General features: G+C 64.3%; 107 protein-coding genes and 1 other RNA gene (2 of these 108 only partly in view). 60 read left to right on the top strand and 48 right to left on the bottom strand.

All coding sequences use genetic code 11. The features are described 5' to 3' along the window. Positions 1-209, top strand: the end of a protein-coding gene (gene panB / locus LDZ24_RS02120) for a 3-methyl-2-oxobutanoate hydroxymethyltransferase (protein ID WP_248321277.1). The gene continues 607 nt to the left of window position 1, outside the view; only the last 209 of its 816 coding nucleotides appear in the window; the start codon falls outside the window, past its left edge; its stop codon occupies positions 207-209. Between the two features lie 118 nt (positions 210-327). Continuing rightward, positions 328-627, top strand: coding sequence for a hypothetical protein (locus tag LDZ24_RS02115; RefSeq protein WP_248321275.1), 300 nt, complete (start codon positions 328-330; stop codon positions 625-627). A 33-nt stretch (positions 628-660) separates the two neighbouring features. Here the strand turns inward: LDZ24_RS02115 and LDZ24_RS02110 are convergent, their stop codons facing one another. Beyond that, on the bottom strand, positions 661-1,593 hold the full coding sequence (locus tag LDZ24_RS02110) for a CopD family protein (protein WP_248321274.1): 933 nt from the start codon (positions 1,591-1,593) through the stop codon (positions 661-663). A gap of 434 nt (positions 1,594-2,027) precedes the next feature. On the opposite strand from LDZ24_RS02110, the gene LDZ24_RS02105 reads away from it, so the two are divergent. From LDZ24_RS02105 to LDZ24_RS02090, 4 genes are all read left to right on the top strand, one after another. Further along, on the top strand, positions 2,028-2,771 hold the full coding sequence (locus LDZ24_RS02105) for a cytochrome c (protein ID WP_175940592.1): 744 nt from the start codon (positions 2,028-2,030) through the stop codon (positions 2,769-2,771). A gap of 21 nt (positions 2,772-2,792) precedes the next feature. Continuing rightward, positions 2,793-4,091, top strand: coding sequence for a cytochrome c (locus LDZ24_RS02100; RefSeq protein WP_175939527.1), 1,299 nt, complete (start codon positions 2,793-2,795; stop codon positions 4,089-4,091). 82 nt (positions 4,092-4,173) lie between these two features. Beyond that, positions 4,174-4,794: a hemolysin III family protein gene (locus LDZ24_RS02095; RefSeq protein WP_248321273.1), complete on the top strand. Its 621-nt coding sequence runs from the start codon at positions 4,174-4,176 to the stop codon at positions 4,792-4,794. Between the two features lie 217 nt (positions 4,795-5,011). Then, a complete protein-coding gene (locus LDZ24_RS02090; protein WP_248321271.1) occupies positions 5,012-6,511 on the top strand; it encodes a DEAD/DEAH box helicase in 1,500 nt (499 codons plus the stop codon). Positions 6,512-6,578: 67 nt separating this feature from the next. Here LDZ24_RS02090 and LDZ24_RS02085 read toward each other — a convergent pair whose 3' ends face one another. The 4 genes from LDZ24_RS02085 to ggt all read right to left on the bottom strand — a co-directional run bounded on the left by LDZ24_RS02085 (position 6,579) and on the right by ggt (position 11,464). Continuing rightward, on the bottom strand, positions 6,579-7,088 hold the full coding sequence (locus tag LDZ24_RS02085; protein ID WP_248321269.1) for a hypothetical protein: 510 nt from the start codon (positions 7,086-7,088) through the stop codon (positions 6,579-6,581). A 51-nt stretch (positions 7,089-7,139) separates the two neighbouring features. Beyond that, positions 7,140-7,964: a ferritin-like domain-containing protein gene (locus LDZ24_RS02080; protein ID WP_248321267.1), complete on the bottom strand. Its 825-nt coding sequence runs from the start codon at positions 7,962-7,964 to the stop codon at positions 7,140-7,142. Between the two features lie 348 nt (positions 7,965-8,312). Then, on the bottom strand, positions 8,313-9,575 hold the full coding sequence (locus LDZ24_RS02075) for an MFS transporter (protein ID WP_248322249.1): 1,263 nt from the start codon (positions 9,573-9,575) through the stop codon (positions 8,313-8,315). Positions 9,576-9,826: 251 nt separating this feature from the next. Then, positions 9,827-11,464 (bottom strand): gamma-glutamyltransferase, encoded by a 1,638-nt coding sequence (gene ggt / locus LDZ24_RS02070; protein ID WP_248321265.1) that lies wholly within the window; start codon positions 11,462-11,464, stop codon positions 9,827-9,829. 433 nt (positions 11,465-11,897) lie between these two features. Between ggt and LDZ24_RS02065 the strand changes: the two genes are divergently transcribed. Beyond that, on the top strand, positions 11,898-12,095 hold the full coding sequence (locus tag LDZ24_RS02065; RefSeq protein WP_175940590.1) for a hypothetical protein: 198 nt from the start codon (positions 11,898-11,900) through the stop codon (positions 12,093-12,095). Between the two features lie 45 nt (positions 12,096-12,140). Here the strand turns inward: LDZ24_RS02065 and LDZ24_RS02060 are convergent, their stop codons facing one another. Continuing rightward, entirely contained in the window at positions 12,141-12,521 is a 381-nt protein-coding gene (locus tag LDZ24_RS02060) for a hypothetical protein (protein ID WP_248322248.1), read from the bottom strand. A gap of 209 nt (positions 12,522-12,730) precedes the next feature. Here LDZ24_RS02060 and glpK point away from each other — a divergent pair, with 209 nt between their 5' ends. From glpK to gloA, 13 genes are all read left to right on the top strand, one after another. Continuing rightward, on the top strand, positions 12,731-14,227 hold the full coding sequence (glpK, locus tag LDZ24_RS02055; RefSeq protein WP_248321263.1) for a glycerol kinase GlpK: 1,497 nt from the start codon (positions 12,731-12,733) through the stop codon (positions 14,225-14,227). A 181-nt stretch (positions 14,228-14,408) separates the two neighbouring features. After that, positions 14,409-15,785, top strand: coding sequence for a tRNA (N6-isopentenyl adenosine(37)-C2)-methylthiotransferase MiaB (gene miaB / locus LDZ24_RS02050; protein ID WP_248321262.1), 1,377 nt, complete (start codon positions 14,409-14,411; stop codon positions 15,783-15,785). 33 nt (positions 15,786-15,818) lie between these two features. Then, positions 15,819-16,934, top strand: coding sequence for a PhoH family protein (locus LDZ24_RS02045; protein ID WP_175939519.1), 1,116 nt, complete (start codon positions 15,819-15,821; stop codon positions 16,932-16,934). Then, positions 16,931-17,395, top strand: a complete 465-nt coding sequence (ybeY, locus tag LDZ24_RS02040; RefSeq protein WP_248321260.1) for an rRNA maturation RNase YbeY — start codon at positions 16,931-16,933, stop codon at positions 17,393-17,395. Before LDZ24_RS02045 ends, ybeY begins: the two co-directional genes overlap by 4 nt. A 30-nt stretch (positions 17,396-17,425) precedes the next feature. Next, entirely contained in the window at positions 17,426-18,112 is a 687-nt protein-coding gene (locus LDZ24_RS02035) for a gamma-glutamylcyclotransferase (RefSeq protein WP_371747374.1), read from the top strand. Between the two features lie 190 nt (positions 18,113-18,302). Continuing rightward, a complete protein-coding gene (locus LDZ24_RS02030; RefSeq protein ID WP_175939516.1) occupies positions 18,303-19,208 on the top strand; it encodes an HlyC/CorC family transporter in 906 nt (301 codons plus the stop codon). Between the two features lie 66 nt (positions 19,209-19,274). Next, complete coding sequence (gene lnt, locus LDZ24_RS02025; protein ID WP_248321258.1) at positions 19,275-20,933, top strand: apolipoprotein N-acyltransferase; 1,659 nt, start codon at positions 19,275-19,277, stop codon at positions 20,931-20,933. A gap of 197 nt (positions 20,934-21,130) precedes the next feature. Continuing rightward, complete coding sequence (glyQ, locus tag LDZ24_RS02020) at positions 21,131-22,159, top strand: glycine--tRNA ligase subunit alpha (protein WP_248321255.1); 1,029 nt, start codon at positions 21,131-21,133, stop codon at positions 22,157-22,159. Between the two features lie 17 nt (positions 22,160-22,176). After that, on the top strand, positions 22,177-24,276 hold the full coding sequence (glyS, locus tag LDZ24_RS02015; RefSeq protein ID WP_248321254.1) for a glycine--tRNA ligase subunit beta: 2,100 nt from the start codon (positions 22,177-22,179) through the stop codon (positions 24,274-24,276). A 3-nt stretch (positions 24,277-24,279) separates the two neighbouring features. Continuing rightward, the gene (gene gmhB, locus LDZ24_RS02010) at positions 24,280-24,831 is read left to right on the top strand and encodes a D-glycero-beta-D-manno-heptose 1,7-bisphosphate 7-phosphatase (RefSeq protein ID WP_159835296.1); all 552 of its coding nucleotides are present in this window, start codon (positions 24,280-24,282) and stop codon (positions 24,829-24,831) included. Positions 24,832-24,861: 30 nt separating this feature from the next. Beyond that, complete coding sequence (locus LDZ24_RS02005) at positions 24,862-25,635, top strand: 1-acyl-sn-glycerol-3-phosphate acyltransferase (RefSeq protein ID WP_248321252.1); 774 nt, start codon at positions 24,862-24,864, stop codon at positions 25,633-25,635. Positions 25,636-25,722: 87 nt separating this feature from the next. Then, positions 25,723-26,604, top strand: a complete 882-nt coding sequence (locus tag LDZ24_RS02000) for a M48 family metallopeptidase (protein ID WP_248321251.1) — start codon at positions 25,723-25,725, stop codon at positions 26,602-26,604. Positions 26,605-26,688: 84 nt separating this feature from the next. Further along, positions 26,689-27,075, top strand: a complete 387-nt coding sequence (gene gloA, locus LDZ24_RS01995; protein WP_175939508.1) for a lactoylglutathione lyase — start codon at positions 26,689-26,691, stop codon at positions 27,073-27,075. Positions 27,076-27,142: 67 nt separating this feature from the next. Here the strand turns inward: gloA and LDZ24_RS01990 are convergent, their stop codons facing one another. Further along, positions 27,143-27,871, bottom strand: a complete 729-nt coding sequence (locus tag LDZ24_RS01990; RefSeq protein ID WP_371747373.1) for a FadR/GntR family transcriptional regulator — start codon at positions 27,869-27,871, stop codon at positions 27,143-27,145. A 98-nt stretch (positions 27,872-27,969) separates the two neighbouring features. Here LDZ24_RS01990 and dgoD point away from each other — a divergent pair, with 98 nt between their 5' ends. Next, positions 27,970-29,118 carry a galactonate dehydratase gene (gene dgoD, locus LDZ24_RS01985; protein WP_248321249.1) on the top strand — a complete coding sequence of 383 codons (1,149 nt, stop codon included), beginning with the start codon at positions 27,970-27,972 and terminating at the stop codon, positions 29,116-29,118. Positions 29,119-29,124: 6 nt separating this feature from the next. On the opposite strand, the gene pabB is transcribed toward dgoD, so the two are convergent. The 5 genes from pabB to grpE all read right to left on the bottom strand — a co-directional run bounded on the left by pabB (position 29,125) and on the right by grpE (position 35,501). Further along, positions 29,125-30,924 (bottom strand): aminodeoxychorismate synthase component I, encoded by a 1,800-nt coding sequence (pabB, locus tag LDZ24_RS01980; RefSeq protein ID WP_248321247.1) that lies wholly within the window; start codon positions 30,922-30,924, stop codon positions 29,125-29,127. Between the two features lie 22 nt (positions 30,925-30,946). Continuing rightward, a complete protein-coding gene (dnaJ, locus tag LDZ24_RS01975; protein ID WP_248321245.1) occupies positions 30,947-32,083 on the bottom strand; it encodes a molecular chaperone DnaJ in 1,137 nt (378 codons plus the stop codon). A 268-nt stretch (positions 32,084-32,351) separates the two neighbouring features. Beyond that, the gene (dnaK, locus tag LDZ24_RS01970; protein WP_248321244.1) at positions 32,352-34,304 is read right to left on the bottom strand and encodes a molecular chaperone DnaK; all 1,953 of its coding nucleotides are present in this window, start codon (positions 34,302-34,304) and stop codon (positions 32,352-32,354) included. Between the two features lie 179 nt (positions 34,305-34,483). Then, positions 34,484-34,879, bottom strand: coding sequence for a thioredoxin family protein (locus tag LDZ24_RS01965; protein WP_175939503.1), 396 nt, complete (start codon positions 34,877-34,879; stop codon positions 34,484-34,486). Positions 34,880-34,898: 19 nt separating this feature from the next. After that, positions 34,899-35,501 carry a nucleotide exchange factor GrpE gene (grpE, locus tag LDZ24_RS01960; RefSeq protein ID WP_248321242.1) on the bottom strand — a complete coding sequence of 201 codons (603 nt, stop codon included), beginning with the start codon at positions 35,499-35,501 and terminating at the stop codon, positions 34,899-34,901. Positions 35,502-35,864: 363 nt separating this feature from the next. Here grpE and LDZ24_RS01955 point away from each other — a divergent pair, with 363 nt between their 5' ends. Next, complete coding sequence (locus tag LDZ24_RS01955; protein ID WP_175939501.1) at positions 35,865-36,026, top strand: hypothetical protein; 162 nt, start codon at positions 35,865-35,867, stop codon at positions 36,024-36,026. Here LDZ24_RS01955 and LDZ24_RS01950 read toward each other — a convergent pair. The 3 genes from LDZ24_RS01950 to hrcA all read right to left on the bottom strand — a co-directional run bounded on the left by LDZ24_RS01950 (position 35,998) and on the right by hrcA (position 38,642). Continuing rightward, complete coding sequence (locus tag LDZ24_RS01950; protein ID WP_175939500.1) at positions 35,998-36,405, bottom strand: RNA-binding S4 domain-containing protein; 408 nt, start codon at positions 36,403-36,405, stop codon at positions 35,998-36,000. The two genes, LDZ24_RS01955 and LDZ24_RS01950, sit on opposite strands and share 29 nt — an antisense overlap. 25 nt (positions 36,406-36,430) lie before the next feature. Continuing rightward, entirely contained in the window at positions 36,431-37,498 is a 1,068-nt protein-coding gene (gene hemH / locus LDZ24_RS01945) for a ferrochelatase (protein ID WP_248321241.1), read from the bottom strand. 127 nt (positions 37,499-37,625) lie between these two features. Continuing rightward, positions 37,626-38,642, bottom strand: coding sequence for a heat-inducible transcriptional repressor HrcA (hrcA, locus tag LDZ24_RS01940; protein ID WP_175939498.1), 1,017 nt, complete (start codon positions 38,640-38,642; stop codon positions 37,626-37,628). Between the two features lie 186 nt (positions 38,643-38,828). Between hrcA and LDZ24_RS01935 the strand changes: the two genes are divergently transcribed. Both LDZ24_RS01935 and recN read left to right on the top strand, forming a co-directional pair. Beyond that, positions 38,829-39,722: an NAD kinase gene (locus LDZ24_RS01935; RefSeq protein ID WP_175939497.1), complete on the top strand. Its 894-nt coding sequence runs from the start codon at positions 38,829-38,831 to the stop codon at positions 39,720-39,722. Positions 39,723-39,757: 35 nt separating this feature from the next. Further along, positions 39,758-41,410 carry a DNA repair protein RecN gene (gene recN / locus LDZ24_RS01930; RefSeq protein ID WP_248321240.1) on the top strand — a complete coding sequence of 551 codons (1,653 nt, stop codon included), beginning with the start codon at positions 39,758-39,760 and terminating at the stop codon, positions 41,408-41,410. Between the two features lie 48 nt (positions 41,411-41,458). Here recN and glnE read toward each other — a convergent pair whose 3' ends face one another. Next, positions 41,459-44,251: a bifunctional [glutamate--ammonia ligase]-adenylyl-L-tyrosine phosphorylase/[glutamate--ammonia-ligase] adenylyltransferase gene (gene glnE / locus LDZ24_RS01925; RefSeq protein ID WP_248321238.1), complete on the bottom strand. Its 2,793-nt coding sequence runs from the start codon at positions 44,249-44,251 to the stop codon at positions 41,459-41,461. 198 nt (positions 44,252-44,449) lie between these two features. Between glnE and LDZ24_RS01920 the strand changes: the two genes are divergently transcribed. The 4 genes from LDZ24_RS01920 to aroG all read left to right on the top strand — a co-directional run bounded on the left by LDZ24_RS01920 (position 44,450) and on the right by aroG (position 52,668). Beyond that, positions 44,450-48,727 carry a YhdP family protein gene (locus LDZ24_RS01920; protein WP_248321236.1) on the top strand — a complete coding sequence of 1,426 codons (4,278 nt, stop codon included), beginning with the start codon at positions 44,450-44,452 and terminating at the stop codon, positions 48,725-48,727. Positions 48,728-48,791: 64 nt separating this feature from the next. Then, positions 48,792-49,625, top strand: a complete 834-nt coding sequence (locus tag LDZ24_RS01915; RefSeq protein ID WP_248321234.1) for a carbon-nitrogen hydrolase family protein — start codon at positions 48,792-48,794, stop codon at positions 49,623-49,625. Positions 49,626-49,800: 175 nt separating this feature from the next. After that, a complete protein-coding gene (gene tldD / locus LDZ24_RS01910; protein ID WP_248321232.1) occupies positions 49,801-51,267 on the top strand; it encodes a metalloprotease TldD in 1,467 nt (488 codons plus the stop codon). Positions 51,268-51,594: 327 nt separating this feature from the next. Next, on the top strand, positions 51,595-52,668 hold the full coding sequence (gene aroG, locus LDZ24_RS01905; RefSeq protein ID WP_248321230.1) for a 3-deoxy-7-phosphoheptulonate synthase AroG: 1,074 nt from the start codon (positions 51,595-51,597) through the stop codon (positions 52,666-52,668). Between the two features lie 43 nt (positions 52,669-52,711). Here aroG and LDZ24_RS01900 read toward each other — a convergent pair whose 3' ends face one another. From LDZ24_RS01900 to LDZ24_RS01890, 3 genes are all read right to left on the bottom strand, one after another. Further along, entirely contained in the window at positions 52,712-53,242 is a 531-nt protein-coding gene (locus tag LDZ24_RS01900) for a hypothetical protein (protein ID WP_248321228.1), read from the bottom strand. A 60-nt stretch (positions 53,243-53,302) separates the two neighbouring features. Further along, the gene (locus tag LDZ24_RS01895) at positions 53,303-53,689 is read right to left on the bottom strand and encodes a GIY-YIG nuclease family protein (RefSeq protein WP_256465376.1); all 387 of its coding nucleotides are present in this window, start codon (positions 53,687-53,689) and stop codon (positions 53,303-53,305) included. 282 nt (positions 53,690-53,971) lie between these two features. Beyond that, positions 53,972-54,526, bottom strand: a complete 555-nt coding sequence (locus LDZ24_RS01890; protein WP_248321224.1) for a cob(I)yrinic acid a,c-diamide adenosyltransferase — start codon at positions 54,524-54,526, stop codon at positions 53,972-53,974. Positions 54,527-54,728: 202 nt separating this feature from the next. On the opposite strand from LDZ24_RS01890, the gene LDZ24_RS01885 reads away from it, so the two are divergent. The 6 genes from LDZ24_RS01885 to proC all read left to right on the top strand — a co-directional run bounded on the left by LDZ24_RS01885 (position 54,729) and on the right by proC (position 61,867). Then, complete coding sequence (locus tag LDZ24_RS01885) at positions 54,729-56,144, top strand: FAD-binding oxidoreductase (protein ID WP_248321222.1); 1,416 nt, start codon at positions 54,729-54,731, stop codon at positions 56,142-56,144. Between the two features lie 123 nt (positions 56,145-56,267). Then, on the top strand, positions 56,268-57,833 hold the full coding sequence (locus tag LDZ24_RS01880; protein ID WP_241269821.1) for an FAD-linked oxidase C-terminal domain-containing protein: 1,566 nt from the start codon (positions 56,268-56,270) through the stop codon (positions 57,831-57,833). A 132-nt stretch (positions 57,834-57,965) separates the two neighbouring features. Next, positions 57,966-59,054, top strand: coding sequence for a glycolate oxidase subunit GlcE (gene glcE, locus LDZ24_RS01875; RefSeq protein WP_206467544.1), 1,089 nt, complete (start codon positions 57,966-57,968; stop codon positions 59,052-59,054). A 19-nt stretch (positions 59,055-59,073) separates the two neighbouring features. Beyond that, positions 59,074-60,300, top strand: coding sequence for a glycolate oxidase subunit GlcF (gene glcF / locus LDZ24_RS01870; protein ID WP_248321220.1), 1,227 nt, complete (start codon positions 59,074-59,076; stop codon positions 60,298-60,300). Between the two features lie 45 nt (positions 60,301-60,345). Next, the gene (locus LDZ24_RS01865) at positions 60,346-61,041 is read left to right on the top strand and encodes a YggS family pyridoxal phosphate-dependent enzyme (RefSeq protein ID WP_248321218.1); all 696 of its coding nucleotides are present in this window, start codon (positions 60,346-60,348) and stop codon (positions 61,039-61,041) included. 13 nt (positions 61,042-61,054) lie between these two features. After that, a complete protein-coding gene (gene proC, locus LDZ24_RS01860; RefSeq protein WP_248321217.1) occupies positions 61,055-61,867 on the top strand; it encodes a pyrroline-5-carboxylate reductase in 813 nt (270 codons plus the stop codon). 100 nt (positions 61,868-61,967) lie between these two features. Here proC and LDZ24_RS01855 read toward each other — a convergent pair whose 3' ends face one another. The 8 genes from LDZ24_RS01855 to recG all read right to left on the bottom strand — a co-directional run bounded on the left by LDZ24_RS01855 (position 61,968) and on the right by recG (position 69,685). Next, positions 61,968-62,117, bottom strand: a complete 150-nt coding sequence (locus LDZ24_RS01855) for a hypothetical protein (RefSeq protein ID WP_248321215.1) — start codon at positions 62,115-62,117, stop codon at positions 61,968-61,970. Positions 62,118-62,154: 37 nt separating this feature from the next. Further along, a complete protein-coding gene (gene ubiA, locus LDZ24_RS01850; RefSeq protein WP_248321214.1) occupies positions 62,155-63,015 on the bottom strand; it encodes a 4-hydroxybenzoate octaprenyltransferase in 861 nt (286 codons plus the stop codon). Positions 63,016-63,131: 116 nt separating this feature from the next. After that, positions 63,132-63,620, bottom strand: coding sequence for a Dps family protein (locus tag LDZ24_RS01845; protein ID WP_175939482.1), 489 nt, complete (start codon positions 63,618-63,620; stop codon positions 63,132-63,134). A 166-nt stretch (positions 63,621-63,786) separates the two neighbouring features. After that, positions 63,787-63,951, bottom strand: coding sequence for a hypothetical protein (locus tag LDZ24_RS01840; protein ID WP_175939481.1), 165 nt, complete (start codon positions 63,949-63,951; stop codon positions 63,787-63,789). 53 nt (positions 63,952-64,004) lie between these two features. Next, positions 64,005-65,495, bottom strand: a complete 1,491-nt coding sequence (locus tag LDZ24_RS01835) for a catalase (RefSeq protein WP_248321213.1) — start codon at positions 65,493-65,495, stop codon at positions 64,005-64,007. Positions 65,496-65,803: 308 nt separating this feature from the next. Beyond that, complete coding sequence (locus LDZ24_RS01830) at positions 65,804-66,175, bottom strand: DUF805 domain-containing protein (RefSeq protein ID WP_248321211.1); 372 nt, start codon at positions 66,173-66,175, stop codon at positions 65,804-65,806. 201 nt (positions 66,176-66,376) lie between these two features. Further along, positions 66,377-67,336, bottom strand: coding sequence for a hydrogen peroxide-inducible genes activator (locus tag LDZ24_RS01825; protein ID WP_175939478.1), 960 nt, complete (start codon positions 67,334-67,336; stop codon positions 66,377-66,379). A gap of 150 nt (positions 67,337-67,486) precedes the next feature. Next, the gene (recG, locus tag LDZ24_RS01820) at positions 67,487-69,685 is read right to left on the bottom strand and encodes an ATP-dependent DNA helicase RecG (protein ID WP_248321209.1); all 2,199 of its coding nucleotides are present in this window, start codon (positions 69,683-69,685) and stop codon (positions 67,487-67,489) included. Between the two features lie 80 nt (positions 69,686-69,765). Between recG and queA the strand changes: the two genes are divergently transcribed. The 5 genes from queA (at position 69,766) to secF (ending at position 75,737) form a co-directional block, all read left to right on the top strand. Further along, complete coding sequence (gene queA, locus LDZ24_RS01815) at positions 69,766-70,809, top strand: tRNA preQ1(34) S-adenosylmethionine ribosyltransferase-isomerase QueA (protein WP_248321208.1); 1,044 nt, start codon at positions 69,766-69,768, stop codon at positions 70,807-70,809. A 52-nt stretch (positions 70,810-70,861) separates the two neighbouring features. Next, positions 70,862-72,022: a tRNA guanosine(34) transglycosylase Tgt gene (gene tgt / locus LDZ24_RS01810; RefSeq protein ID WP_248321207.1), complete on the top strand. Its 1,161-nt coding sequence runs from the start codon at positions 70,862-70,864 to the stop codon at positions 72,020-72,022. Positions 72,023-72,228: 206 nt separating this feature from the next. Then, a complete protein-coding gene (yajC, locus tag LDZ24_RS01805; RefSeq protein WP_159835259.1) occupies positions 72,229-72,558 on the top strand; it encodes a preprotein translocase subunit YajC in 330 nt (109 codons plus the stop codon). 131 nt (positions 72,559-72,689) lie between these two features. Next, positions 72,690-74,768 (top strand): protein translocase subunit SecD, encoded by a 2,079-nt coding sequence (secD, locus tag LDZ24_RS01800; protein WP_248321206.1) that lies wholly within the window; start codon positions 72,690-72,692, stop codon positions 74,766-74,768. 18 nt (positions 74,769-74,786) lie between these two features. Beyond that, positions 74,787-75,737 carry a protein translocase subunit SecF gene (secF, locus tag LDZ24_RS01795; RefSeq protein WP_248321204.1) on the top strand — a complete coding sequence of 317 codons (951 nt, stop codon included), beginning with the start codon at positions 74,787-74,789 and terminating at the stop codon, positions 75,735-75,737. An 82-nt stretch (positions 75,738-75,819) separates the two neighbouring features. Here secF and LDZ24_RS01790 read toward each other — a convergent pair whose 3' ends face one another. From LDZ24_RS01790 to LDZ24_RS01780, 3 genes are all read right to left on the bottom strand, one after another. Continuing rightward, positions 75,820-76,383: a YceI family protein gene (locus LDZ24_RS01790; RefSeq protein WP_371747402.1), complete on the bottom strand. Its 564-nt coding sequence runs from the start codon at positions 76,381-76,383 to the stop codon at positions 75,820-75,822. 73 nt (positions 76,384-76,456) lie between these two features. Then, positions 76,457-77,020 carry a YceI family protein gene (locus LDZ24_RS01785; protein WP_175939471.1) on the bottom strand — a complete coding sequence of 188 codons (564 nt, stop codon included), beginning with the start codon at positions 77,018-77,020 and terminating at the stop codon, positions 76,457-76,459. Between the two features lie 121 nt (positions 77,021-77,141). Next, positions 77,142-77,711 (bottom strand): cytochrome b, encoded by a 570-nt coding sequence (locus tag LDZ24_RS01780; RefSeq protein ID WP_248321201.1) that lies wholly within the window; start codon positions 77,709-77,711, stop codon positions 77,142-77,144. A 420-nt stretch (positions 77,712-78,131) separates the two neighbouring features. Here LDZ24_RS01780 and LDZ24_RS01775 point away from each other — a divergent pair, with 420 nt between their 5' ends. The 5 genes from LDZ24_RS01775 to LDZ24_RS01755 all read left to right on the top strand — a co-directional run bounded on the left by LDZ24_RS01775 (position 78,132) and on the right by LDZ24_RS01755 (position 82,662). Next, a complete protein-coding gene (locus LDZ24_RS01775; RefSeq protein ID WP_248321199.1) occupies positions 78,132-78,791 on the top strand; it encodes a paraquat-inducible protein A in 660 nt (219 codons plus the stop codon). Beyond that, a complete protein-coding gene (locus LDZ24_RS01770) occupies positions 78,788-79,477 on the top strand; it encodes a paraquat-inducible protein A (RefSeq protein ID WP_371747371.1) in 690 nt (229 codons plus the stop codon). Before LDZ24_RS01775 ends, LDZ24_RS01770 begins: the two co-directional genes overlap by 4 nt. Beyond that, positions 79,470-81,131 carry an intermembrane transport protein PqiB gene (locus LDZ24_RS01765; protein WP_248321198.1) on the top strand — a complete coding sequence of 554 codons (1,662 nt, stop codon included), beginning with the start codon at positions 79,470-79,472 and terminating at the stop codon, positions 81,129-81,131. The genes LDZ24_RS01770 and LDZ24_RS01765 overlap by 8 nt, the downstream gene beginning before the upstream one ends. Beyond that, a complete protein-coding gene (locus LDZ24_RS01760; RefSeq protein WP_248321196.1) occupies positions 81,128-81,832 on the top strand; it encodes a membrane integrity-associated transporter subunit PqiC in 705 nt (234 codons plus the stop codon). Before LDZ24_RS01765 ends, LDZ24_RS01760 begins: the two co-directional genes overlap by 4 nt. A gap of 221 nt (positions 81,833-82,053) precedes the next feature. Beyond that, complete coding sequence (locus LDZ24_RS01755) at positions 82,054-82,662, top strand: glutathione S-transferase N-terminal domain-containing protein (RefSeq protein ID WP_248322244.1); 609 nt, start codon at positions 82,054-82,056, stop codon at positions 82,660-82,662. A 45-nt stretch (positions 82,663-82,707) separates the two neighbouring features. Here the strand turns inward: LDZ24_RS01755 and LDZ24_RS01750 are convergent, their stop codons facing one another. The 4 genes from LDZ24_RS01750 to LDZ24_RS01735 form a co-directional block, all read right to left on the bottom strand. Beyond that, complete coding sequence (locus LDZ24_RS01750; protein WP_248321194.1) at positions 82,708-83,733, bottom strand: alpha/beta hydrolase; 1,026 nt, start codon at positions 83,731-83,733, stop codon at positions 82,708-82,710. Positions 83,734-83,993: 260 nt separating this feature from the next. Continuing rightward, a complete protein-coding gene (locus LDZ24_RS01745) occupies positions 83,994-84,551 on the bottom strand; it encodes a TetR/AcrR family transcriptional regulator (RefSeq protein WP_248321192.1) in 558 nt (185 codons plus the stop codon). 153 nt (positions 84,552-84,704) lie between these two features. Then, positions 84,705-85,838: a tRNA 2-thiouridine(34) synthase MnmA gene (gene mnmA / locus LDZ24_RS01740; RefSeq protein ID WP_248321191.1), complete on the bottom strand. Its 1,134-nt coding sequence runs from the start codon at positions 85,836-85,838 to the stop codon at positions 84,705-84,707. Positions 85,839-85,869: 31 nt separating this feature from the next. Next, entirely contained in the window at positions 85,870-86,352 is a 483-nt protein-coding gene (locus tag LDZ24_RS01735; RefSeq protein WP_248321190.1) for an NUDIX hydrolase, read from the bottom strand. A 216-nt stretch (positions 86,353-86,568) separates the two neighbouring features. Between LDZ24_RS01735 and LDZ24_RS01730 the strand changes: the two genes are divergently transcribed. Genes LDZ24_RS01730 through LDZ24_RS01720 form a run of 3 tightly spaced genes read left to right on the top strand, consistent with a single transcriptional unit; the run spans position 86,569 to position 89,491 of the window. Beyond that, positions 86,569-87,714, top strand: a complete 1,146-nt coding sequence (locus LDZ24_RS01730; protein WP_248321188.1) for a Re/Si-specific NAD(P)(+) transhydrogenase subunit alpha — start codon at positions 86,569-86,571, stop codon at positions 87,712-87,714. Between the two features lie 13 nt (positions 87,715-87,727). Next, entirely contained in the window at positions 87,728-88,048 is a 321-nt protein-coding gene (locus tag LDZ24_RS01725) for an NAD(P) transhydrogenase subunit alpha (RefSeq protein ID WP_175939459.1), read from the top strand. Further along, positions 88,049-89,491, top strand: a complete 1,443-nt coding sequence (locus LDZ24_RS01720) for an NAD(P)(+) transhydrogenase (Re/Si-specific) subunit beta (protein ID WP_175939458.1) — start codon at positions 88,049-88,051, stop codon at positions 89,489-89,491. A 73-nt stretch (positions 89,492-89,564) separates the two neighbouring features. Here LDZ24_RS01720 and LDZ24_RS01715 read toward each other — a convergent pair whose 3' ends face one another. Beyond that, complete coding sequence (locus LDZ24_RS01715) at positions 89,565-90,107, bottom strand: hypothetical protein (protein WP_248321186.1); 543 nt, start codon at positions 90,105-90,107, stop codon at positions 89,565-89,567. A gap of 148 nt (positions 90,108-90,255) precedes the next feature. Between LDZ24_RS01715 and LDZ24_RS01710 the strand changes: the two genes are divergently transcribed. The 10 genes from LDZ24_RS01710 (at position 90,256) to LDZ24_RS01665 (ending at position 100,725) form a co-directional block, all read left to right on the top strand. Continuing rightward, a complete protein-coding gene (locus LDZ24_RS01710; RefSeq protein WP_248321184.1) occupies positions 90,256-91,557 on the top strand; it encodes a class I SAM-dependent RNA methyltransferase in 1,302 nt (433 codons plus the stop codon). A 115-nt stretch (positions 91,558-91,672) separates the two neighbouring features. After that, positions 91,673-93,070: an aminopeptidase P N-terminal domain-containing protein gene (locus tag LDZ24_RS01705; RefSeq protein WP_248321182.1), complete on the top strand. Its 1,398-nt coding sequence runs from the start codon at positions 91,673-91,675 to the stop codon at positions 93,068-93,070. A 10-nt stretch (positions 93,071-93,080) separates the two neighbouring features. Further along, complete coding sequence (locus LDZ24_RS01700) at positions 93,081-94,280, top strand: UbiH/UbiF/VisC/COQ6 family ubiquinone biosynthesis hydroxylase (protein ID WP_248321180.1); 1,200 nt, start codon at positions 93,081-93,083, stop codon at positions 94,278-94,280. Positions 94,281-94,487: 207 nt separating this feature from the next. Then, positions 94,488-95,579, top strand: coding sequence for a tRNA dihydrouridine synthase DusB (gene dusB, locus LDZ24_RS01695; protein WP_248321178.1), 1,092 nt, complete (start codon positions 94,488-94,490; stop codon positions 95,577-95,579). Next, positions 95,576-95,809, top strand: coding sequence for a Fis family transcriptional regulator (locus LDZ24_RS01690; protein WP_175939453.1), 234 nt, complete (start codon positions 95,576-95,578; stop codon positions 95,807-95,809). Before dusB ends, LDZ24_RS01690 begins: the two co-directional genes overlap by 4 nt. Positions 95,810-95,873: 64 nt before the next feature. After that, positions 95,874-97,439: a bifunctional phosphoribosylaminoimidazolecarboxamide formyltransferase/IMP cyclohydrolase gene (gene purH / locus LDZ24_RS01685; RefSeq protein ID WP_248321176.1), complete on the top strand. Its 1,566-nt coding sequence runs from the start codon at positions 95,874-95,876 to the stop codon at positions 97,437-97,439. Between the two features lie 89 nt (positions 97,440-97,528). Then, the gene (gene ruvC, locus LDZ24_RS01680) at positions 97,529-98,071 is read left to right on the top strand and encodes a crossover junction endodeoxyribonuclease RuvC (RefSeq protein ID WP_175939451.1); all 543 of its coding nucleotides are present in this window, start codon (positions 97,529-97,531) and stop codon (positions 98,069-98,071) included. A gap of 24 nt (positions 98,072-98,095) precedes the next feature. Next, the gene (gene ruvA / locus LDZ24_RS01675) at positions 98,096-98,677 is read left to right on the top strand and encodes a Holliday junction branch migration protein RuvA (protein WP_159835236.1); all 582 of its coding nucleotides are present in this window, start codon (positions 98,096-98,098) and stop codon (positions 98,675-98,677) included. A gap of 80 nt (positions 98,678-98,757) precedes the next feature. Next, complete coding sequence (ruvB, locus tag LDZ24_RS01670; protein WP_175939449.1) at positions 98,758-99,819, top strand: Holliday junction branch migration DNA helicase RuvB; 1,062 nt, start codon at positions 98,758-98,760, stop codon at positions 99,817-99,819. Positions 99,820-99,822: 3 nt separating this feature from the next. Further along, entirely contained in the window at positions 99,823-100,725 is a 903-nt protein-coding gene (locus tag LDZ24_RS01665; RefSeq protein ID WP_248321174.1) for an oxygenase MpaB family protein, read from the top strand. On the opposite strand, the gene LDZ24_RS01660 is transcribed toward LDZ24_RS01665, so the two are convergent. From LDZ24_RS01660 to tyrS, 3 genes are read right to left on the bottom strand one after another with little or no spacing between them, the layout of a single operon-like run. Further along, positions 100,722-101,369 (bottom strand): histidine phosphatase family protein, encoded by a 648-nt coding sequence (locus tag LDZ24_RS01660; protein WP_248321173.1) that lies wholly within the window; start codon positions 101,367-101,369, stop codon positions 100,722-100,724. The two genes, LDZ24_RS01665 and LDZ24_RS01660, sit on opposite strands and share 4 nt — an antisense overlap. Next, positions 101,366-101,824, bottom strand: a complete 459-nt coding sequence (gene dtd, locus LDZ24_RS01655; protein ID WP_248321172.1) for a D-aminoacyl-tRNA deacylase — start codon at positions 101,822-101,824, stop codon at positions 101,366-101,368. Before dtd ends, LDZ24_RS01660 begins: the two co-directional genes overlap by 4 nt. Before the next feature lie 4 nt (positions 101,825-101,828). Then, a complete protein-coding gene (gene tyrS, locus LDZ24_RS01650) occupies positions 101,829-103,085 on the bottom strand; it encodes a tyrosine--tRNA ligase (protein WP_248321170.1) in 1,257 nt (418 codons plus the stop codon). 291 nt (positions 103,086-103,376) lie between these two features. Between tyrS and LDZ24_RS01645 the strand changes: the two genes are divergently transcribed. Next, entirely contained in the window at positions 103,377-104,507 is a 1,131-nt protein-coding gene (locus LDZ24_RS01645) for an anhydro-N-acetylmuramic acid kinase (RefSeq protein WP_256465391.1), read from the top strand. A gap of 70 nt (positions 104,508-104,577) precedes the next feature. Here LDZ24_RS01645 and erpA read toward each other — a convergent pair whose 3' ends face one another. From erpA to rplM, 3 genes are all read right to left on the bottom strand, one after another. Further along, positions 104,578-104,943 (bottom strand): iron-sulfur cluster insertion protein ErpA, encoded by a 366-nt coding sequence (gene erpA, locus LDZ24_RS01640; protein WP_175939444.1) that lies wholly within the window; start codon positions 104,941-104,943, stop codon positions 104,578-104,580. Between the two features lie 199 nt (positions 104,944-105,142). Continuing rightward, the gene (rpsI, locus tag LDZ24_RS01635) at positions 105,143-105,535 is read right to left on the bottom strand and encodes a 30S ribosomal protein S9 (protein WP_008351569.1); all 393 of its coding nucleotides are present in this window, start codon (positions 105,533-105,535) and stop codon (positions 105,143-105,145) included. 10 nt (positions 105,536-105,545) lie between these two features. After that, complete coding sequence (rplM, locus tag LDZ24_RS01630; protein WP_159835229.1) at positions 105,546-105,974, bottom strand: 50S ribosomal protein L13; 429 nt, start codon at positions 105,972-105,974, stop codon at positions 105,546-105,548. Positions 105,975-106,551: 577 nt separating this feature from the next. On the opposite strand from rplM, the gene LDZ24_RS01625 reads away from it, so the two are divergent. Beyond that, positions 106,552-106,974: an OsmC family protein gene (locus tag LDZ24_RS01625; RefSeq protein WP_248321169.1), complete on the top strand. Its 423-nt coding sequence runs from the start codon at positions 106,552-106,554 to the stop codon at positions 106,972-106,974. Between the two features lie 59 nt (positions 106,975-107,033). Here the strand turns inward: LDZ24_RS01625 and rnpB are convergent. The 3 genes from rnpB to pyrC all read right to left on the bottom strand — a co-directional run bounded on the left by rnpB (position 107,034) and on the right by pyrC (position 109,393). Further along, positions 107,034-107,447: RNase P RNA component class A (gene rnpB, locus LDZ24_RS01620), an RNA gene on the bottom strand. Positions 107,448-107,459: 12 nt separating this feature from the next. Next, positions 107,460-108,299, bottom strand: coding sequence for a DUF3025 domain-containing protein (locus tag LDZ24_RS01615; protein WP_350029419.1), 840 nt, complete (start codon positions 108,297-108,299; stop codon positions 107,460-107,462). Positions 108,300-108,310: 11 nt separating this feature from the next. After that, positions 108,311-109,393 carry a dihydroorotase gene (pyrC, locus tag LDZ24_RS01610; protein WP_248321166.1) on the bottom strand — a complete coding sequence of 361 codons (1,083 nt, stop codon included), beginning with the start codon at positions 109,391-109,393 and terminating at the stop codon, positions 108,311-108,313. A gap of 217 nt (positions 109,394-109,610) precedes the next feature. Here pyrC and LDZ24_RS01605 point away from each other — a divergent pair, with 217 nt between their 5' ends. After that, positions 109,611-110,513, top strand: a complete 903-nt coding sequence (locus LDZ24_RS01605) for a class II glutamine amidotransferase (protein ID WP_350029418.1) — start codon at positions 109,611-109,613, stop codon at positions 110,511-110,513. A 55-nt stretch (positions 110,514-110,568) separates the two neighbouring features. Here the strand turns inward: LDZ24_RS01605 and LDZ24_RS01600 are convergent, their stop codons facing one another. From LDZ24_RS01600 to LDZ24_RS01585, 4 genes are all read right to left on the bottom strand, one after another. After that, on the bottom strand, positions 110,569-111,294 hold the full coding sequence (locus LDZ24_RS01600; RefSeq protein ID WP_248321164.1) for an amino acid ABC transporter ATP-binding protein: 726 nt from the start codon (positions 111,292-111,294) through the stop codon (positions 110,569-110,571). Beyond that, a complete protein-coding gene (gltK, locus tag LDZ24_RS01595; protein ID WP_175939440.1) occupies positions 111,291-111,968 on the bottom strand; it encodes a glutamate/aspartate ABC transporter permease GltK in 678 nt (225 codons plus the stop codon). Before gltK ends, LDZ24_RS01600 begins: the two co-directional genes overlap by 4 nt. Next, positions 111,968-112,708 carry an amino acid ABC transporter permease gene (locus LDZ24_RS01590; RefSeq protein ID WP_175939439.1) on the bottom strand — a complete coding sequence of 247 codons (741 nt, stop codon included), beginning with the start codon at positions 112,706-112,708 and terminating at the stop codon, positions 111,968-111,970. The genes gltK and LDZ24_RS01590 overlap by 1 nt, the downstream gene beginning before the upstream one ends. Before the next feature lie 69 nt (positions 112,709-112,777). After that, positions 112,778-113,449 carry the 3' portion of a glutamate/aspartate ABC transporter substrate-binding protein gene (locus tag LDZ24_RS01585; RefSeq protein ID WP_248321162.1) on the bottom strand. Its footprint extends 222 nt past the window's final position, so the window shows 672 of its 894 coding nt (coding positions 223-894); the start codon falls outside the window, past its right edge; the stop codon is at positions 112,778-112,780.

The following is a 113,449-nucleotide window of genomic DNA, read 5'->3' as shown; positions in this document are numbered from 1 at the left end:
TCGCGATTCCGACCATCGGCATCGGCGCGGGCATCGATTGTTCGGGACAAGTGCTGGTTCTGCACGACATGCTCGGCATTTTTCCGGGCAAGCGTCCGCGCTTCGTCAAGGATTTCATGCAGGGCCAGCCGAGCATTCTCGCGGCGGTCGAAGCCTACGTGAACGCGGTAAAGGACGGCAGCTTCCCCGGTCCCGAGCACACGTTCTGATCGTTTTCGTTTTTTGCTTGGCGCCGTACCGCCCGCCCGTAAGCGCTGTCACGAACAGACCGAACTGGCGAGCTTCTTGCACACTAGGGTGAACCGTCAGCCAGGAGCGAGAAAGACCATGTGGCACGTCCTTCCCGATGAAACCGTCCGCGCGCAGCTTGCTATCGGCGCGTTCGTGGCGCTCGGCGTGGCGCGCGTGCTCGCGGCGGTGCTGGGCGCGCAGCACGGCTGGCGCATCTCGATGGTGACGCGCGGGTTCATCGTGCTCGCGGTGGCGTTCTGCTTGCCGCAGATCGTCGACGTGCTCTTCGTCGCGGATTCGCATGCCGCTTTTGTCGAGCTTCAGGGCAAAGCGGCCGGATGCGCGCTCGCGCTGTTTTGCGCGCCTATCGTGAGCCATAAACTCGGTTACGAGTGAGACGGCGCTCAGCACGCTCACCCGCTCAACCGCTCAACCGCCCATCGCGAAACCCGGCAAGCTGTGCGACAGCACCGACGCCGCCACGAATACGCCCACCATCAGCACCGCTTCGACGCGCATCAGGTTGATGACCGTGTGCGCGTCCGTCGTCGATGCCGTGCGTTGCAGGCGCGGTAGCGCCGACCAGCGGTTGAGCGCGCCGAGCAAGAGCGCCGCCGCGACGAACGCCAGTTTCACGATCAGCGCGTGACCCCAGCCGCTTTGCGTCAGCGCTTCAGCCGATCCGCCGGTGCCTCGCCATGCGTTGAAAAGACCCGTCGCGATGACGACCGCCACCGCGACCGTCGCCACGCTCGACATGCGCGCGACGACGCGCAGTAGCGCCGCGCGCGCAGTCGATGCGTCGAGCGCGGGCAAGACGACCGCGCCCGCGATCACGACGCCGCCCCACACGCCCGTCGCGAGCAAATGCAGCAATTGCACGGCTTCCGCGATGGAGAACGCGCCCGCATCGGCGGCATGGCCGATCGCCGCTTTCCCCGATGCCGCGATCAACGCGCCGAGCACGGCGACGGCCACGCGGGCAGAACCCAACGGACGGCTCGTCGCCGTCGCCAGCGCGAGCAATACGCCGCCCGCAACCGACACCGCCCAGCCGATGCCCGCGTGCGTCGCGCTCGCGACGAGCCAGAGCGACGAACCCGCATCGGCGATCGAGGTGCCGCTCATCGCGGCCGACTCCAGCCACAGCGAAACGAAGCCGCACAGCACGAACGCGAGCGCCGCCGCAATGCCCACACGCGACGCGCGCCGCCCGCCGCGCTGCGTCGGCGACACCGCAGCAGCCACGCGTTCGCGATGCAGCCACGCGTCGAGCAGCATCCCGCCGAGCGCGCACGCGAACGCCACATCCGACAGCGCGGCGAACACCATCTGCAAAAAGGACAACGAATCGCCGCTCATGATGCGGCGGCCATCGAGGCGTGAACGGGAATTGCTGTGAGGAGATCCGGGCGGGTCATCGGTGCGTCGGCAAGAAAGCGGCTCGCGAAGTCTAAACGAACGCACGCAAACCGGAGCGCGCATTGCATCGGACGCTACAGACTTCGGCGCGACGCGGTGGTGCTCGTGTCGACTCTTTGTTGATAAGCAATGAATTCAATGCAATGTCAAAGTTCTTGTCTGTCGCGCGGCATATTGTCGCGATTCCGCCTCAGAGCGCCCGAAAAGTTGTGTCAAATAGTCACCATCAGGCATCGATGATAGAATTCCGCGTCGCATCAGAGGCTCATCGAGCCGCTGTGGCTGTGGTCCGCCACCCTCCGCCACCCTACGCGTGGCCGTGGTTCGCCACCTTCGCACCGAGCCGCACGAAGCTCGGCAGGTCCCCGAATTTCATGGAGTGTCGCGTGTTTTCAAGACGCATTTTCCGTCCGCTGCTCGCCTTGGCACTGATCGGCAGCGCCGGCGTTCTCAGCGCGGGCCAGGCGCTTGCCCAGGCGCAAAACCAGCCTATCGCGCCGGATACCATGGCAGCCCGCGTGCAAGGCTGCACCGCATGTCACGGCGTGCACGGCGAAGGCACGGACAATGACTACTTCCCGCGTCTTGCCGGCAAGCCCGCCGACTATCTGTACAACCAGCTCCAGAATTTCCGCGAAGGGCGGCGCAAGTACCCGCCGATGAACTACCTCGTCACGTATCTCTCGGACGACTACCTTCATCAGATCGCGAATTACTTCTCGCAGCAGCGTCCGCCGTATCCGCCGCCCGCGAAGACGAACGTGTCGGGCACGACGCTCGCGCGCGGCTCGCAGATCGTGCTGAACGGCGATCCGTCGAAGAACATTCCCGCCTGCGCGGCATGTCACGGCAAGGCGCTGACCGGCATGCAGCCCGCCATCCCGGGTCTCGTCGGCCTGCATTCGGACTACATCAGCGCGCAGGTCGGCGCATGGAAGTCGGGCACGCGCCACGCGAAGGCGCCCGACTGCATGCAGCAGATCGCTTCGCGCCTGTCGGATGACGACGTGACCGCCGTCGCCGCATGGCTCTCCACGCAAACCGCACCCGCCAACCCGGTGCCCGCGCCCGCTGGCTCGTTGAAGATGCCGCTCGTCTGCGGCAGCGAACCGCAATAAGGCGTCTGGAGCGACAACACAATGAAACGCAAGTCCCTGTTCGCACTTTCCTCGGCTGTCGTGGTGGCAGCCGTCGCAGCCGGCGCCGTCCTCTGGTCGGGCGGCGACAATCTCCATTCGGGCGGCGCGGTCGCGGCGACTCCGGCGGATCAGGCCGCGCTCGTCAAGCACGGTGAATATCTCGCCCGCGCCGGCGACTGTATCGCGTGCCACACGGTGCGCGGCGGCAAGCAGTTCGCGGGCGGCCTGCCCATGGCGACGCCCTTCGGCACCATGTTCACGCCGAACATCACGCCGGACGACAAGTACGGCATCGGCAAGTGGACTTCCGACGACTTCTATCGCGCGATGCACACGGGCCGCTCGAAGGACGGCAGCCTGCTGTACCCCGGCTTCCCGTTCACGAGCTACACGAAGGTGACGCGCGCCGACTCGGACGCGATCTACGCGTACCTGCGTTCGGTCCCGCCGGTGTCCGAGCCGAGCCGTCCGCATGAACTGCGCTTTCCGTTCAACAACCGCAATCTGCTGATCGGCTGGCGCACGCTGTTCTTCAGCGAAGGCGAGTACAAGCCGGACCCGACCAAATCGGTCGAATGGAACCGCGGCGCGTATCTCGTCGAAGGTCTCGGTCACTGCGGCATGTGCCACACGTCGATCAACGCGATGGGCGGCCCGGTCAACTCCGCTGCGTTCGCGGGCGGCCTGATTCCGCTGCAAAACTGGTACGCGCCGTCGCTCACGTCGAACAAGGAAGCCGGTCTCGGCGACTGGGACATCAAGGACATCAACGACCTGCTGAAGAGCGGCGTGTCGCAGCGCGGCGCGGTGTTCGGTCCGATGGCCGAAGTGGTCCACAACAGCCTGCAGTACATGACCGACGCGGACATCAACGCGATCTCGACGTATCTCAAGTCGATCCCGCAGAAGAAGGAAGCGCCGGAACCGCTGCAACTGGAAACGTCCGAGAAGTTCGGCGGCGAGCTGCTGACCATGGGCAAGAAGGTCTACACCGAGAACTGCGCGAAGTGTCACGCGGAGAACGGTCTCGGCAAGCCGCCCGCTTACCCGCCGCTCGCGAACAATCAGTCCATCCAGATGCCGTCTGCCGTCAACCCGATTCGCATGACGCTCAACGGCGGCTATCCGCCGAGCACGGACGGCAATCCGATGCCGCACGGCATGCCGCCGTTCGCGCAGTCGCTGTCGGATACGGAAGTGGCCGCGGTCGTGACGTACATCCGTATGTCGTGGGGCAACCACGGCACGCCGGTGTCGCCGCAACAGGTGAGCAACCTGCGTTCGGCGCCGCTCGACTGACATTCGCGCGAGACAGCGTACAATACGCACGGGGCGCAGCCTTCATGTTGGGGCTGCGCCTTTTGTCTTTGGTGGACCAGTCATGCACGCAGGCGAGCGTTTCAACAGCATCAGCCATCTGATCGGCGTCATCTTGTCCGTCGCGGGACTCGCGACGCTCGTGACGATGGGCGCGCTCGATGGCGACGCCTACAAGGTCGTGAGCTTCGCGATCTACGGCGCCATGCTGTGCACGTTGTACCTGATCTCGACGCTGTACCACTGTGCGCGCACGCCGCGCATGAAAGCGGTCTTGCAAAAGTGCGACCACTCGGCCATCTACTTGTTGATAGCCGGCAGCTACACACCCTATACACTGGTGACCTTGCGCGGCCCGTGGGGCTGGTCGCTGTTTGGCGTGAGCTGGGGGCTTGCTGTGCTCGGCATCACGCAGGAACTCACGCTCGGGCGAAGAACCCGCAGCGTTTCGATGGTGCTGTACGTGTTGATGGGCTGGCTCGCGCTCGTAGCCGTTCATCCGCTCTTGACGGCGCTGCCGCCCGCAGGCACTGCGTGGCTGGTGGCAGGCGGTCTGATCTACACCGCCGGCATCTGGTTTTTCATCAACGACGAGCGCATCCGGCACGGCCACGGTATCTGGCATCTGTTCGTGCTGGCGGGCAGTCTGTGTCAGTTCGTGAGCGTCGCGCGCTATGTCGCGTGAGCCTTGAACGGGGCAAAGCGCCCGCATCGCGAAGGAACGCGATGCAACTTACAGCCAGCCGGCGTGTCTTGATAGCGCGTCGAACCTTGCGGCACAGCCAGGCGGTCGAGTACCGCGCACCAAGGCCGCCGCCCGATTCATCGCGAGCGTCGTACATCATCGCCGCTGTTGCCAGCCGCCTGCACGCCGTTCGCCACAACGATTCGAACATCTATTTATGTCTTTTGATTCACTCGGTCTGTCAGAACCTCTCCTTCGCGCAGTCAACGAACTCGGCTACACGAATCCCACTCCGATCCAGCTTCAGGCCATTCCGGCCGTCCTGAAAGGCGGCGACCTGCTCGCCGGCGCGCAAACCGGCACCGGCAAGACGGCGGGCTTCACGCTGCCCATCCTGCAACGTCTCTCGCAAATGGCGCCGGCCGCGGCCGGCAGCAAGCGCCCGGTGCGCGCGCTGATTCTCACGCCGACGCGCGAACTCGCGGCGCAGGTCGAAGAAAGCGTGCGCGCCTACGGCAAGTATCTGAAGCTGCGGTCGACCGTGATGTTCGGCGGCGTCGGCATCAATCCGCAGATCGACGCGCTGCGCCGTGGCGTGGATATCGTCGTCGCGACGCCGGGCCGTCTGCTCGATCACATGCAGCAGAAGACGATCGACGTTTCGCAGCTCGAAATTCTCGTGCTCGACGAAGCCGACCGCATGCTCGACATGGGCTTCATCCACGACATCAAGCGCGTGCTCGCGCGTCTGCCGCAGAAGCGCCAGAACCTGCTGTTCTCGGCCACGTTCTCCGACGAGATCAAGGCGCTCGCCGACAGCCTGCTCGATTCGCCCGCGCTGATCGAAGTCGCGCGCCGCAACACGACGGCCGAGCGCATCGAACAGAAGATCCATCCGGTCGATCGTGATCGCAAGCGCGAACTGCTCACGCATCTGATTCGCCAGCACGACTGGTTTCAGGTGCTCGTCTTCACGCGCACGAAGCACGGCGCGAACCGTCTTGCCGAGCAATTGACGAAGGACGGCATCAGCGCGCTCGCCATCCACGGCAACAAGAGCCAGTCCGCGCGCACGCGGGCGCTCGCCGAATTCAAGGATCAGACGTTGCAGGTGCTCGTCGCGACCGATATCGCGGCGCGCGGCATCGACATCGACCAGTTGCCGCACGTGGTCAACTTCGACCTGCCGAACGTGCCGGAAGATTACGTGCACCGCATCGGCCGCACGGGTCGCGCGGGCGCGGAAGGCGAAGCGGTGTCGCTCGTGTGCGTCGACGAACTGCAATTGCTGAAGGATATCGAGCGCCTCATCAAGCGCCCGATTCCGCAGGAAGTGATTGCCGGGTTCGAGCCGGACCCGAACGCGAAACCCGAGCCGATTCAGCGCCGCAGCCAGGGGCGCGGCGGTCCGCGCGAAGGCGGCCGCGCGCATGGCGGATCGCAGGATCAGGCGCGTGCGCCGAAAGCGGGCAACGGCGGCGGTCAGGGTCAGCGCGACGGCCGCGGCTCGAAGCCGGCCAGCGCTAAACCGGCCGGCCACGCGAACGCGGGCGTCAAGCCGGCGCCCCGCCGTCCCGAAGCCGCGCACGCAGCCGGGCACGCTCCGGCCCCGCGCGCCAAAGCCGGCAATCCCGGCGCGCTCCTCGGCGGCAAGTCGCGCAACGACAACGGCGGCGCGCGCCGCGACGGCATGCGCACCGGCGGACGCGGGCGCTGAGCGTCGGCGACGTCATCTTGAAAGCGAGCCGCCAACGCGCGCGGCTCGCGAAAGAAGCAACAAGCAATCAGGCAGCGGCGCTCGCCGCCTGCTTCAGCCAGTCCAGTTGCTCGCGCCAGCGCGCGATGACCTGCTCGGTATCTGTCAGTTCGAACGTGATGCCGCCTGTCAGCCGCGCATACGGCACGCGCTGAATCTCCCCGCTTTCAATCGTCCCGACGAAGCACGCGAGCGGCACGTCGTCGAGCGCGACGCGCCGCGCGTCGATCTGCACCTGATGGAACGCCTCGTCAAAAACGAAAGCGAGCGTTGCACTCGCGCTCGACGCAATCGCCCGCGCGGTACGCGACGACGGCCACAGCGCGAAGCACAGCGTACGCGCGTCCGGGGCGAGCAGTTCGCCCGCGCTCAATAGCGCGGTGCGAATGCGCCCGCCGTCGTCCACGGCGGACAGCGACGCCGTGAAGCCGCTCGGCGCGCCGGTCAACGTACCGTCGAATAACGCGCGCAGATCGGAGGGCCATTCGTCGAAGACGGTCTGCAAAGACAGCGTCTTCGCTGCGGTGGAGTCGGTCATTGACGTAGGCTGGTTGAGTGAAACGGCATGCGCCGCCGCACGCATCGAGCGTTAGCGGAAGAAGAGTTGCGTGATTTTCGCGAGCGGATAGTGCACGCCCGGCTGGATGCGCGCGGGCAAATCGAGCGGCTTCAGAAGCATCTTGATGCACTGATCAGCCGACAGATTCCGCCGAACCAACGCATTGACCTGCGCGAAGAGTTCGCGATTGTAGGTCGAATCCTTGACGCGCTCCGGGTATCGAATGGCGAAGACGTGCCGCAGCGCGATCTCCGAGTCCTCGCTCTTCAGCTCGGCCACGCGACGCACCAGCGCGCCGAGCACCGCCAGCCGGCCATTGCCTTCGATCTTGTTCCACTTCTTGAAGAAGCGGAAGAAATGCTTGTAGTGACGCACTTCGTCGACCCGGATGTTGTCCGTGATCTCCTTGAGCACCGGCTCGTCTGAACATTCGTTGATGGCCCGATACAGCGTGGCCGTTCCCGTCTCGATGACACAGCGCGCCACCATCTCCAGCGCGCGCTTTTTCTCGAACTGCTCGTAGGAACACGTCAGCGAATATTCGGCGAAGAAGTTCTTGAACGCCGTGTCCCAGTCGAACTCCGGCCAGACGTGGTTGATGTACGTCTTGAGCGCGCGGCCGTGCTGCATCTCCTCGGGCTCCCACTCGTTGTTGAGCCACGCCGCGATCTCCGGATCGTCTCGAAAGTAGGTGCTGAGGTTGCTCGTATAAAGATCCGTGCCGCTCTCGATGAACGAGCAGGCACAGAGCAACAAGAGAAGATGTTCGTTGGACGCCGCCTTCTGTCGGTCGATCCGATTCAGATCGATATCTTCGATGCGCCACGGCATCACGTGGGTGCTAGCTGTATGCATGTATCGCGCTCCCTGGCTGAACTGAACGCGCCACCGGCCAAAAAAGACGGTCGAGGTTCATACGACGCTGCGACGTCGTCCCAGCGTCTTCGAATCAAAGTGTTAGCGGCTTGTGCTTTTTCATCTTAGCCGTCCTGCAACGAGTTTGCAGACATGGGGACAGACTTGCGCCGCGCTGCGCGGTTCCATGCGCGCCTTGCCGTGCGTCAATTTTCTACGTCTCGATGCGCGGCTTCGGTGGCGCAGCATAGAGCAGGAAGTGTGCCGCCGCGATGGAGTTCGAGGCGCGTCAAAAAGCACAACGGCGGCCGAAGCCGCCGTCGTAAGCTAGTTCACAGGAAGCAGATGCTATGCAGCGTGTCGCGCGCCGCCGCGCATGCGCCAGGCGACGATCGCGAGCGAGACGCCCGACAACACCGCCGCGAGCAGCACGTAGTAGCTCGGCGCGAGCTTGTCGCCGGTGACGTGGATGAACGCCTCGACGATGGTCGGCGCGAATCCCCCGAAGAGCGTCACGCCGAGCGCATAGCCGATGGACAAGCCCGTCGAGCGCACGCGCGTGGGGAAAATCTCCGACATCAGCGCGGGCATCGGACCGGAATACGCGGCTTTCAGGATGCCTGCTGCCGACTGAAGCACGACGAGCGAGAGGACCGTCGGCGAAGCCTGCAGCCACGCGAACATCGGATAGATGGCAACGCCCATGATGATCGACGTGCCGAGCATGATGCGAATGCGCCCGAGCCGGTCGGACAGCGCGCCCATGATCGGCGAGAAGATGAACTGCAGCCCGCCGTTGAGCACGACCACGGCAAACGACGCCGTGGCGGGCAAATGCAGTTGCTTGACGGCATACATCGGCATGTAGAGTTGCAGCACATACACGCCGACCGTCGATTGCGCGACGATACCGACCGCGAGCAGCAAGTTGATCCACTGATTCGAGAACGAGACGCCCGGCGCGCGAGCGTCGGTGCGGGCCGGCCGGGACGCCAGGAACTCCGGCGTTTCGTCGAGGTGCGAGCGGATGTAATAGCCGACCGGCCCGATGAGCAGGCCGAACACGAACGGAATGCGCCACCCCCACGACTCGAGCTGCGGTTGCGGCAGCCACGCGGTCAAGAGCGAGCCGAACGCGGCGGCCATGATCGCGGCAAGCCCCTGACTCGCGAACTGCCAGCTCGCGTAATAGCCGCGACGCGCTTGGCTGTGCTCGACCATGAACGCCGTCGCGCTACCGAACTCACCGCCCACGGCGAAGCCCTGAATCAGCCGCGCGAGCAGGATCAAAAGCGGCGCCGCAATGCCGATATGCTGATACGACGGCATCGCCGCCATGGTCAGCGTGCCGATCATCATCAGCAGAATGGCGAGCGTCAGCGCGGCCTTGCGGCCGTTGCGATCGGCGTAGATGCCGAGCACGATCGCGCCCAGCGGACGCATCAGAAACGAGATGCCGAAGGTGCCGATGGCGAGCATCGTGGAAAGCCATTCGTCATGCGACGGGAAGAACGCTTTTGCGATGATCGCCGCGAAATAGCCGTAGACGAGGAAATCGAACCATTCGAGCGCATTGCCGACGGACGACGAAAACACGATGCGGCGAACCATCGCCTTCGACAGCGTGGCGGCCGGCGGATGCGAAATGTCGGCGCCATGGGCAACGGCCGGGCGGCCTGCAAGCGGTGTTTCGTGCACCGCTTCGTTCAAAGTCTTTCCGTGTTGCGTCATCTCGTGCTCTCGGCTCATTGCAGCAATGCGCGGACGTGCGCCACCGTTCGCACGGCGCTTGCCGCCGTGCGAAGGCGAAAACTCATGGAAGGCCGGCTGTCTGCGCGAACGCAGGCAGCCGTAAAGTGTTGCTAGAAGCCGGCAGCGAGGCCGTCGCGGCGGCTGTCGCTCGCTGCGACGTAACCGCGGTCGGGATCGTCGCGATCCAGCTTCCAGATGTACTGGCCGGAACCGAAGTCCATGTACGGATCGTCGATGGACTTGATCGTATGGCCCATGCCCTCGAGCGCGCGAGCCGTCTCGAGATCGAGCGTAGCTTCGATGTCGATGGTGAAATCGCGGTTCACCTTCCAGCGCGGCGCGTCGCAAGCCGCCTGCGGCTGTTGACCGTAGTCGAGCATGCGCACGATCGACTGCAAATGCCCTTGCGGCTGCATGTCGCCGCCCATGACGCCGAAGCTCATCACCGCGTCGCGGCGGCCATCGATTTCCTGCGTGAGGAATGCCGGGATGATCGTATGGAACGGGCGCTTGCCGCCCTCGACGACATTCGCCGATTTCGGGTCCATCGAGAAGCCGCAGCCACGGTTCTGCAGCGAGATGCCGGTATTCGGCACGACCACGCCCGAGCCGAAGCCCATGTAGTTCGACTGGATGAAGCTGACCATCATGCCGCGCTCGTCGGCCACCGACATATAGATGGTGCCGCCCGCCTTCGGCATGCCGAAGTCGAACTGCGTGGCTCGCGCCGGGTCGATGAGCTTCGCGCGCTCGGTCAGATAGGCGTCATCCAGCATCTGCTCGGGCGTGACTTCCATCGAGCGCGGATCGGCGACGTAGCGATAGACGTCGGCGAACGCGAGCTTCATGGCTTCGATTTGCAGATGCTGCGACTCGATTCGATCGACCGTCAGCGCGCTGACATCGAACTTGTCGAGAATGCCGAGCGCGATGAGCGCCGCGATACCCTGCCCGTTCGGCGGAATCTCGTGGACCGTGTAGCCGCGATAATCCTTGCTGATCGGCTCGACCCACTCCGCGCGATAGCTACGAAGGTCGTCCAGCGTCATTGCGCCGCCGCCCTCGCGTGCGAACGCCGCGATGCGTTCGGCGACTTCGCCCTCGTAGAACGCGCGCGGACCGTGTTCCGCGAGCGCGCGTAACGTATTGGCGTGACCCGGCATGCGCACGAGCTCGCTGACTTCGGGGGCGCGGCCGTGCGGCATGAACACATCCGCAAAGCCGGGTTGATCTTTCATTTCAGGGACTGCCGCCGCCCACTTGTACGCGACGATGCTCGCCACCGCATGACCGCGCTCCGCGATTTCGATGGCCGGCTCCATCAGATCGGCGAACGGCAGCGACCCGAACTTCGCATGCAATGCTTCCCATCCGGCGATGACGCCCGGGACCGTCACGGTGTCCCATCCGCGCTTGGGCTGGCGTGCCAGGCCGTTTTCTTCGCCATACTTGCGGCGGAAGTAGTCGACGTTCCACGCCGCCGGCGCCACGCCCGACGCGTTCAGCCCGTGGAGCTTGCTGCCGTCCCACACCAGCGCGAAAGCATCGCCGCCCAGACCGTTCGATACCGGTTCCACGATAGTGATGGCCGCCGCTGCCGCGATGGCCGCGTCGACGGCATTGCCGCCTTTCCACAGCATGCGCAGGCCGGCTTGCGCCGCGAGCGGATGCGAGGTCGAAACGATGTTCCGCGCGAACACGGGAAGGCGCGGAGTGGGATACGGGTTCTGCCAATTGAAGCGGTTCATGAATGAAATCCGAGTTACGGGCGGCGATACGCGTGCAAGGCACACTGACAGTTAATCGTTGATGCGGCAAAAGAAGCATATTGCATTGCCACCGTAAGCCGGAACAAATTCATTTATCGTATAGATTAATGAAACGACAGCATGAGTTCGCGGCGTGCTCTTTCAGTGTGCAGTGCAGCGCAGTCTTCACGTGGATTCTGCAAATCGGCCTCTCTGACCAACCGCTTTCGAAGGCGCCAAAAGTCAAAGCCGAAATTTTCACCGGTATGATTGGCACTCCTCAGACGCTTGCCTACAATCCGAATTCCCGGCAGCGCATTGAAGAAATAGACGTGCTGCCCGGCAGTTGCAGTTTTCCCGCGCAACGTTTCGAAGCGAGGAGCCGGCCCGCCGCCGCTGGCCGTCTTGCGTTTCGGTCGTCATGGAGAACACGATGCTGAGTCCGCACGAATTTGCCACGCTGCTTTTGGTTCAGGAAGCGCCCAACCAAGTCGACATGGAACGCGAGGAACTCGACGCCCTGCTCGAACGCCAGCTCGTCCAGCTCGAACAACTCGCCTCCGGCCGACAGCAATGGCGGCTCACCGCAACCGGCGATTCCACCATCAAGGCCTTCAAGCGGTTCTCGTAGCAGCGTGCGGGACGCGTGCCGCCGGCCGCGTCCCTTCCCCAAGCTTTATCCCCCTCGCAACGTCGGATCGACGGCCGCTCGCCAACTCAGCGCCTGCGCGCGCTGATCCAGCAGGAAGTTGGCCCACGCAGTCTGCGCTGTCGGGCCCGGGTTCGCGAGATACGCGCGATGCCGTTCCGCGATCCCGGTCTGAAACGCGCAGAAGCGATCTCTCGATAGCGCGCCGCGCCGCTCGGCGACGTACGCGTCAAAGAAAGCCGAGTACACGGACTGCGCGTCGGCGCCCCAATCCGTCGACGCCATCCCGCACATGTCCTGAAGCGCGCCGAAAGACGGCGCGCCGAACGATCCCTCCAGACTAGGCGTCGTTACGCAGCCGGCCAGTACGGCTGCCGCAACCGTGCCCGTCGCGATCCACTTTCGCATTGCAGTCACCCATAGCTCGATTGAGCCGCCAGTATCGGACGATCGCCGCGTCCTTGCCACTCGGCCGAATGGCATAGGCCGAATCACGGCGAGCATGGACCGTCCATTTTGCTTATGCCATTCGGCCAGGTTGTCCGCGCGCCGCGCCTCCGATAGATTGCGCATGCGGACTTCGCATGGCGGATGCCCGCTCAACCTCGGAGATGACCATGCAGGATCAAATCGTCCTCGCGCTCGACCAGGGCACGACGAGCTCGCGCGCCATGCTGTTCGACAGGAGCGGGAACATCGTGTCCGTCGCTCAGAAGGAGTTTCAGCAGATCTATCCTCGTGCCGGCTGGGTCGAGCACGATCCGCAGGAGATCTGGTCGACTCAGGCGGGCGTCGCGGCCGAAGCCGTGACGCGCGCGGGACTGAGCGCATCGTCGATCGCGGCTTTGGGTATCACCAATCAGCGCGAGACCACCATCGTCTGGGATCGCGAGACCGGCAAGCCGGTGTACAACGCGATCGTCTGGCAGGACCGCCGCACCGCCGCGCTCTGCGACGAACTCAAGGCGCGGGGCCTCGAACCGATGGTCCGCGCCAAAACCGGCCTGCCTATCGACGCCTATTTCTCCGCGACGAAAATCCGCTGGATTCTCGATAACGTCGAAGGCGCGCGGGACAAAGCCCGGCAGGGACGGCTTGCGTTCGGAACCGTGGATAGCTGGCTCGTCTGGAACTTCACGCGCCGGGGCATGCACATCACCGATATCACGAACGCGTCGCGCACCATGCTCTTCGACATACACGCGCGCCGCTGGGACGACGAGCTGCTCGACGCCTTCGACATTCCGCGCAGCATGCTTCCCGAAGTGCGCGCGTCATCGGAGGTGTATGGAACCACGCACGGCAGTTTTCTCGCCGCCGAAATCCCGATCGCGTCCATCGCGGGGGATCAGCACGCCGCGCTCTTCGGCCAGATGTGCACGGAAAGCGGCATGGTGAAGAACACGTACGGCACGGGCTGCTTTCTCGTCATGAATACGGGTGACAAACCAATCGAGTCGCGCAACAACCTCGTGACGACGGTTGCGTGGCAGATCGGCGATCGCGTCGATTACGCGCTCGAAGGCAGCATCTTTATCGCCGGCGCAGTCGTGCAATGGTTGCGCGACGGACTCGGGCTCATCCGAAGCGCGAGCGAGGTCGAAGGGCTTGCGCGCGCCGTGCCCGACAGCGACGGCGTGTATCTGGTCCCCGCCTTTGCCGGGCTCGGCGCGCCGCACTGGAATGCGCGTGCGCGCGGAACCTTGTTCGGCGTCACGCGCGGCACAACGTCGAGCCATATCGCGCGGGCGGCGCTCGAATCCATCGCGTATCAATCGCTCGACGTGTTGCGAGCCATGGAAGCGGACTCGGGCATGCCCATCGCGCAGCTACGCGTAGACGGGGGCGCGTGCGCCAACGACTTGCTGATGCAGTTCCAGGCCGACATGTTGGGTGTCGACACGGTGCGCCCGCGCGTCGCGGAAACCACCGCGCTCGGCGCAGCCTATCTCGCCGGGCTCGCAGTGGGCTACTGGAAGGACGTCGGAGAACTGAAAGCGCAATGGCAGCTGGACCGGCGGTTCACACCGTCGATGCCGGCGTCCGACGTCGAGCCGCGTCTTGCCGGATGGCGGCGAGCGGTCGCCGCAGCGAAGGCCTGGGCGGATGCCTGATGCAAGCCGACCGTCTAGCCGCAGCCCGGCACCGCTCTACCGGCCGACAAGCGTCACAAGGCGCTACGGGCTATAATATGCGGCTAACGTCAAGCGAAAGTGGCGCAGTTTCGCGCAAAACCGCTCAATTTCATCATTCTCAATACGCCCCCAGGTTAACCACTGCGACCGGCGACCATTCATGACCAAGAAAGTTTACGTAAAGACCTTCGGCTGCCAGATGAACGAGTACGACTCCGACAAAATGGTCGACGTGCTCGGTGCCGCTGAAGGACTCGTCAAGACCGACACGCCCGAAGACGCGGACGTCATTCTCTTCAATACGTGCTCCGTGCGCGAAAAGGCGCAGGAGAAAGTGTTCTCCGACCTCGGCCGCGTGCGGGAACTGAAGGAAGCGAATCCGAACCTGCTGATCGGCGTCGGCGGTTGCGTCGCGAGTCAGGAAGGCGCGTCGATCGTGGCGCGCGCGCCTTACGTCGATATCGTCTTCGGACCGCAGACGCTGCATCGCTTGCCGGCCATGATCGACAAGCGGCGCGCCACGGGCCGCGCGCAAGTCGACATCAGCTTTCCGGAGATCGAAAAGTTCGATCATCTGCCGCCGGCGCGCGTCGAGGGCCCGAGCGCGTTCGTCTCGATCATGGAAGGGTGCAGCAAATACTGCAGTTATTGCGTCGTGCCTTACACGCGCGGCGAGGAAGTATCGCGCCCGCTCGACGACGTGCTGACCGAAATTGCCGGCCTCGCCGATCAGGGCGTGCGCGAAGTGACGCTCCTCGGCCAGAACGTGAACGCCTACCGGGGCGCATTGACCGCCGGGGCGCACGAAATCGCGGACTTCGCGACGCTCATCGAGTACGTCGCGGAGGTGCCGGGCATCGAACGCATTCGGTACACGACTTCGCACCCGAAGGAATTCACGCAGCGCCTCATCGACACCTACGCGAAGGTGCCGAAGCTCGTTTCGCACCTGCATTTGCCGGTGCAGCACGGCTCCGACCGCATCCTGATGGCGATGAAACGCGGATACACCGTGCTCGAATACAAGTCGGTCATCCGGCGGCTGCGGGCGATTCGCCCTGATTTGTCGCTGTCGACGGACTTTATCGTCGGCTTTCCCGGCGAAACCGAGGACGATTTTGCGAAGATGATGGCACTCGTCGAGGAAATGAGCTACGACACGAGCTTCTCGTTCATCTACAGCCCGCGACCAGGCACGCCGGCTGCAAACCTGCATGACGACACGCCCCGCGAGGTCAAGCTCAGGCGCTTGCAGCATTTGCAGGCGACGATCGAGGAAAACGTCGTGAGAATCAGCAATTCGATGGTCGGCACGGTGCAGCGCATTCTGGTGGAAGGCCCGTCACGCAAGGATCCGAGCGAGCTCGCCGGACGCACGGCGAACAATCGCGTCGTGAATTTCCCGGCGCCGCTCGCCTCGCATGCGCGACTCATCGGCCAGATGATCGATGTCGAGATCAACCACGCGTATCCGCATTCGCTGCGCGGCGCGCTCGTGCTCACACCCGAGACGGCCGCCCCCGAGCTTGCCAATTAATCCTACGAGACCGGACAGGACACCCACCCCGCCTTGAAGAACGCTCCCCAGCAGCATCTCGAATTCACCGCTCCGCGCGAGGACAACGCGCGGCTCGCGAACCTCTGCGGCCCGCTCGACGAAAATCTGCGACAGATCGAACAGGCGCTCGACGTGACGCTGTCGCGACGCGGGCACAAGATTTCGATTCGTGGCCGGGGCGCCAAAGTCGCGCTCGCGGCGCTCGAAAACTTCTACAACCGCGCCCGCGATCCGATTTCCGTCGACGATATTCAGCTCGCGCTCGTCGAGGCAAGCCATGCGGCGCGGCTAGCGAAAGAAGCCGGCCAGAACGGCGAGGACGACGGACAGAACGACCCGCGTTTCCGCGGCGATCCGGATCACCCGTTCGACGAGCCGAGCGCCACGATGGATCTCGGCGAGGACGAAGATCACGGCCCGACGCTGTACACGCGCCGCGCCGACCTGCGTGGCCGGACGCCTATGCAGCGCCAGTATCTGAAGCAGATCGTCGCGCACGACGTGACGTTCGGCATCGGGCCGGCCGGCACGGGCAAGACGTATCTCGCCGTCGCCTGCGCCGTGGATGCGCTGGAGCGCGATCAGGTCAAGCGCATCGTGCTGACGCGCCCGGCCGTCGAAGCGGGCGAGCGGCTCGGCTTTTTGCCCGGCGATCTCGCGCAGAAGGTCGATCCGTACCTGCGCCCGCTCTACGACGCGCTCTACGATCTGCTCGGCTTCGACAAGACCGCGAAGATGTTCGAGCGCCAGATGATCGAAATCGCGCCGCTCGCCTACATGCGCGGCCGCACGCTGAACCACGCGTTCATCATTCTCGACGAGGCGCAGAACACCACGCCCGAGCAGATGAAGATGTTCCTTACGCGTATCGGCTTCGGCTCGAAGGCGGTCGTGACCGGCGACACGACTCAGGTGGACCTGCCGCGCGGCCACAAGAGCGGGCTGATCGAAGCGCAGCACGTGCTGTCGGAAGTGCGCGGCATCGCCATCACGCATTTCACGTCGGCGGACGTGGTGCGGCATCCGCTTGTCGCGCGCATCGTCGAGGCTTACGACGCGCAGTCGCAAAAAGACGCCGCGCTCGCCGAGGCAGCGCGGGCGGCGCAGCAGTCGCAAAAACCTGCATGAAGCCGAGTCTCACGCTGAACCTGCAGTTCCCGGCTGCAAAGGCGTTTCCGTCGCACAAGGCGCTGTTGTCCCGCGCGACGGTCGCCCGCTGGATCAAGGCGTCGCTCTTTGCCGACGCCGAGTTGACGGTCCGCTTCGTCGACGAAGAAGAAGGCCGCATGCTGAATCGCACGTATCGGCAGAAGGATTACGCGACGAACGTGCTGACCTTCGCATATGCGGAATCCGAAGACGACCCCGTTTCGGGCGATCTGATTCTGTGCTGTCCGGTGGTCGAACGGGAAGCCAGCGAGCAAGGCAAGCCGCTCGCCGCGCACTACGCGCATCTGATCGTGCACGGCACGCTGCATGCGCAGGGCTACGATCACGAGATCGAAAGCGAAGCGCAAGAGATGGAATCCATCGAGACGGATATCATGCAGTCTCTCGGCTTCCCCGATCCCTACGTGCCATTGGTCTGACTTCCGCCGATCCGCTGCCCCGTCCGCACCGTGAACGACAAGACACCCGAGTCCACGCCCGCTATCGAGAGCCCGCCGCTCGATCCGCCGCAGCCCCGCCCGGACTATCCGCCCGCGCTACTCGACACGCCGCTTCTCACCGATGAGGAACTCGCCGCATCGCGCGAAGCGGCGCTTTCACATTGGGACCGCAGGTCGGACCTGTGGCTCTTTGGCTATGGCTCGCTTATCTGGAATCCCGGACTGCCGACGCTCGAAGCCGTGCGCGGCAAAGTGCATGGCTATCATCGCGGGCTGTATCTGTGGTCGCGCGTGAATCGCGGCACGCCGGAGCAGCCGGGTCTCGTGCTCGCGCTCGATCGCGGCGGCTCCTGCACCGGCATGGCGTTCCGCCTCGGCGGGCCGGACACGGAGGAGCATCTGGAAGTCCTCTGGCGACGCGAGATGGCCATGGCCTCGTATCGTCCGGCGTGGCTGCCGTGCACGCTGATCGACGGACGACGCGTGCAGGCGCTCGCGTTCGTCATGCGCCGTGACGCCACCTCGTACACGGGCAAGCTGGCCGATCCGGTCATCCGCACGGTGTTCGGCTGCGCGAGCGGTCGCTACGGCACCACGCTCGATTACGTGAGCCGCACCGTGGAAGCCCTGCGCGAATGCGGCATGCCGGACCGCGCGCTCGAGGCGCTGCTCCGACGTTGCCAGGGCGGCGAGTGATCTTCTCGCGGGCCGAAGAGAGGGTCGGCCGATCGGCTAACGATGCCCGCCTGACGCCTGTTTCGCATATCGATCGGCTAGCATCGTGGAGCGTTTCGCTAAGCGCGCCGCACCACGCAGGCCGCGTTTTACCTTGGTGTATGCTTAAGTTTCTGTTAATTCGCGCCCGGGTCTTCCCGGGCGCTCCGCTATGAACGAACCCTATCCCAGTCGACGCCACGCCGACAAACCGCAGGAAAAACGCTCGCTGCTCGAGCGTCTGACCGATTTCATCTCGCACGAACCCGAGTCGCGCGACGAGCTTCTCGAAGTGCTCCAGGATGCGCACGAGCGCAACCTGCTCGATGCCGATTCGCTTTCGATGATCGAAGGCGTCTTTCAGGTGTCCGATCTCTGCGCGCGCGACATCATGATTCCGCGCGCCCAGATGGACGCCATCAACATCGCGGAAACGCCCGCCGAATTCATTCCCTTTGTGCTGGAAAAAGCGCACTCGCGCTATCCGGTGTACGAGGGCAACCGCGACAACGTCATCGGCGTGCTGCTCGCGAAAGACCTGCTGCGCTATTACGCCGAAGAAGAGTTCGACGTGCGCGGCATGCTGCGCCCCGCCGTGTTCATCCCCGAGTCCAAGCGCCTCAACGTGCTGCTGCACGACTTCCGCGTGAACCGCAACCACATTGCGATCGTCGTCGATGAATACGGCGGCGTCGCGGGCCTCATCACCATCGAGGACGTGCTGGAACAGATCGTCGGCGACATCGAGGACGAATACGACTTCGACGAGGAAACCGGCAATATCATCGCGTCGCCGGACGGCAAGTTCCGCGTGCGCGCGCTGACGGGCATTCAACAGTTCAACGAAGAATTCGGCACCGACTTCTCCGACGAGGAAGTCGACACCATCGGCGGGCTCGTCACGCACCGGTTCGGGCGCGTGCCGCATCGCGGCGAGAAGGTGCGCATCGACGACTTCGTGTTCGAGATTCTTCGCGGCGACGCCCGCCAGGTTCACGTGCTGCTCGTGCGGCGCGTGCCCAATCTCACGCAGCAGCCGCGTCAGCCCGGCGACGACGAGAGCGAGCTGCGCGACTGATCGGCGGCGCGCGCGCCGCCACGCGCTTCAAGAAATATCATTTCGCCACCGGCGACCTAGCAATTTATGGCCGATTCACCGTTTCGCTCCCTGTCGCGTCAACGCGACGTCACAGCTTCCGCTGCGCCGCGCGCGCTCCCGTTCTGGCATTACCTCGTCGCCGCCGTGCTCGGCGCGGCGAACACGCTGTCGTTCGCGCCGACACCCCACGGCGGCTGGATCGAACTCGTCATCTTCGCGTGCTTCTTTTCGTGGCTGTCGCGCACGAGCGGCTGGAAAAGCGCGGCGGCAACCGGCTGGGCCTTCGGCTTCGGCAACTTCGTCACGGGCGTCTGGTGGCTGTACGTGAGCATGCACGACTATGGCGGCATGGCCGCGCCGCTCGCCGCCGCCGCGGTCGCGCTGTTTTCGCTGTATCTCGCGGTGTATCCGGCGTTGTCGAGCCTCGTCTGGTCGCTCGTCGCGGGACGCGCCCGCTTCGGCGATGAAGACGCTGCCACCGCCCGCGAGATCGATGCATCGCCGCGCTACACGCCCACCTGGCACGGCGCGTTTGCGTTCGCAAGCGCCTGGGCGCTCGGCGAATGGCTGCGCGGACTCGTGTTCACCGGCTTTCCGTGGCTCGCGAGCGGCTATGCGCAAGTGGACGGCCCGCTTGCCGGCTTCGGCGCGATTGCCGGCGTGTACGGCGTCGCGTGGGTGCTCGCGCTCGTGGCTGCATGCATCGTTCAGGCGGTGGTCGCGTTTCGCGGGATGCGGCGGCGCGCGTTGGCGCCCGCATTGACGGCGCTTGCGCTAATCGTCGCCGGCATGCTGCTCTCGCTCGCGCAATGGACGACGCCTGCCAACGCACCGCTCGACGTGCGTCTGCTTCAAGGCAATGTGAAGCAGGAGATGAAGTTCGAGCAGGCGGGCGTCGACGAATCGCTCGCGCTTTACAAGCGGCTCATCACCGAGAAGCCGGCCGATCTGATCGTCACGCCGGAGACCGCGCTGCCCGTGCTGGCTGTTCAGGTGCCGCCGGCGTTCGCGAGCGTGATCCGCAGTTTCGCGGACAGCACGAATTCGTCGATTCTCTTCGGCGCGATCGGCGTCACGATTCAGCCGGACGGACGCCCGACCGATTTCACGAACAGCCTCTTCGGCATCACGCCGGGCGTGAACGATGTGTATCGCTACGACAAGCATCATCTCGTGCCGTTCGGCGAATTCGTGCCGCTCGGCTTTCACTGGTTCGTGAACCTGATGGGCATTCCGCTCGGCGATCTCGCGCGCGGTCCAGTCACGCAGAAGCCGTTCTTCGTGCATAACCAGCCGGTCGCCGTCGATGTTTGCTACGAGGACATCTTCGGCGAAGAGATCGCGCGCACGCTGCGCGAACAGGAAACGCCCGCGGGCATTCTCGTCAACTCGACGAATCTGGCGTGGTTCGGCAACACGATCGCGCTCGATCAGCATTTGCAAATCGCGCGCATGCGTTCGATCGAAACCGGCCGGCCGACGCTGCGGGCGACGAACACGGGCATGACGGCGGTGATCGCGGCAAACGGCGATGTCGTGTCGCGCCTGCCGACGTTCACGACCGGCGTGCTCGAAGCGCGCGTGCAGGGCACGTCGGGACGCACGCCGTATGTGACGAGCGGTAATGCGACGGTGATCGTCGTGTCGCTGCTGTTGCTGGCGGTCGGGTTTGCGTTTGCGCCGGGGAAGAAGCGTCGGGTCTGACGCGTGTATCGCAACGCTGCTTTTGCGCGCAATACGGGCTGCAACAGCGCACAGGCGCGCAGCGCGGTCAAGCGCCCTCCTTCCCAAAAAGTCCCGCCGGTCCCGCGTTCCAGCTAAAATTCAAGGTTTTAGCACTTCGGCCGAGCCTCGGAGCCGCGCGTTTTTCGGCGCGCGCCCGGTCCGTATCAAAGGCAACCATGCTCACCTTTCAGCAAATCATCCTGACGCTGCAGTCCTATTGGAACGACAAGGGCTGCGCGCTTCTCCAGCCCATCGACATGGAAGTCGGCGCGGGCACCTCGCACGTGCACACCTTCCTGCGCGCGATCGGTCCGGAGCCGTGGCGCGCGGCCTACGTGCAGCCGTCGCGCCGCCCGAAGGACGGCCGTTACGGCGAGAACCCCAACCGCCTGCAGCACTACTATCAGTATCAGGTCGTGCTCAAGCCCGCGCCTGAGAACATCCTCGACCTGTATCTCGGTTCGCTCGAAGCACTCGGTTTCGATCTGAAGCAGAACGACGTGCGCTTCGTCGAGGACGACTGGGAGAACCCGACGCTCGGCGCATGGGGACTCGGCTGGGAAGTGTGGCTCAACGGCATGGAAGTGACGCAGTTCACGTACTTCCAGCAGGTAGGCGGCCTCGACTGCAAGCCGGTGCTCGGCGAGATCACGTATGGTCTGGAACGCCTCGCCATGTATCTGCAGAAAGTGGAGAACGTGTACGACCTCGTCTGGACCGAGTGGGAAGAAGACGGCCCGAGCGGCAAGGTGCTGCGTCGCCTGACTTACGGCGACGTCTATCACCAGAACGAAGTCGAGCAGTCCACCTACAACTTCGAGCACGCGAACGTCGATCTGCTCTTCAACTTCTTTAACAGCTACGAAGCCGAAGCGAAGAAGATGATCGAGGCGAAGCTCGCGCTGCCTGCCTATGAACTCGTGCTAAAGGCAGGCCATACGTTCAATCTGCTCGATTCGCGCGGCGCGATTTCCGTGACCGAGCGCGCGGCGTATATCGGCCGCATTCGGGCGCTCTCGCGTCTCGTGGCGCAGGCTTACTACGATTCCCGCGAAAGTCTCGGCTTCCCGATGCTCGGCAATCCGGTGCACGCCGCCGCGGAGCTCGTCACCGATCAGCAGGAAGCCGCGCGTCCGGCCTGGGCGCCGCCGCTGAAGGTGGAAAGCGCGCCGCCGGGCGAAACGCGCAACAACGATCAGGTTTGACGAGGCAAGACAGAACAATGACGCAATCCAATCACGCTTCCCTGCTCGTCGAGCTGCTCACCGAAGAACTTCCGCCGAAAGCCCTCGCGCGTCTCGGCACCGCGTTCGCCGAAGGCATCGTCGAGCGGCTCGCCGCCCGCGATCTGATCGAAGGCGCCGTATCGTTCGAACAGTACGCGACGCCGCGCCGCCTCGCCGTGTTGATCCGCAACGTGCGCGATGTCGCGCCCGAGAAGCAGGTCCGCGAAAAAGTGCTGCCGGTCTCGGTCGCGCTCGACAAGGAAGGCAACCCCACGCCGCCGCTCGCGAAGAAACTCGCCGCGCTCGGCTTTCCCGACTTTCCGCTCGCCGAACTCGAACGCGCGCAGGACGGCAAGGCCGAGGCGTTCTTCCTGCGCTACGCCGCGCCCGGCGCGACGCTCGCCGACGGCCTGCAAGCCGCGCTCGACGAAACGCTCACCAAGCTGCCGATCCCGAAGGTCATGACGTATCAGCGTCCGGACGGCACCAACGTGCAATTCGTGCGTCCGGTGCAGCGCCTTGTCGCCATGCACGGCCGCAACGTCGTGCCGGTGAGCGCGCTCGGCGTCGATGCGGGCGATACGACCATCGGCCATCGCTTTCTGTCGCAGGGCTTCGTCGCGATTCCGAGCGCCGACGACTACTCGGAAACGCTGCGCACGAAGGCGCATGTCGTCGCGAATTTCGATGACCGCCGCGAATCCATCCGCACGCAATTGCAGGCGTTCGCGGGCGAAGACCGCGTCGTGATGCCGGAGTCGCTGCTCGACGAAGTGAACGCGCTCGTCGAATGGCCGGTGGTGTATCAGTGCCGCTTCGACGAGGAGTTCCTGCAAGTGCCGCAGGAATGTCTGATCCTCACGATGCAGACGAACCAGAAGTATTTCGCGCTCACGGACCAGAACGGCAAGCTGCGCTCGCGTTTCCTGATCGTGTCCAATATCGATACGCAAGCGCCCGCCGAGATTATCGAAGGCAACGAGCGCGTGGTGCGTCCGCGTCTCGCGGATGCGAAGTTCTTCTTCACGCAGGACAAGAAGAAGCGCCTCGAAGAGCGCGTGCCGCTGCTTGCGAACGTGGTCTATCACAACAAGCTCGGCTCGACGCTCGAACGCGTGCAGCGTCTCGAAGCGCTCGCGGGCGAAATCGCGCCGATGATCGGCGTCGATGCCGCGCTCACGCGCCGCGCCGCGCGTCTTGCAAAGGCCGACTTGCTCACCGACATGGTCGGCGAATTCCCCGAGTTGCAAGGCACGATGGGCACCTACTACGCACGCCACGACGGCGAGCCGGAAGAAGTCGCGCTCGCGTGCTCGGAGCACTATCAGCCGCGCTTCTCCGGCGACGACACGCCGTCCACGGGCGTGGGCTCGGCGGTCGCGCTGGCGGACAAGCTCGAAACCATCGTCGGCATCTGGGGCATCGGTCTCGCGCCGACGGGCGAGAAGGATCCGTTCGCGCTGCGCCGTCATGCGCTCGGCGTGCTGCGCATCCTGCTCGAAAAGAAGCTGCCGGTCGACCTGCGCGATCTCGTCGCCGCCGCGCAGCGCCAGTTCGCCGGCATGCCGCAAGTCGCGGATTCGACGGAAGCCGTGTATGCGTTCTTCCTGGATCGTCTGCGTGGCCTCTTGCGCGAACGCGGCTTCGAAGCGAACGACATCGAGGCCGTTCTTAGCCTGAACCCGACGCGTCTCGACGATATCGTCGCGCGTCTTGATGCCGTGCGCGAATTCGCGGCGCTGCCGGAAGCGGCATCGCTCGCGGCGGCCAACAAGCGCATCACGAACATCCTCAGGAAGTCTGAGCAAGGCGCGCCTTCGTCGGTGAATCCTGAGTTGCTCGTGGAGCCGGCCGAGAAGAATCTGTACGCGCAGATTCAGAGCGTGACGCCGCGCGTGCAAAGCCAGCTCGCCGCGCGCAACTACACCGAAGCGTTGAGCGCGCTTGCCGCGCTGCGCGAGAGCGTCGATACGTTCTTCAACGACGTGATGGTGAACGCGGAAGACGCGGCGCTCAGAAACAATCGCCTCGCCCTGCTCGGCGCGCTGCATCAGCAGATGAACTGCGTGGCCGACATCTCCAAGCTCGCGGCGTAAGTCATGAACAGACGACTCGTGATTCTGGACCGCGACGGCGTCATCAACGTCGATTCGGACGCGTTCATCAAGTCGCCGGACGAATGGGTTGCCATTCCCGGCAGTCTCGAAGCCATCGCGCGACTGAATCAGGCGGGCTACCGCGTGGCGATTGCGTCGAACCAGTCGGGCATCGGGCGCGGTCTGTTCGACATGGCCGCGCTTAACGCCATGCATCAGAAGATGAACCGCGCGGCGGCGGCAGTGGGCGGACGCATCGACGCGATCTTCTTCTGTCCGCATACGGCCGAAGACCAGTGCGATTGCAGAAAGCCGAAGCCCGGCATGCTGCAGCAGATCATCGACCGTTTCGAGATCGATCCGGAAGACACGCCTGTTGTCGGCGACGCGCTGCGCGATCTTCAGGCAGGCGCGGCGCTCGGCTTTCCGGTGCATCTCGTGCTGACCGGCAAGGGCGAAAAAACGCTCGCGCAAGGCAACTTGCCCGAGGGCACGCAGGTTCACAAGGACCTGCGCGCGTTCGCGCTCGACTTTCTCGCGCGGCACCACGACTGACCGCTTTTCGTCACGCACTCTCGGGGCTTCATGCGCTTCATCCGTTCTTTGCTGCTGATGCTGTACTTCGTCGTGTATACGGTTCCGTACGCGACCGCCTGCTTCATCGCGTTTCCGTTCATGCGCGCGCACAACCGCTACTGGATGGCGGCGGGCTGGTGCAAGTCGACGATCGTCGTGCTGCGGTATCTCGTCGGCATTCGCTACAGGATAGAAGGCATGGAGAACCTGCCGAATGGCCCCGCCGTGCTGCTGTCGAAGCATCAATCCGCATGGGAAACGCTCGCCTTTCCGGCGCTGATGCCGCGCCCGCTCTGCTATGTGTTCAAGCGCGAGTTGCTGTACGTGCCGTTTTTCGGCTGGGCGCTCGGTCTCCTGAAGATGGTGCACATCGACCGTTCGCAGGGCCGCGACGCATTCGCCTCGGTGACGCGCCAAGGCCGCGCGCGCATGGACGAAGGCGCGTGGGTCATCATGTTTCCGGAAGGCACGCGCACGCGCGTCGGCGCGCAAGGCAAGTACAAGACGGGCGGCGCGCGCTTCGCCGTGGCCACGGGCGCGCCTGTCGTGCCGATTGCGCATAACGCCGGGCACGTCTGGCCGCGCAATTCGTTCATGAAATATCCGGGTATAGTCACGGTGTCGATCGGCAAGCCCATCGATACCGCCGGACTCTCGCCCGAAGAAGTGAATGCGCGCGTCGAGAGCTGGATCGAAACGGAGATGCGCCGTATCGATCCGCTCGCTTATGCCGCGCCGGGCAATGAGCCGCATCGAGCCGGCGCTGCGGGCGCGGGCCGCTGACGCGGCCTCGCACTCGAAAGTCAGAGCCGCGGCGTGCCTTATTCGTTCCTGTCGTCATTCCTGCGCCGCGAGCGCAAAGCCGAGCCGATGCAGAAGACTCCCTCGCGACAGCGCCCCGCCGTCGCGCTCGATACACTGCAACTCGATCTTCCGTTCGAGCATGCGCCCGCCGCCGCGCCCGCGCCGCTGCGCGGCGAGCTTCCCTCTTCAGAGCCGACTGCCAAGCCGGTGCCGCTGCCCGAAGGCGTGCGGCTGCGGCGCATCGTGCTCGGCGCGCGGGCGCTGGACTACCGCTTCAAACGCTCGGCGCGGCGCACCATCGGCTTCTGCATCGACGCGACCGGGCTCACGATCACCGCGCCGCGCTGGGTGACGATCGCGGATATCGAAAGCGCCATCGTCGACAAGCAAAGCTGGATTTTGCGCAAGCTGGCCGAATGGCAAACGCGCGTCGAGGAACGCGCGCTGCCGCGCATCGAATGGAAGGACGGCGCAGAGTTTCCGTTTCTCGGCAAGACGATTCGCGTGTCGCTGAACGCGGCCGCGAGCGCGCTGTCCTTCGATGCCGAGACCAACGTGCTGGCGCTCGCCCTGCCCGCGCTCGCCGACGCGCAGCAGATCAAGGACCGCGTGCAAAGCTGGCTGCAAAGCGAAGCGAAGCGCATCTTCGGCGAGCGGCTCGCGGTGTATGCGCAGAAGCTCGGCGTCGAGTTTCGCGCGTATGCGTTGTCGTCAGCGGCGACGCGCTGGGGCAGTTGTTCGAGCGACGGCAAGATTCGCCTCAACTGGCGGCTCATTCATTTCCCGTTGTCGATCATCGATTACGTGGTCGCGCATGAGCTTGCGCACTTGCGCGAGATGAACCACAGTCCGCGTTTCTGGCGTACCGTCGAATCCATCTTCCCGGAGTTTCGCGAGGCGCGGCATACGTTGAAGCACCATCCGCCGGACCTGCTGCCGACGCTGTAAGCACGCGTTCTGGCCGAACGGTACAATTTCGCATACCCGCAATCGCGGCTTTGCGCCGCCGTTCATCACAACAGGACCCCCACCATGCGACTCCTCCACACGATGCTGCGCGTCGGCGACCTGCAGCGTTCCATCGATTTCTATACGCGCATTCTCGGCATGAAAGTGCTGCGCCAGAGCGAGAACCCGGAATACAAGTACACGCTCGCGTTCGTCGGCTACGGCGACGAGAGCGAGAACAGCGTGCTCGAACTGACGTATAACTGGGGTGTCGAGAAGTACGAGATGGGCACGGCTTACGGCCATATCGCGCTCGAAGTGGATAATGCGGCCGAGGCGTGCGACCGCATCCGCGAAGCGGGCGGCAAGGTCACGCGCGAAGCCGGTCCCGTGAAGGGCGGCAAGACGGTGATCGCGTTCGTCGAAGATCCGGACGGCTACAAGGTCGAGCTGATCGAAAAGCATTCCTGATCGCTGGTTCAGCGACAAGGCAAGCGCGCCGCGACTTCTGTCGCCGCGCGTTTTTTTTCGCCTGCCGTCAGCCTTCGATACGGTCGCGTGTCACGCCGAGCAGATCCGCCATCGCGCGCCGCGCGGCAGCGGCGTCGCGAGCGGCGATGGCGTCGAACACGGCCGTATGTTCGGCGAGCGATGCATTGAACACGTCGGCGCGCTTCGCATTCAGGCGCAACTGGCCTTCGAGCGTGCGCGCGATCAGCGCGCCCAGCGGCACCAGCAACTCGTTGCTGCACGCGGCCAGCACGCACAGGTGAAAGTCGAGGTCGGCGCGGACCCATTCGTCGACGTTGCGCGCCTCCGTCATCGCGCGATGCGCGCGTTCCAGCCGTTCCAGCGTGCTCGGCTCGTGATTGCCGGCGGCGAGCGCGGCCGCATACGGCTCGATCATCTCGCGCATTTCCTGGAGCTTCAGCGCAAAGAGCATGGGCGGCGCGACGCGCGAGTACCAGTCGAGCATGTCGGCGTCGAGCAGATTCCACGCGTCCTTCGGGCGCACCCGCGTGCCCACCTTCGGCCGTGATTCGACGAGCCCTTTCGATGTCAGCGTGCGCAGCGCCTCGCGCAGCACGGTGCGGCTCACGCCGAAGCGTTCGATCAGATCCGCTTCGCGCGGCAACGGCGAGCCGGGCGGGAAATCGCCTCGCAGAATGGCCATGCCCAGTTCGTGCGCCACGCGGCCATGCAAATCGCGGTGAATGATCCACTCCTCGTCGGTCTCGTTGATTCGAGCGTGATTATGCTCGAACACGTGCGACGCCCAAAGCGCGCCTGCCGCCAATAGTACTATTAATACGACCAGACGCGCTGCTTTTTGCTACTATGGAGACCCTTGCTGGAGACGCTCACATGAAAATCACGAAACTCGAAACCTTTATCGTTCCGCCGCGCTGGTGCTTCCTCAAGATCGAAACCGACGAAGGCATTACCGGCTGGGGCGAGCCCGTCGTCGAAGGCCGCGCGCACACGGTGGCCGCCGCCGTCGACGAACTCGCGGACTATCTGATCGGCAAGGACGCGCGCCATATCGAAGACTTGTGGCAAGTGATGTATCGCGCGGGCTTCTATCGCGGCGGCCCGATCGGCATGAGCGCGATCGCGGGCGTCGATCAGGCGCTGTGGGACATTCTCGGCAAGCATCATGGCGTGCCGATTCACGCGCTGCTCGGCGGCCAGGTGCGCGACAAGATCAAGGTGTATTCGTGGATCGGCGGCGACCGTCCGAGCGATGTCGCGAACAACGCGCGCGCGGTCGTCGAACGCGGCTTCAAGGCCGTGAAGATGAACGGCTCCGAAGAACTGCAGATGATCGACACGTTCGACAAGGTGCAAGGCGTGATCGACAACGTGCGCGCCGTGCGCGAGGCGGTCGGCCCGAACGTGGGCATCGGCGTGGACTTTCATGGCCGCGTGCACAAGCCGATGGCGAAGGTGCTGGCGAGAGAGCTCGATCCGTTCAAGCTGATGTTCATCGAGGAGCCGGTGCTCTCCGAAAACGTCGAGGCGCTGCGCGATATCGTCAATCAGACGAGCACGCCGATTGCGCTCGGCGAGCGGCTTTATTCGCGCTGGGACTTCAAGCACATTCTCGCGGGCGGCTATGTCGATATCATCCAGCCGGACGCGTCGCACGCGGGCGGGCTGACGGAGTGCCGCAAGATCGCGTCGATGGCGGAAGCGTACGATGTCGCGCTCGCGCTGCATTGCCCGCTCGGCCCGATCGCGCTCGCGACCTGCCTGCAAATCGATGCCGTGAGCTACAACGCGTTCATCCAGGAACAGAGTCTCGGCATCCACTACAACACGGGCAACGATCTGCTCGACTACATCAAGAACCCGGAAGTCTTCAAGTACGACGACGGCATGGTGTCGATTCCGCAAGGGCCGGGACTCGGCATCGAGGTCAATGAGGAGAAGGTGCGCGAGATGGCGAAGGTCGGGCACCGCTGGCGTAATCCGGTGTGGCGTCACGCGGACGGCAGCGTCGCGGAGTGGTGATCGCCCTTAGCGTTTGAGCCTTGCCTCGACCGCGCCGCGCAGCGCATTGCTGAGAAGCAAGCCTTCGGCGCGGTCGATGTCTCGCACGGTCAGCGTGCGTTCCGACGCGCCGAGTTCCTCCATCAGCACCGCCCGCATGACGCCCGGCAGCACGCCGGCGCTCAAAGGTGGCGTCCACCACTTTCCGTCCAGCTTCACAAACACGCTCGAACGGCCGCCCTCGGTCAGTTCGCCGCGCTCGTTCGTGAACAGCATGTCGAACGCGCCTTCGGCTTCGGCGGCTTTCCACGCGCGGTCGTAGTCGGCGCGACGCGTCGTTTTGTGGCGAAGCAATACATCGGCGGATGACTGCGGCGCGAAGCCTCGGTCTGCGGCGAGAAGCACGCCCACCGTATCCGACGACAACGGCGCGAGCGGCGCGCTCGTCAGCGCGAGGCGTCCGCTCTTGCCGAGCGCGATGCGCAATCTGTACGGCTTGCCCGCTTCGAAGCTCGCGCATTGCTGCGCGACTTGGGCATCCAGAGCGCGCTTGTCGAAGGGGAAGCCCAAATACGCTGCGCTCGCTTCGAGTCGCGCAACATGACGCGAGTAGTGGCGCACGCCTTCGTCGCGCGTGGCGTACGTCGTCTCGAAGAGTTCGAAACCGGGGTCCGCGCCGGTCAGAAAGCGCGCCTTGAGAAGACACTCCTCGTACTCGCTCTCTGCAATGCTATCCAGCACGATGCCCGCGCCGATGCCGAGCACGCCGCGCTTCTGATCAGCGTCGATCACCAGCGTGCGAATGGCGACCGAGAGGCAGAAATCGCCGCGTTGATCGAGCCAGCCGATCGCACCGGTATAAAGCCCGCGCGGCGTGCTTTCGATCTGATCGATGAGTTGCATCGTGCGGTACTTCGGCGCGCCGGTGATCGACCCGCACGGAAAGAGCGCCCGCACGATCGCGGCGAACGACGTGTCCGGCGATACGCGCGCCTCGACCGTCGACGTCATCTGCCAGACCGACGCATACGGCTCCACGGAAAAAAGCGCCGGCACATGCACAGAGCCCGTCGCCGCGACACGCGAAAGATCATTGCGCAGCAAGTCGACGATCATCACGTTTTCCGCGCGATTCTTCGGGTCGCAGCGCAGCGCGGCGGGGTCCGAGTCGCGCGGCGCGGTGCCTTTCATCGGCTTTGCGCGCAGCACGTCGCCATGCTTCTCGACAAAAAGCTCCGGCGAACACGACACGACCGCGCGTCCGTCCGGCAACGCGATCAAAGCGCCGTACCTGACCGGCTGCCGCTCCCGCAGCCGTCGATACAGCGCGAGCGGCGAGCCGAACACATCGAAGTTCAGCCGGAACGTGTAGTTGACCTGATACGATTCGCCTTCTTCTAGCGCGTGCTTGATGGCAGCAATCGCGTGATCGAATTCGTCGCGGGTGATGCTCGGCTCGATGCCGCCGACGCCCGCGACCGAGGGCTCGGCGCTTTCCGCATCCTGCGACGCGAGCCATTCGCTCGCCTCATCGCGTGACAGCAGCGCGCACGAGCGGAACATAAGCACACGCAGCACGTGATCGCCGCCGCGTCCGATGCTGCCGAACTGAAGGTTGCGCCCGAACTCGTAATCCGCGACGACGACTGCATGCAGTCCGCTTGTCAGATCGCGTTCGATGGCGGCGCAGACCGCATCGAGTTCGCGCCCGTCCTCGCACACATGTTCGTGCGAAAAGTCCGCGTACAAACGACTCGACCGCCTTTCGGCGGTCGCGTCGCAATCGTCGAGCAGCGCGAACACCGCGCTGCGTGCTTCGATTTTCATGGCAATGCTCGTATCGACTGCATCAGTCGAAGAAGCTCTTTACCCGGTCGAACCAGCTTTTGCTCTGCGGGCTATGCCGCGCGCCGCCTTCCGTCAGCGACTTCTCGAACTGCTTCAGCAGATCGCGCTGCTGCTCGGTGAGCTTGACCGGCGTTTCCACCTGCACGTGCACGTAGAGATCGCCCGCGATGCTCGAACGCAAACCCTTGATGCCCTTGCCGCGCAGACGGAACGTCTTGCCCGACTGCGTGCCTTCGGGCACGGTGAAGCTCGCGCGTCCCGCCAGCGTCGGCACTTCGATCTCGCCGCCGAGCGCCGCCGTGGTGAACGGAATCGGCATCTGGCAATGCAGGTCGTCGCCGTCGCGCTCGAACACCGAGTGCTGCTTGATGTGGATCTCCACGTACAAGTCGCCGCTCGGCCCGCCGTTGATGCCCGGCTCGCCGTTGCCCGCCGAACGGATGCGCATGCCGTCGTCGATGCCCGCCGGGATCTTCACTTCCAGCGTCTTCGTTTCCTTCACCTTGCCCGCGCCGTGGCAGTTGCCGCACGGGTCGGGAACGTAGGTGCCGCTGCCGTGACACTTCGGACACGTCTGCTGGATGCTGAAGAAGCCCTGCGACATCCGAACCTGGCCCTGACCGTGACACGTCGGACAGGTTTCCGGCTTCGTGCCGGGCTTCGCGCCCGAGCCGTGGCAGACGTTGCAGTTGACCCAGCTCGGCACGCGGATCTGCGTGTCGTAACCGTGCGCGGCCTGCTCCAGCGTGATCTCCATGCTGTAGCGCAAGTCCGCGCCGCGATACACCTGCGGACCGCCGCGACCGCCGCGCGCCGCGCCGCCCGCGGCCTGCCCGAAGATGTCGCCGAAGATATCGCCGAACGCATCGGCAAAGCCGCCGAAGCCTTGCGCGCCCGCGCCCGCCATGTTCGGATCGACGCCCGCGTGACCGTATTGATCGTACGCGGCGCGCTTTTGCTGGTCGGAGAGCATCTCGTAGGCTTCCTTCGCCTCCTTGAAGTTCTCTTCCGCCTTCTTGTTGTCCGGGTTGCGGTCAGGGTGATACTTCATCGCGAGCTTGCGATACGCCTTCTTGATCTCGTCGTCGCTCGCGTTCTTCGCAACGCCCAGAACGTCGTAGTAATCCCGTTTCGCCATGTCGGTTCCATGCCGCCGCGGAGTGACCGCGACGGTTCCTCTCGAATGCTTCGGACCAAACGGCCCGCGCGTAACCTCTGACGCCTCGCTGCAGAAACCCGCCTTCAGCAAGACGCCCCAAAAAAACAATGTGCCCGGTCGAGCCGTTCGGCTCGCCAGGCGCGTTTCACGTCAGACGCTCAACGCGTCCTGCCGCGGTGTTTTCGCGCGATACCGCCCGCGAAAAGACCGCGAGCGCGTGAACGTTGCCATCCACGCGCTCTGCGGCTTAGTCCTTCTTCACTTCCTTGAAGTCGGCGTCGACGACATCGTCATGCTGCTGGCTCGCGCCAGCCGATGCCGCTTCCGCGCCGGCGGCACCCGCAGCCGCACCCGCCGCGCCTTGCTGCGCCTGCATGTCGGCGTACATCTTCTCGCCGAGCTTCTGCGATGCGGTAGCCAGCGCCTCGATCTTCGCTTCGATCGTCGCCTTGTCGCTCGACGTGTTCTTCAGCGCCTCTTCGAGGTCCTTCAGCGCGGCTTCGATCTTTTCCTTCTCCGAAGCGTCGACCTTGTCGCCGTACTCGGCAACCGCCTTCTTCGTGCTGTGGACCAGCGCGTCGCCCTGGTTACGGGCATCGGCCAGCTCGCGCAGCTTGTGATCTTCCTCGGCGTTGGCTTCGGCGTCCTTCACCATCTTGTCGATTTCGGCGTCCGTCAGACCCGAGTTCGCCTTGATGGTGATCTTGTTTTCCTTGCCAGTCGCCTTGTCCTTCGCGCCGACGTGCAGAATGCCGTTCGCGTCGATGTCGAAAGTCACTTCGATCTGCGGCACGCCACGCGGTGCGGGCGGAATGCCTTCGAGGTTGAACTCGCCGAGCAGCTTGTTGCCTGCGGCCATTTCACGCTCGCCCTGGAACACCTTGATCGTCACGGCGCTCTGATTGTCGTCCGCCGTCGAATACACTTGCGAGTGCTTCGTCGGGATCGTGGTGTTTTTGTTGATCATCTTCGTCATCACGCCGCCGAGCGTCTCGATGCCGAGCGAGAGCGGAGTCACGTCGAGCAGCAGCACGTCCTTGCGGTCGCCCGACAGAACCTGACCTTGAATCGCGGCGCCCACGGCCACGGCTTCGTCCGGGTTCACGTCACGGCGCGGTTCCTTGCCGAAGAACTCCTTCACCTTTTCCTGCACCTTCGGCATGCGCGTCATGCCGCCGACGAGAATCACGTCGTCGATATCGCCGACCTTCACGCCCGCATCCTTAATAGCGATGCGGCACGGTTCGATCGTGCGCTCGATCAGGTCTTCCACGAGCGCTTCGAGCTTCGCGCGGGTGATCTTGAGGTTCAGGTGCTTCGGACCCGACGCGTCCGCCGTGATGTACGGCAGGTTGATTTCGGTCTGCGCCGTGGACGACAGTTCGATCTTCGCCTTTTCAGCGGCTTCCTTCAGGCGTTGCAGCGCGAGCACGTCCTTCGACAGATCGACGCCCTGCTCCTTCTTGAACTCGCCGATGATGTAATCGATGATGCGCTGGTCGAAGTCTTCGCCGCCCAGGAACGTGTCCCCGTTCGTCGAGAGCACTTCGAACTGCATTTCGCCGTCCACATCCGCGATTTCGATGATCGAGATGTCGAACGTGCCGCCGCCCAGGTCGAACACGGCGATCTTGCGGTCGCCCTTTTCGGCCTTGTCGAGGCCGAACGCGAGCGCGGCTGCCGTCGGTTCGTTGATGATGCGCTTGACTTCCAGACCGGCGATGCGGCCCGCGTCCTTGGTTGCCTGACGCTGGCTGTCGTTGAAGTACGCCGGAACCGTGATGACGGCTTCCGTCACCGGCTCGCCGAGGTAATCTTCAGCGGTCTTCTTCATCTTGCGCAGCACTTCCGCCGAGATTTGCGGCGGCGCGAGCTTCTGGCCGTGCGCTTCGACCCATGCGTCGCCATTGTCGGCCTTGACGATCTTGTAGGGCATCAGGCCGATGTCCTTCTGCACTTCCTTCTCTTCGAAGCGGCGGCCGATCAGGCGCTTGACTGCGTACAGCGTGTTGCGCGGATTCGTGACCGACTGACGCTTGGCAGGCGCGCCGACGAGGATCTCGTTGTCATCCATGTACGCGATGATCGACGGCGTGGTGCGCGCGCCTTCCGAGTTCTCGATGACCTTGACCTGATTGCCTTCCATCAGCGCCACGCACGAGTTCGTGGTGCCGAGGTCGATGCCGATGATTTTGCCCATTTTTATACTCTCCTAGCTTTGATCGCTTTGGCGCTGCGGCCGGGGAACGCCGGCTTTTGCGGCCGATTCAACGGGCCGAACGCCCAAAATTCATACCTGTACGCAAGATAAGAGCGCCGATTTCGTTTTCAAGACCCTGAATGCAATGCGGTCTATAACTTTTTGCGCTCCGGCTCGCGTCATTCTTTTGCTGCCGCCGCGCGGATTTTCTCGCGCGCCGCCGCGACTGCCGCCTCGAACTGCGCAAGACCGTGCCAGCCGGTCGCGCGGCCGAGCCGCTTGCCGCGGTGAAAGAAGAACCACGTCGGCACGCCGTGCAACATGAAGCGGCGGCCTAGCTCCCGATGCTCGTACACATTGCTGTGAAACCACTTCAGTCCGAGCGCGCGAATGGCGTCGGGCTGCGCGAGCATCGCTTTTTTCGCGATCTCGCAGTTGAAGCAGTCGAGGCCCCAGAAAAACACGACGGCCAGTTCGTCGCCCGCCGACGCCAGCCCGCCGTCGAAGCCGGCGGCGTCCAGTTCCTGCATCTCGAAGACGGAGAAAGCGGTCGAATCGACGGGCACGTTGGCCATGATCGCGGACCTCGTGGGCTTACTTCGGCGCAGCGACGGTGACGAGCGCCGGACGCAGCACGCGATCGGCGATGATATAGCCCTTCTGCAGCACGGCAACGATGGTGTTCGGCTCCTGATCTGCCGGCACCATGGAAATAGCCTGATGACGATGCGGGTCGAACTTCTCGCCGACCGGATTCAGTGCGACGACGCGGCCCTTTTCCAGCGCGCCGGTCAACTGGCGCAGCGTCAGTTCGACGCCTTCGCGCACCTTGGCGAGGTCCGTCGACTGATCCGCCAGCGCGGCTTCGAGGCTGTCGAGCACCGGCAGCAGATTTTCGGCGAAGTTTTCGATGGCGAACTTGTGCGCCTTCGCCACGTCTTCCTGGCCGCGGCGGCGTACGTTTTCCGTTTCAGCCTTTGCCCGGAGGAATTCTTCCTGCAGCGCGGCTACGCGGGCCTGCGCTTCCGCCAGCGCGGTTTCAGTCGCGTTCGTGCTGTTCGTGGCGGCTTCCGGCGCAGCAGTGCCGTCTGCCGAGGCGGCCTGCGTGCCTGCCTGAGTGGAGTCGGCGGCCTGGCGCGCGTTTTCGTCGGCGGGCGTGGGGTTCTGGCTCGCTGAATTCTCTTGCGTGTTTTCCATGTCGCTGAGTGTCATTACCGTGATTGGATGGATCGGGAATGCCGCCGGCCATTAAGCGGCCGACGCGCTTCCTTGCGCTAGCTGCCGAAATTGGGGCAGCGGAAAAGTTTTCAAGGGTTTGTCAGATCAAAATTGAACGTCAGTGTGCCAGCCCGGGCGCGCGCGAAATAAGCGGTAACGGACGTTTCGCCGCATCGCGTAAATTGAGATTGAGGGAATCGAGCGGCTCACCTACACTTCGATCAAGCACCGCAGGACGCACGTTTACCCTAATCCTACGATTGCTTCAAACCGCTTACGCGTCGCCAATTTCCTGATCCTCGCGCGGTCGTCCAGCCGCCGTTCCCGTTTCCCGGGGGTACCATGAAACTGACCTTTGCCATCGCGGTGGTCGCCCTGGTACTCGTCGCGGGAACCACGACCATCTGCATGTCCGGCGCCCTGACCGCCCGCACCACCGAATACGGCGGCGTTCACGCGACGGTCGAAGAATTCTTCAATCCGAACCTGAAAATCTGTCGATGATGCGGCGGTCGCGCTTCGTCGGCCTGCCCTGCATGCCGGCGGCCGGCTCGCGAAACGTCTTGCGCCGTTCCGCTTCCGCGAGTCGCTTGGTCCGGCCTTCGTCCGTCTCGGCGTAGAGCGTCTGCGCCACGGGCGCGGGACCGCGCACGTCGCACAGGCCGAGCACCTGCACCTGCCACACGATCCGCTCGATATCGATCTCGACGATATCGCCCACGCGCACGTCCTTCGACGGCTTCACGTTCGCGCCGCCGATTCTCACGCGGCCTTTCTCCACTGCGTCGCTCGCGAGCGAGCGCGTCTTGAAGAAACGCGCGGCCCACAGCCATTTGTCGATGCGCAGGCGCGCGCCCGGTTCCGTCGTGATCTTGTAATTCATGGTGATTCTCGTGCGATGAGCGGTTTCAGGCCGCCACCGTCACCGGTTGCGTGGCCTGTACAGGCCATCCTTGCAGATGTTGTGCCGCGATCTCGCCTAACGCCTTGATCCACGCCGGCGACGCGTTCAGGCAGGCGATGCGGTGGAACTCCTTGCCGCCCGCCTGCAGAAATTCGTCGCGCACTTCGATGCCGATTTCCTCGATCGTTTCGAGGCAGTCCGCCGTGAAGCCGGGGCAGAACACGTCCACGCGCTTCACGCCGGCCGCGCCCAGTTCCGCGAGCGTCGGCGCGGTGTACGGCTGCAGCCACTCCGCGCGGCCGAAGCGCGACTGGAACGTCACGCGGCATTCCACCGGCGTGAGCCCCAGCGCGGAGGCGAGCAGCGAGCCGGTCAACTGGCATTGGTCGTGGTACGGGTCGCCGAGGTCCATGGTCCGCTTCGGCACACCGTGAAAACTCAGCACGAGCTTGTCGCCCGAGGCGAAGTCCGGCTGGCCGTGCAGCCGCCAGTATTCACGCACCTGCTCGGCGAGCGCCGCGATGTACGCGGGATGGTCCGCGTAATGGCGAATGGTGCGGATCTCCGGCTGATTGCGCACGCGCTTGAGCGCCGTGAAGGCGTCGTCGAAAGCGGTGGCCGTGGTCGACGACGAATACTGCGGATACATCGGCACGAGCAGAATGCGATCGGCGCCTTCCAGCTTCAGCTGATTCAGCATGGCGCCGATGCCCGGCGTGCCGTAGCGCATCGCGTAATCGACGATGACGTGATAATCGTTCGCCGCAAAAAGCCGCCGCAAGCCTTCGACCTGCCGCTCCGTATAAACGCGCAACGGCGAGCCTTCGGGCATCCACACCTGCGCGTATTTTTTTGCCGATGCCCGCCCGCGAAACGGCAGGATGATGCCGCGCAGAATGATTTGCCAGATGAACGAGGGAATTTCGACGACGCGCGGATCGCTCAGAAACTGCGCGAGATATTTGCGCACCGCTCGCGGCGTGGGCGCGTCCGGCGTGCCGAGATTGATCAGCAGCACCGCGACGCGATGCGAGGCGCTGGGCTGCGAGGGCAACTCGAGGTCGAAACGCATAGGGCAAGGCGGCCGAAAGTCATCGAAAGGTGACGGCCATTATAGCGGCGCGTTCCAGCACGCTGCATCGGCCGAACGGCCTAGTGGCGGCGCATTCGGCGGCGCGGCAAGATGCCGTGACGGGGCGCTATTGCTGGCTGAGCGACATCGACAGCAGGCGCGCCGTGATATCGACGATGGGAATCACGCGGTTGTAGGCCATGCGCGTCGGGCCGATCACGCCGAGCGTGCCGACGATCTTGCCGTTCACTTCGTACGGCGCGGTCACGACGCTCATCTCCTCGATCGGCACGAGGTTCGATTCCCCGCCGATGAAAATCTGCACGCCCTGTGCGTGACTCGATACATCCAGCAACTGCAGGAGGCTCGTCTTTTGGTCGAAGAGGTCGAAGAGTTTGCGCAGGCGCGCCATGTCGGACGAAAGGTCCGCGACTTCGAGCAGGTTGCGCTCGCCGGAAATCAGCACGGTCTCGCCGGGATCGGTCTCGGCCGTGCTCGCGACGACCGCCGCTTGCATCAGCGTGGTCATGTCGCCGCGCAACTGGTCGATTTCCTCGCGCAGCCGGCGGCGCACTTCGTCGAAGGACAGGCCCGCGAAATGCGCGTTGATGTAATTCGAGGCTTCCGTGAGTTGCGAGGGCGAGTAGTCGCGCTGCGTGGCCATCATGCGGTTCTGCACGTCGCCTTCCGGCGTCACGATGATGAGCAGAATGCGCTTGTCCGACAGCCGCATGAACTCGATCTGCTTGAACATGTGGCTGCGGCGCGGCGTGAGGATCACGCCTGCGAACGAGGACAGGCTGGACAGCACGCTCGCCGCCGCCGCGACGATCTTCTGCGGCTCCTCGCCTTGCAGACGCGTCTTGACGGCCGTGGTCATCGCCTCGTCCTGCGGGGCTTCGACCGTCAGCATGGTATCGACGAACAGGCGATAGCCGCGCGGCGTCGGAATGCGCCCCGCCGACGTATGCGGACTGGCGACGAGGCCGAGGTCCTCGAGGTCCGACATCACGTTGCGGATGGTGGCGGGACTCAGTTCGAGGCCGGAGTGACGTGATAACGTGCGCGAACCGACCGGCTGACCTTCGGCGATGTAACGCTCGATCAACGTTTTCAGGAGGGTTTGTGCACGTGGGTCTAGCATGGGCAAATTTTAACGCAACGTGTCAAAGCGCGGCGACGGCTGCCGCTGCGGGCTCGCGCCGTTTCGGGCTGCGTCCGGCGGCGCGCCGATCGTTCAATGTCCGCTCCATTCTAGCGACAAACCGGGGCTGCCTGAGACCGCGCGGCCCCGGTTCTTTTCGCCTTCCACCTATGGTGTAATGCCGGCATGGAAATTGGCCAATTCAAGACCGTCGCCCTGGTCGGGCGCACCAACACGCCCGGCATCGAGGCGCCGCTGCGATCACTCGCGGAGCACATTGCGAACCAGGGCTTCGACGTGGTGTTCGAAGCCGGCACCGCGAAGGATGTCGGCGTGACCGACTATCCCGCGCTGTCCATCGCGGAGATCGGCGCGCGGGCGGATGTCGCTGTCGTGCTCGGCGGCGACGGCACCATGCTCGGCGTCGGCCGTCAGCTCGCGCCGTACAGAACGCCGCTCATCGGCGTGAATCACGGGCGGCTCGGCTTCATCACGGACATTCCGCTCAAGGAAATGCGCGAACGCGTGCCGCAAATGCTCGCGGGGCAATTCGAGCGCGAGGAGCGCAGCCTGCTCGAAGCGCGCATCGTGCGCAACGACAAGCCGATCTATCACGCGCTCGCGTTCAACGACGTAGTCGTGAATCGCAGCGGCTTCTCGGGCATGGCGGAGCTGCGCGTCTCGGTGGACGGCCACTTCATGTACAACCAGCGCTCCGACGGGCTGATCGTCGCGACGCCGACCGGCTCCACGGCGTACGCACTGTCTTCCGCCGGGCCGATCCTGCATCCGCAACTGCAAGGCTTCGTGCTCGTGCCGATCGCCCCGCACTCGCTCTCGAATCGTCCGATCGTGCTGCCCGACGACTCCAAGGTCACCATCCAGATCATTGGCGGGCGCGACGTGAACGTGAACTTCGACATGCAGTCGTTCACCGCCGTCGAACTGAACGACGCCATCGAGGTGCGGCGCTCCCGGCACACCGTGCCCGTGCTGCATCCGGTCGGCTACAGCACGTACGCCACGCTGCGCAAGAAACTGCACTGGAACGAGCATCCTTCCCAGGACTCGTCTGTCTGACCGCACAACTAAGCCGAACCCTTCCCGAAGCGTCCATGCTCCGTCATCTCTCCATTCGAGACTTCGTCATCGTCGCCGCGCTCGACATCGAATTCGATTCGGGCTTCACGGTTTTTTCGGGTGAAACCGGCGCGGGCAAATCGATTCTGATCGACGCCCTCGCACTCACGCTCGGCGCGCGCGCCGACGCGAGCGTCGTGCGCACCGGCGAGCCGCGCGCGGACATCACCGCCGAGTTCGGCACGCACGCGCAAGTGGTTCGCTGGCTCGACGAGCACGCGCTTTCGCAAGACGGCGACACGGTAATGCTGCGCCGCGTGATCGATTCGAGCGGCCGCTCGCGCGCATTCATCAACGGCACGCCGGCGACGCTCACGCAATTGCGCGAAGTCGGCGAGATGCTCGTGGATATCCACGGCCAGCACGCGCATCAGTTATTGATGCGGCCCGACGCGCAGCGCGAGTTGTTCGATACGCATGCCGGTCTGGTCGATACGGCGGCCGCCGTGAATCGCGCGTGGCGGGCTTGGCGCGAAGCGCAGCAGGCCGTCGACGCCGCGCAAAGCCGCGACCGCGAACTGCAGCTGGAGCGCGAACGCCTCGCCTGGCAACTCAGCGAGTTCGACAAGCTCGCGCCGCAGCCCGGCGAATGGGAGGAAGTGAGCGCGGAGCATCATCGGCTGTCGCATTCGGCGAGTCTGATCGACGGCGTGCAGAACGCGCTCGGCGCGCTTTCCGAATCCGATGACGCGATGATCTCCCAGCTCGGCGCCATCATTTCGAAGCTGCGCGCTCTCGCCGACATCGACCCGGCGCTCAACGATGCGCTCGCCTCGCTCGAACCGGCCGAGATCCAGTTGCAGGAAGCGTCGTACTCGCTGTCGCACTATGCGCAGCGGCTGGAGCTCGATCCGGACCGGCTCGCGCAAGTCGAAAAGCGCATGGATCAGCTTCATTCGACGGCGCGCAAGTTCCGTCTTCAGCCCGAAGCCTTGCTGGAAGAACACGAAACGCGCCGCCGTCAGCTCGCCGCGCTCGACGCCGCCGCCGATCTCGACGCGCTGAACGCCGCCGCCGCGAAAGCGAAAGACGCGTACCTCGCCGAAGCGAACGTGCTTTCGAAGGCGCGCGCGAAGGCAGCGAAGTCGCTCTCGAAAGCGGTCACTGAAGGCATGCAGGAACTGTCGATGGCGGGCGGCAGCTTCGAAGTCGCGCTCGTGCCGCTCGCGGAAGGCGGCGCGAACGGGTTGGAGCAGATCGAGTTTCGCGTTGCCGGTCACGCTGGCGTCGCGTTGCGGCCGCTCGCGAAGGTCGCCTCGGGCGGCGAACTGGCGCGTATCAGCCTCGCGCTCGCGGTCATCGCGAGTACCGCGAGCCCGACGCCGACGCTCATTTTCGACGAAGTGGACACGGGCATCGGCGGCGGCGTCGCGGAAGTCGTCGGACGGCTACTGCATCAACTCGGGCGCGACCGTCAGGTGCTGTGCGTCACGCACTTGCCGCAAGTGGCCGCGCGCGGCGATCAGCATTTCCAGGTCGCGAAGTCGTCCGACGATGCCGGCGGCACCGTCAGCACCGTGACGCCTCTCGACAAGGCGAAGCGCGTCGAGGAAGTGGCGCGGATGCTCGGCGGTATCGAAATCACCGCGACGACGCGCAAGCACGCGAAGGAAATGCTGGCGGCGTGAGCGCGGCGGGCGACGGCGCCGCCCTTTCCGCGCCAACCGCCCGCCGCTTCACATGCCATCCCCAAACACGCGCCGCCACAGCCGTGTCACCGCTTCGCGCTCCGCGCGCACGACAGCCGGATCGACGCGCGCCTTCTCCATCCCATCGAGCCGCAGCGTGTGCTGGAGCTTGCGGTAATACCGGTACGCCGCGCCGATGGTCTCCGCATCGGGCTCCGAAATGAGGCCGCTCCGCGCCGCGATCTTCAAGAGCGTGATGTTCCCCGCGTTGCGCAGAAACTCGCGGTGCGTGCGCGTATGCAGCAACACCCAGTACTGCACGATGAATTCGATATCGACCATGCCGCCGCGATCGTGCTTCAGGTCGAACAGATCGCTGCGATTTGGATGCCCCGCCGCCACGCGTTCCCGCATCGCGACGATTTCGAGCGCGAGCGCCGCCGCATCGCGCTCCATCACCAGCACGTCGGCGCGGATCGCTTCGAACTGCGCGCCGATGTCGGCATCGCCCGCGCTGAACCGCGCCCGCGACAGCGCCTGATGCTCCCACACCCACGCGGTATTGGCCGCGTCGCCCTCGCGTAGCTGATAGCGGCGAAACGAATCGAGGCTCGTGACCAACAGCCCGGACTCGCCGTTCGGCCGCAGCCGCAGGTCCACGTCGAACAGCGTGCCCGCGCCCGTCGCCGCCGTCAGCCACGTAATCAAACGGCGCGCGAACATCGCGTAGATGTCGGAGGCGGCGTCGTCGGGGTCGTCGTAGAGAAAGATCAGATCGAGATCCGACGCGTAGCCCAGTTCCTTGCCGCCCAGCTTCCCATACGCGATGACCGAGAATTTCGGCGTCTCGCGATGCCGCTTCGGGAACTGCTTCCAGACGGTTTCGACGGTCACGTCGAGCACCGCGTCCGCGAGTTCGGACAAGCGGTCGCTCACGTGCTCGACCGTCAGCCGCCCGGCCAGATCCAGTAGCAGAATGCGGAACACTTCGGCCTGATGCGCGTGGCGCAGCAAGTCCATCTGATGCTCGGCGTCCTCCGCGGCGGCGAGACGCGCATTCAGCGCGCGCCGGAATTCGGGCCAGTCGAACGGGCTGGAAATGGCTTCGTCGTCGAGCAATTCGTCGAGCAATTGCGGATGACGGATCAGATAGCCCGCCGCCCAGCGCGACCCCGACAGCACCGAGAGCACGCGGTCGAGCGCCGCCGGATATTCGGTGAGCAACGCGAGGTACGCGCCGCGCTTCGCCGTCGCTTCGAGCAGATCGAAGAGACGCGCGATGGTGTCCACGCGGCGGGCCGCGTCGATGTTCTGCACGGCTTCCAGCGCGCGCTGCGCGACGATATCGAACCGGCCGCGGCTTTGTTCCGGCAGCCCGGCATAGCGCGACGAGTTCCAGACGCCCGTCAGCCGCGCGAGCACCGGCGCCGGGTCTGCGAAGCCCAATTCCATGAGACGCGCGGTGAGTTCGTCCTGCGCGGATTCGTCGGCGAGCGCGCTGCTCCAGATCCACGACGCCGCCGAATCGTCCGCCACGCCGCAGCCGCGCTCGCCGCTCACCTTGTCGGCGAAAATTGCGTCGAACTGCTGCTCGACGAATTCGCGATGCGCGTCGAGCTTCGCCATCAACGCGGCGTAATCCGCGAAGCCGAGCGACGACGCGAGCAGCGCGCGCTCGTCGTCGGCCACGGGCATGGCGTGCGTCTGCGCATCGTTGCGATATTGCAGACGATGCTCGACCGTGCGCAGGAAGAGATACGCGTCGGTGAGCGCATCGCGCACATTAGGCGCGATGAGCCCGTTGGCCGCCGCGCGTTCGAGCACGGCGAGCGTCGGCCGGATACGAAAATCCGCTGCCTGTCCGCCGCGAATCAACTGAAACACTTGCGCGCTGAACTCGATTTCGCGGATGCCGCCGCGCCCGAGCTTGATGTCGTCGGCCTTGTCGGGCCGCATGGACGCGCGCCGCCGCGCTTCCTGCCGAATCTGCTGATGCAGCGAGCGGATCGCCGCGATCACGCCGTAATCGAGATAGCGGCGGTAGACGAACGGCGTGGCGATCGCGTCGAGCTGCTTCGCGAGCCGTTGCGCGGACTCGCTTTCGCGCTCGGACACGAGCCGCGCCTTGATCCACGCGTAGCGCTCCCACTCGCGGCCCTGCACGTAAAAGTACTCTTCCAGCATGCCGAGACTGCACACAAGCGGCCCGGAATCGCCGTTCGGACGCAGCCGCATGTCGACGCGAAACACATAGCCGTCCTGCGTGATTTCCGCGAGCGCGCCGATCAGCCGCCGCCCGAGCCGCGTGAAGAATTCCTGCGTCGCGAGCGGCGCGCGCGTGCCGCCGGCGGTTTCGCCGTCGTCTTCGTAGACGAAGATCAGATCGATATCCGACGACGCGTTCAATTCGCGCCCGCCGAGCTTGCCCATGCCGACGACGCCGAGCGTGAGCCGCTCGCCGTTGGGCCCGCGCGGTTCGCCGAACAGCGTTTCGAGGTCCGCCGTCAGCACGGCGAGCGCGCGCTGGATAGTCACTTCGGCGAGATCGGTCATCGCGCCGGTGACTTCGGCGACATCGGCCGCGCCGCGCAGATCGCGCTCCATCACCGTGCAGAACACGTCCACGCGGAGGCGCCGCAGCGCCGTTTTGAGCGCGGCTTCGTCGAGCGCGCCGTTTGACGAAGCGCGCGCGCAGTGCGCGTCGAGACGCGCTTCGATCCACTCGCGCGTGACGGGCGACTGCGCCCACTCCGCCACGCTCGATGCCAATTCGGCGCGCGCGGCATACGCGCGGGCCGCATAAGTGGAGTAGCCGGAACTGCGCAGAGTCACATCGGTCATGAATGGTTAGGCTCGCAGGTTGCTTTGCGTCGAGTGTTTCGGTGCGCGGGCGGGCGTAGGCGGCGCGGCTCGAAAGGCTTGCGCGGCGGGCCTGCGCGGGCCGTCCGGCGCGCGCACGCCGCAGATATCCGCGCCTTGCCCTGTGTTACATTTCAGCGTCGAACACGCAAAACTACCATATCGCCGAACAGCCGCAGCATGTCCGACAGCAGACGATCCGTCGACCCGACCGAAGTTGGACAAGCCCAGCCCAGCGGCAACGCCGAGCGCGTTCTGTCGCGCGTTCTCAAAGTCGTTCTCGTCATCGCGGCCGTGCTGTATTTCGCGGTCGCGTGCATCTATCTCGGCCTGCGCTATGTCGTGCTGCCGCAGATCGATTCGTTCAGGCCGCGCATCGAGGAAGCCGTCTCCACGCGCATGCACGCGCAGTTGCGCATCGGCCGGCTGTCCGCGCGATGGACGGGCATGCAGCCGACCATCGACATCGACAATCTTCGCATCGACGCCGCCGACGGCTCGCCGGGGCTCGCGGTGCCGCACGCGAGCGCGAGTATCGCGTGGCGCTCGCTCGTGCAGCTCAAGCCGAAACTGGCGGATCTGACCGTCGATGGCCCCGACGTGATCGCCGCGCGCAACGCCAAAGGCGAAGTCACGGTCGCGGGCGTGACGATTCCGACGCATCGCACGGGCTCTAACGCGTTCACCACATGGCTGCTCGGACAAGAGCACATTCTGCTGCGCGACGGCACGCTGCGTTGGCGCGACGCCCAGCGCGGCGCGCCCGAGATCGCGTTCAAGCGGCTGCGGCTCACCGTGCTGAACGACGGCCTGCGTCATCGCGTGGCGCTTGCCGCCCCACCCGACGGCGAGGTGCTGCACGGTCCGCTCGACCTGCGCGCGGACTTTCGCCACGAGCCGTTCAGCGCGATGGGCGCGCCCGCGAACTGGACGGGCCGCGTGTACCTGTCGACCGGTCCGCTGGATCTGCCGACGCTCGGGCGCTACGTGAAGCTGCCGTTCGCCATCTACGATGGCCGCGTCGAAAACCGCATCTGGGTCAACTTCGCGCGCGGGGAGTTGCAGAGCGCGAACGGCGACCTCGCGGGCGGCAACATCGCGCTGCGCGTGCGGGCGACGCAGCCGCGACTCGATCTTCCGGTGGCGCGCTTCGGCTGGACCGTCGACAAGAAGGACGGCGCGTACACGCTCAATTTGTCCGACCTGCGCGCCGAACTCGGCCAGCCCGCGCTAGAAGACGGCACGCCGGTCGCGCGCCTCCTGACCTCGCGGACGCTCAGCGCAACGTATCGGCCGGCGGCGGTCAACGTCGGCCTGCTCTTTCGCGTGACGGGCGATGAAGCCGATCTCGGCATCCTCGCTGAATTCACGCGCGCGCTGCCGGTTCCGGCGCGCGTGCTGAACGAACTCGTGCGCTTCAATCCGCGCGGGCAGATCGCCAATTTCACGATCTACACGGAACGCGTGCCGCCGCGCAGCGAAGAAGAAGTGCAGCGCCAGCGCGAAAAAGGCGACGCGAAGCTGCTGCACTATGCGTTCAAGGGCGAGTTGCAGGGCATCAGCGTGCAGGCGCAGGAGCCGCCGCCGGGACTCACCGCGAACAATCACCCGCGCGCCGGCATTCCGGGAATCGAAAACCTGTGGGGCGCGGTCGACGCGAACGAGTCGCAAGGCACCATCAGCATCGATACGAAGAACGCGGCCGTGACGATTCCCGGCGCGTTCGACGACCCGCGCCTCATCTTCGATTCGCTGCAAGGCCACGCGAGCTGGACCGTCGCGGATGCCATCGCGCCGGGCGAACTGCGCCGCGCGTTCACCATTCATCTGGACACGCTGCGCGTGAAGAACGCCGATGCCGAAGGCGAAGTCACCGCCGCGTACTGGAATCAGGGCCACGGCCGCGGCAATCTCGACCTGAAGGCGAAGGTCGCGCATCTGAACGCGACGCACCTCGTGCGCTATCTGCCGACGAGCCTGAACGAGCGCGTGCGCGTCTACCTCGGCCACGCGTTGCAGGCGGGCGTCGCGCGCAACGCCACGCTGGAAGTGCACGGCGATCTCACGCGCTTTCCGTACGCGAAGTTTCCGGATGCCGGCGTGTTTCGCATCGAAGCGCCGTTCACCGGCGGCAAGTTCGATCCGACGCCGTTCCCGCCGCGCAAGATGGCCAACGGCTTGCCGAATTTCTGGCCGGCGTTTGAAGGCATCGACGGCACCTTCACGCTCGCGCAGAACAAGCTCGGCTTCGACATTCATCGCGGGCATTACAAGGGCGTCGCGGTGTCGCGCGTGATCGGACGTATCGACGATACGGGCAACCGCGAGACGAAGCTGTGGATCGACGGCCAGGCGCACGGGCCGCTCGCCGACATGCTGCAATACGTCGATAACAGCTCGCTCGGCCTGATGGCGAAGCACGCGACGCGCAAGCTCGACGCGAAGGGCAACGCGTCGCTCGCGCTCACGCTCGGCATTCCGCGTTACCGCCCGCCGCCGCCGCTGCCGCCGCTGCGCACGGAGTACAAAGGCTCGCTGACCTTCGCCGACAACGAGGTCGCGTATGCCAATCTGCCGCCGCTCACGCATTTGCGCGGCCGCGCCGACTTCGCGGCGAAGACCGTCACGCTCGATTCGCTCACGGCGCAACTGCTCGGCGGCGACGTGCGCGCGACCGGCGGCGTGCGGCCCGACGGCAGCTACGCGTTCGATGTGAACGGGCGCATCGGCACCGACGCCGCCGCGCGTTTCAACGGACGCATGACGCCGCAGGTGACGCAGCTTCTGACGCGCATCGATGGCGCCGCGCCGTACGAACTGCACGTGCGCGGCGCGAGGAACGCGCTGCCCGACGTGCAGGCGAAAGCGGATCTCACGGGCGTCGGCATCGACTTGCCCGCGCCGTTCGGCAAGGCGAAGGGCGCGCCGATGCCGTTCACGTTCAGCTTCGCGCCCGCGCCCGGCGCCGCGTCCGATCTGCACGACGCGCGGCTCACGCTCGGGCCGCTCGCGGCGCATTACCAGTTGCGGCGCATCGGCCGGGCGGAAGTGAAGATCGATCCGGAAAACCCGGCCGCGCCGATGAACATGCGCGCGACCTTGCAAGCCGTGCGCGGCGCGATCGCTGTGAACAAGCCCGCCGACTTGCCGGCAGAAGGCGTGACCGCCGACGTGGACCTAAAGACGCTCGACGCCGATGCATGGCGCAAGACATTCGCGGACGCCAACGCGAACGCCTCGCCTTCTGCGCCCTCCCCGCCCGCTTCGCCCATGAGCGACACCGCCCGCCAGTTCGTCCCGACGCTCGCCGCGCTGCACATCGGCACGCTGATGCTCCTCGACCGGCGCTGGGAGAACATTGCCATCGACGCGCGCGGGGAGTCGAGCGATCGCAAGTGGCTCGCGAACATCGCATCGGACCAGGTGACGGGCAGCGTCGCGTTCACGCCCGGCGCGGTCAAGGGCGGCCCCGGCGCGGTGCAGGCGCGGCTCGACAAGGTGGCGATTCCCGACAAGGCGGACAACGCGCCCGCCGAAAAAGCGATGAGCAAGCCGCCGCGCAACATGCCGTCCATCGACGTGATCGTGAATCAGCTCGTTCTGCGCGGCCGCGATCTCGGCCGGCTCGAAGTGGATGCGCACAACGAAGTCGTCGCCGATGAGCCGATCTGGACGCTCGACAAATTGCAGCTCGCCAATCCGGACGCGACCTTCACCGCGAACGCCATCTGGCGCGCGCTGCCGGGCGCGCAGCCGCCACGCGACGGCGATGCCACGCCCCGCCGCACGTCGGTCGATTTCAAGCTGGACGTGAACAACGGCGGGCAGTTCCTGGACCGCTTCGGCGTGCCACATTCAGTCAACGGCGCGACCGGTGCGGTATCCGGCCACGCGGGCTGGAACGGCGGTCCGACCGCGGTCGATCTGCCCACGCTCGACGGCACCGTGGCGGTCGATCTGCGGCACGGCCAGATTCTGCGGGCGCCGGCCGCCGCGAAGTGGCTCGGCATTCTGAGCCTGCGCAGCCTCGCCAATCTGCTCACGCTGCATTTCGAGGATGTGGTCGGCAAGGGGCTGCCGTTCGAGAAGCTCACGGGCAATGCGCGCATCGCGGACGGCACCGCCCGCACCGACGATCTTTCGATGATCACGCCGCCCGCCCGGGTGCAGGTGCACGGCTCGGTCGATCTGCCGAAGAAAACGCAGGATCTTCGCGTCAAGGTGATTCCGACCGTCGGCGCGGGCGCGGTGGCGCTCGGCGCGGCGGTGATCAATCCGCTGCTCGGTCTCGGCGCGCTCGCCGCTGACCTCGCGCTGTCGCAGTCGATCAAGAAAGCGTTCGCGGTCGACTATTTGATCACCGGATCGTGGACCAAGCCGGTCGTTCAGCGCCTGCATGGCGATCAGGGTAAGATCGAATCACCCGCTGCCGTCGCGCGTCCGTCAGCCGCTCAATAAATGCGAGTTGTCGTCGCAAGGCGCGCGGGCGGCGTCCCTCTTCGACCAACCCAGCGCCACGAACATGACCGAACAATCGAGCGAAAGCACCGTGCGGCCGTTCCCGGTCGCCGCGCTGCAAATGGTGAGCACGCCGGATCGCGACCGCAATCTGGCAGAGGCCGGGCGGCTCATCGCCGAGGCGGCGCAAGGCGGCGCGCAACTGGTGCTGCTGCCCGAGTACTTCTGCTTCATGGGTCTCAAGGACACCGACAAGCTCGCGATCCGCGAGACGCCCGGCGACGGCCCGATCCAGCAATTCCTCTCCGAGGCTGCGCGCAAACATGGCGTGTGGGTCATCGGCGGGACGCTACCGCTGAAGTCGCCGGAAGCGTCGCGCGTGCTGAACACGTCGCTCGTCTTCGGTCCGGACGGCGAGCAGGTCGCGCGCTACGACAAGATTCATCTGTTCAATTTCGAAAAGGGCGAGGAATCGTTCGACGAAGCGCGCAGCATCGTGCCCGGCGCGGACGTGCGGACCTTCGAAGCGCCATTCGGGCGCGTGGGCCTCTCCGTCTGCTACGACCTGCGCTTTCCCGAGCTGTACCGGAAGATGGGCGACTGCGCGCTGATGGTCGTGCCGTCCGCGTTCACGTACACCACCGGCCGTGCGCACTGGGAGACGCTGCTCAAGGCGCGGGCGATCGAGAACCAATGCTACGTGCTCGCCGCCGCGCAAGGCGGCAAGCACGAAAACGGCCGCCGCACATGGGGACATAGCATGCTGATCGACCCGTGGGGCGAGATCGTCGCCGTGCGCGAGGAAGGCGCGGGCGTCGTCGCGGGCGCGATCGATCCCGAGCGCATCGCGAACGTGCGGCAGAGTTTGCCGGCGTACCGGCATCGGGTGATCGCGTAGGCGTTCCTGCGCCACGTCCCGATGTCCCGACGTCGCGCTGACGCGCCGCATCTCGAAAATAGGCTTTTTGACGGCCTTGAACGCGCGAAAGTGGTCCCGCACATGGCCTGAACGACGCGGACAGTAGAATTGTCCGAATTCACCGAACACGCTGCATCAACGCAATAGGCACCGCATGAACATCATCGAACCCGGCATCCGCAACCTGGTCACGGCGAAGGACGTTCTCCTGACGCCGTACGGCCTCGACGAGGGTCTCATCACGCGCACGCTCGCGGAGATTTTCACGCATCGCGTCGATTACGCGGATCTGTACTTCCAGTCCACGCGCAGCGAAGCGTGGAGTCTGGAGGAAGGCATCGTCAAATCGGGCAGCTTCAGCATCGATCAGGGCGTCGGCGTGCGCGCCGTGTCGGGCGAGCGCACGGCTTTCGCCTATTCCGACGATCTTTCGCCCGAGTCCATCCGCCAGGCCGCGCTCGCCACGCGGGCGATCGCGAAGGCGGGCGGCGGCAAGCACAAGATCAAGCCGGCGAGCACGCTCACGGGCGTCTCGGGCCGCGATCTATACGTGCCCGCCGATCCGCTCCATTCACTCGATGCCAACGCGAAGGTCAGGCTGCTGGAGCGCGTCGAACAGATGGCGCGCGGGCGCGATCCGCGCATCACGCAAGTGATGGCGGGGCTCGCGGGCGAATACGACGTCGTGCTCGTCGCGCGCAGCGACGGCGCGCTGGCGGCGGACGTGCGGCCGCTCGTGCGCGTCTCGGTGACGGTGATCGCCGAGCAGAACGGCCGGCGCGAGATCGGCACGGGCGGCGGCGGCGGACGCTTCGACTACGGTTACTTCACGGACGATATTCTGTCGAAGTACGTCGACGACGCCGTGCATGCCGCGCTCGTCAACCTGGAAGCGCGCCCTGCCCCGGCCGGCGCGATGACGGTCGTGCTCGGGCCGGGCTGGCCCGGCGTGCTGTTGCACGAGGCGGTCGGACACGGGCTGGAGGGCGATTTCAACCGCAAGGGATCGTCGGCGTTCGCGGGCCGCATCGGCGAGCAGGTGGCGGCGAAGGGCGTGACGGTGGTGGATGACGGCACGCTGCCGAATCGCCGCGGGTCGCTGAATATCGACGACGAAGGCAACCCGACGCAGTGCACGACGCTGATCGAAGACGGCATTCTGAAGGGCTACATTCAGGATTCGCTCAACGCGCGCCTGATGAAGATGCCGGTGACCGGCAACGCGCGCCGCGAGTCGTACGCCGCGCTGCCGATGCCGCGCATGACGAACACGTACATGCTCAACGGCGACAAGGACCCGCAGGAGATTCTCGCGTCGGTGAAAAACGGCCTGTACGCGGTCAATTTCGGCGGCGGTCAGGTGGATATCACCAATGGCAAGTTTGTGTTCTCGGCGTCCGAGGCGTACATGATCGAGGACGGCAAGATCACATACCCGGTGAAGGGCGCGACGCTGATCGGCAGCGGTCCGGAATCGCTCAAATACGTGACGATGATCGGCAACGACATGTCGCTCGACAGCGGCGTGGGGGTGTGCGGCAAGGAAGGCCAGAGCGTGCCGGTCGGCGTCGGTCAGCCGACGTTGCGTATCGAGAAGATGACGGTGGGTGGCACGATTTGATGCAGTTTTGCCGCATCGGCGGTGGCGCGATCGGAATCGTTCGAAGCCGCCGATGCGGATTTCCCGCGTTCGACGCGCGGCCGCTTGTCAGCGCCGCCCGTTTGAGGTTATAAAGACGGTCACCCTTTTGCAATGCGCCCTGTGCTCACCATGTCCGCCAAGTTTTATTTTTATTTCTTTTGGCATCTCAAGCCGCTGGCGGATCGAGAGGGGTGAGTCGTAGGTTGCAGATACGCAAAACCGAATTCCCGAAAAACCGCCAGAGAGTCTGGCGGTTTTTTTTTGCCTTCCATTTTTTGCTCAGAACATTGCCGTTGGAGAATCGCCATGCCCCCGCACAATACCGATGACGTTCGTATCCGTGAGTTGAAGGAACTCGTCCCGCCCGCGCATTTGATCCGCGAATTTCCCTGCACGGAGCCGGTGTCCGATGTCATCTTCAACGCGCGGCAATCGATGCATCGCATTCTGCATGGCATGGATGACCGGTTGATCGTCATCATCGGGCCGTGTTCGATTCACGATCCGAAGGCGGCGCTGGAATATGCGGGGCGCTTGATCGAGCAGCGCAAGCGGTTCGCGGGCGAACTGGAAATCGTGATGCGCGTGTATTTCGAAAAACCGCGCACGACGGTGGGCTGGAAAGGGCTGATCAACGATCCGTATATGGATAACAGCTTCAAGATCAACGACGGATTGCGTGCCGCGCGGGAATTGCTCATGCATATCAACGAGCTTGGGTTGCCCGCGGGGACGGAATATCTCGACATGATCAGCCCGCAGTACATCGCGGATTTGATCTCCTGGGGCGCGATCGGCGCGCGGACGACCGAATCGCAAGTGCATCGGGAACTGGCTTCGGGGCTTTCGTGTCCGGTCGGATTCAAGAACGGCACGGACGGCAACGTGAAAATCGCGGTGGATGCGATCAAGGCCGCTTCGCAGCCGCACCATTTTCTTTCTGTGACGAAGGGCGGGCATTCGGCGATTGTTTCGACCGCTGGGAATGAGGACTGCCATATCATTTTGCGCGGTGGCAAGACGCCAAACTTCGATGCGGCTTCCGTGGATGCGGCTTGCAGCGATATCGGCAAGGCGGGATTAGCGGCGCGCTTGATGATCGACGCCAGCCATGCGAATAGCTCGAAGAAGCATGAGAATCAGATTCCGGTTTGCGCGGATATCGGGCGTCAGTTGGCCGCTGGCGATGAGCGGATCGTCGGCGTGATGGTGGAATCGCATCTTGTCGCCGGGCGGCAGGATTTGAAGGAAGGGTGCGAGCTTACTTACGGGCAAAGCGTTACTGATGCTTGTATTGGGTGGGAGGAGAGCGTCGGGGTGCTCGAGGGATTGGCGGAAGCGGTCAAACAGCGGCGGGTCAAGAGGGGCCACCCGAGATAACGGTCACACCTCATGAAGAGCCGCGAGCGTGCCCCTCCGGTGTTTATTCGGAGGCGCCCTCTCGATGTGCGATCTGGCGCAGGCCTCGCCAGTCGATGAAAGGTCCCAGCCTTGAGAGCTGACTGTCGTCGATGTAGCGGCCGGGCAACTCAGCGCGGCAGTGATCGACATATTTCATGATCGCAGCGAAGGTTTGTTCGTTGGTCGACTTCTCGTCAATGTTACGTTCTACAGCCAATTTCCAGGTTTGGAACTCGAACTGCTTTTTTCTGGTCTTTCTGATGCGCCGATGACCGACACAGTAATACTCGCCTCTCACTTGACTTCCGAGAAAATGAAGCCGAATATAGCCAATGATCTCGTTGAAGAGCCAACATCCTCCAAAAGATCTCTCGAGATGAAATGTAGCATTGGCAAGATGATCTGCATGACTCTTCCCACGTAACGGCCATCTGTCGCTATGCTCAGCGCCGGGCGAAGAAAGGACGCGATCGATGAACTCGGCCCTATCACGATAGTAGCGTTGCTCATCCACGCGATAGACTGGCAAGTCAAGCAGATAAAGGTTCAACATTTCTGGGCAACGCGCTCACTAGAGAATTTGACGCACTCACGCCGGGTCAGTGCTGACTTGTCAGATCGGCACCTGCTCAAACACTTTTATGGCGTGGGCGAGACGACAAGCAAAAATTTCGCGGCACACCACGATCGATCCGAGTTGCTTTTCGTATTCGACTAGCCTCTGAAACTCGGATAACCGATATTGGATTGCGAACTCATGACTTCCCGCATCTCGCTCGAGCCAAACAACTCGCTTCATAACCCAATCGCGAGCCCCGCCATAAGCCTGTTCGCGAAGCTTTTCCATGCGAGCGTGCGGGTCGTCTCTGCTATAGCCAATCTTCACGTATCCCGTCGATTCGGAGTGCGCAAGATAAACAAAGCCCGAATCGGAGCTTCTGAGCTGAAATGCTATTTTCGAGGTGTCGCATTGGATGCAATGCCCTGCCTTAGTGCGCAATGTATGCCCACCCTTCGCGCACTCTGAACCACCATAGAAAAATTTTTTTGCAGTTCGCGCATCGCTGTCTCGCGCGCTTTCTTAGATAGTCCGGACGCATCGAAAAGCAATGACTCTGGGATTCGATGCAGCCTTAAGAAGGAAATCTGCTCTTTGGTTAGTTCTGCCAATCTAATCGGTCTCCATTTTTCCGAGAGCTCGCACAGTTCGGAGAAAAGGTAGCGCATCACCGTATTTCCCGCAACCGCTTCCTCAAAATTCTTCAAAAATTCTTGACTGTCCTCAATCTAAAGTATGCTTCCATAATACGTCGACGCCCCCATCCGCCCGATTCAAAACCCGCGCCAACACGAACAACAAATCCGACAACCGATTAACATACCTTCTAGGCGCGTCATTAACCGCATCGACTTCAATACGCCCCAAAGCAACAATCGCCCGCTCCGCCCTTCGACACACCGTGCGGCAAACATGCGCCAAAGCCGCCGCTCTCGACCCGCCCGGCAAAATAAACTCCTTAAGCGGCGGCAAAGTCGAGTTGTAATCCGCGAGCCACGCATCCAACCGCGCTAAATGCGAATCCGAGATCATCGAATGTCCCGGAATAGACAATTCGCCGCCCAGATCGAACAAATCGTTCTGAATCTGCGTGAGCGCATTACGCACATCCGGCGGTAAAGCCTCGCACAACAACACGCCCAACGAAGAATTCAGTTCATCGACATCGCCGATCGCCGCAATGCGCGCATCGTCTTTCGAAACGCGGCGGCCATCGCCGAGTCCGGTGGTGCCATCGTCGCCGGTGCGCGTCGCGATCTTGCTGAGGCGGTTACCCATCACTGCTCCTTTGTCATTCAAATGCGCCAAAAATCTGCCGAAGCATTATAGGCAGCGCCCCTCGCTTCCCCCCCGACGCCGCGCGCCGCGAGCGTCCCGCGCGTAGAATAAGACAGCATTTCGGCGCCCTGCCGTGCAACCGCCAAACAGCACGCACGCCGCCCGAAGCACGAAATCGACAAAAAATCCGCCGGAGACGCCCGTGAATCACCCCGCCTTGCCGCATGCCATCCGCCGGCCGTTTCCCGCCGCCCTGCTCGACGCGCTCAAGCAACACTTCGCTGAGCGCGTCAGCACGAGCCAGGCCGTGCGCGAACATCACGGCCGCGACGAATCCCCGTTCGATCCGCAATTGCCCGACGCCGTCGTGTTCGCGCGCAGCACGGAAGAGGTGCAGGCCATCGTCCGGCTGTGCGCCGAGCACGATGTGCCGATCATCCCGTACGGCAACGGATCCTCGCTCGAAGGGCATCTGCTCGCGGTGCAAGGCGGCGTCTCGATCGACTTGTCCGAAATGAACCGCGTCGTCTCGATCAACGCCGAAGACCTCACCGCCACCGTGCAGCCCGGCATTTCCCGCAAGCAGCTGAACGAAGCGCTGAAGGACACCGGCCTCTTCTTTCCGATCGATCCCGGCGCGGACGCGAGCATCGGCGGCATGTCGGCGACGCGCGCCTCGGGCACCAACGCCGTGCGCTACGGCTCGATGCGCGAAAACGTCCTCGCGCTGACCGTCGTGCTGGCCGACGGCCGCGTCATCCATACCGGCACGCGCGCGCGCAAATCGTCGGCGGGTTACGACTTGACGCGGCTTTTCGTCGGCTCCGAAGGCACGCTCGGCGTCATCACCGAAATCACGGTGCGGCTCTATCCGCAGCCCGAAGCCATCTCCGCGGCCGTCTGCGCGTTCCCGTCGATGGGCGACGCCGTGCGCGCCGTCATCGAAACGATCCAGATGGGCGTGCCGATCGCCCGCGTCGAGTTCGTCGACAAGCTCGCGGTGCGGGCCATCAATCGACATTCGAATCTGACGCTGCGCGAATCGCCGATGCTGTTCTTCGAATTCCACGGCACCGAAGCGGGCGTGAAGGAACAGGCGCAGACCGTGCAGGAGATTACGGCGCAAAACCACGGCACCGACTTCGAATGGGCGACGCGTCCCGAAGACCGCAGCCGCCTCTGGACCGCGCGCCACAACGCCTATTTCGCGATGCTGCAACTGAAGCCCGGCTGCCGCGCCGTGACCACCGACGTCTGCGTGCCGATCTCGCGTCTGGCCGAATGCGTCGAAGAGACGGAGAAGGACCTGCTCGGCTCGTCGCTGCCCTGCCCGATCGTCGGACACGTCGGCGACGGCAATTTTCATGTCGCAATGCTGCTCGATCCCGCGAAGCCCGAGGAACGCGACGAAGCAGAGCGCCTGAACCGGCGCATCGTCGAGCGCGCGCTGAAAGTCGGCGGAACGTGCACGGGCGAGCACGGCGTCGGGCTGCACAAGATGGACTTCATGCTCGACGAGCACGGCGAAGACGGCATCGACGTGATGCGGTCCATCAAGCACGCGCTCGATCCGAAGAACCTGATGAATCCGGGCAAGATCTTCGCGTTCACGCGTTAAGCAACGCCGCCGCATCCCGCGCGCCCGGTGGACGAAGAAGCCACGAGCGCGCAACATGGGGTGTCGCCGCGTCAGAGACTTTTATCGAATACGCGCCGTCATGTTCAGGCGCCGGGAGGAGACATGAACGCACCCGACGAACTCAAGCCCGAGTTCTCCGACGCCGCCGCGCCGGAATTCTCGCCGAATCTGCCGCACGAGGACGCGCCCGCGCTCACGGAAGAACAGCTCGCCGAGCGCCAGCGCGAAGTCGTGCAGGCGCTGATGGCCGTGCTGCCCACGCATTGCCTGCTGTTTCGCGATGAGGACACGTCCGTCTACGAATGCGACGGTCTCGCCGCCTACCGGCGCCTGCCGCTCGCGGTCGTGCTGCCCGAGACGGAAGCGCAGGTCCAGCGCGTCGTGCAGATCTGCGCGCGGCTCGGCGTGCCGATCGTGCCGCGCGGCGCGGGCACCGGGCTCTCCGGCGGCGCCATGCCGATTCGCCACGGCATCGTGCTGTCGCTCGCGCGCTTTCGGCGCATCATCGAAGTGGATTCGTACGCGCGCACGGCCACCGTGCAGCCCGGCGTGCGCAATCTCGCCATCTCGGAAGCCGCCGCGCCTTACGGGCTGTACTACGCGCCGGACCCGTCGTCGCAGATCGCCTGCACCATCGGCGGCAACGTCTCCGAGAATTCAGGCGGCGTGCACTGCCTGAAATACGGCCTTACCGTGCATAACGTGCTGCGCGTGCGCGCCGTGACGATGGAAGGCGATATCGTCGAATTCGGCTCGCTCGCGCCGGATGCGCCGGGGCTGGATCTGCTCGCGGTGCTGATCGGCAGCGAAGGCATGTTCGCCGTCGTCACCGAGGTCACCGTCAAGCTGATTCCGAAGCCGCAGACCGCGCAGGTCATCATGGCGAGCTTCGACGACGTGGTCAAAGGCGGCAACGCGGTGGCGGCGATCATCGCGGCGGGCATCATCCCGGCCGGCCTCGAAATGATGGACAAGCCCGCGACGCGCGCTGTCGAGGAGTTCGTCAAGGCCGGCTACGATCTCGACGCAGCCGCCATTCTGCTGTGCGAATCCGACGGCACGTACGACGAAGTCGCCGAGGAAATCGTCCGCATGACCGCCGTGCTGCGCGAGCATGGCGCGACGCGCATTCAGATTTCACGTTCCGAAGCCGAGCGGCTCAAGTTCTGGTCCGGCCGCAAGAACGCGTTTCCCGCTGCGGGCCGCATTTCGCCCGACTATTACTGCATGGACGGCACGGTGCCGCGCCGCGCCATCGGACCGCTGCTCGCGCGCATCGAAGAGATGGAGAAGAAGTACGCGCTCCGCTGCATCAACGTGTTCCATGCGGGCGACGGCAACATGCATCCGCTGATTCTCTTCAACGGCAACGATCTCGACGAATGGCATCGGGCGGAAGCGTTCGGTTCCGACATTCTCGAAACCTGCGTGGAGCTCGGCGGCACGGTGACGGGCGAACATGGCGTGGGCATCGAGAAGATCAATTCGATGTGCGTGCAGTTTTCGCCGGAAGAGCGCGACGCGTTTCACGCGGTCAAGCGCGCGTTCGATCCGCTGCGCCTGCTCAATCCCGACAAGGCCATTCCCACGCGCGCGCGCTGCGCCGAGTACGGCAAGATGCACATTCGCGGCGGCCTCCTGCCGCATCCCGAACTGCCGCGCTTCTGATCGGCCGCCGCGCTCGCCGCGCGTTTCGCTATCCACGTTTGTCCGGGTACGGCTGCGTTAAGCGGCCGGTACAATCGACCGGACAGGCGTAGCGCAAGCCATACGAAAAGCGGATCACAAGAGCGGGACACCATGGAACAGGACGACATCGTCGCCGCCTGGTCGGAGCGGATCGCCCGGGCCAGCGAGACCGGCGCGCCGCTGCGCATTCGCGGCGGCGGCACGAAAGACTGGTACGGCCAGACGCTCCAGGGAGAGATTCTCGACACGCGCGCCTATCGCGGGATCATTTCGTACGATCCGGCGGAACTGGTCATCACCGCGAAAAGCGGAACGCCCCTTGCTGAAATCGAGGCTGCGTTAAGAGAACATGGCCAGATGCTGCCTTTCGAGCCTCCTCACTTCGGCCGCAATGCGACGCTCGGCGGCTGCATCGCGGCGGGTCTTGCCGGACCGCGCCGCGCGTGGACCGGCGCGGCGCGCGATTTCGTGCTCGGCGCGGCCGTGATGAACGGACGCGGGCAAGTGCTGCGCTTCGGCGGGCAAGTGGTGAAGAACGTCGCGGGCTACGACGTCGCGCGGCTGCTCGCGGGATCGCTCGGCACGCTGGGGCTGATTCTCGAATTGTCGGTGAAGGTGCTGCCGCGACCCGTCGCGGAAGCCACGCTCAAATTCGACATGCACGCCACCGACGGCGTGCGCAAGCTCAATGAATGGGGCGGCCACCCGTTGCCGATCAGCGGCAGCGCGTGGCGCGACGGCACGCTCGCGCTGCGTCTGGCGGGCGCGGAAGCGGCCGTGAAGACCGCGCGCAATTCGCTCGGTGGCGAAGTGGTGGATGCGGTCGAGGCCGACCGCTTCTGGATCGGCCTGCGCGAACAGACGGACCCGTTCTTCGCCGTGATCGAACCGCGCTCGGCGCTCTGGCGACTCGCGCTGCCGTCGATTGCGGAGCCGCTGCATCTGCCGGGCGCGCAACTCATGGAATGGGGCGGCGCGCAACGCTGGTGGATCACCGACACCGATCCGCAGACCGTGCGCATCAGCGCGAAGCAGGCCGGCGGCCACGCGACGATCTTTCGCGCGGGCTCGGCCTACGACCGCAACGCGGGCGTGTTCACGCCGCTGCCCGCGCCGCTCATGAAGATTCACCGCGGGTTGAAGGCCGCGTTCGATCCGGCGCGCATCTTCAACCGCGCCCGGCTTTATCCCGATTTTTAGGCGAACCGAGCAACACGCAATGCAAACCAATCTCGCCGATTTCATCCGCGGCACCGCCGATGGCGACGAAGCCGACGCGATTCTCCGCAAGTGCGTCCACTGCGGCTTCTGCACGGCGACTTGCCCGACGTATCAACTGCTCGGCGACGAACTCGACGGACCGCGCGGGCGCATCTATCTGATGAAGCAGATGTTCGAGGGCGCGCCCGCCACGCGCAGCACGCAGACGCATTTGGACCGGTGCCTCACGTGCCGCAACTGCGAGACCACGTGCCCGTCGGGCGTGCAGTACGGCAAACTCGTCGAGATCGGCCGCAAGGTCGTCGAGCAGAAGGTCGAGCGGCCGATGCGTCAGCGCATCCAGCGCCGCTTTCTTGCGAGCTTCCTGCCGAACAGCACGCTCTTCACGCCCGCGATGAAGCTCGGGCAGCAAGTGCGCGGCGTGCTTCCGCGCAAGCTGCGCGCGAAGATTCCGGTGCCCGAGAAGCCGCTCGCGCCGCCCACGCGCAAGCACGCGCGCAAGATGCTGATGCTCGCCGGCTGCGTGCAGCCCGCGATGATGCCGAACGTCAACACGGCGACGGCGCGCGTTTTCGATGCGCTCGGCATCGAGATCGTGACCGCGCCGAGCGCCGGCTGCTGCGGCGCGATTCGTCTGCATCTCGGCTATAACGATGACGCGCTCGACGACGTGCGCAACAACATCGACGCGTGGTGGCCGTATGTCGAAAGCGGCGTCGAGGCGATCGTGATGAACGCGTCGGGCTGCGGCGCGACGGTCAAGGAGTACGCGCACCTGCTGCGCAACGATCCGATGTATGCGGACAAGGCGCGGCGCATCGTCGACTTGACGCGCGATCTGGCCGAAATTCTGCCGGCGTTCGAAGAAGAACTCGTCGCACTGGCGCGGCGGCGTGCGGTGCATACCGTGGCATTCCATCCGCCGTGCACGTTGCAGCACGGGCAGCAGATTCGCGGGCGCGTCGAGCATCTTCTGACGGCGCTCGGTCTCGAAGTGCGCCTGCCCGCGGACGCGCACATGTGCTGCGGATCGGCCGGAACGTATTCGGTGCTGCAGCCGAAAATGGCTTACGCGCTGCGCAACCAGAAGCTCGACCGGCTGGAAAAGACCGAGCCGCAGATGATCGTGTCGGCGAACGTCGGCTGCATCGCGCATCTGCAAAGCGGCACATCCACGCCGGTGACGCACTGGATTCAGCTTCTGGAGCATCTGCTGTACGGCTAGGCGGATTCGTATAATGGCCCGATCCGCCATGAATGTCGCTCGCGCATGTCCATCGCTCAACATCTAGAAGAAGTCCGTCAACGGATCGCGCAGGCCGCCGAACGCGCGTCGCGCGATCCGGCGTCCGTCACGCTGCTCGCCGTATCCAAGACCTTCCCCGCCGACGACGTGCGCGCCGCCTTCGATGCCGGCCAGCGGGCGTTCGGCGAGAACTACGTGCAGGAAGGCATCGCGAAGATCGCGGCGCTCGCAGACTTGCGCCGCGAGATCGAATGGCATTTCATCGGGCCGCTGCAATCGAACAAGACGAAGCTCGTCGCGGAGCAGTTCGACTGGGTGCATTCCATCGACCGCCTGAAAATTGCGGAGCGCCTTTCCGCGCAGCGTCCCGAAGGCGCGACGCCGCTCAACGTGTGCGTGCAGGTGAACGTGAGCGGCGAGGCATCCAAAAGCGGCGTCGAGCCGCATGACGCCGCGGCGCTCGCGCATGCGGTGGCCAAGCTGCCCGGCCTGCGTCTGCGCGGGCTGATGTCGATTCCCGAGCCCGCCGACACGCTCGACGCCCAGCGCGCGCCGCACGCGCGCCTGCGCGATCTGATGGGTACGCTGCGCGCCGACGGCCTCGAACTCGACACGCTTTCGATGGGCATGTCCGCCGATCTCGAAGCCGCCGTGCTCGAAGGCGCGACCATCGTGCGCATCGGCACCGCGATCTTCGGCAAGCGCACTTACACCCACTGACTCATCACTCACCATGAAAATCGCATTCATCGGCGGCGGCAACATGGCCGCGGCGCTCATCGGCGGTCTCATCAAGCGCGGCGTCGCGCCTGCGGATATCTACGCCATCGACATCAACGACGAAGCGCGCGCGCGCACCGCGAAGCAATTCGGCATCGAGACGGGCGCGGCCATCGACGCGAAGCTCGCGGGCTACGACGCCATCCTGCTCGCCGTGAAACCGCAGGTGCTCAAAGGCGTCGCCGAGGCGCTCGCGCCGCATCTCGCGCGGCAGACGGTCATCAGCATCGCGGCGGGCATCCGCGCGGCGGACCTCTCGCGGTGGCTCGGCGGCTACGCGAACGTGGTGCGCACCATGCCGAACACGCCCGCGCTCATCGGCATGGGCGTAACGGGGCTCGCCGCATTGCCGGGCGTGAGCGACGAGGCGAAGGCGCTTGCATCGCAAGTGCTGGAAGCGGTCGGCGCGACCGTCTGGTTCGACGACGAAGCGAAGATCGACGCCGTCACCGCCATCTCGGGCAGCGGTCCGGCGTACGTGTTCTATTTCATCGAAGCGATGCAGGAAGCGGCGCGCGCCCTCGGCATGGACGATGAGCAAGGCCGCGCGCTCGCGGTCGCGACGTTCACGGGCGCGGCGCAACTCGCGGCGCAGTCGAGCGAACCGGCGAGCGTGCTGCGCGAGCGCGTGACATCGAAGGGCGGCACGACGGCGGCCGCGCTCGCCTCATTCGATGCGCAAGGCGTGAAGGACGCGATCGTGCGCGGCGCGCTGGCGGCACAAGCGCGGGCCAAGGAAATGGGGGATGAATTCGGCGCGGCTTGAGGCTCTTGAAAGCGCAGATATGACGTGGCGCGCGCGGGTTATTCGATGAAAAACCTCTTGCCGCGCTGCGCGATATGCCTCAACAGCGGGTCACGTGCGTTCAACGCGAGCAGAACGTCCGGATGAGTTTCTCGTCGTTCTTGAACACTTCGACGAGCATGACGGGCGCGCACCGCTCGATGGTTTCCTTCGCGCCCCGAAGCACGTCCAGTCCGATTGCCTTCCATGTCGAGCTTGATGAGATCGACACGATCGAGCATCAATGAATCGCCACGCGCCGCGCACTCTCAGCCTGCCAGCGCGTACTGAAGCGCAATCCCCGCGAACAACACGCCGCCCAGCCAATTGTTGTGCTTGAACGCGGCGAAGCACGCCATGCGCTCGCGATTTCGGATAAGCGTGTAGTGATACCCCGCGCAGCCGGCCGCGCCCAGCCAGCCGAGCCAGTACGGCCAGCCGAAGTGCAGCGCGACGCCGATGCCCGCATACACCGCGAGCGTCGCGGCGTAGCACAGCATCACGGCGAGCACGTCGTACCGGCCGAACGTGAGCGCGGACGTGCGAATGCCGATCTTGATGTCGTCGTCGCGATCGACCATCGCGTATTCGGTGTCGTACGCCACCGACCAGAACACGTTGGCCGCGAGCATGATCCACGCGAGCATCGGCACATGATCCTGCACGGCGGCGAACGCCATCGGAATGCCGAAGCCGAACGCGATGCCCAGATACGCCTGCGGAATCGCGAAGAATCGCTTGGTGAACGGATACGTGCCCGCGACGAACAGCGCGAAAACCGACAGTTCCTTCGTGAGCGCGTTGAGCGGCAGAATGAGCAGGAACGCGACGAGCGACAGCGCCGCCGCGAGCGCCACCGCTTCCCACGCGCGAATCTTGCCCGACGTGATCGGCCGCTCGGCGGTGCGCTTCACGTAGCGGTCGAAATCGCGGTCGGCGTAATCGTTGATCGCGCAACCCGCCGAGCGCATCAGGAGCGTGCCGATCGCGAAGATCACGATCAGCATCAGCGATGGCCGGCCATCCGACGCGATCCATAACGCGTTGAGCGTCGGCCACAAAAGCAGCAGGCTGCCGATGGGCTTGTCCAGGCGCACGAGGCGCATATAGAGCGGGAGACGGGCGAGCATGGAAGGCGGCCGGAACGGAAGAGCAGATATTTTAGTCCAGCGCTGCGCGCCGCTCTGAAAAGCAAAAACCCGTGCAGTACATCGCACGGGTTTCCTGAACGGACAAGAGAAGCGCTTTACGCGAGCATCGAGCGCAGCATCCACGCGGTCTTTTCATGCGTCTGCATGCGCTGCGTCAGCAGGTCGGCGGTCGGCTCGTCGTTGGCGGCTTCGGTCGCCGGGAAAATCTCGCGCGCCGTGCGCACCACCGCTTCCTGACCTTCCACCAGTTGGCGGATCATGTCTTCGGCGTCGGGCACGCCTTCGGCTTCCGGAATCGACGAGAGCTTCGCGAAGTCGCGATAGCTGCCCGGCGCGTGCACGCCGAGGGCGCGAATGCGTTCCGCGATCGAATCGACGGCCGTCGCCAGTTCCGTGTATTGCGTCTCGAACATCAGGTGCAGCGTGTTGAACATCGGCCCCGTGACGTTCCAGTGGAAATTGTGCGTCTTCAGGTAGAGCGTGTAGGTGTCCGCGAGCAGCCGCGACAGCCCGTCGGCGATCCGCTTGCGGTCTTTGTCGTTGATGCCGATGTTGACGGCAGGTGCAATGCCTTTTTTCGCCATGATGACTCCGTGAAAGAGTGATTCGAACGTGGTGCGCCGCGCGTGACGCATTGTTTCGCCGCGCGGCGTTTCGAGCGATCGACAGTGTATCTTAGAAACGCGGCGGTTTCCTTGTGCAGCAAGGCTTCGCGGCGCTCATGCCGCGCGCTGCGCAAGGCGGATGACGTCAGGCGAACCCGCCCGCGCCATGCAGCGCGCTCGCGACGACGAGTCCGTACGCCGCCGCCACGATTCCGAAAGCAACTGCGACGCGCGCACCGCGCGTTGCCCGGCGGCTCGTCGCTTCCAGGCGATCCACCGCCTGGCCGATGATGTTCAGTGTCTGGGTCATGATCTTGCTCCTGCGTTCCCGTTCGACCGTTGCCGCCGCGCCTTTCACGCGAGTCACACAGCGGCCGTATCTTCCTCGTCGATGTCCTTGTTCGCGTCGACCCGCTGCCCGATGCGGGCGAGCGCATCGACGACGCCTTGCGCATAGGCCGGATCGGCGCGGCGGAAGTGCTCGATCTGCCGCGCGATGATCTCGTTCGGCACGCCGTGAATGTGCCGCGCGATGTTGCCGAAGAGCCGCTCGCGCTGCCCGTCATCGAACAGGCGGAAGAGCGCGCCCGGCTGGCTGTAGTAGTCCTCGTCCTCGCGATGATCGTAGCGATCGACCGCGCCCGCCGCGAGCGGCGGCTCGTTCACGCTCGGGTCCTGGCTGAAGTCGCCGAAGCGGTTCGGCTCGTAGTTCACGCGGCCACCGAGATTGCCGTCGACGCGCATTGCGCCATCGCGATGAAACGGATTCGCCACCGGCGTGCGCGGCGCGTTCACCGGAATCTGATGGTGATTGATGCCGAGGCGATAGCGTTGCGTGTCGCCGTACGAGAAAAGCCGCCCTTGCAACAGCCGGTCCGGCGAAAAGCCGATGCCCGGCACGACGTTCGCCGGCGTGAAAGCCGACTGCTCGACCTCCGCGAAGTAGTTCTGCGCGTTGCGGTTCAGCTCGATCACGCCCACATCGATGAGCGGATAGTCCTTGTGCGGCCACACCTTCGTGATGTCGAACGGGTTGAAGCGGTAAGTCGCCGCGTCCGCTTCCGGCATGATCTGCACGCGGAAATTCCAGCGCGGGAAGTTGCCCCGGTCGATATTCTCGACGAGATCGCGCTGCGCGCTTTCGCGGTCGGCGGCGATCACGGCGGCGGCTTCGGCATCCGTGAAGTTTTCGAGCGGCTGTTGCGACTTGAAGTGGAACTTCACGTAGAAGCGCTCGTTATTCGCGTTGATGAACGAGAAGGTGTGCGAACCGAAGCCGTGCATCTGCCGATAATTCTTCGGAATGCCGCGATCGCTCATCAAAATGGTCACCTGGTGCAGCGATTCCGGATGACGCGACCAGAAATCCCACGCCGCCACGTTGCTGCGCAGGTTGGTGTACGGATCGCGCTTTTGCGTATGGATGAAGTCGGGAAACTTGAGCGGATCGCGAATGAAAAACACCGGCGTGTTATTGCCGACCACGTCCCAGTTGCCCTCTTCCGTATAGAACTTGATGGAAAAGCCGCGCACGTCGCGCTCGGCATCGGCCGCGCCGCGCTCGCCGGCCACCGTCGAAAAGCGCATGAAAATGGGCGTTTCCTTGCCGATTTCGTTGAAGAGCTTCGCCTTCGTGTAGCGGGAAATGTCGTGCGTCACGCGCAACGTGCCGAACGCGCCCGAGCCCTTCGCATGCACGCGGCGCTCGGGAATCACTTCGCGGTCGAAGTGCGCGAGCTTCTCGATGAGCCAGAAATCCTGCAGCGTCACGGGGCCGCGCGGGCCGGCGGTCTGCGAGTTTTGGTTGTCTCCTACGGGCGCGCCGCTGGCGGTGGTGAGTCGTTGGGTCGTCATCGTGATACTCCGTGGTTTGTGTTGGCTTGGGATGAAGAAGGCGTCACGCAGTGCGGGCGAAGGCGGCGAGGACGTCGAGCGCGACGGCGCGCAGTTCGGACCATGGCGTCGCTGCCGAAGCGGCGCGGGATGCGGCGGGCTGGCGGGATGTCATCGCTCTGTTCCTCGTGTCTTGTCAGAGCCGGGCGGCTCTCTGGGAACAGAGCTTATCAAAGCTATCGGATTTCGCTATTCGATTAATTTTATTTATCCGATAGGCGGGTGGCGCGGATGGCGCGGATGGGACGGCGCATGGCGCCGTCCGGGTATCACGCGGCGTTAAGCGGATCGGAACCGTAGCGGTTCACGCCGTCCGTGCCGCGCGAACACGTCCAGATAAAGACCAGAATGCCGCCGACGATCGGCACGAACGCGACGAGATAAAACCACCCGGACCGGCCGGTGTCGTGCAGCCGTCGAACCGTGACTGCGAGACTCGGCACGAACAGCGCGAGAACCACGATCGAGACGAGCGAAATAACGGCTAGCGAATCTTCATTCATGCCCATCAGCACCATTGCAACGCCCGCGACGATGCCCGCGAAAAGCTGGAAGTACCAATATTCCGAACGGCGAGCACGGCCGTTGAAAGTAGCGAATTTTTCGATCAACGCCACGCGAACTGCTTCTGAAAAGCCCATTTTTATTCTCGTTCCTGTGTATGAGGCGCGACGGACATGCCGCGCCCGGACAAAAATCCTATGGCGCGAGAAACAGCATTTTTATCGCGATCGCGGCAATTGACCAAAAAACACAGAACCGCATAAAAGCTCGGCCGCAAATAACAAAACCGCGCCTCTTTCGAGCGCGCGGTTCAGATCAATCGAAAAGCAGAAGTCGGCTTAATTCACCGCCACCGGCATATCCAGCTTTTTAACGCCCGGTAAATCGCAAGCGGCAATGGCATCGGAGATGGCGTCGATTGCCGGCATCCGCGTGAAACTCTTTCGCCACGCGAGGACCACGCGCCGGTCCGGCACCGGTTCGTCGAACGGGACGTAGCTGAGCAAGCCGGAGTCGATGCCCGGCGCGTGCGGCTTCACTTCCATGACCGACATGCGCGGCAGCACCGTGATGCCGACGCCGCTCGCGACCATATGCCGAATCGTTTCCAGCGACGAGCCTTCGAACGTCTTCTGAATGCCGTCGGCGTTTTGCGAGAAGCGCATCAGTTCCGGACAGACGCCGAGCACATGATCGCGGAAGCAATGACCGCTGCCGAGCAGCAGCATGGTTTCCTGCTTCAGATCGTCCGGGTCGATCTTGCTGCGGTTCTCCCACGCGTGGCCGGAAGGCATCGCCACGACGAACGGCTCGTCGTAGAGCGCGCGCACCATCAGCCCGGTTTCGGGAAACGGCAGCGCCATGATCGCGACGTCGATTTCGCCTTGCTTCAGAAGCTCGATCAGCTTGAGCGTGTAGTTTTCCTGCAGCATGAGCGGCATCTGCGGGACCGACTTGATCATCTGCTTGACGAGCGTCGGCAGCAGATACGGCCCGATGGTGTAGATGACGCCCAGACGCAGTGGCCCGACGAGCGGATCCTTGCCCTGCTTGGCGATTTCCTTGATGGCGAGCGTCTGTTCGAGCACGCGCTGCGCCTGCGTGACGATCTGCTCGCCGATCGGCGTGACGCTGACCTCGCTCGTGCCGCGCTCGAAGATCTGCACATTCAGCTCGTCTTCGAGCTTCTTGATTGCCACCGACAGCGTCGGCTGGCTGACGAAGCACGCCTCGGCGGCGCGGCCGAAGTGCCGCTCGCGCGCCACCGCGACGATGTACTTCAATTCAGTAAGCGTCATTGGGGACCAATGGAAGACATGGATTCAATAGGTTTGAGTTATACACCCGGGAATGCCGGTTCGACAACTCGTCGATGGCCGGCGCGCGCGGATGAAGCGCGAATCACTCGAATCAAATAGGGACCGACGAAACGCCGCCAAGTTCGCGGCCTATGCCTTCAGATACTGCTCGCGTGCGCCGAGCCAGCGGGCGAGATGCCGCTCGACGGCCTCCGGGAAGGCGTCGAGCATCTGTTGGGCCGCCTCGCGCGCAGTCTCGATCAGCCAGCCGTCCTGTTCCAGGCTCGCGAAGCGCAGCATGGCCTCGCCCGACTGACGCGCGCCCAGGAATTCGCCGGGCCCGCGTATTTCCAGATCGCGGCGCGCGATCTCGAAGCCGTCGGTGGTTCCGCGCATCGTCTGCAAACGAGCGCGCGCCGTCTGCGAGAGCGGATTCGAATACATCAGCACGCACACGGACGCCGCGCTGCCCCGCCCCACGCGCCCGCGCAACTGATGCAACTGCGCGAGGCCGAAGCGCTCGGCGTGCTCGATCACCATCAGCGACGCGTTCGGGACGTCCACGCCCACTTCGATCACGGTAGTCGCGACGAGCAACTGCACTTCGTTGCGCGAGAAGGCGTCCATGACGGCCGCTTTCTCGGCAGGCGCGAGCCGCCCGTGAACCAGCCCGACGCGCAATTCCGGCAGCGCGGCGACCAGCGTCTCGTACGTCTCGACGGCCGTCTGCAACTGCAAGGTTTCGCTTTCCTCGATCAGCGGACACACCCAGTAGACCTGCCGCCCGGTCAGCGCCGCCTCGCGCACGCGGCCGATGATCTCGTCGCGCCGGCCGTCCGAGACGACCTTGGTGAGAATCGGCGTGCGGCCCGGCGGCAATTCGTCGATGGTGGATACGTCGAGGTCCGCGTAGTACGTCATGGCGAGCGTGCGGGGAATGGGCGTCGCGGACATCATCAGCTGATGCGGCTGGAAGTCGCGCGCGCCATCGGACGCGTTCTGCGCCTTCGCCCGCAGCGCGAGCCGCTGCGCGACGCCGAAGCGATGCTGCTCGTCCACGATCACGAGGCCGAGACGCGCAAATTCCACCGTGTCCTGAATGATCGCGTGCGTGCCGATAACGAGTTGCGCCGTGCCGAGCGCCGCCGCCTCGCTCGCGGCGCGCTTTTCCTTCGCCTTCAGACTCCCCGCGAGCCACGCCACCGACACGCCGAGCGGTTCCAGCCAGCCGCGCAGCTTGCGCGCGTGCTGCTCGGCGAGGATTTCGGTCGGCGCCATCAGCGCGGCCTGATAACCGGCGTCGATGGCCTGCGCCGCCGCGAGCGCCGCCACGATGGTCTTGCCGCTGCCGACATCGCCCTGAAGCAGACGCTGCATCGGATGCGCGAGCGTCAGTTCGCCCGCGATTTCCGCGACCACTCGCTCCTGAGCGCCGGTCAGCCGGAACGGCAGCGCATGCAACAGACGCGCGACAAGGGAACCGGCATCGCTCGCGGTCCGGCGCGGCATCGCGGGCGCGGCGCGCGTGCGGCGCTCGGCGTGCGCGCGCTTGAGCGATAGCTGCTGCGCGAGCAATTCCTCGAACTTGATGCGCGTCCACGCCGGATGCGTGCCGTCGATGAGCGCGGTTTCGTCCGAATCCGCGCGCGGATGATGCAGCGTCTTCACCGCGTCGAGCAGGCCCGGTAGATTCAGCGGCGCGAGATGGGCGCGCGCCACCGGGTCCGGCAACAGCTCCGGCAAGGAGACGCGGGTGAGCGCGTTGTCGATGGCCTTGCGCAGATACGCCTGCGAGATGCCCGCCGTCGACGGATAAACGGGCGTGAGCGCCTGCGGCAGCGGCGTGTCGCCATCGACGGGGCGCACCGCCGGATGCACCATCTCCAGCCCGAAGAAGCCGCCTCGCACGTCGCCGCGCACGCGCAGCCGCGTGCCGATGGCCATTTGCTTGACTTGCGAGCCGTAGAAGTTGAGAAAACGCAGCGTGAGTTCGTCGCCGGCGTCGTCGTGAATCTTGACGAGCAACTGCCTTCGGGGCCGATACGCAATCTCGTTGTCGAACACGATGCCTTCGGTCTGCGCGATGTCGCCGGGAATCAGTTCTGCGATCGGCGTGAGCGAGGTTTCGTCCTCGTAGCGCATCGGCAGATGCAGCACGAGGTCGATGTCCGACTTGAGGCCGAGCTTCGCGAGCTTGTCCGCCGTCTTCACGACGGGCTTCGTCTTCTTGGCCGCGTCGTCGCCGGCTTTCGCGCGCTTGGCCGCCGGCGCGGCTGCGAGCGCGGCGCCAGGTTCGGCGCCGGAAAGCGCATCGGCCGGGGATGACAGGCGACGGTCGGACAAGGGCATCTAATCTCTTCGCAAGTACAATGTGAGGTTTGTTCGGCGCTGGTGCCTTGTTTTCAGCTTCGTTCGCACGACTTCAAGCCATGTTCACGCTTTCCGATTTCGATTTTAATCTGCCGCCCGAGCTGATCGCGCAGAGCGCGCTCGCCGAGCGCAGCGCGAGCCGCCTGCTCGAAGTGGACAACCGCGCCTTGCCGGCCACGCTCATCGACCGGCGCTTTTCCGAACTGCCCGACTTGATTCAGCCGGGCGACCTGCTCGTCTTCAACGATACCAAAGTCCTGAAGGCGCGGTTCTTCGGCCAGAAGGCCAGTGGCGGGCGCGTAGAAGTGCTGATCGAGCGCCTTACCGGCCCGACGACCGCGCTCGCCCAAATTCGCGCGAGCAAGAGTCCCGCGGCGGGCAGCACGATCAAGCTCGCGGACGCGTTCGACGTGACCGTCGGCGAGCGCGTCGAGCCCTTCTACACGCTGCATTTCCCGGCCGATTGCCTGACGCTCATCGAGCAATACGGGCGCTTGCCGCTGCCGCCGTATATCGAGCACGACGCCGACGCCTACGACGAATCGCGCTACCAGACCGTCTATGCCGCGAATCCCGGCGCGGTGGCCGCGCCGACGGCGGGCCTCCATTTCGATGACGCCCTCTTCGCCCGGCTGGATGCGCGCGGCGTCGAACGTGCGACGCTTACGCTGCACGTCGGCGCGGGCACGTTCCAGCCAGTGCGCGTCGACAACATCGCCGAGCACAAGATGCATAGCGAGTGGTACGCGCTGCCGCAGTCGCTCGTGGATCGCATCGCGGCCGTGAAGGCGCGCGGCAATCGCGTGATCGCCGTCGGAACGACCTCCATGCGCGCGCTCGAAGCCGCCGCCCGCGACGCCGCCGAGGCCGGCCGCCCGCTTGCCGCGACCAGCGCAGAAACCGATATCTTCATCACGCCGGGCTACGAATTCCGCATCGTCGACCGGCTGATTACCAACTTCCATTTGCCGAAATCGACGCTGATGATGCTCGTCTCCGCGTTCGCCGGCATGGAGACGATCCGCGAGGCGTACCGTCACGCGATCGAGGCGCGTTACCGCTTTTTCAGCTATGGCGACGCGATGCTGCTCACGCGCGCTTGAGCTTTTCTCAACCCGACGCGCCGGACTGTTCTCCGGTAGCACAGGAATCTACATGACAGTGAATCACACCCCGCCGGACAACGGCCTCAAGTTCGAACTGCTGACGACCGACGGGCAGGCCCGCCGCGGCCGCCTCACGCTCAATCACGGCGTCATCGAAACGCCGATTTTCATGCCGGTCGGCACGTACGGCACCGTGAAGGCGACCCAGCCGCGCGAACTCGAAGAAATCCGCGCGCAGATCATCCTCGGCAACACGTTTCACCTTTGGCTGCGCCCGGGACTGGAGACGATCGGCGTGCACGGCGGGCTGCATCGCTTCATGGGCTGGGACCGGCCGATTCTCACCGATTCCGGCGGCTTCCAAGTGTTCTCGCTCGGCGATCTGCGCAAGATCACCGAAGATGGCGTCACGTTCGCATCGCCGATCAACGGCGACCGGCTGTTCCTGTCGCCCGAAGTGTCGATGCAAATCCAGAAGGTGCTGAACTCGGACATCGTCATGCAGTTCGACGAATGCACGCCGTACGCGACCAACGGCGTGCCGACCTCGCACCAGGAAGCCGCCGACTCCATGCGCATGTCGATGCGCTGGGCCAAGCGTTCCATCGACGAATTCACGCGGCTCGGCAACCCGAATGCGCTCTTCGGCATCGTGCAGGGCGGCATGTTCGAAGACCTGCGCGACGAATCGCTGGCCGGACTCGCGGACATCGGCTTTCACGGCTTTGCGATCGGCGGGCTGTCGGTCGGCGAGCCGAAGGAAGACATGATGCGCGTCCTGAATCACATCGGACCGAAGCTGCCTGCCGACAAGCCGCATTACCTGATGGGCGTCGGCACGCCGGAGGATCTCGTGGCGGGCGTGGCGGCGGGCGTCGACATGTTCGACTGCGTGATGCCCACGCGCAACGCGCGCAACGGCTGGCTTTTCACGCGCTTCGGCGATCTGAAGATCAAGAACGCGACGCACAAGAATTCGATGAAACCGCTCGACGAAAGCTGCGGCTGCTACACGTGCCGCAATTTCACGCGGGCGTATCTGCATCATCTGCATCGCGTGGGCGAAATTCTCGGCGCGCAGTTGAACACCATCCACAACCTGCACTACTACCTGCAATTGATCGGCGAAGTGCGTGAGTCGATCGAAAATCACAGCTTCGAGGCGTTTCGCAAGACCTTCGCGGAAAACCGGGCGCGCGGGGTCGACTAACTTACGCCAGCCGTCGCGCCGCTCCCATTACAATCACCTTTCTAACGCTCGCCCGAACGGCCCGCGCGCGGGCCTAACGGCTTGATGCCAAAGCGCATTCCGGCGCCTTGCCGGCATGGGCGAGTGGTAGAATGTCGGGCTAATTTCCAAGCCGGTTTTTGAATCGCAATTTCGACGTATTTTCGACGTATAACGGAGAGACCAACGTGTCGTTCATTTCGAATGCCTTTGCACAAGGCGCCACCGCGGGCAGCGCGGAATCGAGCCTGATGAGCTTCCTGCCCCTGATCCTGATGTTCGCGGTGCTGTATTTCATCATGATCCGTCCGCAGATGAAGCGTCAGAAGGAGCATCGCAACATGCTGGCCGCCATGGCCAAGGGCGACGAAGTGGTGACCAACGGCGGTATCGTCGGCAAGGTGACGAAGGTGTCGGAAGCGTATGTCGGCGTCGAAATCGCCGAAGGCACGGAAATCACCGTGCAGAAGGCCTCCGTCACGACTATTCTCCCCAAGGGCACCATCAAGTCGCTGTAAGGCCAGATTCTTTCGCGTCCGGCGCGGCCTCGCTCCGAGCCCTCCGAGTCACACGAGTCACTCAACCGGCTCGTCGCGCATAACGCCGGACGCCCTCTCCCCCGAAGCCAACTTTCTGTTCGGCCATCCCCATGAATCGTTATCCCCTTTGGAAGTATGTCGTGATGCTGGTGGCGCTCGTCATCGGTCTCGTGTACACGCTCCCCAATTTCTTCGGCGAAGCGCCCGCCGTGCAGGTGTCGAGCGGCAAGGCGACCGTCAAGCTGGATTCGTCCACGCTCGCGAATGTGGAAGGCGCGCTCGCCGCGAGCCACATCACGGCTGACGAAGTCACGTTCGACAATTCGCAGACCAACGCGAACATCCGCGTGCGGCTGAAGGACACCGACACGCAGTTGCGCGTGAAGGACCTGCTGACGAAAACGTTGAACAGCGACCCGACCGATCCGCAATACATCGTCGCGCTGAATCTGCAGAGCGCCTCGCCGCGCTGGCTGACGGCCCTGCACGCGCTGCCGATGTACCTCGGCCTCGACTTGCGCGGCGGCGTGCACTTCCTGCTTCAGGTCGACATGGCCGGCGCGCTGAACAAGAAACTCGATTCAGACGCAGCCGACGCCCGCACTTATCTGCGCGATCGCAACATTCGCGATGGCGGCGTGAATCGCGTGGGGCAATCGGTCGTCGTGAATTTCTCGGATCAGGCGGTCGCGGACAACGCGCGCAACCTGCTTTCCACGGGCGTCTCCGAGCTTCAATGGACGACGCGCCAGGGCGGCGACGGCGTTCAGGTGGTCGGCACGTTCTCGGCGGGCACGCAGAAGACGGTGGAGGACGGCGCGCTCAAGCAGAACATCACGACGCTGCATAACCGCGTGAACGAACTCGGCGTCGCGGAGCCGGTGATTCAGCAACAAGGCGCGGACCGCATCGTGGTCGAGCTGCCGGGCGTGCAGGACACGGCGAAGGCGAAGGACATCATCGGCCGCACGGCGACGCTCGAAGCGCGCCTTGCCGACCCGGTGAACACGTACGCCTCCGGCCCGAACGATCCCGTTCCTCCCGGCGACGAAGCGTTCAAGCAAGGCGATCGCACCGTGTTTCTGCGCAAGCAGGTGATTTTCACGGGCGACCGCATCATCGACGCCTCGGCGGGCTTCGACGACCATCAGCGTCCGTCCGTGAACATCCGGCTGGATTCGGCCGGCGGGCGCGCGGTCGGCGCCGTTTCGCGCGACAACATCGGCAAGCCGATGGCGATGGTGCTCTTCGAGAAGGGCAAGGGCGAAGTGCTGACGGTCGCGACCATCCAGTCCGAACTCGGCGACCGCTTCCAGATTACCGGCCAGCCGACGCCGCAAGCCGCGACCGACCTCGCGCTGCTCCTGCGCGCCGGCTCGCTCGCGGCGCCGATGGACATCATCGAGGAACGCACGGTCGGCCCGAGCCTCGGCGCGGACAACATCAAGAAGGGCTTCGATTCGGTCACGTACGGTTTCGCCGCGATCGCCGTCTTCATGATCGTGTACTACCTGCTGTTCGGCCTGATCTCGATGCTCTCGCTGTCCGTGAACCTGCTCCTGCTCGTCGCGATTCTCTCGATGCTGCAGGCCACGCTGACGCTGCCGGGCATTGCCGCTATCGCGCTCGCGCTCGGTATGGCGATCGACGCGAACGTGCTGATCAACGAGCGTATCCGCGAAGAACTGCGCAACGGCGCGCCGCCGCAGACCGCGATTCAGGAAGGCTTCAAGCACGCATGGGCGACGATTCTCGATTCGAACGTCACCACGCTGATCGCCGGCCTCGCGCTGCTCGCGTTCGGCTCGGGTCCGGTGCGCGGCTTCGCGGTGGTGCACTGTATCGGCATTCTGACGTCGATGTTCTCGGCCGTGTTCTTCTCGCGCGGTCTCGTGAACCTGTGGTACGGCGGCAAGAAGAAGCTGAAGTCGCTGGCGATCGGGCAAGTGTGGCGTCCGGAAGGCGCGAGCGCCGAATCGGCCGCTGCGGCGTATCTCGCGGCGCAGCAGGGCGATGAAGCGGTCGCCGAGGAAGTCGTTCCCGCCGCCCGCAGCAAGGCCAAGGCGCGCGCCGCCGCCGCGCCGCGCGCGAGCGCTCAGACGGCCCCGCGCACCGGCAAGCCGACCGTGCGCCGCCGCTCGGGCCCCGGCATCGATCAACAGAAACCGGGCCAGTCCGTTAAGCCCTGAGCCCCGGAGAAACGAAACATGGAATTCTTCCGCATTCGCCGCGACTTGCCGCTGATGCAGCGCGCGTTGATCTTCAACGCGATCTCGCTCATCACGTTCCTCGCGGCTGTCTTTTTCCTCGTGCATCGCGGGCTGCATCTGTCGGTCGAGTTCACCGGCGGCACGGTCATCGAAGTGCAGTATCCGCAGGCCGTGCCGCTCGAACCGGTGCGCGCCACCATGGCGAAACTCGGTTACGGCGACGCGCAAGTGCAGAACTTCGGCACCTCGCGCGACGTGCTGATCCGCCTGCCGCTCAAGCAGGGCCTCACCTCCGCGCAGCAGAGCGACCAGGTGATGAGCGCGCTCAAGTCGAACGACGCGCAAGTCACCTTGCAGCGCGTGGAGTTCGTCGGGCCGCAGGTCGGCAAGGAACTCGTGACCAACGGGCTCGCCGCGCTCGCGTGCGTGGTGATCGGCATCGTGATCTACCTGTCGTTCCGCTTCGAGTGGAAGTACGCGGTGGCGGGCATCATCGCGAACCTGCACGACGTGGTGATCATTCTCGGCTTCTTCGCCTACTTCCAGTGGGAGTTCTCGCTGTCGGTGCTGGCGGCGATTCTCGCGGTGCTCGGCTATTCGGTGAACGAGTCGGTCGTTATCTTCGACCGGATTCGCGAGACCTTCCGCAAGCAGCGCAAGATGACGGTGATCGAAGTCATCAACCACGCGATCACGAGCACGATGTCGCGGACCATCATCACGCACGGCTGTACCGAAATGATGGTGCTCTCGATGTTCTTCTTCGGCGGCCCGACGCTGCACTACTTCGCGCTCGCGCTGACCGTGGGTATTCTGTTCGGTATCTATTCGTCGGTGTTCGTGGCCGCCGCGCTCGCCATGTGGTTCGGCGTCAAGCGTGAAGATCTGATCAAGGACAAGAAGGACAAGTACGATCCGAACGACCCGAACGCGGGCGCTCAGGTTTAACCCTTCTTTTCAGCGCAAAAAGCAAAAGGGCCGGTCTCGATGACCGGCCCTTTTCGTTTCTCCTCGCGCGATGCGCCGAGGCTTACTGCTTCACGCCTTCAGCCTGGATATGCAGCACCGTCTTCAGGCTGAAGCCGTACGACTTGCCGTAGTCCATGCCGAAGTCGCCGCGATCGAACGTCGCCGTCGCTTCCGTGCCGCAGACTTCCTTCTTCATCATCGGGTTCACGAAGCACTTGAAGCTCTCGATCTTCAGGTTCAGCGGCTTCGTCACGCCGTGCATCGTCAACGTGCCGACCACTTCGGACGGCTTGTCGCCGTCGAACTTGATCGACGTGCCCTTGTACACGGCCGTCGGGTACTTGGCGGCATCGAAGAATTCGGGCTTTTGCAGATGCTCGTCGAGCTTGGCGTTGCCCGTGTTGATCGACGACACGTCGATGGTCACGTCCACCGTGCCCGTCTTCGCCGCGCGGTCGAGCACCACGGTGCCGCTGCTCTTGTTGAACTTGCCGCGCCACGTCGACACGCCGCCGAAGTGGTCCGCCTCGAAGCTCGGATACGTGTGGTTCGGGTCGAGCTGGTACGTGTCAGCGGCCATCGCGCTGAAGGACAGGCCGGCTGCGAGCATGCCGGCGGCGATCATCGAAAGCTTGTTCAAGTGCTTCTCCTGACTGAATGAGCGTTGAATCTAGGTTGTTGAACGAAACGGCCGCCGCTTACTTCTTCGCGGCGACGATATGAAACTTGATGACGACATCGTCCGCGACCACCGACGTGTCCTTCCACTCGCCCGTGCCCACGTCGAACTGCGTGCGCTTGATCGGCAGCGCGCCGTCGAAGGTTTCGGTCGCGCCCTGCTGCGTGATGGTGACGGGCACCGTGACCGTCTGCGACTTGCCCTTGATCGTGATCTTCCCGGTGACCTTGTACTGGTTGCCGCCCGCCGGCGCAATGGCGCTCGAAACGAACGTGGCGGTCGGATACGTCGCGCTGTCGAACCATTCCTTGCCGCGCACCTGCTTGTTGTAGTCGTCGTCGCCGAGATCGTAGCTGCCGGTGTCGATGGTGATGTTCGCGCTGCCCGCCGCGGGCTTCGCCGGATCGAACGAAATCTGCGCGTTGAACTTGTTGAACTTGCCGTCGGTGGGCACGTTCATTTGCTTGGACGTGGCGATGACCGAGCTCTTCGCCATATCCACTTGCGCCTGCGCGCCCGCTGCCGTGGCGAGCGATGCTGCGGCCACGGCGGCCAGCATCCAACCATTGAGTTTCAGTTTCATGTGTGCCTTTTTTGACGTATCGACGAGCAACCGGTATTGAAAATCAAAAGCATGCGGGAACCAACAACGAGCCGGACATGCGTTGCCAACGGCGAGGAAACAATCGAACGTTGCGCCTCGATCACTTGATGAAGGGCAGCATGCGGCCGAGCAAGCCGTCGCGATCGACGAAATGATGCTTGAGCGCCGCGAGCACGTGCATGGCGACGAGCACCAGCAGGCCGTAGTTCAGCGCCACATGGACGATGCGCAGCGTCGCCTTGAGCGCCTTGTCGGGTCCGATGATCGTCGGCAGCGGCAGCACGCCGAGATAGACGACCTGCAAGCCCGCCGCCGAGCTGTACAGATAGCCGGACGCGGGAATCACGACCATCAGCACGTAGAGCAGAATATGCGTGACGTGCGCCGCGCCCTGCTGCCAGCGCGGCATGCCGGCCGGCATGGCGGGCGCGCGATGCGTCATGCGCCACACGAGCCGCAGCGCCGCAAGCACGAACACGGTCACGCCGATCCACTTGTGCCACGAAAAGTACTTGAGCTTGGTCGGGGTGAAGCCGGGAATGTCGGTCATGATCCAGCCGAGATAGAACCCGCCCACGATCAAGAGCGCGATGAGCCAGTGAAATGCGATCGCCGTCGCGCCGTATCGCTCGGCCGAACTGGCTTGCGAGATGCCAACACTGCTTTCCATGATGCTGATGTCCTGAATATGGCTAATGTGCGCTGGGTGCGCCTGACCGATGCACGCGCCGCCATGCTACCCGAACAACGGCGAAATGCCATCACACGTGCCGGGACCTGCCGCCCACGCTCCGGGCCAGCACCGGCGCGGCTTTGCGGCCGTTTCCGAGCGATGTACCGCATCCATGCAACGAACTATTCCGCGCATGCAACGGTCGATGCCTCCGGGCGCAGCCAGAAGTGAACGGAACCGTCGGCCGGTTTATTCCGCGCCGGGGTCTCGCTTGCTTCGCGCCTGCCGTATCGTCGCGCGTCATCGGTCTTTGATACCATGCTGCTACCGTGCGCGCTGGCCCGGGACTTGCTCTTTTTGCCCCGGGCCGATCTTGCGGCGCCCCACGAACACGCATGAGAAGGCCCGGCATCGACTATGAATGTGAACGATTCAGAAGAACTGATCGCATGTCACGAATGCGACGCGCTCTTCAGAAAGCGCGCGCTGCCCGAACATAGCACCGCGAACTGTCCGCGCTGCGGCACGCGACTCTACCGCGGCATGACATCCAACCTCGACCGCATCTGCGCGACGACGCTCGCTGCGCTCATCACCTTCGTCATCGCGCAGGCGTTTCCCATCGTCGAGCTCGACGCGAACGGCATTACCTCGCAGACGACGCTCATCGGCGCGATCATCGCGCTGTGGGGCGAGCACATGGAGGTCGTCGCAGTGCTCGTGTTTTGCGCGACCATCCTGTTCCCGCTCTGCGAATTGACCGCCCTGCTCTATGTGCTGATGCCCGTGCGCGCCGGTTATATTCCGCCGGGTTTCGACGTCACCTTGCGCGCGATTCAGTTCGTGCGGCCGTGGGGCATGATCGAAGTGTTCATGCTCGGCGTGCTCGTCACGCTCGTGAAGATGCTGAGCGTCGCGCGCGTGATTCCCGAAGCCGCGCTCTTCGCGTTCGGCGCGCTCACGCTGATGGTGGCAGTCGTCGTCAGTTTCGATCCGCGCTCGCTGTGGGATATCGCGGGCCAGCTTCCCCGGCGCGGGCGCGTGGCCGTCTCGCCGCCCGCGAGGCAGAAATCGTGACCGACATTCCGCGCAACACCGAGTCGTCCGCGCCCGGCGCCGAACCGCCCACGCTGTTCACCACGGCCTCGCGCGAGCGCGTAGTCGGCTGCCACGCCTGCGGCCTCGTGCAGCCGCTCGCGCGCACGGTCGAAAAGCAGCGCTGCACGCGCTGCGGCGCGGCCGTGCACCGGCGCAATCCGGACAGCATCGCGCGAACGTGGGCGCTCCTCATCAGCGCGGCGATCCTCTACATTCCCGCGAACGTCTATCCGATGCTGCACACGTCGTCGATTCTCGGCGCGGAAGACGACACCATCATGAGCGGCGTCGCGTTGTTCTGGAACGATGGCGACTATCCGCTCGCCGTGGTCATTTTCGTGGCGAGCATTCTGGTGCCGATGCTGAAGCTGCTGTCGCTCGCATTTCTGCTCGTGAGCGTGCAGCGGCGCTCGACGTGGCGTCCGCGTCAGCGCACGACGCTCTATCGCATCGTCGAAGGCATCGGCCGATGGTCGATGCTAGACATCTTCGTCGTGACGCTCACCGTCGCGCTGGTGCGCTTCAAGTCGGTCGCGGTCATCACGGCGGGGCCGGCCGCGCTCGCGTTCGCGTCCGTCGTCGTCCTGACGATGCTCGCCTCCATGCAGTTCGACCCACGTCTGATATGGGACAACATAGAACCGTCAGGAAAGAAATATGACTAGTGCCCAAGGTCCGAATGGGCCGGATGCTCCCAAGCCTTTCGAGGAAACGAGCGGCGGCGGACTGCCGCCGAGACTGCCCGAGCCGGTGATCGAGCCGCGCAGCCGCTGGCTGCCGTCGCTCGTGTGGGTCATTCCGATCGTCGCGGCGTTGATCGGCGTGTTCCTGGTCGTGAAGACGGTGTCGAGTCGCGGCCCGACCGTGACTATCAGTTTCGTGAGCGCCGAAGGGCTGGAGCCCGGCAAGACCAAGGTCAAGTTCAAGGACGTGGACATCGGCACGGTCAAGACGATCACGCTGTCGAAGGACCATTCGCGCGTGCTCGTCGATGTCCAGCTCACGAAGGAAGCCACCGATTTCGCCGTGAAGGACACGCGCTTCTGGGTCGTGCGGCCGCGCGTGGCGGCAAGCGGCGTCACCGGTCTTTCCACGCTGCTGTCCGGCGCGTACATCGGCGCGGACGCGGGGAAATCGACCGAGGATCAGAGCTACTTCGTCGGTCTGGAGACGCCGCCTGCCGTCACCGGCGACCAGAAGGGACACACGTTCACGCTGCACGGCGAATCGCTCGGCTCGCTGGATATCGGCTCGCCGGTGTATTACCGGCGCGTGCAGGTCGGGCAGGTCACGGCGTTTTCGCTCGATAAAGACGGCACCGGCGTCACCATGCAGGTTTTCGTGAACGCGCCGTACGATCAGTACGTCGGCACGAACTCGCGCTGGTGGCACGCGAGCGGCGTCGATCTGCGGCTGGATTCGAGCGGCTTCACGCTGAACACGCAGTCGCTCGCCACTGTGGTGCTCGGCGGCATCGCGTTCCAGACGCCGCCGAATCAGCAGGCCGGCGCGCAAGCGAAGGAGAACGCAACCTTCCGCCTCGCCTCGGATCAGGCCGACGCGATGCGCGACCCCGACGGCGATCCGGTGCATGTGGTGATGAACTTCAATCAGTCGTTGCGCGGTTTGTCGGTGGGCGCGCCGGTCGATTTCCGCGGCATCGTGCTCGGACAGGTGACGGGCATCGGCGTGCGATACGACCAGCAGACGCATTCGTTCATGATGCCCGTGACCATCGACCTGTATCCGGACCGGCTCGGCCGCCGTGCGAAAGCCGCGCTGCCCGAACAGGGAACGGAGCAGAGCCACGACATGCTGGAGTTGCTCGTCAAGCGCGGCCTGCGTGGACAGTTGCGCACCGGCAATCTGCTGACGAGCCAGCTTTACGTCGCGCTCGACTTCTTCCCGAAAGCCGCGCCCGCGAAGGTGAACGTGGCGGGCGATCCGATCGAACTGCCGACGGTGCCGAACACGCTCGACGAGCTGCAACTGCAGATTGCCGACATCGCGCGCAAGCTGGACAAGATTCCGTTCGACCAGATCGGCACGAACCTGAACGGCTCGCTGAAGAACGCCAACACGCTCTTCGACCAGCTCAACAAGGAAGTCATGCCCGAAATGCGCGACACGCTCACGCAGGCAAAGAAAACCTTCGGCGCGGCGCAATCGACGCTTCAGCAGGACTCGCCGCTTCAGTCCGACGTGCATCAGGCGATGCAGGAACTCACGCGGACGCTTCAATCGCTCAATGCGCTGGCTGATTATCTGGAACGTCATCCGGAATCGCTGTTGCGCGGCAAACCGGAGGACAAACCATGAGGTTCGGCGCGTTGTTGTTGACGGTGGGCGCGGCGGGCGCGCTGTGCGCGTGCGCGTCCTCGCCGTCGAGCCGGTTCTACACGTTGGGCGGCGCGGCGCAGACGCCGGCTCCGGTGTCGTCGTCGGCGGCGGCGTTCTATTTCCAGCTCGCGCCGGTGGACATGCCCGAGCAGGTTTCGCGCAATCAGCTGGTCGTGCAGACGAGTCCCGCGCAAGTGAGCGTGCTGGAACAGGAACGCTGGGCCTCGCTTCCCGGCGACGAAGTGCGGCGCGCGCTGTCGAGCGATCTCTCGCAGCAGCTGAATGCGATCGATGTCTACGGCACGCCGTATCCGGAATCGGCGCCGGTGTATCGCGTGACGGTGAAGGTGCAGCGGTTCGAGTCGTGGCCGGGCTCGCAGGCCGTGCTCGATGCGGTCTGGAGCGTGCGCGCCGCCGGTTCGCAGACGGTCATGACCTGTCGCACGGTCGCAAACGAGCCTGTCGGCGACGGCTACGGCGCGCTGATCGACGGGCATCGCAAAGCGGTGAATGCGCTCGCCACGGCTATTTCAGCAGGCGTGCGAAGTCTCGCTGCGCTGCCGCCCGCCGTCGCGGCGTCATCGTCCGCCAAGGGCAAGGCGGCAGCGGCCAGCGCGCGCCCTGCGCCGGTTTTGCCGTGCCCGGCGTCGGATGGCGCGACGACTGCCAGCGCGCAGTAAGTTCGGCGCGTTGCATGCGCCGAACGCATAGGAACCCGATATTTCCGTCTGCTTCGCACCGTGTTTCGTCTGCTGATGAGCAGCACTGAGCGTCTTGCGGCAACGGCATGTTGTCGCCAGACGACACCGGCCTGCGCCGCATCTCGAAAATGCAGTTGGCGCAGGCGCGCCCGGTTAAGATCGACCTCCGCTTTATCCGAAACGAACGCGAAGAATAGATGATGAAACTAATCGGTTCGCACACGAGTCCATTCGTCCGCAAGGTGCGGATCGTGATGGCGGAAAAGAAGATCGACTGCGAACTGGTGCTCGAAGATGTCTGGGCATCCGATTCCAAGATCCACGATTTCAACCCGCTCGGCAAAGTGCCGTGTCTGATTCTGGACGGCGGCGAAGCGGTGTTCGATTCGCGCGTGATCTGCGAATACGTGGACACGCTGACGCCGGTCGGCAAGCTGCTGCCCCAGGAACGGCGCGAGCGCACCGAAGTGCGCTGCTGGGAAGCGCTCGCGGACGGCATGCTCGACGCGGCCGTCCTGATTCGCCTCGAAGGCGTGCTGCGCGACGAGGCCCACCGCAGCGACATGTGGATCGCGCGGCAGCGGCACAAGATCGAGGACGGTCTGCGCGCGATGGCGCGTGGTCTCGACACGAAACAGTGGTGCTCCGCGAACCGCTTCACGCTCGCCGACATCGCGTGCGGCTGCGCGCTCGGCTATCTCGACTTCCGCATGCCGGACCTCGACTGGCGCGAGGCCCACCCGGCGCTCGACAAGTTCTACGCGCGGCTCGCGCAACGGCAATCGTTTATCGATACGGAGCCGCGCTGAGGGCCGCGCTCCCGCGCGCGGCGGGAGCGGTCCGGCATCCGCGCGTCACTTCTTCAGCGCGGCCTTGAGCGTCGCGTTGGCCTGCGCGATCGCGGCGCGCGTGGCGGGCGTCCCGGCGAGGGCGTTCAGCATCACGAAATCGTGGATCGTGCCGTTGTAGCGCACCGAAGTCACGGGTACGCCGGCTTCGGTCAGCTTGCGCGCGTAGGCTTCGCCTTCATCGCGCAGCACGTCGTTTTCGTCGGTGATGACGAGCGCCGGCGGCAATCCCTTCAATTCGTCGATGCTTGCGCGCAGCGGCGACGCCGTAACCTTCGCGCGATCTGCGGCGTTCGGCGCGTAGGCGTCCCAGAACCACTTCATCGCGTCGCGCGTGAGCCACGGGCCGTTGGCGAACTCGTTGTACGCGCCGTCATCGAAATTGGCGTCCGTCACCGGATAGAACAGCACTTGCGCGCGCAGCGCCGGGCCGTGCCGCTCCTTTGCCAGCAGCGTCACGGCCGCGGCCATGTTGCCGCCGACGCTATCGCCGGCCACCGCCATGCGCGACGCATCGACATCGAACTCGCGGGCGTGGTCCGCGACGTAACGCGTCGCCGCGTACGCTTCCTCGATCGGCACCGGATACTTCGTCTCGGGCGAGCGGTCGTAATCGACGAACACGACTTCGGCCTCTGCCCCGTTCGCGATTTCGCGCACCAGCCGGTCGTGCGTGTTCTTGTCGCCCAGCACCCAGCCGCCGCCGTGGAAATACATGATGACGGGCAACGCGCCCTTCGCATGCGCCGGCCGGACGATGCGCAACGCGATCTTGCCCGTTGGACCGGCTTCGATCACGCGGTCTTCGATCTTCGCGGCTTCCTTCTTCACCGGCTGCGCTTGCGCGCCTGCGAGCACGTTGCGCGCGTCGGCCGGGGAAAGCGTGTAGATCGGCGGGCCGTTCTTGGCGGCGAGCGTGTCGATGAACTGCTGCGTTGTCGGTTCAAGCACCGGCGCGGCGTCGGCTGCGGTATGCGACAGAACGGCGGTGGCAACGGCGGTTGCGATCAACGTGGCTTTCAGCTTTTTCATGGTGTGCTCCGGTCGGTAAAAAGGAAACGTAAGTTTGATGCTTATCTACTACTAGATAGATAAATCGACGGAATCGTGTGGTGCATCTGGTTCGTGTGCGTAGCGCGGCTATCCCCGCAATACAGCCGGGCGCGCCACGCAAGGCTCGCGAAGGTGCCCTCTCTTCATGTCGGGATGATTCACGCCAAAATCTACCTATCGAACGATAGACATAGGCAAAAGGGAAAACGGGTTTTTCACAGACTTATCCACAGGGTTATCTACCGCCGCACCGTTGCGGCAACCTCATCCAGACGCGCCCGCGTCTGAAACAATCGGCACGCGAGCAGACTGCCCTGAAATGCGGCGTACAGCGCGCGCGCCGCCGCTTCCGGCTTGCCTCCGGCATCGAGCGTATCCTGCGCCTCGCCTTCTGCCAGGACCTTTGCCAGCCAGTTTTCGTTAGCGCGAAAGAACGCCTGAATGGCATGACGCACTTTCTCCGGCAACGACTCGATGTCCGCTGCCAGCATGCCGCATAGGCAGACCTGAGTCCCGTCGCCGATGATGCGCCCGAAGAGCTTCGTGTAGCGGTCGAGCTTCTTGTCGGCCGAGGCCGAACTGTCGATGGCATAGACCGAGGACATGACGTCCGCGCTATAGGCGTTCACCGCTTCGAGCGCAAGGTCTTCCTTCGTTGGAAAGTAATAGTGGATGCTCGACGTCTTCACACCGACGAGTTCCGACAAGTCGCGATAGCTGAAGCCGTTGTAGCCGCGCTTCATCATGACCGTCTGCGCGTGATCGAGCAGCGCCTCGCGTACCGTGTTCTTGTCCATCGCGTGATTCACCGTTCATCCGATGTCGATGCCCTCACTTTATCTATCGATAGGTAGAGAGTCAAGCGATTGTATCAAATGACTTTTTATCGAGTCGATAGGAAACGGCCATCGAAGCGCGCCCTGGAGCACGCGCGTCCGGGGCGCGTGTCTTCAGCTTGCAGTCGCCGCTACGACGCGCGGCGCGTGCGGTACCACGTCCGCCGCCGCGCTTTCGATGATCCCACCGCCGAGACACACGTCGCCCTGATACAGCACGGCCGACTGTCCCGGCGTCACCGCCCACTGCGCTTCATCGAAGTTCAATTCGAAATGACCGTCGTCCGCAGCGGCGAAGCGGCACGCGGCGTCCTGCTGCCGATAGCGCGTCTTGGCCGCGCACGCGGTGCCGTCCTCGGGCGCGAAACCCGCGACCCAGCTCGTGTTCCCCGCGACGAGCGTCTGCGACAGAAGCCACGGATGGTCGTGGCCCTGCACGACATAGAGCGTGTTGCTCGCCATGTCCTTGCCCGCGACGAACCACGGCTCGCCGCTGCCGTCCTTCGCGCCGCCGATGCCGATGCCCTTGCGCTGCCCGAACGTATAGAACGCAAGCCCGATGTGCTCGCCGACGACCTTCCCTTCGGCCGTCTTCATCGGGCCGGGTTGCGTCGGCAGATAGCGGTTCAGGAAGTCGCGAAACGGCCGTTCGCCGATGAAGCAGATGCCGGTCGAATCCTTCTTCTTCGCGTTCGGCAGGCCGATCTGCGCGGCGATTTCCCGCACCTTCGTCTTCGGAATCTCGCCGAGCGGGAAGAGCGTCTTCGAAAGCTGCTGCTGATTCAGCCGATACAGGAAGTACGACTGGTCCTTCGTCGAATCGGTGGCCTTCAGCAACTGGAAGAGGCCATTCTGTTCGCGCACGCGGGCGTAGTGGCCGGTCGCGATGGTTTCCGCGCCGAGCGACATCGCGTGATCGAGGAATGCCTTGAACTTGATCTCGGCGTTGCACAGCACGTCCGGATTCGGCGTGCGGCCGGCCGAGTACTCGCGCAAAAACTCGGCGAACACGCGGTCCTTGTATTCGGCGGCGAAGTTGACCGCCTCGACGTCGATGCCGATCAGGTCCGCCACCGACACCACATCGATCCAGTCCTGCCGCGTCGAGCAATATTCGCCGTCGTCGTCATCTTCCCAGTTCTTCATGAACAGGCCGACGACGTCGTAGCCCTGCTCTTTCAGCAGCCACGCCGTCACCGACGAATCCACGCCGCCCGACATGCCCACCACTACTCTTCGCTTGCTCATAGGATTACCGCGTTGTTGGCGCGCGAGCGCGTCAGGAGCGCACCACCGGCGCGACCGAATGCGTATGGATGAAATCGAGTGGCACGCGCCGCCCGGCCAGATAGTCGTCGACACACTGCATGACGAGCGGCGTGCGATGCTGCGCGGCCGTCGCGCGCAGTTCGTCGGGCGTGAGCCACATTGCGCGAACGATGCCTTTGTCCAGCGCGCGCCCCGCCACTTCGCCCGCGGACTTGCCGCAGAAGGTGAAGCGCAGATACGTCACGTCGCGCCCCGGACGCTGAAAGTGCGTCATGTACGCGCCGACGAGCGCCTCGGGCTCGAAGCGATGCGCCGTTTCTTCCAGCGTCTCGCGAATGACCGCCTCGACGAGCGTTTCGCCCGCTTCGAGATGACCGGCCGGTTGGTTGATTCGCAGCCCTGCGGACGTGTGTTCCTCGATGACGAGGAAGCGCCCGTCCTGCTCGACGACCGCCGCGACCGTAACGTGAGGAGCCCAAGTATCTGATTTCATGGCCGACATTTTACCGTCACCCGTCCGATCACGTGCGCGCGGCCTAAGGGTTAGCGCGGAGTGCGATCGCGCCCCGGATCGCATTTTGGGCGCTTATTCTTCAGTTAGAGTTGAGAACGTCGTCCGTCAGCATCTGAAACCCGAAAACAGCCTTGGTCTCTCCCTCAAGCGTGGCCGCGCGCGAGGGCAAGAAAAGAAAAGACAGGAGGATTCAACATGCATATCGGAGTGCCTGCCGAGACGCGGGCGAACGAGGCGCGCGTCGCCGCCACGCCGGAGACCGTGAAAAAGCTCGTCGCGCAAGGACACCGCCTTTCGGTGCAAAGCGGCGCGGGCGTGCGGGCGAGCTATATCGACGACGCGTTCGCGCAAGCGGGCGCGGATATCGTCGATGCCGGCACCGCGTTTTCAGCCGACATCGTGCTCAAGGTCCAGTCGCCATCCGCCGAAGAGCTCGCGACGATGAAGCCGGGCGCCGTGCTCATCGGCATGCTCGATCCGTTCAACACCGAGAACACCGCGCGGCTCGCAGCGGCCAACATCACCGCGTTCGCGCTCGAAGCCGCGCCGCGCACGACGCGCGCGCAGAGCCTCGACGTGCTCTCGTCGCAAGCGAACATCGCCGGATACAAGGCCGTGCTGATGGCCTGCCAGTACTATCAGCGATTCATGCCGATGCTCATGACCGCCGCCGGCACCGTGAAAGCGGCGCGCGTGCTCGTGCTCGGCGCGGGCGTCGCGGGCCTGCAGGCGATCGCGACGGCCAAGCGCCTCGGCGCCGTGGTCGAAGCGTCGGATGTGCGGCCGGCCGTGAAGGAGCAGATCGAATCGCTCGGCGCGAAGTTCGTCGACGTGCCTTTCGAAACCGACGAGGAACGCGAGGCGGCGCAAGGCGTCGGCGGCTACGCGCGTCCGATGCCGCCGAGCTGGCTCGCGCGACAGTCCGCGCTCGTGCACGAACGCGCGAAGGCGGCCGACATCGTCATCTCGACCGCGCTGATTCCCGGCCGTCCCGCGCCGACGCTCATCTCGGTGGAAACGGTGAAGCACATGAAACCCGGAAGCGTGATCGTGGATCTCGCCGCCGGACGCGGCCCCGAGTTCGAAGGCAGAAAAGGCGGCAATTGCCCGCTTACCGAAGTCGATCAGGTGGTGACGAAGCATGGCGTGCATATCGTCGGCCACACGAATCTGGCTTCGATGGTCGCCGCCGACGCCTCCGCGCTCTACGCGCGCAATCTGCTCGACTTCCTGAAGCTGATCCTGACGAAGGAAGGCACGCTCAACATCGACCTCGCGGACGACATCGTCGCGGCCACGCTCCAGTGCCGCGACGGACAGCTCGCCCGCGCGACCGCCTGACACGGAGACGAACATGGACGTCATCAACCATACGGTGATCAACCTCATCATCTTCGTGCTGGCGATCTACGTCGGCTATCACGTGGTCTGGAACGTGACGCCCGCGCTGCATACGCCGCTCATGGCCGTGACGAACGCCATTTCGGCGATCGTGATCGTCGGCGCGATGCTCGCGGTCGGGCTCACGGTCGGCGGCACGGGCAAGTTCTTCGGCGCGCTCGCGGTGCTGCTCGCGGCGGTGAACGTGTTCGGCGGCTTTCTCGTCACGCGGCGCATGCTCGAAATGTTCAAGAAGAAGGAACCGAGGAAGCTGACCAGCAAGGAGGGCGCGTAAATGAGCATGAACGTCGTCACTCTCCTGTATCTGATCGCGTCGGTGTGCTTCATTCAGGCGCTCAAGGGCCTGTCGAATCCGAAGACCGCGCGCATCGGCAATACGTTCGGCATGGCGGGCATGGCCATCGCCATTTTCACGACGCTCGCGCTCATCACAAAGCAGGCCGCTGATCTCGGCTCCAATCTTTCGCTCGGGCTGTCGCTCCTGTTCGCGGCGTTGATCATCGGCGGCGCGGCGGGCGCGTATATCGCGGCGAAAGTCGAGATGACGAAGATGCCCGAGCTCGTCGCCGCGATGCACTCGCTGATCGGTCTCGCGGCCGTGTGCATCGCGTATGCGGTGGTTGCGGAGCCGTCCGCGTTCGGACTCGCGCCGCCGGGCTATCTGATTCCCTACGGCAATCGCGTCGAGTTGTTCATCGGCACGTTCGTCGGCGCGATCACGTTTTCGGGATCGGTGATCGCCTTTGGCAAGCTCTCGGGCAAGTACAAGTTCCGGCTCTTTCAGGGCGCGCCGGTGGTCTACTCGGGGCAGCATTTGATCAACCTGCTGCTGGCTGTCGCGATGATCGGCTTCGGCATCATCTTCATGGTGACGCAGTCGTGGCTGCCGTTCGTCATCATGACGCTGATCGCGTTCGCGCTCGGCGTGCTCATCATCATTCCGATTGGCGGCGCGGACATGCCGGTCGTGGTCTCCATGCTCAATTCGTACTCGGGCTGGGCGGCGGCGGGCATCGGCTTCTCGCTCAACAATCCGATGCTGATCATCGCGGGATCGCTCGTCGGTTCGTCGGGCGCGATTCTCTCGTACATCATGTGCAAGGCCATGAACCGCTCGTTCTTCAACGTCATTCTCGGCGGCTTCGGCGGTGAGGCGGGCGGCGCGGCGGCGGGCGGCGCGCAGGAGCAGCGGCCGGTGAAGTCCGGTTCCGCCGACGACGCCGCCTTCATGCTCGGCAACGCGGAAAGCGTGGTGATCGTGCCGGGTTACGGGCTCGCCGTCGCACGCGCGCAGCATGCGCTGAAGGAGCTGACGGACAAACTGGTCGAGAAAGGCATCGACGTGCGGTATGCGATTCACCCGGTCGCGGGGCGCATGCCGGGGCATATGAACGTGCTGCTTGCGGAAGCCGAAGTGCCGTACGAGATGGTTCAGGAGATGGAAGACATCAACAGCGAGTTCGGGCAGACGGACGTGGTGCTCGTGCTCGGAGCCAACGACGTGGTGAACCCGGCTGCGAAGACGGACCCGAAATCGCCCATCGCGGGTATGCCGATTCTCGAAGCGTACAAGGCGCGGACGATCATCGTGAACAAGCGGTCGATGGCGGCGGGCTACGCCGGGCTCGATAACGAACTGTTCTATATGGACAAGACGATGATGGTGTTCGGGGATGCGAAGAAGGTGGTCGAGGAGATGATGAAGGCGGTGGAGTGAGGCTTGGCGATCGAGACGAACCGCGCTCGTTCGCCAGTCGTGGACGAGCGCGTAAAGTCATGCCACATACCATTCAATAGCCAACGATCAAGATACCCTTCAGAGGAAGCCGCATTCGGTTGCTCGCAAAGAGAGTATCGAAGAACGTGACGACGCGGTCGAAGTCCGGGTTCGTCACGCCCGCGGCAACGTAGACGTTCCGGACCGCAATCGCCAGATAGTCGACGTCATCCATCATGCAAGCTTGAAAGAGGTCCTTAAGGAACTGGTTGTTGGCCACTCCACGTCCGGCCTCGACTTCGACAACGAACCGTTCGTCCGCATGATAGGCATCCGCTTCGAATGCCTTGGCGACTCGTCCGTTGTTTCCATATAAGACGGGAACGCGAATCTTGTCCGCGTGCTTTTTCCCTGCCTCGACGGCGAAGCCCAGTTCTGCAAGAGGCGCAGCAACGTAGGCCAGAACGCCGTTGCTCGGAAGAGTATGTTGATCCGAAGCAATCGACGAATGAACTTCTTCGAACGCCTGGACCACGCCGACGGCAAGACGCGTCGCTTTGTCGGATCTCGGGAAATATGCCCAGTTGACCATTTTCAAATAGGGTGGCAAATGCACTCACTGAACGTCTGTGCCGAAGCAGAACGAGACGTTGCCACCCGCTAGCCCGGCGCGGCCCCGAAACGACGCGGCGGCAGATTCTAGCGCACAGCCTTTCGAAGTTCCCCGCGTACAATACCGCCTTTGAACCCCGCAACCGCCCCACATGTCCTCCCCTCTTTTCGACTGGTTTGTCCCCTGCCCGCGCGGTCTCGAAGCGCCGCTCGCCGCCGAGCTTGCCGAGATCGGGGAACGACACGTCAGCACCGCGCCGCTCTCGGGAAGCGGTCCGCTCAAGGTCGGCGCGCAAGTGCCGGGCGGCGTGCACTTCCGGGGCGGCTGGGTCGCGGGCATGGCGGCGAACCTGCACTCGCGCATCGCGAGCCGCGTGTTGCTTAAGATCGCGCACGGCCCGTATCGCAACGAGCACGATATCTACGAACTGACGCATCGGCAGCGATGGGAACAGTGGTTCACGCCGAGCCAGACCATGCGCGTCGATCTGACCGCAATCAAATCGCCGCTCAAGAGCCTCGAATTCACGACGCTGCGCGTGAAAGACGCCGTGTGCGACCGCCTGCGCGATCTGAGCGGCGCGCGCCCGAGCATCGATACGGCGCAGCCCGACGTACGCGTGTTCGCGTTCCTCACCATGAACGAGTGCACGCTCTATCTGGACACGTCCGGCGAACCGCTCTTCAAACGCGGCTGGCGGCTCGACAAGGGCGCGGCGCCCCTGCGGGAAAATCTCGCCGCCGGCATTCTGCGCCTGACCGGATGGACGCCCGGCACGCCGCTCTTCGATCCGATGTGCGGTAGCGGCACCTTCCTCGCCGAGGCCGCGCAGACCGCGCTCAACATCGCGCCGGGCAGCGAGCGACGCTTCGGCTTCGAGAAGCTGAAGCCGTTCCATCCGGGCATGTGGCAAAAGCTCAAGAACGCCGCGATGGAAGCGAAGCGCGCGGCGCGCGCCAACGCGAAGGACATCAACATCTTCGGCAGCGACATCTCCGGCGACATGCTCGACAAGGCGCGCGCGAACCTCAGCCGCGCCGGCGTGCCGGAACTCTCGCTCAAGCAGGTGGACGCCCGCAACATGACGCCGCCCACCGACGCGCCCGGCATCCTCGTCGCGAATCCGCCGTATGGCGAACGTATCGAAGTGCGCGGACGCGGCCCGCGCGGCGAAATCCGCGACACGGCTCGTTCGCGCCGCGAGGATGACGACGCATTCGCCCGCGCTCAGCCCGATCCAGCCGACACCGAGTTCTTCGTCTCGTTCGGCAACGCGCTCAAGCAACGCTTCCCCGGCTGGCGCGCCTATGTGCTCACGTCCGACCGCAAGCTGCCCGGCATGCTGCGGCTGCGGGAATCGACGAAGACGCCGCTTTTCAACGGCGCGCTCGAATGCCGGCTGTTCCGCTTCGACCTCGTGGCGGGCAGCGTGCGCAACCGGGCGGAAGAGTAGGCGCTGCGCAGGGAGCTCGACCGCTTTCGAGCGAGTATGCCGCGTCCCATGACGTGCGACTACTAGGCCGAATGGCCTATTCGCGCAGCTTGTAGGCCGGCGCTACAATCGGCGCATGAACTCATTTACCGAAGATGTCAGCCCGATCGCCGTCGATATCTACCGCAGCCGCCGCGAGCGCGTGCTCGCGCAGTTGCGCGCGCAGGGCGGCGGGCTCGCCGTGCTCTCGACCGCGCCCGAAGTCATGCGCAATCGCGACACGGACTATCCGTTCCGCCACGACAGCTACTTCTATTACCTGACGGGCTTCAGCGAACCCGAGGCGACGCTCGTGCTGAACGCGAGCGCGCGGGATGGCGAGCCCGCGTCTATCCTGTTCTGCCGCGAGAAGAACCCCGAGCGCGAAACATGGGAAGGCTTTCGCTACGGCCCGGAAGCCGCCGCCGAGGCGTTCGGTTTCGATGCCGCCTTCGCCATCGGCGCGCTCGACGAACATATGCCGCGCCTTCTCGCCGACCAGCCCGCGCTGTTCTACGCGCTCGGCACATCGGCTGAACTCGACGCCAAGGTTCGCGGCTGGCTCGACGCCGTGCGTGCGCAAAGCCGCAGCGGCGTGCGCGCGCCCACGCGGGCGCAGCATCTGTTGCCGATCATCGACGAAATGCGGATGGTGAAGGACCCGCACGAGATCGCGATCATGCGCCGCGCGGCATCCATCTCCGCCGAGGCGCACCGCCGCGCGATGCACGCTTGCCGCCCTGGCATGCGCGAATACGAACTCGAAGCGGAACTGCTCTACACCTTCCGGCGGCACGGCGCGCAAGCGCCCGCGTACGGCTCCATCGTGGCTACAGGCGCGAATGCGTGCGTGCTGCATTACCCGGCGGGCAATGCGGTTCTGCGCGACGGCGACCTTGTCCTGATCGACGCCGCATGCGAACTGGACGGCTACGCCTCCGACATCACGCGCACGTTCCCGGCAAGCGGCCGTTTTACGCCGGCGCAGCGCGAGCTCTATGACATCGTGCTCGCCGCGCAGTCCGCCGCCATCGACGCGACGCGTGCCGGCGTGAGCTTCGACGCGCCGCATCAGGCCGCGCTCGAAGTGCTGTGCCAAGGTCTGCTCGACACCGGCATCCTCGATAGAGCGAAGTTCGGCGGCGTGGAGAACGTCATCGCCGAACGCGCCTACGCGCGCTTCTACATGCATCGCACCGGCCACTGGCTCGGCATGGATGTGCACGACGCGGGCGAGTATCGGGAAGCGGACGGCCCGCGCGACGCGCAAGGCGCGCGTCCCTGGCGTACGCTCGTTGCCGGCAACGTGCTGACCATCGAGCCGGGCCTGTACGTGCGCGCCGCCGAGGACGTGCCCGAGCGCTACTGGAACACAGGCATCCGAATCGAAGACGACGCGCTCGTCACGCCCGGCGGCTGCGAGCTGCTGACGCGCGAAGTCCCCGTCGCCGCCGACGAAATCGAGGCGCTCATGCGCGAATCCATCAGCCATTGAATCTCACGACATGAGCGACGCCATCACGCAACCGCATTTCGATTACGACATCGCCATCGTCGGCGCGGGTCCGGTCGGGCTCGCGCTCGCCGGCTGGCTCGCGCGGCGCAGCGCGACCTCGCGGCTTTCCATCGCGCTGATCGACGCGCGCACGCCCGAAGCCGCCGCGAACGATCCGCGCTCGCTCGCGCTTTCGCACGGCAGCCGCGTGATGCTCCAGCCGCTCGGCTTTCCCGCCGACGTCACGCCGATCCGCCGCATTCACGTATCGCAGCGCGGGCATTTCGGGCGCACGCTGATCGAGCACGACGAACACGACTTGCCGGAGCTGGGTTACGTGGTGCGCTACGGCTCGCTCGTCGGCGCGCTCGCGAAGGCCGTGCGCGCGACGAAAGTCGATTGGCTCACCGATACGTCCGCCTTGCCGCCCTTGCAGGACAACGAAAGCGTGACGCTGCCACTGCAATCGGGCGGCGTCGAGCGCACGATCCGGGTGCGCGTGCTCGTCAACGCAGAAGGCGGGCTCTATCAGCAAGGTCCGCGCGATGTCGCAGTCTCCACGCAGCGCCGGGCACGCGACTACGGGCAGACGGCCATCGTCGGCACGGTGAGCGTGTCGGACCCGCAAGCCAACGTCGCGTGGGAACGCTTCACGAATCAAGGCCCGATTGCGCTTCTGCCCTGCGGCGGCCAGCGTCACGCGGATTACTCGCTCGTCTGGTGCTGCTCGCCCGACGAAGCCGCGCGACGCATGCAGCTCGACGACGACGCCTTGCTTGCCGAACTCGGCGTCGCGTTCGGCTCGCGCATGGGGCGCTTCACGCGCATCGTCGGGCGGGCGGCGTACCCGCTCGGGCTGACGGCGCTCAACGCGCTGGTCGACCGGCGCACGGTTGCTATCGGCAACGCGGCGCAGACGTTGCATCCGGTGGCGGGCCAGGGCCTGAACCTCGGGCTGCGCGACGCTCAGGCGCTCTGCGACGCCCTTTCGACCGACGGACCGCGCCCGCTCGCGCTCGCGCACTTTGCACAGCGGCGCGCGCTCGACCGCCGCTTCACCATCGGCGCGACGGATACGCTCGCCCGCATCTTCACGGTGGATTTCGCGCCCCTCGCCGCCGCGCGCGGGCTGGCGCTGACCGCGCTCGAATTCCTGCCGCCGCTCAAAACGGCGCTCGCGCGGCAGATGATGTTCGGCCAGCGACGCTGAACGTGGGCGACTTGTGTGGCAGACGCGCGACTTATCCTCTATGGCCGCGTCTGCTTTCACAGAAGATTTAAACACTTGCACGCGATTGCTCTTAATTTCAGCAGTCGCTTAGCGTTAAAATACGCGTTTCCCTTCCGCATTTCTGCATCCGTCTGACGCGACACGGCGCTCATTGTCGAACGTTCGCCCGCCCGGTGCCCCGACTTCATGCCCATCATCGGTTCACACGTTCTGCGCAATAACCTGTTCGTCGCTCCGATGGCAGGCGTCACCGACCGGCCGTTCCGCCAGTTGTGCAAGCGCATGGGCGCGGGCTACGCGGTCTCGGAGATGGTCGCGTCCAACGCGCAGTTGTGGAAGAGCGAAAAGACCATGCGCCGCGCGAACCATGCGGGCGAGGTCGAGCCCATTGCCGTGCAGATCGCGGGCGCGGACCCGCAGATGCTTGCCGAAGCCGCGCGTCACAACGTCGCGAACGGCGCGCAGATCATCGACATCAACATGGGCTGCCCGGCCAAGAAGGTGTGCAACGTCGCGGCGGGATCGGCGCTCTTGCAGAACGAACCGCTGGTCGCGCGCATCGTCGAGGCGGTCGTGCAGGCGGTCGGCGTCGGCCCGGACGCGGTGCCCGTGACGCTCAAGATTCGCACGGGGTGGAATCGCGAGAACAAGAATGCGCTGACCATCGCGCGCATTGCCGAGGATGCCGGCATCGCCATGCTGACCGTGCACGGACGCACGCGCGCCGACTTGTATAAGGGCGACGCGGAGTACGAGACCATCGCGGCCGTGAAGGCGTCGGTGAAGATCCCGGTCGTCGCGAACGGGGACATCACGACGCCCGAAAAAGCGCGCGACGTGCTCGCGGGAACCGGCGCGGACGCCATCATGATCGGCCGCGCGGCGCAGGGCCGGCCGTGGCTCTTCCGCGAGATCGAGCACTTCCTTGCGACGGGCGAGCGCATGCCGCCGCCGCGCATCGACGAGATCCAGCAGGTGATGAACGAGCACCTCGAAGATCACTACGCCTTCTACGGCGAATTCACGGGCGTCCGGACTGCGCGCAAGCACATCGGCTGGTACACTCGCGGCCTTTCCGGGGCCAACACCTTCCGGCACCGGATGAATACGCTCGACACGACCAAAGAACAATTGTTCGCTGTGAACGAATTCTTCGACGCGCAAAAGGCGCTGTCAGACCGTCTCGTCTATGTAGATGAGGCCGCGGACGCCGACGAAGCGGCCGATGAAGAATCGTGCGGCGAACAGAACAACACAGACCGACGAATCGCCGCATGAGCAGACATAACATCGAACAATGCGTCCGCCAGAGCCTCGACAGCTACTTTCAGGACCTGGACGGCTCGAACCCGCACGACGTGTACGACATGGTGATTTCGTGCGTGGAGAAACCGATGCTCGAAGTGGTGCTCGCGCAGGCGGGCGGCAATCAGTCGCTCGCGGCCGAATACCTCGGCATCAACCGCAACACGCTACGGAAGAAACTTCAGCAGCACGGATTGATTTGATTCTTCGGACGAGGCGCGCGCCTCGCGTCCGGCCTGGTTATCCTTTCTGGTTTCAGTGTTCATCATGATCAAGCAAGCGCTCATCTCGGTTTCCGACAAGTCCGGCATCGTCGAATTTGCCCAATCGCTCTCGCAGCTCGGCGTCCGGCTTCTCTCGACCGGCGGCACGGCGAAACTGCTCGCGGACGCGGGACTGCCCGTGACCGAAGTCGCCGACTACACCGGCTTCCCGGAAATGCTGGATGGGCGCGTGAAGACGCTGCATCCGAAGGTGCACGGCGGCATTCTCGCCCGCCGCGATCTGCCCGAGCACATGGCCGCGCTGGAGAAGCACGACATTCCGACGATCGACCTGCTCGTCGTCAATCTGTATCCGTTCGTGCAGACGGTCGCCAAGGAACAGTGTTCGCTCGAAGACGCCATCGAGAACATCGACATCGGCGGGCCGACCATGCTGCGCTCGGCGGCGAAGAATCATCGCGATGTGACCGTGATCGTCGATCCGGCCGACTACGCCGCCGTGCTCGACGAGATCCGCGCGAACAACAACAGCGTCGGCTATGCGACGAACTTTCGGCTCGCGACCAAGGTCTTCGCGCACACCGCGCAGTACGACGGCGCGATCACCAACTATCTGACGAGCCTCACCGAAACGCTTCAGCATAGCGAGCGCAACACCTACCCCGCCACGTTCAATCTCGCGTTCGAGAAAGTGCAGGACTTGCGCTATGGCGAAAATCCGCATCAAAGCGCGGCGTTCTACCGCGATCTTTCGGTGCCTGCCGGCGCGCTCGCCAACTACGAGCAGTTGCAGGGCAAGGAACTCTCGTACAACAACATCGCGGATTCGGACGCCGCGTGGGAATGCGTGAAGACCTTCGACGCGCCCGCGTGCGTCATCATCAAGCACGCGAATCCGTGCGGCGTCGCCATCGGCGCAAACGCGCACGAGGCTTACTCGAAGGCGTTCCAGACCGATCCGACTTCGGCGTTCGGCGGCATCATCGCGTTCAATCGCGAAGTGGACGAAGCGGCGGCGCAGGCCGTGGCGAAGCAGTTCGTCGAAGTGCTGATCGCGCCTTCGTTCAGCGAAGCCGCGCGCGCCGTGTTCGCCGCGAAGCAGAACGTGCGCCTCTTGCAAATCGCGCTCGGCGACGGCCACAACGCATTCGACCTGAAGCGCGTGGGCGGCGGTCTGCTGGTTCAGTCGCTCGATTCGAAGAACGTGCAGCCGCATGAACTGCGCGTCGTGACCAAGCGCCATCCGACGCCGAAGGAAATGGACGATCTGATGTTCGCGTGGCGCGTGGCGAAGTTCGTGAAGTCGAACGCGATCGTGTTCTGCGGCGGCGGCATGACGCTCGGCGTCGGCGCGGGCCAGATGAGCCGCGTGGATTCGGCGCGCATCGCGGGTATCAAGGCGCAGAACGCAGGACTCTCGCTTAACGGCTCGGCGGTCGCATCGGATGCGTTCTTCCCGTTCCGCGACGGCCTCGACGTGGTGGTGAACGCGGGCGCGACCTGCGTGATCCAGCCGGGCGGCTCCATGCGCGACGACGAAGTGGTCGCCGCCGCCGACGAGCACAATGTCGCGATGATCCTCACCGGCACGCGCCATTTCCGCCATTAATTGCGCCGAGTTCATTTAGTATTGGCCTGTTTGCGCGTCGAGTCGCGCAAGCAGGCCATTTCACTTTGGACGAGCCGCATCGCGAACGAATGAGAATCCTAGGCATCGACCCCGGCCTGCGCGTGACGGGCTTCGGCATCATCGACATGGCGGGGCACTCGCTCAACTATGTGACGAGCGGCGTCATCAAGACGGCCGACGCCGATTTGCCTTCGCGCCTGAACACCATCTTCGACGGCATCTCGACGCTGATCCGGCAGCACAACCCGGATCAGGCGGCCATCGAGAAGGTCTTCGTCAACGTCAATCCGCAATCGACGCTGCTGCTCGGGCAGGCGCGCGGCGCGGCCATTTGCGGACTCGTCGCGAGCGGCGTGCCGGTCGCCGAATACACCGCGCTGCAATTGAAGCAGGCAGTCGTCGGCTACGGACGCGCGACCAAGGAGCAGATGCAGCAGATGGTCGTGCGTCTGCTCAATCTGTCGGGCGTGCCGAGTACCGACGCCGCCGACGCGCTCGGCATGGCCATCTGTCACGCGCACGGCGGCACGGGGCTCGCCACGCTCGGCGGCATTGCGCCGTCGCTCGCGAAGAAGGGCTTGCGCGTGCGGCGCGGCAGACTCATCGGCTAAATCTCTCCATTCGATAACGCAAACATGATTGGTCGCATTGCCGGCGTTCTGCTGGAAAAAAATCCGCCGCACCTGCTCGTCGACTGCAACGGCGTCGGCTATGAAATCGACGTGCCGATGAGCACGTTCTACAACCTGCCGAATGCCGGCGAGAAGGTCGTGCTGCTCACGCAGATGATCGTGCGCGAGGACGCGCATTTGCTCTACGGCTTTCTCACGTCGCAGGAACGCGCGACGTTTCGCGAATTGTTAAAGATCAGCGGCATCGGCGCGCGCATGGCGCTCGCGGTGCTTTCCGGCATGAGCGTGCAGGAGCTCGCGCAGACCGTGACGACGCAAGACTCCGCGCGCTTGACGCGCGTGCCGGGCATCGGCAAGAAGACGGCCGAACGCTTGCTGCTCGAACTGAAGGGCAAGCTCGGCGCCGATCTCGGCGCAATGGCGAGCGCGGCTTCGCAGTCCGACCATGCGTCCGACATTCTCAACGCGCTGCTCGCGCTCGGCTATTCCGAGAAGGAAGCGCTCGCCGCCATCAAGAACGTGCCGGCGGGAACGGGCGTCTCGGAAGGCATCAAGCTCGCGTTGAAGGCGCTCTCGAAAGCCTGAGTGTGCGGGCGCTCGGCGTTGCGCGCCACTAGGCCGTTCGGCCAGGTTCGCGGCGAGAAGGCTCGCTGTACAATCGACCCATGATCGAAACCGACAAACTCGCCGCCGAACGCATCATCTCGGCCACGCCCGTCTCGCCGAACGAAGAAGCCTTCGAGCGCGCGTTGCGACCGCGCCAGCTCGACGAATACGTGGGGCAGGAAAAGGTGCGCGGGCAGCTCGAAATCTTCATCGAAGCGGCCAAGCGGCGTTCGGAAGCGCTGGATCATGTGCTGCTCTTCGGTCCGCCGGGTCTCGGCAAGACGACGCTCGCGCATATCATCGCGCGGGAAATGGGCGTGAATCTGCGGCAGACGTCGGGCCCGGTGCTGGAGCGCGCAGGCGACCTCGCCGCGCTGCTCACCAATCTCGAAGCGAACGACGTGCTGTTCATCGACGAGATTCATCGGCTGTCGCCTGTCGTCGAGGAAATTCTGTATCCGGCGCTCGAGGATTATCAGATCGACATCATGATCGGCGAAGGGCCGGCCGCGCGCAGCGTGAAGCTGGATCTACAGCCGTTTACGCTCGTCGGCGCGACCACGCGCGCGGGCATGCTGACCAATCCGCTGCGCGACCGCTTCGGTATCGTGTCGCGGCTGGAGTTCTACAACGCGAACGAGCTCGCGCGTATCGTGTCGCGCTCGGCGTCGCTGCTGAAGGCGGACATCGTGCCCGAAGGCGCGCTGGAGATCGCGCGGCGATCGCGCGGCACGCCGCGTATTGCGAACCGGCTGCTGCGCCGCGTGCGCGACTACGCGGAAGTGAAGGCGAACGGCAGCATCACGGCAGAAGTGGCGGATGCCGCGCTCAAGATGCTGGACGTCGATCCGGTCGGCTTCGACCTGATGGACCGCAAGCTGCTCGAAGCGATCCTGCACAAGTTCGACGGCGGGCCGGTCGGCGTCGATAACCTCGCGGCGGCCATCGGCGAAGAGCGCGACACGATCGAAGACGTGCTGGAGCCGTATCTGATCCAGCAAGGTTATTTGCAGCGCACGCCGCGCGGGCGCGTCGCGACCTTGCTGACGTATCGGCACTTCGGCATCGCCGCGCCGGATGGCGGCCCGATCCGCGATCTTTGGGACGCGAACAACGGCTAGCGCATGTCGGATCAGGCAACGTTGGTCACGCGCGTGCGGTCGTCGATCGCACGCGGCATCACGAATCTCACGACCGGCAGCGGACCGACGCTCGATTACACGTCGCCGCCGGGCGACCCGGGCCTCTTCGGGCCGGACACCATCTGCTGGAAAGTCCACGCCGATTTCACGTCGATGATGACGAGTGGCATCAGCGCGCTGTTGCTGCAGACGCTGCATCCGCTGGCGCTCGCGGGCGTGTGGGATCACTCGACGTTTCGCACGGATATTCTCGGGCGTCTGCGGCGCACGGCGACTTTCATCGCGGGAACCACGTTCGGCAACCGGCAAGACGCGCTCGCGTTGATCGAGCGCGTGAAGCGTATCCATCTCGGCGTGACAGGCACCGCGCCCGACGGCCGGCCGTATCGCGCGAGCGATGCCGAGCTTCTGACTTGGGTCCACGTCGCCGAAGTCACGAGCTTTCTAGAGGGCTATCTGCGCTACGTGGACCCCGCTCTGTCCGTGGCGGATCAGGACCGCTACTTCGAAGAAACGGCGCTCGTCGCCCGCCTGCTCGGCGCGCGCGACGTGCCGACCACGCGCGCGCAGGTCGACGCGTATCTCGCCGCCATGCGCCCGCATCTGCATGCAAGCGAGCGCACGCAGGAAGTCATTCGCGTGCTCAGGAACGCGCCGACGCCGAGCGTGGTCATGAAGCCGGCGCGCGTGCTGGTGTTCAATGCGGGCGTCGATTTGCTGCCCGACTGGGCGCAGGACACGCTCGGGCTGTCGTCGCTTGCGCCGATGCGGCGAGTCATTGCGCGGCCCGGCGTGCGGGCGATGGCGCCCGTCGTTCGCTGGGCGCTCGTCAACGGCATCTCGAAGCGTGCGCGCTTGCGAGTTGCCGCAAAGAAGAACGACTAGGCTGTCTTGCGCAGGCTGTCGTCGGCGGTGTCGGTGACGAGATGCGACACGTCACCCCATGACACCACCGTCGCATGGCCGCCGTCGTAATCGACCACGTTGACGCTGCAATTGAGCAGCGGCCAGTTGCGCGGCGCGTCGAGCGGCAGTCTCATCGCGAATCGGTAGATGCAGTCGAGCACGCCGCCGTGCGCGACGCACGCGATACGCCCGCCCGGATGCGCGGCGACGATCGGCTCCATCGCGTGGATCACGCGGTGATAGAAGACGCGCAGCGACTCGCCGCCGGGCGGCGTGAAGCCGGGATCGCGCGTCTGCCATTCGACGTACTCGGCCGGAAACTTCTCGCTGATTTCGTCGCTGTCGTGTCCCTGGAACGCGCCGTAGTTGCGTTCGCGCAAGCCTTCGGACAAGCGGAGGTCGAGACCGAGCGCATCTGCGAACGGGCGGGCGGTCTGTTGGGCGCGTAGGAGATCGCTGGTGTAGACGGCGTCGAGCCGCCCTTCCCGCGCGAGACGCGCGCCCAATTGTTCAGCTTGCAGCACGCCATGCGCGGACAGCGGAATGTCGATATGCCCCTGGATGCGCTTCACGCGGTTCCAATCGGTTTCGCCGTGGCGGACGAACAAGACTTGCGTCGTCATGGCCGCACCTGCAGCCAGAACGTGACCGGCCCGTCGTTGACGAGCGACACTTGCATCTCGCCGCCGAATTCGCCGGTCTCGACGATCGGATGCTTCGCCCGCGCTTCGCGGACGAAGTAATCGAAGAGCCGCTTGCCCTCGTCGGGCGGCGCGGCCGGCGTGAAGCTCGGGCGCAGTCCGCTCGATGTATCGGCGGCGAGCGTGAACTGCGATACCAGCAGCACGCCGCCCGCGCGCCCCGCGCCGTCGATGTTCTGCACGGAGAGATTCATCTTGCCCCCCGCGTCGCTGAACACGCGGTACGCCAGCATCTTCGCGAGCAGCTTGTCGGCGGCGGCTTCTGTGTCGCCGCGTTCGGCGCAGACGAGCGCGAGCAGGCCCGCGTCGATCGCGCCGGTCACGCGTTCGCCGACGCGCACGTCCGCGCGCCGCACTCGCTGGATAAGCGCGATCATCCGCTTACGCCGTCAGCGTGATGCGCGCAAATCGGCGCTTGCCCACCTGCACGACGAATTCGCCCGGCTCGACTTTCAGGCCCTTGTCGGACACCGTTGCGCCGTCGATCTTCACGCCGCCCTGTTCGATGTTGCGCAGCGCCTCGCTGGTAGACGGCACGAGCCCCGCCCGCTTCAGCAACTGGCCGATGGCCAGCGGCGCGCCCGCGAGGGTGACGGTCGGAATATCGTCCGGCACGCCGCCCTTCGCGCGATGGTTGAAGTCTTCGAGCGCGCGCTCGGCGTCCGCCGGCGAATGGAAGCGCGCGACGATTTCCTGCGCGAGCATCACCTTGAAGTCGCGCGGATTGCGGCCGCCCTCGGCCTCCTGCTTGAAGCGCGCGATCTCTTCCATGCTGCGGAACGACAGCAGTTCGAAGTAACGCCACATGAGCACGTCCGAAATGCTCATCAGCTTGCCGAACATCTCGGTCGGCTTCTCGCTGATGCCGACATAGTTGTGCTTCGACTTCGACATCTTTTCGACGCCGTCGAGGCCTTCGAGCAGCGGCATCGTCAGAATGCATTGCTGCTCCTGGCCGTATTGCTTCTGCAATTCGCGGCCGACGAGCAGGTTGAACTTCTGATCCGTGCCACCGAGTTCGAGGTCGGCGTTGAGCGCGACGGAATCGTAGCCCTGCATCAGCGGATAAAGGAATTCGTGAATCGAGATGGGCACGCCGCTCTGGAAACGCTTGGTGAAATCTTCGCGTTCGAGAATGCGCGCGACCGTGTAACGCGATGCCAGCTTGATCATGCCGTCCGCGCCGAGCGGCATGGACCATTCGCTGTTGTAACGGATCTCGGTTTTCTCGCGGTCGAGCACCAGCGACGCCTGCTCGAAATACGTCTTCGCGTTCATTTCGATCTGCTCGCGCGTGAGCGGCGGGCGCGTGGCGTTGCGGCCGGACGGATCGCCGATCAGCGACGTGAAATCGCCGATCAGGAAGATGACCTGATGCCCGAGGTCCTGCAACTGGCGCATCTTGTTGAGCACCACCGTATGGCCGATGTGGATGTCGGGCGCGGTCGGGTCCAGGCCGAGCTTGATGCGCAACGGCTTGCCCGTCGCGGCGCTCCGTGCGAGCTTCTGCGCAAACTCGTCTTCGATCAGAAGTTCGTCGCAGCCGCGCTTGGCGATCGCGAGGGCGGCGCGCACGTCGTCGGTGATCGGAAAGGCCTCGCGCGGCGGCGCGGAAGAAGCGTTGGAGTCAGTGGTCATGCTTGCGGCTTGTGATGTGAAAGATTGCGATGGCGCCGTCCCGGACGGCCTCGCGCGGTGCTTAACGGCGTGATGGGCGTAATGGCTTGTTCAGGCTCACGATTTTACGCGATGAGGCACGCATTCGGTCCGTTCGGCGGCACGCGGACATCCGGCGGCGGCTGCGGGCGGTGGCCGCGGTCGGTGGCCACACCTTAACGATCGGCGCGGATGCGCGGATAATCCCGCGTTGATGGACAAGCACCGACGAGCATCGACGAGGAGGGGAACGTGGGGAAAAAAGCCGAAGCAATTGAACCCGGCAAGGCAGACGGCGTGTACTTCGGCCTGATGTCCGGCACGAGCATGGACGGCGTCGATGGCGTCGCGGTGCAGTTCGCCGCGGGCAAACCGCCGGTCGTGCTCGGCGAGGCGCACGTGTCCTTTTCCGAGGGCCTGCGCGACGCGCTGTTTGCGCTACAGACGCCGGGCGACAACGAACTGGAACGCGAGGCGCTCGCCGGCAATGCGCTCGCCACGCGCTACGCCGTCTGCTGCCACGAGTTGCAGAGCGTGAGCGGCTATTCGTCGACGAAGGTGCGCGCGATCGGCGTACACGGCCAAACGGTGCGGCATCGGCCGGAGAAGGGATACACGCGGCAGATCAACAATCCCGCGTTGCTCGCGGAAATGACGAATATCGACGTGATCGCGGATTTCCGCAGCCGCGATGTCGCCGCCGGCGGTCAGGGCGCGCCGCTCGTGCCGGCGTTCCACGCGACCGTTTTCGGCGCGAAGAACGAGACGCGCGTCGTCTGCAATCTGGGCGGCATCAGCAATATCACGGTGCTGGCGGCGAGCGGCGCGGTACGCGGCTTCGATTGCGGCCCGGCGAACGCGTTGCTGGATGAATGGGCGCACCGGCATCTGAACAAACCGTACGACGACGGCGGGAAGTTCGCGGCGCGCGGCGAGGTGAATCGGCCGCTGCTCAATGCGCTGCTCGACGAGCCGTTTTTCGAGGAAGCGCCGCCCAAAAGCACGGGCCGCGATCTGTTCAATCCGGCGTGGCTCGATGCGAAGCTCGCGCCGTTCGCCGCGCTCGCCCCCGCCGACGTGCAAGCGACGCTCACCGCGCTCACGGCCGTGACGGTCGCGCGCGAAATCGAGCGCCACGCATCCGACGCCCGCGCGGTCTATGTTTGCGGCGGCGGCGCGCGAAATCCGGTGCTGATGCAGATGCTGCAACAGGCGCTCGATGAAACCGGCGTTTCGGGCGTGCCCGTCATGACCACCGAGGCGCTCGGCGTGCCGCCGCAACAAGTCGAAGCGTTCGCGTTCGCGTGGCTCGCGATGCGCTGCGTGGCGCGCGAACCCGGCAATCTCGCGTCGGTGACGGGCGCGGCCGGCGAGCGCGTGCTGGGCGCGATCTATCCGCGCTGAGCTCTTTGGCGAGCGGAAACGAAAAACGGAGCCCGAAGGCTCCGTTTTTCCACAACTGCTCGGTCCGCGCTCAGACCGAGAACGACGAACCGCAACCGCACGTCGTCGTCGCGTTCGGATTCTTGATCACGAACTGCGCGCCGTTAAGATCGTCCTTATAGTCAATTTCCGCGCCGACGAGGTACTGATAGCTCATCGAATCGACGAGCAGCTGCACGCCGCTCTTGTCCATCACGGTGTCGTCTTCGTTGATTTCTTCGTCGAACGTGAAACCGTACTGGAAGCCCGAGCATCCGCCGCCTTGCACGAACACGCGCAGCTTCAGATCCGGATTGCCTTCTTCGTCGATCAATTGCTTGACCTTGTCGGCCGCAGCGTCGGTGAAGACGAACGGCATCGGCATTTCGGTCGTGGGGGTGTCGCTGACTGCGCTCATTGAACTCTCCAATTTAGCTTCTAGCCGCTATTGTAGGGCTGATCTCAAAATCGTGCCGAAAGCCCATGAAATCAAGAGGCTATATGCAAATTCGACTGATTCGGGCAAATCGCGGCAAAAAGAAAAAGCCGCCGGCACCTTGCAGTGCGGGCGGCTTTCGCAGCAGCTTCGCCGGCAGAACCGGCGAAACCCGAAGCGATTAACGCTTCGAGAATTGCTTCCTGCGGCGTGCCTTGTGGAAACCGACCTTCTTACGTTCCACTTCACGCGCGTCACGCGTGACGAAGCCAGCGTTCGACAGTTGCGACTTGAGCGTTGCGTCGTAGTCCATCAGCGCACGGGTGATGCCGTGGCGGACCGCGCCTGCCTGACCCGTTTCGCCGCCGCCGTTCACGTTGACCTTGATGTCGAACGTGGTGGCGTGGTTCGTGAGTTCCAGCGGTTGACGCACGATCATCAGCGACGTTTCGCGCGAGAAATAGTCGGCGATGGGCTTGCCATTGACGATGATCTCGCCCTTGCCCGACTTGATGAAGACACGAGCGACGGCGCTCTTGCGGCGGCCCGTACCGTAGTTCCAGTTACCGATCATGTGGGCTCCCTTAGATCTCGAGCGACTTGGGCTGTTGAGCCGTGTGCGGATGCGTGGCTTCAGCGTAGACCTTCAGCTTCTTGATCATCGCGTAGCCGAGCGGGCCCTTCGGCAGCATGCCCTTCACAGCCTTCTCGAGCGCGCGGCCCGGGAAACGCTCTTGCATCTTGCCGAACGTCGTTTCATAGATGCCGCCCGGGTAGCCCGAGTGACGGTAGTACTTCTTGTCCGTGGTCTTGTTGCCGGTGACCTTCAGCTTGCCGGCATTGACGACGATGATGTAATCACCGGTGTCGACGTGCGGAGTGAATTCAGGCTTATGCTTGCCGCGAAGACGGCGTGCCACTTCGCTGGCGACACGGCCGAGAACCTTATCCGTCGCGTCAATCACGTACCATTCGCGCGTCACCTCTTCGGCTTTTGCGGAAAACGTCTTCATGATCGATCCAAAAATTAATCTGCCCTTTGCTCTTTACCTTGTTCGGTCCTGCTTATATGAGTGCGCTAAATGACTTTCCTTGCGCGTGCAGGCTCTCCCTGACTTCTCTCCGCGGGCGTGTGACGAAGAGAACTTTGAAGTATAGCGGGAAAACGCTCGTTGCGTCAAAGGCTTGCCGCACTCGGTGGCCGACTGCAAACAGCGCGCGGCTCTCCGAACGAAAAAAAGCCCGAGCGTTCGTAGCTCGGGCTCAATCCACCTAGGAGGAGGTGGAGGAGACGCTGTAGGTACTGCAACAACCAATGGCCCGAGTATAGGCACGGTCATGCTGCAAAGCAAGAAGATTCGCATCATGAGAACGGATTTCATAATGTGGATTCGGCTTGCGCTGTTGCCACGGCGTCTCGGTCTCGCGGCGGCGGAATGTCGGACCGTCAGCGTGGCGCGCGCGGTTATGCGGATTCCGGGTTCCCGCCCGCGTCAATCGGAGAATGCGCGGAGTCGGTCTGCGATGACCGTTCGATGAACCGCTACAATGAAAGCTGTCTACAACGCGTGAAGCGGGCGGAGCCTCAGCATGGAATGCAAAGTGAGCTGGATGGGACAGGACGGCATGGCGTTCGCCGCCGAAACCGGTAGCGGTCATCTCGTCAACATGGACGGCGCGCCGGAAGGCGGCGGCCGCAATCTCGCGCCGCGTCCGATGGAGATGGTTCTGCTCGGCACGGGCGGCTGCACCGCGTACGACGTCGTGATGATCCTGAAGAAAAGCCGCCAGGAAATAGAAGGCTGCTCGGTGACGCTCAAGGCCGAGCGCGCAAGCGAAGACCCGAAGGTGTTCACGAAGATCCACTTCCACTTCACGGTCACGGGCAAGAACCTGAATCCCTCGACGGTGGAACGCGCCATTAATCTGTCGCACGACAAGTACTGCTCCGCGTCGATCATGCTCGCCAAGACGGCTGAACTCACGCATTCGTTCGATATCGTCGAACGCTAAGCGCGTCGCAGAAAAAAGAGCCGGCGTCAGACAAGACGCCGGCTCTTTTTTTTGAATGACGACAAAGCGGGCCGATAAGCCGGATTCTGTGCGCGCGCCGCCCGAAGGCGAACGCGCGTGGCAGCCATTCCTCTAGGCGCGCCATTGCTGACGCGCTCGAGCTTCCTACCCGCAGACGAACGGGGGCACCGTCCTGCATCACGAAGATGCGCGCCTGCCTATTTGGAATTGCTCCGGGTGGAGGTTACCGTGCCGGCACGTCTCGCGACGGCCGCGGTGCGCTCTTACCGCACCGTTTCACCCTTACCTGATCTCCGGACTTGCGCCCGAAGCCATCGGCGGTTTGCTTTCTGTTGCCCTGTTCCGCGTGTTGCCACGGATGGCCGTTAGCCATCACCCTGCCCTGTGGAGTCCGGACTTTCCTCGCCCTCGACGCCAAAAAGCGCCGAAGCCGCGACTGCCTGGCCTGCTTTGCGGCGTCGATTCTAACATGCGGCTTTCGCGTCCTTCACTGCGCCTGCCGCGATGCGTCGGCCGGGACGGAAGACGGACGGATCGTCGTAGAACGCGGCGTCCGCATTCGCGTCGCACCAGCCGGGCACGCCCAGCACGGGCAGCGGCGCGAACGCGCGGCTCGCGGGCGGCTCGCCGAGCAAACTGCGCGACACGATATCGTCGAGCATGGAGCGGCGGGCGGCATCGTCCGATGAGAAATAGGCGGCCGGCACGTCCACGATCCACGCGTGCCCCGTGCACGCCTTGTATGGCGCGACCAGCTTCTCGAGCAACGCGTGGCCGAAGACGCGCGCCTCGCACCGGCTGCCCCACGACGCGCGTTTCGTGACGAACAACGCGCGCCAGTCGAAGCGGCGCAGCGCATCCGCGAGCGATGGCTCGGCGCACGCGAATAGCACCGCGTTTTCGTCGAAGAGCGTGAGCGCGTCGCGCACGCCGCCGCGCGTCGGGCCGATGCCGAGCGCGTCGATCTGCTTCGCCTGACACGCGTTGAGCGCCGCCTTGATGCGCGGATACGCGAACCACATCAGGCCGTTGAAGAAATCGTGCAGATTGTGGCGCGTCGGCACGCAGCCGGTCGCGGCGATATGCGCCTCGTACGACGCGCCTTCCGGCAGCGATTCCTGCGCGACGAACGCGAGCGGCCGGCCACGTCCGGTGACGAGCGCGGCTTGCGCCGCGTCATCGTTCAGTGCTTTGAGATAGCGCGCCGGACCATCGAGCGCCGCCGCCTGCCAGCGTTCGCCGCGCGACGCGAGTGGCGCGAGCCACGGACGCGTCCAGTCGATCTCGTCGAAACGCGCGGACACTGCGGCTACCGTCAGACCGATTCCACGAACCGCCAGCCGATCGACTCGCCGCCGCGCAACGGGACGATCTGCGAATCGCCCGCGGCGAACTCGGCGGGGAGCGTCCACGATGCGCGTTCGAGCGTCACCGTCTCCGCGCTGCGCGGCAGGCCGTAGAAATCCGCGCCGTGGAAACTGGCGAAGCCTTCGAGCTTGTCGAGCGCGCCGGCCTTGTCGAAGGCTTCGGCATAGAGTTCCAGCGCGTGCAGCGCCGTGTAGCAGCCCGCGCAGCCGCACGCGTGCTCCTTCAGGCCCTTCGGATGCGGCGCGCTGTCCGTGCCGAGGAAAAAGCGCGGATTGCCGGACGTCGCCGCCTCGACGAGCGCCACGCGATGCGTCTCGCGCTTGAGCACCGGCAAGCAGTAATAGTGCGGACGAATGCCGCCGACGAGCATCGCGTTCCGGTTGTACAGCAGGTGATGCGCGGTGATCGTCGCGCCGATCGCGCCTTGCGCGTCGCGCACATAGTCGGCGGCGTCTTTTGTCGTGATGTGCTCGAAGACGATCTTGAGGGCGGGGAAATCGCGGCGCAGCGGCGTCATCACGCGGTCGATGAACACTTTCTCGCGGTCGAATACGTCGATGTCGCTGTCCGTCACCTCGCCGTGCGCCAAGAGCGGCATGCCGACTTCCTGCATCGCTTCGAGCGTTTTCGCGCACTTGCCGAGCAGATCCGTCACGCCCGCGTCCGAATTCGTCGTCGCGCCGGCCGGGTACAGCTTCACGCCGTGCACGAAGCCGCTGTCTTTCGCGCGGCGAATCTCGTCGGGCGGCGTGTTGTCGGTCAGATAGAGCGTCATCAGCGGCTCGAAGCGCGCGCCCGCGCCCTCTTTCGGCAATGCCGCCAGAATCCGCTCGCGGTACGCCGCGGCCATCTCGGTCGTCCTGACCGGCGGCTTCAGATTCGGCATGATGATCGCGCGGCCGAACTGGCGCGCCGTATGCGGAAGCACGGCGGCGAGCGTCGCGCCATCGCGCACGTGCAAGTGCCAGTCGTCGGGGCGCGCCAGCGTGAGAGTCGTAGGCGAATCGGGCGATGCGGAAGTAGCGGACATGGCGTGATGACAGCGAGGACGTTAAGAGAAAGCGAACCGCAAGCAAAGAACTGCGCAGCCGAGAAGCGCACGGCCGGAAAAAATCGCCGTGGAAATTCCACAACGGGCCGCCAACCGGGGACGGCCTTCGATTTTTTCGGGAATGCCCCGGTGATATGCTTGTCGGACGTATTGTAACAACCCGACTTCAGGGCTTTCGCCCGCCGCATCGAGCAACATGTGCCAACTTCTCGGAATGAATTGCGCCGAACCGACCGACGTGACGTTCTCGTTCACCGGTTTCGCGGCGCGCGGCGGAATGACCGATCATCATGCGGATGGCTGGGGCATTGCGTTCTTCGAGGACAAGGCGTGCCGGCTCTTCATCGATCATCAGTCGTCGGCGAGTTCGCCGCTCGCCGAGATGGTCAAGCGGTATCCGATCAAGTCGAAGAACACCATCGCGCATATTCGCAAGGCGACGCAAGGGCATATCCTTCTGGAGAACTGCCACCCGTTCATGCGCGAGTTGTGGGGCCGGCACTGGATCTTCGCGCATAACGGCGATCTGAATGGCCACGCGCCGCAACTCACTGGCGTCTATCAGCCGGTCGGCACCACGGACAGCGAACTCGCGTTCTGCGCGCTGCTGCAAGGGCTCCGTAGCGCATTTCCGTGCTCGCAGCCGCCGCTCGACGAACTCTTCGAGGCGCTCGCCACGCTCACGCGCGAGGTCACGCAGTACGGCGTGTTCAACTTTCTGATGTCGAACGGGCAGGCGCTCTTCTCGCACTGCTCGACGCATCTCTACTACCTCGTGCGCAGCTGGCCGTTTTCGACCGCGCACTTGATCGACGCGGACATGTCGATCGACTTCGCGAAGTACACGACGCCCGAAGATCGCGTCGCCGTGATCGCGACTTCGCCGCTCACCGATAACGAAGTCTGGACGCGCTTCGCTCCCGGCGATCTCGCGATGTTCCAGCAAGGCGCGCTCGCGCGAACGCTGAACATTCCGGTGCCGGAGGCAGTCGCGAAGAAGGCGGCCGAGCCGCTCGCAAAGGCGTGCGTCGGCTCCGCGCTGAAAATCGACGAGATCCGCACGACGGCGGCAGTGGAATCGGAACTGGGCATCGAATAAAAAACGCGGCGCTTCTTCTCAGGAGCGCCGCGTTTCTTTCTAGCGTTGCGAAAGCTCAGTGCAGGATCTTCGCGAGGAAGTCCTTCGCGCGGTCCGACTTCGGGTTCGCGAAGAAGGCGTCCTTCTGGTCGTCCTCCACGATCAAGCCCTTATCCATGAAGATCACGCGATGCGCGACCTTCTTCGCGAAGCCCATTTCGTGCGTCACGCACATCATGGTCATGCCTTCCTGCGCGAGCTCCACCATCACGTCGAGCACTTCGTTGATCATCTCCGGATCGAGCGCGGAAGTCGGCTCGTCGAAGAGCATCGCGATCGGGTCCATCGAAAGCGCGCGCGCAATCGCCACGCGCTGCTGCTGACCGCCCGACAACTGGCCGGGATACTTGTCCGCATGCGCGCGCAAGCCGACGCGATCGAGCAGCTTCAGACCCTTCTGCGTCGCTTCGTCGTTCGAGCGGCCGAGCACCTTGATTTGCGCGAGCGTCAGGTTCTGGACGATCGACAGATGCGGAAACAGCTCGAAGTGCTGGAACACCATGCCGACCTTCGAGCGCAGCTTCGACAGATTCGTCTTCTTGTCCGTCAGCGACTGGCCGTTGATGCTGATCTCGCCCTTCTGGAACGGCTCCAGGCCGTTGACGGTCTTGATGAGCGTCGACTTGCCCGACCCCGACGGGCCGCACACGACGACGACTTCGCCCTTCTTCACTTCGGTCGTGCAGTCGGTGAGCACCTGAAACTGCCCGTACCACTTTGAAACATTCTTGATAGAGATCATCTTGCGACCTTTTTCTGAAGACTTTTGACGAGCGCCGACGCCACCACGCACACCACGAAATAACATGCCCCGGCGAACAGCACCATTTCGACGGTCGTGCCGTCGCGGTCGCCGATGTTCGTCGCCGTGCGGAAGAAGTCCGCGAGACTGATCACGTAGACGAGCGACGTGTCCTGAAAGAGCACGATCGCCTGCGTGAGCAGAAGCGGCACCATCGCGCGGAAGGCCTGCGGCAGCACGACGAGCTTCATCGCCTGGCCGTAGGTCATGCCGAGCGCGAAGGCTGCGTTGACCTGCCCGCGCGGCACCGCCTGAATGCCGGCGCGGATGATTTCCGAATAGTACGCGGCTTCGAATAGCGAAAACGCGACCATCGCCGATGCGAGGCGAATGTCGATATCCGCCGACAGCCCGAGCACGTTCTGCAGCACTTGCGGCACGATCAGGAAGAACCACAGCAGCACCATCACGAGCGGGATGGAGCGGAACAGCGTGACGTAGGCGCCCGCGAACCATTGCAGCGGCTTGATGCCCGAGAGGCGGAACAGCGCGATGACCGTCCCCCACACGATGCCGATCACGATAGCGAGCAGCGTGATCTGCAGCGTGATGATGGCGCCCGTCCACAGCGTAGGCAGCGAGCCGATGACGCCACTCCAGTTGAACTGATGCATTACTTGCCTCCGATGTAGCCAGGCAGCCGCGTTTTCGCTTCGATCCAGCGCATCAGCAGCATCACGATAAGGTTGATGAGCATGTACGCGAGCGTCACCGCGATAAACGATTCATAGGTCTGCGCCGTGTAGTCCACGAGCTGACGCGCCTGCGCCGACAGATCGAGGAGACCAATGGTCGAGGCCACCGCCGAATTCTTGAACACGTTCAGAAATTCCGACGTGAGCGGCGGCACGATGATGCGATACGCCACCGGCATCAGCACGTAGCGATACGTCTGCCATTGCGTGAAGCCCATCGCGAGGCCGGCGTTGCGCTGTCCGCGCGGCAACGCGCTGATGCCCGAGCGCACCTGTTCGCACACGCGCGCGCCGGTGAAGAGCCCGAGACAGATGATCGACGACGAAAAGAACTGCGCGGAAGGCGGCAGTTGCTTGAACCAGTTGCCGATGGAAGCCGGCAGCAACTCCGGTATCACGAGATACCAGATGAAGAACTGCACGATCAGCGGAATATTGCGGAAGATCGCGACATACACGGTGCCGATGCCCGCGAGCGTGCGATTCGGGACCGTGCGCAAGATGCCGAACAACGAACCGACCACGAGCGCGATGACCCAGGCCGCGAGCGACACGGTAATCGTCACCCAGAAGCCTGAAATCAGCCAGCCGAGATACGTGGTGGGCTCGCCGGTGGAAACCGGACTCAGCAGAACGCCCCAGTTCCAGTGATAAGACATGGACTCACTCCAAAAAGAAACGGAAGAAGCAAGGCTCCTTCCGTCTCGTTCGTTCTTTACCCGAACCGGTTAGTCGATTGCCTTGTCATTCGGGCTCTTGAACAGAGCCTTCATGTCTTCGCTTTCCGGGAAGTTCAGGTTGAGCCCCTTCGGAGGAATCGGGCTTTCGAACCACTTCTTGTAGATCTTGTCGGCTCCGCCCGACGTCTCGACCTTCGCGATCGCGTCGTCGACCACCTTCTTGAACTCGGGGTCGTTCTTGCGCATCATGCAGCCGTACGCTTCATGCGATTGCGGCGCGCCCACGATCACGAAATCGCCCGGGTTGTTCGACTTCGCGCGCTCGCCGGCGAGCAGCGCATCGTCCATCATGAACGCGACCGCGCGGCCCGTCGACAGCGTCAGGAACGACTCGCCGTGGTCCTTCGCGCTGATGATGTTCATGCCCATGTTCTTTTCCTGATTCATCTTGCGAAGCAGGCGCTCGGACGTGGTGCCGGCAGTCGTCACGACGGTCTTGCCCTTCAGGTCGGCCCAGTCCTTCACGCCGGAATCCTTCTTGGTCATGAGACGCGTGCCGATCACGAAGATCGTGTTCGAGAAAGCCGCTTGCTGCTGGCGCTCGGCGTTGTTCGTGGTCGAGCCGCATTCGATATCGACGGTGCCGTTCTGCACGAGCGGAATGCGGTTTTGCGACGTCACCGGCGTCAGCTTCACCTTCAGGTTCGGCATGTTGAGCTT

Source organism: Caballeronia sp. Sq4a (genome assembly GCF_023170545.1).
Taxonomy (GTDB): domain Bacteria; phylum Pseudomonadota; class Gammaproteobacteria; order Burkholderiales; family Burkholderiaceae; genus Caballeronia.
The sequence above is the reverse complement of the archived record's forward strand: the minus strand, read 5'-3'. Positions and strand labels throughout refer to the sequence as shown.

Bases quoted from the DNA above. Each gene is read 5' to 3' on its own strand.
- gltK (WP_175939440.1), bottom strand. From the start codon at position 111,968: ATGCATCAGTTCAACTGGAGTGGCGTCATCGGCTCGCTGCCTACGCTG.
- LDZ24_RS02100 (WP_175939527.1), top strand. From the start codon at position 2,793: ATGAAACGCAAGTCCCTGTTCGCACTTTCCTCGGCTGTCGTGGTGGCA.
- LDZ24_RS01890 (WP_248321224.1), bottom strand. From the start codon at position 54,526: ATGGGTAACCGCCTCAGCAAGATCGCGACGCGCACCGGCGACGATGGC.
- LDZ24_RS01865 (WP_248321218.1), top strand. From the start codon at position 60,346: ATGTCCATCGCTCAACATCTAGAAGAAGTCCGTCAACGGATCGCGCAG.
- ruvA (WP_159835236.1), top strand. From the start codon at position 98,096: ATGATTGGTCGCATTGCCGGCGTTCTGCTGGAAAAAAATCCGCCGCAC.
- hrcA (WP_175939498.1), bottom strand. From the start codon at position 38,642: ATGCTAGACCCACGTGCACAAACCCTCCTGAAAACGTTGATCGAGCGT.
- glcE (WP_206467544.1), top strand. From the start codon at position 57,966: ATGGAACAGGACGACATCGTCGCCGCCTGGTCGGAGCGGATCGCCCGG.
- LDZ24_RS02085 (WP_248321269.1), bottom strand. From the start codon at position 7,088: ATGACCGACTCCACCGCAGCGAAGACGCTGTCTTTGCAGACCGTCTTC.
- pabB (WP_248321247.1), bottom strand. From the start codon at position 30,924: ATGAAAATCGAAGCACGCAGCGCGGTGTTCGCGCTGCTCGACGATTGC.
- dtd (WP_248321172.1), bottom strand. From the start codon at position 101,824: ATGATCGCGCTTATCCAGCGAGTGCGGCGCGCGGACGTGCGCGTCGGC.
- LDZ24_RS02095 (WP_248321273.1), top strand. From the start codon at position 4,174: ATGCACGCAGGCGAGCGTTTCAACAGCATCAGCCATCTGATCGGCGTC.
- LDZ24_RS01915 (WP_248321234.1), top strand. From the start codon at position 48,792: ATGACCGAACAATCGAGCGAAAGCACCGTGCGGCCGTTCCCGGTCGCC.
- LDZ24_RS01950 (WP_175939500.1), bottom strand. From the start codon at position 36,405: ATGAATTACAAGATCACGACGGAACCGGGCGCGCGCCTGCGCATCGAC.
- LDZ24_RS01760 (WP_248321196.1), top strand. From the start codon at position 81,128: ATGAGGTTCGGCGCGTTGTTGTTGACGGTGGGCGCGGCGGGCGCGCTG.
- LDZ24_RS01825 (WP_175939478.1), bottom strand. From the start codon at position 67,336: ATGACGCTTACTGAATTGAAGTACATCGTCGCGGTGGCGCGCGAGCGG.
- LDZ24_RS01755 (WP_248322244.1), top strand. From the start codon at position 82,054: ATGAAACTAATCGGTTCGCACACGAGTCCATTCGTCCGCAAGGTGCGG.
- LDZ24_RS01710 (WP_248321184.1), top strand. From the start codon at position 90,256: ATGTCCTCCCCTCTTTTCGACTGGTTTGTCCCCTGCCCGCGCGGTCTC.
- LDZ24_RS02030 (WP_175939516.1), top strand. From the start codon at position 18,303: ATGAACGAACCCTATCCCAGTCGACGCCACGCCGACAAACCGCAGGAA.
- LDZ24_RS02090 (WP_248321271.1), top strand. From the start codon at position 5,012: ATGTCTTTTGATTCACTCGGTCTGTCAGAACCTCTCCTTCGCGCAGTC.
- tldD (WP_248321232.1), top strand. From the start codon at position 49,801: ATGAACATCATCGAACCCGGCATCCGCAACCTGGTCACGGCGAAGGAC.
- dnaK (WP_248321244.1), bottom strand. From the start codon at position 34,304: ATGGGCAAAATCATCGGCATCGACCTCGGCACCACGAACTCGTGCGTG.
- ubiA (WP_248321214.1), bottom strand. From the start codon at position 63,015: ATGCTCGCCCGTCTCCCGCTCTATATGCGCCTCGTGCGCCTGGACAAG.
- queA (WP_248321208.1), top strand. From the start codon at position 69,766: ATGTTCACGCTTTCCGATTTCGATTTTAATCTGCCGCCCGAGCTGATC.
- glnE (WP_248321238.1), bottom strand. From the start codon at position 44,251: ATGACCGATGTGACTCTGCGCAGTTCCGGCTACTCCACTTATGCGGCC.
- dgoD (WP_248321249.1), top strand. From the start codon at position 27,970: ATGAAAATCACGAAACTCGAAACCTTTATCGTTCCGCCGCGCTGGTGC.
- LDZ24_RS01605 (WP_350029418.1), top strand. From the start codon at position 109,611: ATGTGCCAACTTCTCGGAATGAATTGCGCCGAACCGACCGACGTGACG.
- LDZ24_RS02000 (WP_248321251.1), top strand. From the start codon at position 25,723: ATGCAGAAGACTCCCTCGCGACAGCGCCCCGCCGTCGCGCTCGATACA.
- grpE (WP_248321242.1), bottom strand. From the start codon at position 35,501: ATGGAAAACACGCAAGAGAATTCAGCGAGCCAGAACCCCACGCCCGCC.
- mnmA (WP_248321191.1), bottom strand. From the start codon at position 85,838: ATGAGCAAGCGAAGAGTAGTGGTGGGCATGTCGGGCGGCGTGGATTCG.
- tgt (WP_248321207.1), top strand. From the start codon at position 70,862: ATGACAGTGAATCACACCCCGCCGGACAACGGCCTCAAGTTCGAACTG.
- glyQ (WP_248321255.1), top strand. From the start codon at position 21,131: ATGCTCACCTTTCAGCAAATCATCCTGACGCTGCAGTCCTATTGGAAC.
- recN (WP_248321240.1), top strand. From the start codon at position 39,758: ATGCTCCGTCATCTCTCCATTCGAGACTTCGTCATCGTCGCCGCGCTC.
- LDZ24_RS01790 (WP_371747402.1), bottom strand. From the start codon at position 76,383: ATGATCGCCGCCGGCATGCTCGCAGCCGGCCTGTCCTTCAGCGCGATG.
- pyrC (WP_248321166.1), bottom strand. From the start codon at position 109,393: ATGTCCGCTACTTCCGCATCGCCCGATTCGCCTACGACTCTCACGCTG.
- LDZ24_RS01965 (WP_175939503.1), bottom strand. From the start codon at position 34,879: ATGGCCAACGTGCCCGTCGATTCGACCGCTTTCTCCGTCTTCGAGATG.
- LDZ24_RS02005 (WP_248321252.1), top strand. From the start codon at position 24,862: ATGCGCTTCATCCGTTCTTTGCTGCTGATGCTGTACTTCGTCGTGTAT.
- glcF (WP_248321220.1), top strand. From the start codon at position 59,074: ATGCAAACCAATCTCGCCGATTTCATCCGCGGCACCGCCGATGGCGAC.
- LDZ24_RS01745 (WP_248321192.1), bottom strand. From the start codon at position 84,551: ATGGACAAGAACACGGTACGCGAGGCGCTGCTCGATCACGCGCAGACG.
- lnt (WP_248321258.1), top strand. From the start codon at position 19,275: ATGGCCGATTCACCGTTTCGCTCCCTGTCGCGTCAACGCGACGTCACA.
- LDZ24_RS01920 (WP_248321236.1), top strand. From the start codon at position 44,450: ATGTCCGACAGCAGACGATCCGTCGACCCGACCGAAGTTGGACAAGCC.
- glpK (WP_248321263.1), top strand. From the start codon at position 12,731: ATGCAGGATCAAATCGTCCTCGCGCTCGACCAGGGCACGACGAGCTCG.
- LDZ24_RS01785 (WP_175939471.1), bottom strand. From the start codon at position 77,020: ATGAAACTGAAACTCAATGGTTGGATGCTGGCCGCCGTGGCCGCAGCA.
- LDZ24_RS02110 (WP_248321274.1), bottom strand. From the start codon at position 1,593: ATGAGCGGCGATTCGTTGTCCTTTTTGCAGATGGTGTTCGCCGCGCTG.
- LDZ24_RS02080 (WP_248321267.1), bottom strand. From the start codon at position 7,964: ATGCATACAGCTAGCACCCACGTGATGCCGTGGCGCATCGAAGATATC.
- LDZ24_RS01720 (WP_175939458.1), top strand. From the start codon at position 88,049: ATGAGCATGAACGTCGTCACTCTCCTGTATCTGATCGCGTCGGTGTGC.
- LDZ24_RS01900 (WP_248321228.1), bottom strand. From the start codon at position 53,242: ATGTTGAACCTTTATCTGCTTGACTTGCCAGTCTATCGCGTGGATGAG.
- purH (WP_248321176.1), top strand. From the start codon at position 95,874: ATGATCAAGCAAGCGCTCATCTCGGTTTCCGACAAGTCCGGCATCGTC.
- hemH (WP_248321241.1), bottom strand. From the start codon at position 37,498: ATGCGTTTCGACCTCGAGTTGCCCTCGCAGCCCAGCGCCTCGCATCGC.
- ybeY (WP_248321260.1), top strand. From the start codon at position 16,931: ATGAAGCCGAGTCTCACGCTGAACCTGCAGTTCCCGGCTGCAAAGGCG.
- LDZ24_RS01625 (WP_248321169.1), top strand. From the start codon at position 106,552: ATGGAATGCAAAGTGAGCTGGATGGGACAGGACGGCATGGCGTTCGCC.
- LDZ24_RS02065 (WP_175940590.1), top strand. From the start codon at position 11,898: ATGCTGAGTCCGCACGAATTTGCCACGCTGCTTTTGGTTCAGGAAGCG.
- tyrS (WP_248321170.1), bottom strand. From the start codon at position 103,085: ATGACCACTGACTCCAACGCTTCTTCCGCGCCGCCGCGCGAGGCCTTT.
- LDZ24_RS01845 (WP_175939482.1), bottom strand. From the start codon at position 63,620: ATGGCGAAAAAAGGCATTGCACCTGCCGTCAACATCGGCATCAACGAC.
- LDZ24_RS01600 (WP_248321164.1), bottom strand. From the start codon at position 111,294: ATGATCTCTATCAAGAATGTTTCAAAGTGGTACGGGCAGTTTCAGGTG.
- dusB (WP_248321178.1), top strand. From the start codon at position 94,488: ATGCCCATCATCGGTTCACACGTTCTGCGCAATAACCTGTTCGTCGCT.
- LDZ24_RS01830 (WP_248321211.1), bottom strand. From the start codon at position 66,175: ATGGGCTTTTCAGAAGCAGTTCGCGTGGCGTTGATCGAAAAATTCGCT.
- LDZ24_RS01750 (WP_248321194.1), bottom strand. From the start codon at position 83,733: ATGAAAAAGCTGAAAGCCACGTTGATCGCAACCGCCGTTGCCACCGCC.
- LDZ24_RS02115 (WP_248321275.1), top strand. From the start codon at position 328: ATGTGGCACGTCCTTCCCGATGAAACCGTCCGCGCGCAGCTTGCTATC.
- glyS (WP_248321254.1), top strand. From the start codon at position 22,177: ATGACGCAATCCAATCACGCTTCCCTGCTCGTCGAGCTGCTCACCGAA.
- aroG (WP_248321230.1), top strand. From the start codon at position 51,595: ATGCCCCCGCACAATACCGATGACGTTCGTATCCGTGAGTTGAAGGAA.
- LDZ24_RS01835 (WP_248321213.1), bottom strand. From the start codon at position 65,495: ATGACGACCCAACGACTCACCACCGCCAGCGGCGCGCCCGTAGGAGAC.
- secF (WP_248321204.1), top strand. From the start codon at position 74,787: ATGGAATTCTTCCGCATTCGCCGCGACTTGCCGCTGATGCAGCGCGCG.
- recG (WP_248321209.1), bottom strand. From the start codon at position 69,685: ATGCCCTTGTCCGACCGTCGCCTGTCATCCCCGGCCGATGCGCTTTCC.
- LDZ24_RS01780 (WP_248321201.1), bottom strand. From the start codon at position 77,711: ATGGAAAGCAGTGTTGGCATCTCGCAAGCCAGTTCGGCCGAGCGATAC.
- LDZ24_RS01765 (WP_248321198.1), top strand. From the start codon at position 79,470: ATGACTAGTGCCCAAGGTCCGAATGGGCCGGATGCTCCCAAGCCTTTC.
- LDZ24_RS01840 (WP_175939481.1), bottom strand. From the start codon at position 63,951: ATGACCCAGACACTGAACATCATCGGCCAGGCGGTGGATCGCCTGGAA.
- LDZ24_RS01955 (WP_175939501.1), top strand. From the start codon at position 35,865: ATGAAACTGACCTTTGCCATCGCGGTGGTCGCCCTGGTACTCGTCGCG.
- LDZ24_RS01730 (WP_248321188.1), top strand. From the start codon at position 86,569: ATGCATATCGGAGTGCCTGCCGAGACGCGGGCGAACGAGGCGCGCGTC.
- miaB (WP_248321262.1), top strand. From the start codon at position 14,409: ATGACCAAGAAAGTTTACGTAAAGACCTTCGGCTGCCAGATGAACGAG.
- gmhB (WP_159835296.1), top strand. From the start codon at position 24,280: ATGAACAGACGACTCGTGATTCTGGACCGCGACGGCGTCATCAACGTC.
- ruvC (WP_175939451.1), top strand. From the start codon at position 97,529: ATGAGAATCCTAGGCATCGACCCCGGCCTGCGCGTGACGGGCTTCGGC.
- LDZ24_RS01935 (WP_175939497.1), top strand. From the start codon at position 38,829: ATGGAAATTGGCCAATTCAAGACCGTCGCCCTGGTCGGGCGCACCAAC.
- LDZ24_RS01880 (WP_241269821.1), top strand. From the start codon at position 56,268: ATGAACGCACCCGACGAACTCAAGCCCGAGTTCTCCGACGCCGCCGCG.
- dnaJ (WP_248321245.1), bottom strand. From the start codon at position 32,083: ATGGCGAAACGGGATTACTACGACGTTCTGGGCGTTGCGAAGAACGCG.
- LDZ24_RS01705 (WP_248321182.1), top strand. From the start codon at position 91,673: ATGAACTCATTTACCGAAGATGTCAGCCCGATCGCCGTCGATATCTAC.
- LDZ24_RS01660 (WP_248321173.1), bottom strand. From the start codon at position 101,369: ATGACGACGCAAGTCTTGTTCGTCCGCCACGGCGAAACCGATTGGAAC.
- ruvB (WP_175939449.1), top strand. From the start codon at position 98,758: ATGATCGAAACCGACAAACTCGCCGCCGAACGCATCATCTCGGCCACG.
- LDZ24_RS02060 (WP_248322248.1), bottom strand. From the start codon at position 12,521: ATGCGAAAGTGGATCGCGACGGGCACGGTTGCGGCAGCCGTACTGGCC.
- LDZ24_RS02075 (WP_248322249.1), bottom strand. From the start codon at position 9,575: ATGGTTCGCCGCATCGTGTTTTCGTCGTCCGTCGGCAATGCGCTCGAA.
- LDZ24_RS01690 (WP_175939453.1), top strand. From the start codon at position 95,576: ATGAGCAGACATAACATCGAACAATGCGTCCGCCAGAGCCTCGACAGC.
- LDZ24_RS01725 (WP_175939459.1), top strand. From the start codon at position 87,728: ATGGACGTCATCAACCATACGGTGATCAACCTCATCATCTTCGTGCTG.
- LDZ24_RS01590 (WP_175939439.1), bottom strand. From the start codon at position 112,708: ATGTCTTATCACTGGAACTGGGGCGTTCTGCTGAGTCCGGTTTCCACC.
- proC (WP_248321217.1), top strand. From the start codon at position 61,055: ATGAAAATCGCATTCATCGGCGGCGGCAACATGGCCGCGGCGCTCATC.
- LDZ24_RS01735 (WP_248321190.1), bottom strand. From the start codon at position 86,352: ATGAAATCAGATACTTGGGCTCCTCACGTTACGGTCGCGGCGGTCGTC.
- gloA (WP_175939508.1), top strand. From the start codon at position 26,689: ATGCGACTCCTCCACACGATGCTGCGCGTCGGCGACCTGCAGCGTTCC.
- secD (WP_248321206.1), top strand. From the start codon at position 72,690: ATGAATCGTTATCCCCTTTGGAAGTATGTCGTGATGCTGGTGGCGCTC.
- erpA (WP_175939444.1), bottom strand. From the start codon at position 104,943: ATGAGCGCAGTCAGCGACACCCCCACGACCGAAATGCCGATGCCGTTC.
- ggt (WP_248321265.1), bottom strand. From the start codon at position 11,464: ATGAACCGCTTCAATTGGCAGAACCCGTATCCCACTCCGCGCCTTCCC.
- rplM (WP_159835229.1), bottom strand. From the start codon at position 105,974: ATGAAGACGTTTTCCGCAAAAGCCGAAGAGGTGACGCGCGAATGGTAC.
- LDZ24_RS01775 (WP_248321199.1), top strand. From the start codon at position 78,132: ATGAATGTGAACGATTCAGAAGAACTGATCGCATGTCACGAATGCGAC.
- rpsI (WP_008351569.1), bottom strand. From the start codon at position 105,535: ATGATCGGTAACTGGAACTACGGTACGGGCCGCCGCAAGAGCGCCGTC.
- LDZ24_RS01665 (WP_248321174.1), top strand. From the start codon at position 99,823: ATGTCGGATCAGGCAACGTTGGTCACGCGCGTGCGGTCGTCGATCGCA.
- LDZ24_RS02105 (WP_175940592.1), top strand. From the start codon at position 2,028: ATGGAGTGTCGCGTGTTTTCAAGACGCATTTTCCGTCCGCTGCTCGCC.
- LDZ24_RS01700 (WP_248321180.1), top strand. From the start codon at position 93,081: ATGAGCGACGCCATCACGCAACCGCATTTCGATTACGACATCGCCATC.